This window comes from Paracidovorax wautersii (genome assembly GCF_031453675.1).
GTDB lineage: Bacteria > Pseudomonadota > Gammaproteobacteria > Burkholderiales > Burkholderiaceae_C > Paracidovorax.
In genome coordinates, this window is sequence record NZ_JAVIZX010000001.1 from 1820001 (window position 1) to 1934344 (window position 114344).

The 114344-nt window shown below is 68.5% G+C and carries 90 protein-coding genes, 6 tRNA genes, 2 rRNA genes, 1 pseudogene and 2 riboswitches (2 of these 101 cut by a window edge); of the genes and pseudogenes, 67 read left to right on the forward strand and 32 right to left on the reverse strand.

What is annotated here, in order from left to right; genetic code table 11:
* From QE399_RS08290 to rrf, 3 genes are all read left to right on the forward strand, one after another.
* Positions 1-41 (forward strand) — tRNA-Ala (locus QE399_RS08290) (it extends 35 nt beyond the left edge of the window).
* Positions 42-389: 348 nt separating this feature from the next.
* A 23S ribosomal RNA gene (locus QE399_RS08295) occupies positions 390-3265 on the forward strand.
* A gap of 116 nt (positions 3266-3381) precedes the next feature.
* Positions 3382-3494 (forward strand): 5S ribosomal RNA (gene rrf / locus QE399_RS08300).
* A gap of 647 nt (positions 3495-4141) precedes the next feature.
* Here rrf and QE399_RS08305 read toward each other — a convergent pair.
* Positions 4142-4321 (reverse strand): hypothetical protein, encoded by a 180-nt coding sequence (locus QE399_RS08305; protein WP_309827901.1) that lies wholly within the window; start codon positions 4319-4321, stop codon positions 4142-4144.
* An 84-nt stretch (positions 4322-4405) separates the two neighbouring features.
* Here QE399_RS08305 and QE399_RS08310 point away from each other — a divergent pair.
* From QE399_RS08310 to QE399_RS08405, 20 genes are all read left to right on the forward strand, one after another.
* Positions 4406-4491: transfer RNA gene (locus QE399_RS08310), tRNA-Tyr, on the forward strand.
* Positions 4492-4547: 56 nt separating this feature from the next.
* A tRNA-Gly gene (locus QE399_RS08315) sits at positions 4548-4621 on the forward strand.
* Positions 4622-4665: 44 nt separating this feature from the next.
* A tRNA-Thr gene (locus QE399_RS08320) sits at positions 4666-4740 on the forward strand.
* Positions 4741-4813: 73 nt separating this feature from the next.
* Positions 4814-6004: an elongation factor Tu gene (tuf, locus tag QE399_RS08325; protein WP_309826679.1), complete on the forward strand. Its 1191-nt coding sequence runs from the start codon at positions 4814-4816 to the stop codon at positions 6002-6004.
* A gap of 12 nt (positions 6005-6016) precedes the next feature.
* Positions 6017-6092, forward strand: a tRNA-Trp gene (locus QE399_RS08330).
* A gap of 89 nt (positions 6093-6181) precedes the next feature.
* Positions 6182-6565, forward strand: coding sequence for a preprotein translocase subunit SecE (gene secE / locus QE399_RS08335; RefSeq protein ID WP_309827903.1), 384 nt, complete (start codon positions 6182-6184; stop codon positions 6563-6565).
* Positions 6566-7159, forward strand: a complete 594-nt coding sequence (gene nusG / locus QE399_RS08340) for a transcription termination/antitermination protein NusG (protein WP_309827904.1) — start codon at positions 6566-6568, stop codon at positions 7157-7159. It begins immediately after the preceding gene.
* A gap of 116 nt (positions 7160-7275) precedes the next feature.
* Positions 7276-7707, forward strand: a complete 432-nt coding sequence (gene rplK / locus QE399_RS08345; protein WP_092956372.1) for a 50S ribosomal protein L11 — start codon at positions 7276-7278, stop codon at positions 7705-7707.
* Position 7708: 1 nt separating this feature from the next.
* Positions 7709-8404, forward strand: a complete 696-nt coding sequence (gene rplA / locus QE399_RS08350) for a 50S ribosomal protein L1 (protein WP_309827906.1) — start codon at positions 7709-7711, stop codon at positions 8402-8404.
* A gap of 234 nt (positions 8405-8638) precedes the next feature.
* A complete protein-coding gene (gene rplJ / locus QE399_RS08355; RefSeq protein ID WP_309827907.1) occupies positions 8639-9166 on the forward strand; it encodes a 50S ribosomal protein L10 in 528 nt (175 codons plus the stop codon).
* A 40-nt stretch (positions 9167-9206) separates the two neighbouring features.
* Positions 9207-9584 carry a 50S ribosomal protein L7/L12 gene (gene rplL, locus QE399_RS08360; protein ID WP_309827908.1) on the forward strand — a complete coding sequence of 126 codons (378 nt, stop codon included), beginning with the start codon at positions 9207-9209 and terminating at the stop codon, positions 9582-9584.
* Between the two features lie 280 nt (positions 9585-9864).
* Entirely contained in the window at positions 9865-13989 is a 4125-nt protein-coding gene (gene rpoB, locus QE399_RS08365) for a DNA-directed RNA polymerase subunit beta (protein WP_309827910.1), read from the forward strand.
* Between the two features lie 133 nt (positions 13990-14122).
* Positions 14123-18352 (forward strand): DNA-directed RNA polymerase subunit beta', encoded by a 4230-nt coding sequence (gene rpoC / locus QE399_RS08370; protein WP_309827911.1) that lies wholly within the window; start codon positions 14123-14125, stop codon positions 18350-18352.
* Between the two features lie 137 nt (positions 18353-18489).
* Positions 18490-19032: a LemA family protein gene (locus QE399_RS08375; protein ID WP_309827912.1), complete on the forward strand. Its 543-nt coding sequence runs from the start codon at positions 18490-18492 to the stop codon at positions 19030-19032.
* A 164-nt stretch (positions 19033-19196) separates the two neighbouring features.
* Positions 19197-20516, forward strand: a complete 1320-nt coding sequence (gene rsmB / locus QE399_RS08380; protein ID WP_309831975.1) for a 16S rRNA (cytosine(967)-C(5))-methyltransferase RsmB — start codon at positions 19197-19199, stop codon at positions 20514-20516.
* Between the two features lie 13 nt (positions 20517-20529).
* Positions 20530-21144, forward strand: a complete 615-nt coding sequence (locus tag QE399_RS08385; protein WP_405043369.1) for a DUF4390 domain-containing protein — start codon at positions 20530-20532, stop codon at positions 21142-21144.
* A complete protein-coding gene (locus QE399_RS08390; RefSeq protein ID WP_309831979.1) occupies positions 21144-23426 on the forward strand; it encodes a sensor histidine kinase in 2283 nt (760 codons plus the stop codon). The genes QE399_RS08385 and QE399_RS08390 overlap by 1 nt, the downstream gene beginning before the upstream one ends.
* Before the next feature lie 37 nt (positions 23427-23463).
* Positions 23464-24162 carry a response regulator gene (locus tag QE399_RS08395; RefSeq protein ID WP_309827914.1) on the forward strand — a complete coding sequence of 233 codons (699 nt, stop codon included), beginning with the start codon at positions 23464-23466 and terminating at the stop codon, positions 24160-24162.
* Between the two features lie 68 nt (positions 24163-24230).
* Positions 24231-24306 (forward strand) — tRNA-Phe (locus QE399_RS08400).
* 575 nt (positions 24307-24881) lie between these two features.
* Entirely contained in the window at positions 24882-25307 is a 426-nt protein-coding gene (locus QE399_RS08405) for a surface-adhesin E family protein (RefSeq protein WP_309827916.1), read from the forward strand.
* 12 nt (positions 25308-25319) lie between these two features.
* Here QE399_RS08405 and QE399_RS08410 read toward each other — a convergent pair whose 3' ends face one another.
* Positions 25320-27482, reverse strand: coding sequence for a hypothetical protein (locus QE399_RS08410; RefSeq protein WP_309827918.1), 2163 nt, complete (start codon positions 27480-27482; stop codon positions 25320-25322).
* 132 nt (positions 27483-27614) lie between these two features.
* Here QE399_RS08410 and QE399_RS08415 point away from each other — a divergent pair, with 132 nt between their 5' ends.
* Positions 27615-28367 carry a tyrosine-protein phosphatase gene (locus QE399_RS08415; protein ID WP_309827920.1) on the forward strand — a complete coding sequence of 251 codons (753 nt, stop codon included), beginning with the start codon at positions 27615-27617 and terminating at the stop codon, positions 28365-28367.
* A gap of 84 nt (positions 28368-28451) precedes the next feature.
* Here QE399_RS08415 and QE399_RS08420 read toward each other — a convergent pair whose 3' ends face one another.
* Positions 28452-28946 carry an HU family DNA-binding protein gene (locus tag QE399_RS08420; protein ID WP_304271097.1) on the reverse strand — a complete coding sequence of 165 codons (495 nt, stop codon included), beginning with the start codon at positions 28944-28946 and terminating at the stop codon, positions 28452-28454.
* Between the two features lie 327 nt (positions 28947-29273).
* Here QE399_RS08420 and QE399_RS08425 point away from each other — a divergent pair, with 327 nt between their 5' ends.
* The 3 genes from QE399_RS08425 (at position 29274) to QE399_RS08435 (ending at position 32498) form a co-directional block, all read left to right on the forward strand.
* Entirely contained in the window at positions 29274-30089 is an 816-nt protein-coding gene (locus QE399_RS08425; RefSeq protein WP_304271099.1) for an enoyl-CoA hydratase/isomerase family protein, read from the forward strand.
* A 105-nt stretch (positions 30090-30194) separates the two neighbouring features.
* Positions 30195-31094 (forward strand): PhaM family polyhydroxyalkanoate granule multifunctional regulatory protein, encoded by a 900-nt coding sequence (locus QE399_RS08430; protein WP_309827923.1) that lies wholly within the window; start codon positions 30195-30197, stop codon positions 31092-31094.
* Between the two features lie 93 nt (positions 31095-31187).
* Entirely contained in the window at positions 31188-32498 is a 1311-nt protein-coding gene (locus QE399_RS08435) for an FIST signal transduction protein (protein ID WP_309827926.1), read from the forward strand.
* A gap of 169 nt (positions 32499-32667) precedes the next feature.
* Here QE399_RS08435 and QE399_RS08440 read toward each other — a convergent pair whose 3' ends face one another.
* From QE399_RS08440 to QE399_RS08455, 4 genes are all read right to left on the reverse strand, one after another.
* The gene (locus QE399_RS08440; RefSeq protein WP_309827927.1) at positions 32668-33990 is read right to left on the reverse strand and encodes a D-amino acid dehydrogenase; all 1323 of its coding nucleotides are present in this window, start codon (positions 33988-33990) and stop codon (positions 32668-32670) included.
* Positions 33991-34076: 86 nt separating this feature from the next.
* Positions 34077-34187: riboswitch (glycine riboswitch) on the reverse strand.
* A 7-nt stretch (positions 34188-34194) separates the two neighbouring features.
* Positions 34195-34273: riboswitch (glycine riboswitch) on the reverse strand.
* Between the two features lie 57 nt (positions 34274-34330).
* Entirely contained in the window at positions 34331-35503 is a 1173-nt protein-coding gene (locus QE399_RS08445; RefSeq protein ID WP_309827929.1) for a CMD domain-containing protein, read from the reverse strand.
* 33 nt (positions 35504-35536) lie between these two features.
* Entirely contained in the window at positions 35537-37000 is a 1464-nt protein-coding gene (locus tag QE399_RS08450) for a SidA/IucD/PvdA family monooxygenase (protein ID WP_309827931.1), read from the reverse strand.
* A 212-nt stretch (positions 37001-37212) separates the two neighbouring features.
* On the reverse strand, positions 37213-38253 hold the full coding sequence (locus QE399_RS08455) for a Bug family tripartite tricarboxylate transporter substrate binding protein (RefSeq protein WP_309827933.1): 1041 nt from the start codon (positions 38251-38253) through the stop codon (positions 37213-37215).
* Between the two features lie 231 nt (positions 38254-38484).
* On the opposite strand from QE399_RS08455, the gene QE399_RS08460 reads away from it, so the two are divergent.
* Positions 38485-39270 carry a 2-keto-4-pentenoate hydratase gene (locus tag QE399_RS08460; protein WP_309827935.1) on the forward strand — a complete coding sequence of 262 codons (786 nt, stop codon included), beginning with the start codon at positions 38485-38487 and terminating at the stop codon, positions 39268-39270.
* Between the two features lie 88 nt (positions 39271-39358).
* On the opposite strand, the gene QE399_RS08465 is transcribed toward QE399_RS08460, so the two are convergent.
* Positions 39359-39775 carry a YXWGXW repeat-containing protein gene (locus tag QE399_RS08465; RefSeq protein ID WP_309827936.1) on the reverse strand — a complete coding sequence of 139 codons (417 nt, stop codon included), beginning with the start codon at positions 39773-39775 and terminating at the stop codon, positions 39359-39361.
* Between the two features lie 205 nt (positions 39776-39980).
* Entirely contained in the window at positions 39981-40712 is a 732-nt protein-coding gene (locus QE399_RS08470) for a helix-turn-helix domain-containing protein (RefSeq protein WP_309827938.1), read from the reverse strand.
* Between the two features lie 117 nt (positions 40713-40829).
* On the opposite strand from QE399_RS08470, the gene QE399_RS08475 reads away from it, so the two are divergent.
* The 3 genes from QE399_RS08475 (at position 40830) to QE399_RS08485 (ending at position 44375) form a co-directional block, all read left to right on the forward strand.
* The gene (locus QE399_RS08475; protein WP_309827940.1) at positions 40830-41825 is read left to right on the forward strand and encodes a hypothetical protein; all 996 of its coding nucleotides are present in this window, start codon (positions 40830-40832) and stop codon (positions 41823-41825) included.
* Positions 41822-43777 (forward strand): MFS transporter, encoded by a 1956-nt coding sequence (locus QE399_RS08480; protein WP_405043375.1) that lies wholly within the window; start codon positions 41822-41824, stop codon positions 43775-43777. Before QE399_RS08475 ends, QE399_RS08480 begins: the two co-directional genes overlap by 4 nt.
* A 121-nt stretch (positions 43778-43898) precedes the next feature.
* On the forward strand, positions 43899-44375 hold the full coding sequence (locus tag QE399_RS08485) for a hypothetical protein (RefSeq protein WP_309827942.1): 477 nt from the start codon (positions 43899-43901) through the stop codon (positions 44373-44375).
* Positions 44376-44399: 24 nt separating this feature from the next.
* On the opposite strand, the gene QE399_RS08490 is transcribed toward QE399_RS08485, so the two are convergent.
* Both QE399_RS08490 and QE399_RS08495 read right to left on the reverse strand, forming a co-directional pair.
* Positions 44400-45392 carry a Bug family tripartite tricarboxylate transporter substrate binding protein gene (locus QE399_RS08490; RefSeq protein WP_309827944.1) on the reverse strand — a complete coding sequence of 331 codons (993 nt, stop codon included), beginning with the start codon at positions 45390-45392 and terminating at the stop codon, positions 44400-44402.
* 86 nt (positions 45393-45478) lie between these two features.
* Entirely contained in the window at positions 45479-46495 is a 1017-nt protein-coding gene (locus tag QE399_RS08495) for a 1-aminocyclopropane-1-carboxylate deaminase (RefSeq protein WP_309827946.1), read from the reverse strand.
* 204 nt (positions 46496-46699) lie between these two features.
* Here QE399_RS08495 and QE399_RS08500 point away from each other — a divergent pair, with 204 nt between their 5' ends.
* Positions 46700-47221 (forward strand): Lrp/AsnC family transcriptional regulator, encoded by a 522-nt coding sequence (locus tag QE399_RS08500; RefSeq protein WP_309827948.1) that lies wholly within the window; start codon positions 46700-46702, stop codon positions 47219-47221.
* A 30-nt stretch (positions 47222-47251) separates the two neighbouring features.
* Here QE399_RS08500 and QE399_RS08505 read toward each other — a convergent pair whose 3' ends face one another.
* Complete coding sequence (locus QE399_RS08505; RefSeq protein ID WP_309827950.1) at positions 47252-48439, reverse strand: saccharopine dehydrogenase family protein; 1188 nt, start codon at positions 48437-48439, stop codon at positions 47252-47254.
* A 227-nt stretch (positions 48440-48666) separates the two neighbouring features.
* Here QE399_RS08505 and QE399_RS08510 point away from each other — a divergent pair, with 227 nt between their 5' ends.
* From QE399_RS08510 to QE399_RS08525, 4 genes are all read left to right on the forward strand, one after another.
* Positions 48667-49161: a YiaA/YiaB family inner membrane protein gene (locus QE399_RS08510; protein ID WP_309827952.1), complete on the forward strand. Its 495-nt coding sequence runs from the start codon at positions 48667-48669 to the stop codon at positions 49159-49161.
* Positions 49162-49236: 75 nt separating this feature from the next.
* On the forward strand, positions 49237-49719 hold the full coding sequence (locus QE399_RS08515; protein ID WP_309827954.1) for a hypothetical protein: 483 nt from the start codon (positions 49237-49239) through the stop codon (positions 49717-49719).
* Between the two features lie 20 nt (positions 49720-49739).
* The gene (locus QE399_RS08520; RefSeq protein WP_405044083.1) at positions 49740-50600 is read left to right on the forward strand and encodes a DUF2145 domain-containing protein; all 861 of its coding nucleotides are present in this window, start codon (positions 49740-49742) and stop codon (positions 50598-50600) included.
* Between the two features lie 87 nt (positions 50601-50687).
* The gene (locus QE399_RS08525; protein ID WP_309827955.1) at positions 50688-51812 is read left to right on the forward strand and encodes a zinc ribbon domain-containing protein; all 1125 of its coding nucleotides are present in this window, start codon (positions 50688-50690) and stop codon (positions 51810-51812) included.
* Between the two features lie 10 nt (positions 51813-51822).
* Here the strand turns inward: QE399_RS08525 and QE399_RS08530 are convergent, their stop codons facing one another.
* A complete protein-coding gene (locus QE399_RS08530) occupies positions 51823-52512 on the reverse strand; it encodes a glutathione S-transferase family protein (protein WP_309827956.1) in 690 nt (229 codons plus the stop codon).
* Between the two features lie 121 nt (positions 52513-52633).
* Positions 52634-53806, reverse strand: coding sequence for a tRNA guanosine(34) transglycosylase Tgt (tgt, locus tag QE399_RS08535; protein ID WP_309827958.1), 1173 nt, complete (start codon positions 53804-53806; stop codon positions 52634-52636).
* Between the two features lie 234 nt (positions 53807-54040).
* Here tgt and QE399_RS08540 point away from each other — a divergent pair, with 234 nt between their 5' ends.
* Positions 54041-54526: a universal stress protein gene (locus QE399_RS08540; protein WP_309827960.1), complete on the forward strand. Its 486-nt coding sequence runs from the start codon at positions 54041-54043 to the stop codon at positions 54524-54526.
* 115 nt (positions 54527-54641) lie between these two features.
* Here the strand turns inward: QE399_RS08540 and QE399_RS08545 are convergent, their stop codons facing one another.
* The 3 genes from QE399_RS08545 to QE399_RS08555 form a co-directional block, all read right to left on the reverse strand.
* Entirely contained in the window at positions 54642-55028 is a 387-nt protein-coding gene (locus QE399_RS08545) for a hypothetical protein (protein ID WP_309827962.1), read from the reverse strand.
* A gap of 296 nt (positions 55029-55324) precedes the next feature.
* Positions 55325-56536, reverse strand: a complete 1212-nt coding sequence (locus QE399_RS08550) for a phospholipase A (RefSeq protein WP_309827964.1) — start codon at positions 56534-56536, stop codon at positions 55325-55327.
* Positions 56537-56708: 172 nt separating this feature from the next.
* On the reverse strand, positions 56709-58784 hold the full coding sequence (locus tag QE399_RS08555) for an ATP-dependent helicase (protein WP_309827966.1): 2076 nt from the start codon (positions 58782-58784) through the stop codon (positions 56709-56711).
* 164 nt (positions 58785-58948) lie between these two features.
* Between QE399_RS08555 and QE399_RS08560 the strand changes: the two genes are divergently transcribed.
* The 6 genes from QE399_RS08560 to QE399_RS08585 all read left to right on the forward strand — a co-directional run bounded on the left by QE399_RS08560 (position 58949) and on the right by QE399_RS08585 (position 66077).
* Positions 58949-59902 carry an AEC family transporter gene (locus tag QE399_RS08560; protein ID WP_309827968.1) on the forward strand — a complete coding sequence of 318 codons (954 nt, stop codon included), beginning with the start codon at positions 58949-58951 and terminating at the stop codon, positions 59900-59902.
* A 205-nt stretch (positions 59903-60107) separates the two neighbouring features.
* Positions 60108-61571 (forward strand): glycosyltransferase family 39 protein, encoded by a 1464-nt coding sequence (locus tag QE399_RS08565; RefSeq protein WP_309827970.1) that lies wholly within the window; start codon positions 60108-60110, stop codon positions 61569-61571.
* 16 nt (positions 61572-61587) lie between these two features.
* Positions 61588-62622 (forward strand): glycosyltransferase family 2 protein, encoded by a 1035-nt coding sequence (locus QE399_RS08570; RefSeq protein ID WP_309827972.1) that lies wholly within the window; start codon positions 61588-61590, stop codon positions 62620-62622.
* Positions 62619-63041, forward strand: coding sequence for a GtrA family protein (locus QE399_RS08575; protein ID WP_309827974.1), 423 nt, complete (start codon positions 62619-62621; stop codon positions 63039-63041). The genes QE399_RS08570 and QE399_RS08575 overlap by 4 nt, the downstream gene beginning before the upstream one ends.
* Positions 63038-63919 (forward strand): ChbG/HpnK family deacetylase, encoded by an 882-nt coding sequence (locus QE399_RS08580; RefSeq protein WP_309827976.1) that lies wholly within the window; start codon positions 63038-63040, stop codon positions 63917-63919. Before QE399_RS08575 ends, QE399_RS08580 begins: the two co-directional genes overlap by 4 nt.
* 187 nt (positions 63920-64106) lie before the next feature.
* Positions 64107-66077 (forward strand): gamma-glutamyltransferase family protein, encoded by a 1971-nt coding sequence (locus QE399_RS08585; RefSeq protein ID WP_309827978.1) that lies wholly within the window; start codon positions 64107-64109, stop codon positions 66075-66077.
* Positions 66078-66298: 221 nt separating this feature from the next.
* Here QE399_RS08585 and priA read toward each other — a convergent pair whose 3' ends face one another.
* The gene (gene priA / locus QE399_RS08590; protein ID WP_309827980.1) at positions 66299-68467 is read right to left on the reverse strand and encodes a replication restart helicase PriA; all 2169 of its coding nucleotides are present in this window, start codon (positions 68465-68467) and stop codon (positions 66299-66301) included.
* An 855-nt stretch (positions 68468-69322) separates the two neighbouring features.
* Complete coding sequence (gene hemE / locus QE399_RS08595; protein ID WP_309827982.1) at positions 69323-70438, reverse strand: uroporphyrinogen decarboxylase; 1116 nt, start codon at positions 70436-70438, stop codon at positions 69323-69325.
* Between the two features lie 200 nt (positions 70439-70638).
* Here hemE and QE399_RS08600 point away from each other — a divergent pair, with 200 nt between their 5' ends.
* From QE399_RS08600 to QE399_RS08615, 4 genes are all read left to right on the forward strand, one after another.
* Positions 70639-71607: a Bug family tripartite tricarboxylate transporter substrate binding protein gene (locus tag QE399_RS08600; protein WP_309827984.1), complete on the forward strand. Its 969-nt coding sequence runs from the start codon at positions 70639-70641 to the stop codon at positions 71605-71607.
* A 204-nt stretch (positions 71608-71811) separates the two neighbouring features.
* On the forward strand, positions 71812-73146 hold the full coding sequence (locus tag QE399_RS08605) for a sulfatase family protein (RefSeq protein ID WP_309827986.1): 1335 nt from the start codon (positions 71812-71814) through the stop codon (positions 73144-73146).
* 351 nt (positions 73147-73497) lie between these two features.
* Positions 73498-73908 (forward strand): GreA/GreB family elongation factor, encoded by a 411-nt coding sequence (locus tag QE399_RS08610; RefSeq protein WP_309827988.1) that lies wholly within the window; start codon positions 73498-73500, stop codon positions 73906-73908.
* Positions 73909-74031: 123 nt separating this feature from the next.
* Positions 74032-74988 (forward strand): universal stress protein, encoded by a 957-nt coding sequence (locus tag QE399_RS08615; RefSeq protein ID WP_309827989.1) that lies wholly within the window; start codon positions 74032-74034, stop codon positions 74986-74988.
* 151 nt (positions 74989-75139) lie between these two features.
* On the opposite strand, the gene QE399_RS08620 is transcribed toward QE399_RS08615, so the two are convergent.
* Positions 75140-76030 carry a LysR family transcriptional regulator gene (locus QE399_RS08620; protein ID WP_309827991.1) on the reverse strand — a complete coding sequence of 297 codons (891 nt, stop codon included), beginning with the start codon at positions 76028-76030 and terminating at the stop codon, positions 75140-75142.
* Between the two features lie 229 nt (positions 76031-76259).
* On the opposite strand from QE399_RS08620, the gene QE399_RS08625 reads away from it, so the two are divergent.
* Complete coding sequence (locus QE399_RS08625) at positions 76260-77255, forward strand: TerC family protein (protein WP_309827993.1); 996 nt, start codon at positions 76260-76262, stop codon at positions 77253-77255.
* A 34-nt stretch (positions 77256-77289) separates the two neighbouring features.
* On the forward strand, positions 77290-77877 hold the full coding sequence (locus QE399_RS08630) for a DUF2062 domain-containing protein (RefSeq protein WP_309827995.1): 588 nt from the start codon (positions 77290-77292) through the stop codon (positions 77875-77877).
* 182 nt (positions 77878-78059) lie between these two features.
* Here the strand turns inward: QE399_RS08630 and QE399_RS08635 are convergent, their stop codons facing one another.
* Positions 78060-78674 carry a thioredoxin family protein gene (locus QE399_RS08635; RefSeq protein ID WP_309827996.1) on the reverse strand — a complete coding sequence of 205 codons (615 nt, stop codon included), beginning with the start codon at positions 78672-78674 and terminating at the stop codon, positions 78060-78062.
* A gap of 338 nt (positions 78675-79012) precedes the next feature.
* Here QE399_RS08635 and QE399_RS08640 point away from each other — a divergent pair, with 338 nt between their 5' ends.
* From QE399_RS08640 to QE399_RS08655, 4 genes are read left to right on the forward strand one after another with little or no spacing between them, the layout of a single operon-like run.
* On the forward strand, positions 79013-79705 hold the full coding sequence (locus tag QE399_RS08640; RefSeq protein WP_309831983.1) for a glycosyltransferase family 2 protein: 693 nt from the start codon (positions 79013-79015) through the stop codon (positions 79703-79705).
* On the forward strand, positions 79702-80790 hold the full coding sequence (locus QE399_RS08645) for an acyl-CoA dehydrogenase family protein (protein WP_309827998.1): 1089 nt from the start codon (positions 79702-79704) through the stop codon (positions 80788-80790). Before QE399_RS08640 ends, QE399_RS08645 begins: the two co-directional genes overlap by 4 nt.
* A complete protein-coding gene (locus QE399_RS08650; protein ID WP_309828001.1) occupies positions 80778-81614 on the forward strand; it encodes a PIG-L deacetylase family protein in 837 nt (278 codons plus the stop codon). The genes QE399_RS08645 and QE399_RS08650 overlap by 13 nt, the downstream gene beginning before the upstream one ends.
* Positions 81611-82216 carry an SAM-dependent methyltransferase gene (locus QE399_RS08655; RefSeq protein ID WP_309828002.1) on the forward strand — a complete coding sequence of 202 codons (606 nt, stop codon included), beginning with the start codon at positions 81611-81613 and terminating at the stop codon, positions 82214-82216. The genes QE399_RS08650 and QE399_RS08655 overlap by 4 nt, the downstream gene beginning before the upstream one ends.
* A gap of 20 nt (positions 82217-82236) precedes the next feature.
* On the opposite strand, the gene QE399_RS08660 is transcribed toward QE399_RS08655, so the two are convergent.
* Complete coding sequence (locus QE399_RS08660; protein ID WP_309828004.1) at positions 82237-83448, reverse strand: MFS transporter; 1212 nt, start codon at positions 83446-83448, stop codon at positions 82237-82239.
* Between the two features lie 100 nt (positions 83449-83548).
* On the opposite strand from QE399_RS08660, the gene QE399_RS08665 reads away from it, so the two are divergent.
* Together QE399_RS08665 and QE399_RS08670 are read left to right on the forward strand one after the other, a co-directional pair.
* Positions 83549-84190 carry a TetR/AcrR family transcriptional regulator gene (locus QE399_RS08665; RefSeq protein ID WP_309828006.1) on the forward strand — a complete coding sequence of 214 codons (642 nt, stop codon included), beginning with the start codon at positions 83549-83551 and terminating at the stop codon, positions 84188-84190.
* Between the two features lie 314 nt (positions 84191-84504).
* Positions 84505-85617: a formylglycine-generating enzyme family protein gene (locus tag QE399_RS08670; protein ID WP_309828007.1), complete on the forward strand. Its 1113-nt coding sequence runs from the start codon at positions 84505-84507 to the stop codon at positions 85615-85617.
* Between the two features lie 55 nt (positions 85618-85672).
* Here the strand turns inward: QE399_RS08670 and QE399_RS08675 are convergent, their stop codons facing one another.
* From QE399_RS08675 to QE399_RS08695, 5 genes and pseudogenes are all read right to left on the reverse strand, one after another.
* Positions 85673-86788 (reverse strand): branched-chain amino acid ABC transporter substrate-binding protein, encoded by a 1116-nt coding sequence (locus QE399_RS08675; protein ID WP_309831985.1) that lies wholly within the window; start codon positions 86786-86788, stop codon positions 85673-85675.
* 198 nt (positions 86789-86986) lie between these two features.
* Positions 86987-87954 (reverse strand): annotated as a pseudogene (gene lhpI, locus QE399_RS08680) (bifunctional Delta(1)-pyrroline-2-carboxylate/Delta(1)-piperideine-2-carboxylate reductase).
* A gap of 57 nt (positions 87955-88011) precedes the next feature.
* A complete protein-coding gene (locus QE399_RS08685) occupies positions 88012-89175 on the reverse strand; it encodes a zinc-dependent alcohol dehydrogenase (protein ID WP_309828010.1) in 1164 nt (387 codons plus the stop codon).
* A 133-nt stretch (positions 89176-89308) separates the two neighbouring features.
* A complete protein-coding gene (locus QE399_RS08690; protein WP_309828011.1) occupies positions 89309-91498 on the reverse strand; it encodes a protein-disulfide reductase DsbD family protein in 2190 nt (729 codons plus the stop codon).
* 314 nt (positions 91499-91812) lie between these two features.
* Positions 91813-92574 (reverse strand): alanyl-tRNA editing protein, encoded by a 762-nt coding sequence (locus QE399_RS08695; RefSeq protein WP_309828013.1) that lies wholly within the window; start codon positions 92572-92574, stop codon positions 91813-91815.
* Positions 92575-92872: 298 nt separating this feature from the next.
* On the opposite strand from QE399_RS08695, the gene QE399_RS08700 reads away from it, so the two are divergent.
* The 3 genes from QE399_RS08700 to QE399_RS08710 are packed head-to-tail and all read left to right on the forward strand — an operon-like array spanning position 92873 to position 95963.
* Entirely contained in the window at positions 92873-93304 is a 432-nt protein-coding gene (locus QE399_RS08700) for a FecR family protein (RefSeq protein ID WP_309828014.1), read from the forward strand.
* The gene (locus tag QE399_RS08705; protein ID WP_309828015.1) at positions 93304-93927 is read left to right on the forward strand and encodes an OmpA family protein; all 624 of its coding nucleotides are present in this window, start codon (positions 93304-93306) and stop codon (positions 93925-93927) included. The genes QE399_RS08700 and QE399_RS08705 overlap by 1 nt, the downstream gene beginning before the upstream one ends.
* On the forward strand, positions 93927-95963 hold the full coding sequence (locus QE399_RS08710) for a CHASE2 domain-containing protein (protein ID WP_309828016.1): 2037 nt from the start codon (positions 93927-93929) through the stop codon (positions 95961-95963). The genes QE399_RS08705 and QE399_RS08710 overlap by 1 nt, the downstream gene beginning before the upstream one ends.
* Before the next feature lie 33 nt (positions 95964-95996).
* Here QE399_RS08710 and QE399_RS08715 read toward each other — a convergent pair whose 3' ends face one another.
* Together QE399_RS08715 and QE399_RS08720 are read right to left on the reverse strand one after the other, a co-directional pair.
* A complete protein-coding gene (locus tag QE399_RS08715; RefSeq protein WP_309828017.1) occupies positions 95997-97274 on the reverse strand; it encodes a glucarate dehydratase family protein in 1278 nt (425 codons plus the stop codon).
* Between the two features lie 229 nt (positions 97275-97503).
* A complete protein-coding gene (locus tag QE399_RS08720; protein ID WP_309828018.1) occupies positions 97504-98496 on the reverse strand; it encodes a Bug family tripartite tricarboxylate transporter substrate binding protein in 993 nt (330 codons plus the stop codon).
* 107 nt (positions 98497-98603) lie between these two features.
* Here QE399_RS08720 and QE399_RS08725 point away from each other — a divergent pair, with 107 nt between their 5' ends.
* Positions 98604-99287, forward strand: a complete 684-nt coding sequence (locus tag QE399_RS08725; RefSeq protein WP_309828019.1) for a GntR family transcriptional regulator — start codon at positions 98604-98606, stop codon at positions 99285-99287.
* A gap of 30 nt (positions 99288-99317) precedes the next feature.
* On the opposite strand, the gene QE399_RS08730 is transcribed toward QE399_RS08725, so the two are convergent.
* Together QE399_RS08730 and QE399_RS08735 are read right to left on the reverse strand one after the other, a co-directional pair.
* Positions 99318-100835, reverse strand: a complete 1518-nt coding sequence (locus QE399_RS08730) for an MATE family efflux transporter (protein WP_309828020.1) — start codon at positions 100833-100835, stop codon at positions 99318-99320.
* Between the two features lie 237 nt (positions 100836-101072).
* Positions 101073-102086 (reverse strand): zinc-binding alcohol dehydrogenase family protein, encoded by a 1014-nt coding sequence (locus QE399_RS08735; RefSeq protein ID WP_309828021.1) that lies wholly within the window; start codon positions 102084-102086, stop codon positions 101073-101075.
* Positions 102087-102180: 94 nt separating this feature from the next.
* Here QE399_RS08735 and QE399_RS08740 point away from each other — a divergent pair, with 94 nt between their 5' ends.
* The 6 genes from QE399_RS08740 (at position 102181) to QE399_RS08765 (ending at position 110973) form a co-directional block, all read left to right on the forward strand.
* Positions 102181-103104: a LysR family transcriptional regulator gene (locus QE399_RS08740; protein WP_309828023.1), complete on the forward strand. Its 924-nt coding sequence runs from the start codon at positions 102181-102183 to the stop codon at positions 103102-103104.
* Between the two features lie 258 nt (positions 103105-103362).
* Positions 103363-105498, forward strand: coding sequence for a TonB-dependent siderophore receptor (locus QE399_RS08745; protein ID WP_309828024.1), 2136 nt, complete (start codon positions 103363-103365; stop codon positions 105496-105498).
* Between the two features lie 235 nt (positions 105499-105733).
* Positions 105734-106102, forward strand: a complete 369-nt coding sequence (locus tag QE399_RS08750) for a DUF2946 family protein (protein ID WP_309828026.1) — start codon at positions 105734-105736, stop codon at positions 106100-106102.
* A 211-nt stretch (positions 106103-106313) separates the two neighbouring features.
* Entirely contained in the window at positions 106314-108389 is a 2076-nt protein-coding gene (locus tag QE399_RS08755) for a TonB-dependent receptor (protein WP_309828027.1), read from the forward strand.
* Between the two features lie 255 nt (positions 108390-108644).
* Positions 108645-110072 (forward strand): PepSY-associated TM helix domain-containing protein, encoded by a 1428-nt coding sequence (locus QE399_RS08760; protein ID WP_309828029.1) that lies wholly within the window; start codon positions 108645-108647, stop codon positions 110070-110072.
* A gap of 73 nt (positions 110073-110145) precedes the next feature.
* Positions 110146-110973: a creatininase family protein gene (locus tag QE399_RS08765; protein WP_309828030.1), complete on the forward strand. Its 828-nt coding sequence runs from the start codon at positions 110146-110148 to the stop codon at positions 110971-110973.
* Between the two features lie 10 nt (positions 110974-110983).
* Here QE399_RS08765 and QE399_RS08770 read toward each other — a convergent pair whose 3' ends face one another.
* Complete coding sequence (locus QE399_RS08770; protein ID WP_309828032.1) at positions 110984-111970, reverse strand: LysR substrate-binding domain-containing protein; 987 nt, start codon at positions 111968-111970, stop codon at positions 110984-110986.
* A gap of 130 nt (positions 111971-112100) precedes the next feature.
* On the opposite strand from QE399_RS08770, the gene QE399_RS08775 reads away from it, so the two are divergent.
* Together QE399_RS08775 and QE399_RS08780 are read left to right on the forward strand one after the other, a co-directional pair.
* Positions 112101-113189 carry a tartrate dehydrogenase gene (locus QE399_RS08775; RefSeq protein ID WP_309828034.1) on the forward strand — a complete coding sequence of 363 codons (1089 nt, stop codon included), beginning with the start codon at positions 112101-112103 and terminating at the stop codon, positions 113187-113189.
* 256 nt (positions 113190-113445) lie between these two features.
* Positions 113446-114344, forward strand: partial view of a Bug family tripartite tricarboxylate transporter substrate binding protein gene (locus tag QE399_RS08780; RefSeq protein WP_309828036.1) — the 5' portion only. The gene runs 103 nt beyond the window's last position; only the first 899 of its 1002 coding nucleotides appear in the window; its start codon is at positions 113446-113448; its stop codon lies beyond the right edge, outside the window.

Sequence of the window (114344 nt, forward strand, 5' to 3'; positions counted from 1 at the left end):
CAAGCAGGGGGTCGTCGGTTCGATCCCGTCATCCTCCACCAATCAATCGGAAATCTAAGCAACACCAAAGCGGCTTCGCAAGAGGCCTCTTTGTTGTTGGACGAGATTACTCGGACCAATCGGCTGTTCTTTAAAAATTCATAGAGTCGAATCAGCGTTGCTGATGGAAACTGCACATTCGTAAAGGTTTAGTGCAGACCGTGCCATCAGCAACATAAATTTGATTGCGTCAAAACGAACGAACTTTGTTTGTTCAAGTAATGACGAATCGTTCTCTAGGTAGCAATACCGAAGAAACATTCACATTACGGCATAACGCGCGAGGTGAAAGACCTCGCAAGTCCTTGAAAGAAAACGGAGGCGTCTCGCAAGAGAGGTCAAAGTTATAGGGTCAAGTGACTAAGAGCATGTGGTGGATGCCTTGGCGATGATAGGCGACGAAAGACGTGAAAGCCTGCGATAAGCTTCGGGGAGCTGGCAAATAAGCTTTGATCCGGAGATTTCTGAATGGGGAAACCCACCCTTCGGGGTATCGTTAACTGAATACATAGGTTAACGAGGCGAACCGGGTGAACTGAAACATCTCAGTAGCTCGAGGAAAAGACATCAACCGAGATTCCGAAAGTAGTGGCGAGCGAAATCGGAAGAGCCTTCTAGTGATAGCACGACTGTTAGCAAAGCGGAATGGAAAGTCCGGCCATAGTGGGTGATAGCCCCGTATGCGAAAACAGACGTGTGGTACTAAGTTAGAGAAAAGTAGGGCGGGGCACGAGAAACCCTGTCTGAATATGGGGGGACCATCCTCCAAGGCTAAATACTCATCATCGACCGATAGTGAACCAGTACCGTGAGGGAAAGGCGAAAAGAACCCCGGGAGGGGAGTGAAATAGATCCTGAAACCGCATGCTTACAAAAAGTAGGAGCCCGCAAGGGTGACTGCGTACCTTTTGTATAATGGGTCAGCGACTTACATTCAGTGGCAAGGTTAACCGAATAGGGAAGCCGTAGAGAAATCGAGTCCGAATAGGGCGTTCAGTCGCTGGGTGTAGACCCGAAACCAAGTGATCTATCCATGGCCAGGATGAAGGTGCCGTAACAGGTACTGGAGGTCCGAACCGACTAGTGTTGCAAAACTAGCGGATGAGCTGTGGATAGGGGTGAAAGGCTAAACAAACTTGGAAATAGCTGGTTCTCTCCGAAAACTATTTAGGTAGTGCCTCAAGTATTACCGTCGGGGGTAGAGCACTGTTTTGGCTAGGGGGTCATGGCGACTTACCAAACCAAGGCAAACTCCGAATACCGACGAGTACAGCTTGGGAGACAGAGCACCGGGTGCTAACGTCCGGACTCAAGAGGGAAACAACCCAGACCGCCAGCTAAGGTCCCTAAAATTGGCTAAGTGGGAAACGAAGTGGGAAGGCTAAAACAGTCAGGATGTTGGCTTAGAAGCAGCCATCATTTAAAGAAAGCGTAATAGCTCACTGATCGAGTCGTCCTGCGCGGAAGATGTAACGGGGCTAAGCCAGTTACCGAAGCTGCGGATGTGCAATTTATTGCACGTGGTAGGAGAGCGTTCTGTAAGCCTGTGAAGGTGTCTGGTGACGGATGCTGGAGGTATCAGAAGTGCGAATGCTGACATGAGTAGCGTTAAAGGGGGTGAAAAGCCCCCTCGCCGTAAGCGCAAGGTTTTCTACGCAACGTTCATCGGCGTAGAGTGAGTCGGCCCCTAAGGCGAGGCAGAGATGCGTAGCTGATGGGAAACAGGTCAATATTCCTGTACCGATCAATAGTGCGATGTGGGGACGGAGAAGGTTAGCTCAGCCAACTGTTGGATATGTTGGTTCAAGCCTGTAGTCGTGCCCGGTAGGCAAATCCGCCGGGCTTAGATGAGGGGTGATAACGAGTCTGCTTGCAGACGAAGTGAGTGATACCCTGCTTCCAGGAAAAGCCACTAAGCTTCAGCTATTGACGACCGTACCGCAAACCGACACTGGTGCGCGAGATGAGTATTCTAAGGCGCTTGAGAGAACTCAGGAGAAGGAACTCGGCAAATTGATACCGTAACTTCGGGAGAAGGTATGCCCCTAGTAAGTGAAGTTGTACAAACGGAGCTAAACGGGGTTGCAAAAAATCGGTGGCTGCGACTGTTTAATAAAAACACAGCACTCTGCAAACACGAAAGTGGACGTATAGGGTGTGACGCCTGCCCGGTGCTGGAAGATTAAATGATGGGGTGCAAGCTCTTGATTGAAGTCCCAGTAAACGGCGGCCGTAACTATAACGGTCCTAAGGTAGCGAAATTCCTTGTCGGGTAAGTTCCGACCTGCACGAATGGCGTAACGATGGCCACACTGTCTCCTCCTGAGACTCAGCGAAGTTGAAATGTTTGTGATGATGCAATCTCCCCGCGGAAAGACGGAAAGACCCCATGAACCTTTACTGTAGCTTTGTATTGGACTTTGAACAGATCTGTGTAGGATAGGTGGGAGGCTTTGAAGTGAGGACGCTAGTTCTCATGGAGCCAACGTTGAAATACCACCCTGGTGTGTTTGAGGTTCTAACCTAGGTCCCTTATCGGGATCGGGGACAGTGCATGGTAGGCAGTTTGACTGGGGCGGTCTCCTCCCAAAGCGTAACGGAGGAGTTCGAAGGTACGCTAGTTACGGTCGGACATCGTGACGATAGTGCAATGGCATAAGCGTGCTTAACTGCGAGACTGACAAGTCGAGCAGATGCGAAAGCAGGACATAGTGATCCGGTGGTTCTGTATGGAAGGGCCATCGCTCAACGGATAAAAGGTACTCTGGGGATAACAGGCTGATACCGCCCAAGAGTTCATATCGACGGCGGTGTTTGGCACCTCGATGTCGGCTCATCTCATCCTGGGGCTGTAGCCGGTCCCAAGGGTATGGCTGTTCGCCATTTAAAGAGGTACGTGAGCTGGGTTTAAAACGTCGTGAGACAGTTTGGTCCCTATCTTCCGTGGGCGCTGCAGATTTGAGGAAGCCTGCTCCTAGTACGAGAGGACCGGAGTGGACACACCTCTGGTGTATCGGTTGTCACGCCAGTGGCATTGCCGAGTAGCTAAGTGTGGAAGAGATAACCGCTGAAAGCATCTAAGCGGGAAACTCGTTTCAAGATGAGATCTGCCGGGGCCTTGAGCCCCCTAAAGAGTCGTTCAAGACCAGGACGTTGATAGGTCAGGTGTGGAAGCGCAGTAATGCGTTAAGCTAACTGATACTAATTGCTCGTGCGGCTTGACCCTATAACTTTGACGACACCGTCAAGGTTGTTATGCCAAGTGACGCAATCAAAAATTACATGCTGATTTAGCTCTGTGAATTCGTTGTCTTGACCCAGTCAAGGCAGCAACAAGTTATGCCTGATGACCATAGCAAGTTGGTACCACTCCTTCCCATCCCGAACAGGACAGTGAAACGACTTTGCGCCGATGATAGTGCGGGTTCCCGTGTGAAAGTAGGTCATCGTCAGGCTCTTACAGCCCAAACCGCCCTTCTGCTCTGACGAGTAGAAGGGCGTTTTGCTTTGCGGCGGCGCATCCCGTCAGAGGAGTGATCGCTCATGCTGCTTCGCCAAGGCGCTCCTAGATGGCGCCGCCCCCTGTGATGCCCAGAACATCCCTCAGGCCGCTGCGCCAGGTCACGGCCGTGCCGACTGCTCTATGGCGGACAACTCGCGCTGCGGAACCGTCGGGCGACTAGAACAGAACACCGCTCAACCAATGCCGGATGTCTGTCCAGACGATAAGCCCTGCCGCTTGCGCGCTCGCTGCTGCCAGTCACAGGAAGAAGGGGCTTCGAGGAGGTGTGTAGAGCAGTTGACTTATGGTGCGTCAGTCGGATGGATGTTGATTGGTTCAATTCAACATCGAAACTCCTTTGATGAGGAGTTCCGGGAGTCTTCGAGTGGTGCCCTAGTGCGGATGTTTGGTCGACCAGTGCCGGCGGGTAGGGTTGCTACTCCGTGGCTGCTATACCAACAGGGTCTCTGACGCTTTCCCTTGGGGCCACATGAGTGATTGGCGGGAAGCCGCGCTCCCTCGGCCCTAATGTGTCATGAGCACACAGAACGCCCATCAGAGGCCCAAAGAAGGTTTAAGAGCGCCCAGATTCCTTTCGTGTCAGGTGTTTTCAAATAGGCGCGCTAGTTCAGCCTCGGTGAGGCTGGCTTGCCCAATGATGTGGCTAACCGACGTGAGCTCACTCGGCCATAGACACGCGTCGTTGCCAACGATGCCGCGCTGTTTCTCGATCTGGATAAGGGCAGGATAGCCTGCAGCCAAAAGGTGGACTGCCTTCATGCCAATTCCAAAGAGCCAAGTTGAGCCCGATCTTTGAATTTTCTGGTCGAGGGCAAAAAATCCTGCTAGAATTCGAGATTCTTCGGAGGGGTGCCCGAGTGGCTAAAGGGGGCAGACTGTAAATCTGTTGGCTTACGCCTACACTGGTTCGAATCCAGTCCCCTCCACCAGAAATTGTCAGTCAAAGGTGCTTAAGCGGCACCTCGCAGCAGCGTGAGGTGCTGATGCGGGAGTAGTTCAATGGTAGAACCCTAGCCTTCCAAGCTAATGACGCGGGTTCGATTCCCGTCTCCCGCTCCAGTCGGTGCTGTTTGCAAGATTCGAGGCCGATACGTTGGCCTCATGCCCATGTGGCTCAGTGGTAGAGCACTCCCTTGGTAAGGGAGAGGTCGCGGGTCCGATTCCCGCCATGGGCACCATTTCCAGGTGCGTCCGTTTGAGATTGCGCCGATATCAAGCTGTGTTGCGCTAGATTTTTTTCGGAGTCGAAAAATGGCAAAAGGTAAGTTCGAACGTACCAAGCCCCACGTCAACGTGGGCACCATCGGCCACGTGGACCACGGCAAGACGACGCTGACCGCAGCGATCGCCACCGTGCTGTCCGCCAAGTTCGGCGGCGAAGCCAAGAAGTACGACGAAATCGACGCGGCCCCTGAAGAAAAGGCCCGCGGCATCACCATCAACACCGCCCACGTGGAATACGAGACGCAAAACCGTCACTACGCCCACGTGGACTGCCCCGGCCACGCCGACTACGTCAAGAACATGATCACCGGCGCTGCCCAGATGGACGGCGCCATCCTGGTGTGCTCGGCCGCTGACGGCCCCATGCCCCAAACGCGCGAGCACATCCTGCTGGCCCGTCAGGTGGGCGTGCCCTACATCATCGTGTTCCTGAACAAGTGCGACATGGTGGACGACGAAGAGCTGCTGGAACTGGTGGAAATGGAAGTCCGCGAACTGCTGGACAAGTACGATTTCCCCGGCGACGACACCCCCATCATCCGCGGCTCCGCCAAGCTGGCCCTGGAAGGCGACAAGGGCCCCCTGGGCGAGCAAGCCATCGACAAGCTGGCCGAAGCCCTGGACACCTACATCCCCACGCCTGAGCGCGCTGTGGACGGTGCCTTCCTGATGCCCGTGGAAGACGTGTTCTCGATCTCCGGTCGCGGTACCGTGGTGACGGGTCGTGTCGAGCGCGGCATCATCAAGGTCGGCGAAGAAATCGAAATCGTCGGTATCCGCGACACGCAAAAGACCATCTGCACCGGCGTGGAAATGTTCCGCAAGCTGCTGGACCAAGGCCAAGCTGGCGACAACGTCGGCCTGCTGCTGCGCGGCACGAAGCGTGAAGACGTCGAACGCGGCCAAGTGCTGTGCAAGCCCGGCTCCATCAAGCCCCACACGCACTTCACCGCCGAAGTCTACGTTCTGAGCAAGGACGAAGGCGGCCGTCACACGCCGTTCTTCAACAACTACCGTCCCCAGTTCTACTTCCGCACGACCGACGTGACGGGCGCCATCGAGTTGCCCGCCGACAAGGAAATGGTCATGCCCGGCGACAACGTGTCGATCACCGTCAAGCTGATCAACCCCATCGCCATGGAAGAAGGTCTGCGCTTCGCCATCCGTGAAGGCGGCCGTACCGTCGGCGCCGGCGTCGTGGCCAAGATCATTGCCTGATCAGTGCATTGAAGGGGTATAGCTCAATTGGCAGAGCGTCGGTCTCCAAAACCGAAGGTTGTAGGTTCGATTCCTACTGCCCCTGCCACCTGATGTGGTAGCAACCAAGCCCGCCAAGACCTGGCGGGCTTCGGTGTCTTGTGCGGCACCGATTTGAAACCGAAGAATTAGTCGTATATGGCCACATCTCAAGTCGAAACCGTCAGCACGGGCGCCGACAAGGCAAAGCTCGCTGCTGTCGTTGCGCTGGTACTGGCGTCGGTCGCCGGCTTTTATTTGCTGAGCAAGCAGGGACCGCTGGTGCAGTGGGGCGTGCTGCTGGTCGGGCTGGCGGCGGCTGTGGCGGTCTTCCTGGTTTCCGAGCCCGGCAAGCAGTTCACGGGATTTGCCCGGGACGCTTGGCGCGAAGTCAAGAAGGTGGTCTGGCCCACCCGTAAAGAGACGCTGCAGATGACTGCGTACGTGTTCGTCTTCGTTGTGGTCATGGCCTTGTTTTTGTGGTTCACCGACAAAACGCTGGAGTGGGTCTTGTATGACCTGATCCTGGGTTGGAGGAAGTAAATGACCGATGCAGTGGAAGTGAGTGGCGAAGAGTCGGGAGCGCTGGGCGCTCCTGCCAACCCTGATCTGCGTTGGTACATCGTCCATGCCTACTCCGGCATGGAAAAGGCCGTGGAGCGCAACATCGCCGAGCGCATCGCGCGCGCAGGCATGCAGGACAAGTTCGGTCGTATTCTGGTTCCCACCGAAGAGGTGGTGGAAATGAAGAATGGCCAGCGCAAGACCACAGAGCGCCGCCTGTACCCGGGCTATGTCTTTGTCGAAATGATCATGGACGACGACACGTGGCACTTGGTGAAGCATACGAACAAGGTGACCGGCTTCGTGGGTGGCGCGAAGAACCGCCCGGCTCCGATCTCCGGCGACGAAGTGCAGAAGATTGTCAGCCAGATGCAAGAAGGCACGGAAAAGCCGCGCCACAAGGTCGAATTCATGGTGGGCGAACTGATCCGTGTGAAGGAAGGCCCCTTCACCGACTTCAATGGGTCGGTGGAAGAAGTCAACTACGAGAAGAGCCGCGTGCGCGTCTCTGTCATGATTTTCGGTCGCTCCACCCCGGTGGAGCTGGAGTTCGGGCAGGTCGAGAAGACCTGATCGTTCCCCAAAGGATGTCGCACTCTTCGACTCGGTGCGAATGAAAGAGTTGAGTCGTTAACCCCGGGGAGCTGCCTTGCAAAAGAAGCAGCGTTATCACCCGCAAGGAGTAAAGCATGGCGAAGAAAATCGTCGGTTTTGTCAAGCTGCAAGTGCCAGCAGGCAAGGCCAACCCATCCCCCCCGATCGGCCCGGCTCTGGGCCAACGTGGCCTCAACATCATGGAGTTCTGCAAGGCGTTCAACGCCCAGACCCAGGGTGTCGAGCCCGGCCTGCCGCTGCCGGTGGTGATCACCGCCTTCGCGGACAAGAGCTTCACCTTCATCATCAAGACGCCTCCGGCGACGACGCTGATCAAGAAGGCCATCAAGCTGGAAAAGGGCTCTGCCAACGCGCTGAGCACGAAGGTCGGCAAGATCACCCGCGCACAGCTGGAAGAGATCGCCAAGACCAAGCTGAAGGACATGAACGCTGCCAATGTGGACGCTGCCGTTCGCACGCTGGCTGGCTCTGCACGCTCCATGGGCGTGACGGTGGAAGGTTTGTAAGATGGCCAAGTTGACCAAGAAGCAGAAGGCCCTGCAGGGCAAAGTCGACAGCACGAAGCTGTACGCTTTCTCCGAGGCTGTTGTCATCGTGAAGGAAGCCGCAACCGCCAAGTTCGATGAGTCCATCGATGTGGCCGTGCAGCTCGGCATCGATGCCAAGAAGTCGGACCAAGTCGTGCGTGGCGCCGTGGTGCTGCCTAACGGCACCGGCAAGACCACCCGCGTGGCGGTGTTCGCTCAAGGCGCCAAGGCTGATGAAGCCAAGGCGGCTGGCGCTGACATCGTCGGCATGGACGACCTGGCCGCCATGGTCAAGGCCGGCGACATGCCTTTCGACGTGGTGATCGCCGCCCCTGACGCGATGCGCGTTGTGGGTACGCTCGGTCAGATCCTGGGCCCGCGCGGCCTGATGCCCAACCCGAAGGTGGGCACGGTGACGCCGGACGTCGCCACGGCGGTGAAGAATGCCAAGGCGGGTCAGGTGCAATTCCGCGTGGACAAGGCCGGCATCGTGCACAGCACCATTGGCCGTCGCTCGTTCGACAACGAGAAGCTGCAGGGCAACCTGGTCGCGCTGATCGAGGCCCTCAACAAGGCCAAGCCGGCTACCAGCAAGGGCCTGTACCTGCGCAAGGTGGCTGTGTCTTCCACGATGGGCCTGGGCGTCCGCGTGGATACGCAATCCATCTCGGCGTAATTGCAAGATCTTCGATCTCTTTCACGAGAGGTCGATGTGGTGGGCTGCAGCTGCCGTCGGTAGCTGCAGGTCATCCAAGACCGTTGGTGCGCAATCCGGTTGCGCTTAAACCCCCGAAGGGCCAACGCAGATGGCGATCCCGCTGCAGATGGAATTCATTTCCGAAACAGTTGGTCGCTGCAACAAGAGCGTGCAGAAGGGCTTGCCCCGACTGCGCAATTTAAGGAGTAGACCTTGAGTCTTAATCGCAGTGAGAAAGAAGCGGTCATCAATGAAGTGACCAGCCTCGCCGCTAAAGCTCAAACGCTCGTGATCGCGGAATACCGTGGCATCACGGTCGCCGACATGACCAAACTGCGCGTTGACGCCCGCAGCAAGGGTGTGAGCCTGAGTGTTCTGAAGAACACCCTGGCCCGCCGTGCTGTGGCTGGCAGCCAGTTTGACGTGGTGGCTGACCAGATGACCGGTCCTCTGATCTACGGCTTCTCCGAAGACGCTGTGGCCGCCGCCAAGGTGGTGGCCGATTTCGCGAAGACCAACGACAAGCTGGTCATTCGCGGTGGCGCATTCGGTGGCAAAGCCCTGGACGTGAACGGCGTGAAGCAACTGGCCAACATCCCTTCCAAGGAAGTGCTGCTGGCCCAGCTGTGTGGCTTGCTGATGTCCCCCATTTCGCGTACGGCCGTGGTGCTGGGCGCTTTGGCGGCAAAGAAGGGCGAGGGCGCTGCCGAACAACCGGCAGCCGAGGCAGCTGCGGCCTGATTGGCCCGCTGTTAACCAACGATATTGTTAGGAAATCAAAATGGCATTCGATAAAGACGCATTCTTGACCGCGCTGGACAGCATGACGGTCCTGGAACTCAATGACCTGGTGAAGGCCATTGAAGAGAAGTTTGGCGTGAGCGCTGCCGCCATGGCCGCTCCTGCCGCTGGCGGCGCTGGCGGCGGTGCTGCTGCTGCTGAAGAAAAGACGGAATTCAACGTGGTGCTGACGGAAGCCGGCGCCAACAAGGTGTCCGTCATCAAGGCAGTGCGCGAAATCACCGGCCTGGGCCTCAAGGAAGCCAAGGACCTGGTGGACGGCGCTCCCAAGAACGTCAAGGAAGGCATTGCCAAGGCCGACGCCGAAGCTGCCGTCAAGAAGCTGGTGGAAGCCGGCGCCAAGGCCGAACTCAAGTAATTCGCCTTGTTGCCAGGGCTGGGGGCTCCGAAAAGGGCTCCCAGCCTTTGGCGCTTATGGATACCGAGTCCAGAGCGCACCAGAAAACGACTCCCCTGCGATCGTTTTCTAGTGTCTTCTGATCACCCCGACAGCAGAAGACGCCTTGGTTCGGGCGATGTGCAACGCATCGCCGTCCGCCATGGTTGGTAGTGGCCAACCGCCAAGCCCGCACGGAAGCCCTCCCTTGCGGGTCAGTAGTCGTCGAAGACCCCATTCCATGTCTTTGCCCGGAGATCTCATGGCTCAAACATCCACGTACAGCTACACCGAACGCAAGCGGATCCGCAAAAGCTTCGGCAGCCGCGAGAGCGTGCTCGAAGTGCCTTACCTGCTGCAGATGCAAAAGGACGCCTACACCGCGTTCCTGCAGGCAGACAAGGCTCCCCAGAAACGTACCGTCGAAGGGCTGCAGGCCGCTTTCGATGCCGCGTTCCCCATCGTCTCGCACAACGGTTTTGTCGAGATGAAGTTCGTGGAGTACAACCTGGCCAAGCCGGCGTTTGACGTGCGCGAATGCCAGACCCGCGGCCTGACCTTCGCCTCGGCCGTGCGTGCCAAGGTGCAGCTCATCATTTACGACCGTGAATCGTCGACCTCGCAGTCGAAGGTCGTGAAGGAAGTGAAGGAGCAAGAGGTCTACATGGGCGAAGTGCCCCTGATGACCGACAAGGGCTCGTTCATCATCAACGGCACGGAGCGCGTGATCGTCTCGCAGCTGCACCGTTCGCCGGGCGTGTTCTTCGAGCACGACAAGGGCAAGACGCACAGCTCGGGCAAGCTGCTGTTCTCCGCTCGCATCATTCCCTACCGCGGCTCCTGGCTGGACTTCGAATTCGATCCGAAGGACATCCTGTACTTCCGCGTGGACCGTCGCCGCAAGATGCCGGTCACGATCCTGCTGAAGGCCATCGGCCTGAACCCCGAGTCCATCCTGGCGAACTTCTTCGTCAACGACAACTTCCGCCTGATGGACAGCGGCGCGCAGATGGAGTTCGTGTCCGAGCGCCTGAAGGGCGAAGTGGCGCGCTTCGACATCACCGACAAGTCGGGCAAGGTCGTCGTGGCCAAGGACAAGCGCATCACCGCACGCCACACGCGTGAGCTGGAGCAGTCCGGTACCACGCACATCAGTGTGCCCGAAGACTTCCTGATCGGCCGCGTGGTCGCCAAGAACATCGTCGACGGCGATACCGGCGAAATCATCGCCAAGGCCAACGAAGAGCTGACCGAAGCGCTGCTGAAGAAGCTGCGTTCCGCCGGCGTGCAGGACCTGCAGGTCATCTACACGAACGAACTCGACCAGGGCGCCTACATCTCGCAGACGCTGCGCATCGACGAAACGGTGGACGAGTTCGCTGCGCGCGTGGCCATCTACCGCATGATGCGCCCCGGCGAGCCGCCGACGGAAGACGCCGTGCAGGCCCTGTTCCAGCGCCTGTTCTACAACCCGGACACGTACGATCTGTCGCGCGTGGGCCGCATGAAGTTCAACGCCAAGATCGGCCGCGACGAATCCACTGGCCCCATGGTGCTGTCCAACGAGGACATCCTGGCCGTGGTCAAGATCCTGGTGGATCTGCGCAACGGCAAGGGCGAAGTCGATGACATCGATCACCTGGGCAACCGCCGCGTGCGTTGCGTGGGCGAACTGGCCGAAAACCAGTACCGCACCGGCCTGGCACGTATCGAGAAGGCCGTGAAGGAGCGTCTGGGCCAAGCGGAACAAGAGCCGCTGATGCCCCACGACCTGATCAACAGCAAGCCGATTTCGGCCGCCCTGAAGGAGTTCTTCGGTGCGTCGCAGCTGTCGCAGTTCATGGACCAGACCAACCCCCTGGCGGAAATCACGCACAAGCGCCGTGTGTCCGCACTGGGCCCGGGCGGTCTGACCCGCGAGCGTGCCGGCTTCGAAGTGCGCGACGTGCACGTGACCCACTACGGCCGCGTCTGCCCTATCGAAACGCCTGAAGGCCCGAACATCGGCCTGATCAACTCGCTGGCCCTGTACGCCCGCCTGAACGAGTACGGCTTCATCGAGACGCCGTACCGCCGCGTGGTGGATGGCAAGGTGACCGACCAGATCGACTACCTGTCCGCCATCGAGGAAGGCAAGTACGTGATCGCCCAGGCGAACGCGACGCTGGACAAGGACGGCCGCCTGACGGGTGACCTGGTGTCGGCCCGTGAGAAGGGTGAATCCACGCTGCTGTCCGCCGACCGTGTGCAGTACATGGACGTGTCGCCTGCGCAGATCGTGTCGGTGGCCGCTTCGCTCGTGCCCTTCCTGGAGCACGATGACGCGAACCGCGCATTGATGGGCGCCAACATGTCGCGCCAGGCCGTGCCCGTGCTGCGCCCCGAAAAGCCCATGGTGGGCACGGGCATCGAGCGCGTGGCCGCTGTCGACTCCGGCACGGTGGTGACGGCCACCCGCGGCGGTATCGTCGACTACGTGGACGCGACCCGTATCGTGGTGCGCGTGAACGACGCCGAAGCCGTGGCCGGTGAAGTGGGTGTGGACATCTACAACCTCATCAAGTACCAGCGTTCCAACCAGAACACGAACATCCACCAGCGTCCCATCGTCCAGAAGGGCGACGTGCTGGCCAAGGGTGATGTGATCGCCGACGGTGCATCGACCGACCTGGGCGAGATCGCCATCGGCCAGAACATGCTGATCGCGTTCATGCCCTGGAACGGCTACAACTTCGAAGATTCGATCCTGATCTCCGAACGCGTCGTGGCCGAAGACCGCTACACCTCGATCCACATCGAGGAACTGGTGGTGATGGCCCGCGACACGAAGCTGGGCGCCGAAGAAATCACGCGCGACATTCCGAACCTGTCGGAACAACAGCTGAACCGTCTGGACGAGTCCGGCATCATCTACGTCGGCGCCGAAGTGCAGCCCGGCGATACGCTGGTGGGCAAGGTCACGCCGAAGGGCGAGACCACGCTGACGCCGGAAGAGAAGTTGCTGCGCGCCATCTTCGGCGAGAAGGCGTCCGACGTGAAGGACACCTCGCTGCGCGTGGACCAGGGCTCCTCGGGCACCGTGATCGACGTGCAGGTGTTCACCCGCGAAGGCATCCAGCGCGACAAGCGCGCCCAGCAGATCATCGACGATGAACTCAAGCGCTTCCGCCTGGACCTGAACGACCAGCTGCGCATCGTGGAAGCCGACGCGTTCGACCGGATCGAGAAGCTGCTGAACGGCCGCGTGGCCAACGGCGGCCCGCAGAAGCTGGCCAAGGGCACGAAGATCGACAAGGCCTATCTGGCCTCCGTCGAGAAGTTCCACTGGTTCGACATCCGGCCCGCGGAAGACGAAGTGGCGACGCAGCTCGAGTCCATCAAGAACTCGCTGGAGCAGACCCGCCACAGCTTCGACCTGGCTTTCGAAGAAAAGCGCAAGAAGCTCACGCAGGGCGACGAGCTGCCGGCCGGCGTGCTGAAGATGGTCAAGGTGTACCTGGCCGTCAAGCGCCGTCTGCAGCCCGGCGACAAGATGGCCGGCCGCCACGGCAACAAGGGCGTGGTGTCCAAGATCGTTCCGGTCGAAGACATGCCCTACATGGCCGACGGCACCCCTGCCGACATCGTGCTGAACCCGCTGGGCGTGCCCTCGCGGATGAACATCGGCCAGGTGCTGGAAGTCCACTTGGGCTGGGCCGGCAAGGGCATTGGCCAGCGCATCGGCGACATGCTGCGCGACGAGGCCAAGGCGGCCGAAATGCGCAAGTTCCTCGAAGAGGTCTACAACTCGCGCGGCCGCAAGGAAGACCTGTCGGCGCTGAGCGACGACGAGGTGATGGCCATGGCGTCCAACCTGACCAACGGCGTGCCGTATGCCACGCCGGTGTTCGACGGTGCCTCGGAAGCCGAGATCAAGGACATGCTGAAGCTGGCCTATCCGGACGAGATCAAGGAGCGCAAGGGCCTGACCGACAGCCGCACGCAGGCGTACCTGTTCGACGGCCGCACCGGCGAGCAGTTCGAGCGTCCCACGACGATCGGCTACATGCACTACCTGAAGCTGCACCACTTGGTCGACGACAAGATGCACGCCCGTTCCACCGGTCCGTACTCGCTCGTGACGCAGCAGCCTCTGGGCGGCAAGGCCCAGTTCGGCGGCCAGCGTTTCGGGGAAATGGAAGTGTGGGCGCTGGAAGCCTACGGCGCCGCGTACGTGCTGCAGGAAATGCTCACCGTGAAGTCCGACGACGTGCAGGGCCGTACCAAGGTGTACGAATCCATCGTCAAGGGCGAGCACGCCATCGAGGCCGGCATGCCGGAGTCGTTCAATGTGCTGGTCAAGGAAATCCGTTCCCTGGGCCTGGACATCGAACTGGAACGCTCCTGAGCAGGTTCGAGTTTTTGAAAGAAAAGTGAGCGGCCAGCGCTCACCCATTAAGGGTTTGCAGGTGTTTTGTGCCGCAAACGCATATGGGGTAAGCGCTGGCAGCTATGTTTTTAGGTGAAAAGGAAAGAGTCACATGAAATCGCTACTCGACCTGTTCAAGCAATTCACGCCGGATGAGCACTTCGATGCCATCCGCATCGGCATGGCTTCGCCCGAGAAGATCCGTTCGTGGTCTTTCGGTGAGGTGAAGAAGCCCGAAACCATCAACTACCGCACGTTCAAGCCCGAGCGCGACGGCCTGTTCTGCGCCAAGATCTTCGGCCCGATCAAGGACTACGAGTGCCTGTGCGGCAAGTACAAGCGCCTGAAGCACCGCGGCGTAATCTGCGAGAAGTGCGGCGTGGAAGTCACGCAGACCAAGGTGCGCCGCGAGCGCATGGGCCACATCGACCTGGCCGCGCCCTGCGCCCACATCTGGTTCCTGAAGTCCCTGCCGTCGCGCCTGGGCCTGGTGCTGGACATGACGCTGCGCGACATCGAGCGCGTGCTGTACTTCGAAGCCTACGTGGTGACCGACCCCGGCATGACCCCGCTGAAGAAGTTCAGCATCATGTCCGAGGACGACTTTGACGCCAAGCGCAAGGAATACGGCGACGAGTTCATCGCCAAGATGGGCGCCGAAGGCATCAAGGATCTGCTCGAAGGCATCGACATCGATCTGGAGATCGAGAAGCTGCGCGGCGACCTGACCGGCTCCGAAGTCAAGGTCAAGAAGAACGCCAAGCGCCTGAAGGTGCTGGAAGCGTTCAAGAAGTCCGGCATCAAGCCCGAGTGGATGGTGCTGGACGTGCTGCCCGTGCTGCCCCCGGACCTGCGTCCGCTGGTGCCGCTGGATGGCGGCCGCTTCGCGACCTCCGACCTGAACGACCTCTACCGCCGCGTCATCAACCGCAACTCGCGTCTGCGCCGCCTGCTGGAGCTGAAGGCTCCGGAAATCATCGCGCGCAACGAAAAGCGGATGCTGCAAGAGGCTGTCGACTCGCTGCTGGACAACGGCCGCCGCGGCAAGGCCATGACGGGCGCCAACAAGCGCGCGCTGAAGTCCCTGGCCGACATGATCAAGGGCAAGTCCGGCCGCTTCCGCCAGAACCTGCTGGGCAAGCGCGTCGACTACTCCGGCCGTTCCGTGATCACCGTGGGCCCGACGCTCAAGCTGCACCAGTGCGGCCTGCCCAAGCTGATGGCCCTGGAACTCTTCAAGCCCTTCATCTTCTCGCGCCTCGAAGCCATGGGCATCGCGACGACGATCAAGGCCGCCAAGAAGGAAGTCGAATCCGGCACCCCGGTGGTGTGGGACATCCTGGAAGAGGTCATCAAGGAACACCCCGTGATGCTGAACCGTGCGCCCACGCTGCACCGTTTGGGCATCCAGGCGTTCGAGCCCATCCTGATCGAAGGCAAGGCCATCCAGCTGCACCCCCTCGTCTGCGCGGCCTTCAACGCCGACTTCGACGGTGACCAGATGGCTGTCCACGTCCCGCTGTCGGTGGAAGCGCAGATGGAAGCCCGCACGCTGATGCTGGCCTCCAACAACGTGCTGTTCCCCGCCTCGGGCGAGCCCTCCATCGTCCCGTCGCAAGACGTGGTGCTGGGCCTGTACCACGCCACCCGCGACAAGATCAACGGCAAGGGCGAAGGCCTGGTGTTCGCCGACACGGGTGAAGTGCAGCGCGCGCTGGACGCCAACCAGGTCGAGCTGCACGCCAAGATCAGCGTGCGCCTGACCGAGTGGACCAAGGACAAAGCCTCCGGCGAGTTCGTGCCTTCGACCTCGCTGGTCGACACGACCGTGGGCCGTGCACTGCTGTCCGAGATCCTGCCCAAGGGCCTGCCCTTCGGCAACCTGAACAAGGCGCTGAAGAAGAAGGAAATCTCCAAGCTGATCAACATCTCCTTCCGCAAGTGCGGACTGAAGGAGACCGTGGTGTTCGCCGACAAGCTGCTGCAAAACGGCTTCCGTCTGGCCACGCACGCCGGTTTCTCGGTGGCGATCGACGACATGCTGGTGCCTCCGCAGAAGGCCGACATCCTGGCCCGCGCCGAAGCCGAAGTGAAGGAGATCGAACAGCAGTACGTCTCCGGTCTGGTGACCTCCGGCGAGCGCTACAACAAGGTGGTGGACATCTGGGGCAAGGCCGGCGACGACGTGTCCAAGGTGATGATGGACCAGCTCAAGGTCGAGAAGACCACCGACCGCCACGGCAAGGAAGTGAACCAGGAGTCCTTCAACGCCATCTACATGATGGCCGACTCCGGTGCGCGCGGCTCTGCCGCCCAGATCCGCCAGCTGGCCGGCATGCGGGGCCTGATGGCCAAGCCTGACGGCTCCATCATCGAGACCCCCATCACGGCCAACTTCCGTGAAGGTCTGAACGTGTTGCAGTACTTCATCTCCACCCACGGTGCCCGTAAGGGCCTGGCGGATACGGCGCTGAAGACGGCCAACTCCGGTTACCTGACGCGTCGCCTGGTCGACGTGACGCAGGATCTGGTGGTGACCGAAGAGGACTGCGGTACGACCAACGGTTCCGTGATGCGCGCCATCGTCGAAGGCGGTGAAGTGATCGAATCCCTGCGCGACCGCGTGCTGGGCCGTTCGACCGCCGAAGAAGTGCTGCACCCCGAAACCCGCGCCGTGCTGGTCAAGGCCGGCCAGATGCTGGACGAAGACCTCATCGAGGAAATCGAAGCCGCAGGCGTGGACGAAGTGAAGGTGCGTACGGCGCTGACCTGCGAAACCCGCTACGGCCTGTGCGCCAAGTGCTACGGCCGCGACCTGGGCCGCGGCGGCCTGATCAACCTCGGCGAAGCCGTGGGTGTGATCGCTGCCCAGTCCATCGGCGAACCCGGCACGCAGCTGACCATGCGCACGTTCCACATCGGTGGTGCCGCTTCGCGCGCTGCCATCGCCTCGAGCGTGGAAGCCAAGTCCAACGGCGTGATCGGCTTCAACGCCACGATGCGCTACGTGAGCAACACCAAGGGCGAGCTGGTGGTGATTGCACGTTCGGGTGAAGTCATCATCCAGGACGAGCATGGCCGCGAGCGCGAGCGCCACAAGGTGCCTTACGGCGCGACGCTGACGGTGAAGGCCGACCAGACGATCAAGGCCGGCACGATCCTGGCCAACTGGGATCCGCTGACCCGCCCGATCATCACGGAATTCGCCGGCCAGGTGAAGTTCGAGAACGTCGAGGAAGGCCTGACGGTCGCCAAGCAGGTGGACGATGTGACCGGTCTGTCGACCTTGGTCGTGATCGACCCGAAGCGCCGCGGCTCTGCCAAGGTGGTGCGCCCGCAGGTCAAGCTGATCGACGCGAACAACCAGGAAGTGAAGATCCCCGGCACCGACCACTCGGTGACGATCGGCTTCCAGATCGGCGCGCTGATCCAGGTCCGCGACGGCCAGGACGTGGGCCCCGGCGAAGTGCTGGCGCGTATTCCGGTCGAAGGCCAGAAGACCCGCGACATTACCGGCGGTCTGCCCCGCGTGGCCGAGCTGTTCGAAGCCCGCTCGCCCAAGGACAAGGGCATGCTGGCCGAGATCACCGGCACGGTGTCGTTCGGCAAGGAAACCAAGGGCAAGGTGCGCCTGCAGATCACCGATCCGGACGGCAAGGTCTGGGATGAACTGATCCCCAAGGAAAAGAACATCCTGGTGCACGAAGGCCAGGTCGTGAACAAGGGCGAGTCCGTGGTGGACGGCCCGGCCGATCCGCAGGACATCCTGCGCCTGCTGGGCATCGAAGAGCTGGCCCGCTACATCGTCGACGAAGTGCAGGACGTGTACCGCCTGCAGGGCGTGAAGATCAATGACAAGCACATCGAGGTGATCGTTCGCCAGATGCTGCGCCGCGTCGTGGTCGAGGCCTCGGGCGAGTCCAACTACATCGCCGGCGAGCAGGTCGAGCGTTCGGAGATCCTGAACACGAACGAAGCGCTGCAGCGCGACGGCAAGATCCCCGCGACCTACAGCAACGTGCTGCTGGGTATCACGAAGGCCTCGCTGTCGACGGACTCGTTCATCTCGGCCGCTTCCTTCCAGGAAACGACCCGCGTGCTCACCGAGGCTGCCATCATGGGCAAGCGCGACGAGCTGCGTGGCCTGAAGGAAAACGTGATCGTGGGTCGCCTGATCCCCGCCGGTACGGGTCTGGCCTACCACCAGGCACGCAAGGCCAAGGACGCCATGGACGACGCCGAGCGCCGCGCCATCGCCGAAGCCGAAGCCGCTGAGCTGTCGTCGTCCTCGGATGACACGGCCGATGTGGATACCAGCGCGGGAGCGACGGCCGCTGAATAAGCTGCCGGGACGCCCCGTCCGCTCCTGAAAAAGCTCCCGCTCTGCCGGCAACGGCAGGCCGGGAGTTTTTTTTGCCATCGCCATCGTGTACCGTTCCCGGCAGGGCCCGCCTGACCGGGGCCTCTTTTTTCGCCACCATGCTGACTACCTGGATCGTTCTGGCCGTGCTGCTCTTCTGGGCCGTGGGCGCCTACAACCGGCTGATCCGCCTGCGGTCCGCCGCCGTCCAGGCTTTCGGCGGGCTGGATGCGCACCTGGTGCGCATGATGGCCATGCTGGGCGAATACGAGGCCACGCAGGTGCCCGAGCCGGTCCCGTCCGATGCCCGCGCTGCGCTGTGGGCGGCCACCACGCAGTTCGGGGCGTCGCTGGCTGCCTCGCGGGCCCGCCCGCTGGACGCGGGCGCCGCCGCCGCGTTGACCGCCGCCCACCGGGTGCTGGATACCGCCTGGCAGACCGTGGTGCGTGAGGCGCAGGAGCGCCACGTGGCCCAGGGCCGCGGCGCCGAGGAGGACGCGATGGCGGCCTGGGTGCTGCGGCGCGAGCAGCACCTGGCCCAGAACGCGCTGGCCCAGCAGCAGTTCAACGACGCGGTCGCGCAATACAACGGCGCGATCGCCCAATTTCCGGCCCGCCTGCTGGCGTGGCTGTTCGGATTCAAGCCCGCCCAGGCACTCTGAGGACCTCCATGGACCCGACTTCTTCCCGCCGGCCTGCGCCCCGGCGGCCCCGCCCCGATGCGGCCGACCGATCTGTTCGCGGGGGTGTCCGCCCGCCTGCGGACGCTGCGACCGGTGCGGCCTCCTCGCCGGTTGGCCAGGCGGCCCATGGCGCACCGCTGTGGATGCTGCTCGACGCCACCGCGCAGGCGCTGCAGGCGGTGCGCTCCGGACAGTCTGGCACCACCGCCCTGGCGGCGGTGGACGGGGCTCTGCGCCCCGGCGTGCAGGCCCTGCTGTTCCAGGCGCTGCGCCACCTGGGCCTAGCCCAGGCCGTACGGCGGCAGTTGGCGCCGCGCAACCCGCCACCGCGGGTAGACGCGCTGCTGTGCACGGCGCTGGCCCTGGCATGGGATCCCGCCCAGGCCCCGTACGAGCCCTTCACCCTGGTCAACCAGGCGGTGGAGGCCGCCAAGCGGCAGGCGGCGACCCAGCCGCAGTCCGCCTTCATCAACGCCTGCCTACGCCGCTTTCTGCGAGAGCGTGATGCGCTCGTCGCCGCCGCGCAGACCGATCCGGTCGCCCGCTGGAACCACCCGGCGTGGTGGATCGACCGCCTGCGCCAGGACCACCCCGCGCACTGGCAGCAGATCCTGGCCGCCAACAACCGGCATGCACCGATGGCGCTGCGGGTTTCAATGCAAAAATCGACTCCAGCCCAATACCAGCAAGTGCTGGCAGCTATCAATATTGAATCCTCGCTGGTTGGCAGTACCGGGGTGGAACTGCGCCAGCCGGTGCCGGTACAACAGCTGCCGGGCTTTGCCGAGGGCACCGTCTCTGTGCAGGACGCTGCGGCCCAGCAGGCCGCACCGCTGCTGCTGGATGGACTGGACCGCGCCGCGCCGCTGCGCGTGCTGGACGCCTGCGCGGCCCCCGGTGGCAAGACGGCACACATCCTGGAATGGGCCGGGGCCGGCGCGCCCTGGCAGGTCACGGCGCTGGAGGTGGATGCGCAGCGCAGCCAACGCATCCACGACACGCTGCAGCGCCTGCAACTGTCGGCCCAGGTGCTGGTGGCCGACGCCGCGCGGCCGCAGGACTGGTGGACGCAGCACTGCGGCGGCGAGCCCTTCGACGCCATCCTGCTGGACGCGCCGTGCACCGCTTCGGGCATCGTGCGCCGGCACCCTGACGTGCGCTGGCTGCGTCGACCGACCGACATCGCCCAGCTGTCCCGCCTGCAGGCCCAGCTGCTTGCCGCCCTGTGGCCCCTGGTGAAGCCAGGCGGAAGGCTGCTGTACTGCACCTGTTCCGTCTTCCGCGCCGAAGGGGACGAGCAGGTCCAAGCGTTTCTTGCGCACAACACCGATGCCCGTTTGCTGCCATCGCCCGGCCATTTAATTCCCGGTAACCCGGACAAGGCCGGTGCCCTCGCTGAGAATCCATCGGGTGATCACGACGGTTTCTTCTACGCACTGCTCCAGAAGTCCCCGGCTGCCTGACGGGCTGCCGGCCATGCGCCGCAGGGCGGCGGCGCTGTGGCTCGTGGGGCTGGCGCTGGCATTCGTCCTTGCCGCCGGCTGGCCCGGCCTGGCCCGCGCCGAAGGGCAGGGCGCGGTCGCCGAAATGGTGGTGGAGCCCGCGCCCGAGGGTCTGTTCCTGTCGGCCTCCACCCAGTTCGACATGCCCACGCTGGCAGAGGATGCGCTCTACAAGGGCATCTCGATGTACTTCGTGGCCGAGGCCGAGGTGCTCCAGGAGCGCTGGTACTGGTCCGACAAGGTCGTCGCCCGGGCGGCACGCCACATGCGGCTGAGCTACCAGCCCCTCACCCGCCGCTGGCGGCTGAACCTGTCGTCCGGCCCCTTTGCCGCCAGCGGCCTGGGCGTCTCCCTGGGACAGAACTTCGAAGACCTGGCCGATGCGCTGGCCGCCATGGAGCGCATTTCGCGCTGGAAGATCGCCGACGCCAGCGCCCTGGATCGGGGCGCAGACTATGTCGTCAACTTCCAGTTCCGGCTGGACATGTCGCAGCTGCCGCGCCCCTTCCAGATCGGGGCCATGGGGCGCTCGGGCTGGACCCTGCTCATGTCGCGCACCGCCACGGTCCGCTTCGCGGACCCTGAATGATGGCCGAGCTGCCGCCAGACGCCTCCTCCGTGCGCGCTGCAAACCAGTCGCGCGGTATCCGCCGGGCGGTCGGCATCAGCATCGCCGTCATGTGCGCCATCGGCCTGGTGCTGATGTTCCTGCTGACGCTGGCCACCAACAACCGCGCCATGTACGAGCGCAACTATGCCTGGCTGCTGGGCGTCAACATCTTTGTGGCCGTGCTGCTGCTGGCCGTGCTGGTCTGGGTGGCGTTGCGCTTGGTGATGCGCCTGCGCCGCGGACGCTTCGGCAGCCGGCTACTCATCAAGCTGGCCGGCATCTTCGCCGTGGTGGGCGTCGTGCCGGGGCTGCTGATCTACGTGGTGTCCTACCAGTTCGTGTCCCGCTCGATCGAAAGCTGGTTCGATGTCCGCGTCGAGGGCGCACTCTCTGCAGGCGTCAGCCTGGCGCGGGTCACCCTGGACACCATGGCTGCTGACATGGCCAGCAAGACGCGGTCCGCCAGCTCGCAGCTGGCCCAGGTGCCGGATGCCGCCGCCGGCCTCGTGCTGGAGCGGGTGCGTGACGAGCTCGGCGCCACCGATGTGGTGCTGTGGAGCGCATCGGGCCAATTCATCGCCAGCGCAGGGCAGTCGCGCTTCAGCCTGAGTCCCGAGCGCCCAGGGCAGCAGCAGTTCCGCAACGCCCGCCAGCAGCGCACCACCTTCCAGATCGAAGGGCTGGACGACATCACCGATCCGGCGGCCGCCGAGAACGCGCGCGTGAAGACGCTGGTCACCGTGCTGAGCCCGGGGGTCGGCGTGCTGGTGGAGCCCCGTTACCTACAGGCCACGCTGCCCCTGCCGTCCGCGCTGGTCGCCAACGCCATCGCCGTGCAGGAGGCCAACCGCGAGTACCAGGAGAGGGCGCTGGCGCGCGGCGGATTGCAGCGCATGTACATCGGCACGCTCACGCTCAGCCTGTTTTTGGCGGTGTTCGGCGCATTGCTGCTTGCGGTGTTGCTCGGCAACCAGCTGGCACGGCCTCTGTTGATGCTGGCCGAAGGCGTGCGAGAGGTGGCCTCCGGCGACCTGCGGCCCAAGGCCGTGTTGCAGAGCCGCGATGAACTGGGTGGATTGACGCGCTCCTTCGCGGTCATGACCCAGCAATTGGCCGACGCCCGCGCTGCCGTGGAGCAGAGCATGGGAGCGGTGGATTCCGCCCGGGCCAATCTACAGACCATCCTGGACAACCTCACCGCCGGTGTCATCGTGCTGGACGCGCATGGCGTGGTCCGCTCCAGCAACCCGGGAGCCACACGCATCCTGCGCGCGCCCATGGCGGCGTACGAAGGCCGGCCGCTGGCCGACGTGCCCGGGCTGGCCGACTTCGCCACGGCGGTGCAGGCCCATTTCGAGAACTTCCTCGGCGACCGGGACCATCATGGCTTGGACCACTGGCAGCACCCGTTCGAGCTGCATTCCCCGGGCGGCGGCATGGGCGCCAACGGAACCAGCCTGGTAGCGCGGGGTGCGGAACTGCCCGATGCCACACGCCTGCTGGTGTTCGACGACATCTCGGAAATCGTGTCCGCCCAGCGCGCCCAGGCCTGGGGCGAGGTGGCACGCCGGCTGGCCCACGAAATCAAGAACCCGCTCACGCCCATCCAGCTGTCGGCGGAACGGCTGGAGATGAAACTGTCCGGCAAGCTGCCGGAGCCCGAGCAGGCCATCTTGACCAAGTCCGTGCGCACGATCGTCGACCAAGTGGATGCGATGAAACGGTTGGTCAACGAGTTCCGCGATTACGCGCGCCTGCCCGCCGCCGAACTGCACGCCCTGGATCTGAACGCGCTGGTGACCGACATCCTGCACCTGTACGGCGCCGAGAATGCCCAGGTGGCGATCGAGGCGGAGCTGGACCCGCAGTGCCCACCCATCGCCGCAGACGCCCAGCAACTGCGGCAGGTGGTCCACAACCTGCTCCAGAATGCGCAGGACGCGACCGAACAGGCCGCGGAACAGGCGGGGGTGCCGCCGCCGCCCGTGCGCATCGTTACAAGGTGGAGCGCCTCGTCAGGACGGGTGCGCCTCACGGTGGCAGACGCGGGGCCGGGCTTTCCGGCGCACATCTTGCAAAGGGCCTTCGAGCCCTACGTCACGACCAAACCCCGCGGCACCGGGCTGGGGCTGGCGGTCGTGAAAAAGATCGCTGACGAGCATGGGGCTCGCATCGATCTGGTCAACCGGGTAGACGATGGGGTGGTCCGCGGCGCGCAAGTGTCGTTATCATTCGCCCCACAACATACGGTGGCAAGTTAACAACATCGCTCGCAGCAGCAAAGGCGCTCTCCAGCACATGGCAAATATTTTGGTGGTCGACGACGAACTGGGTATCCGGGATCTGTTGTCGGAAATTCTGAACGACGAAGGCCACAGCGTGGATCTCGCCGAGAACGCCACCCAGGCGCGCAACGCCCGTGCCGCGAACAGCTACGACCTGGTGCTGCTGGACATCTGGATGCCCGACACCGATGGCGTGTCGCTGCTCAAGGAGTGGGCCATGGCGGGCACGCTCAAGATGCCGGTGATCATGATGAGCGGCCATGCCACCATCGACACTGCCGTCGAAGCCACCCGCATCGGCGCCTTCTCCTTCCTCGAGAAGCCCATCACCCTGCAGAAGCTGCTCAAGGCCGTAGAGCAAGGCCTGGCCCGCAACACCGCCAGCCAGCAGGCTCCCGCCCTCGCTCCGCCGCCGCCTGCCGCGGCGGCCGCACCCGCTGCCGAGGGTGCCCCATCCCATGCGCTGCCCGCGGTGCCTCCCCCCGTGACCGCGACCATCGATCCCGGGCCGCTGTCTCACCAAGGGTTCGATCTCGACCGCCCCCTGCGTGAAGCCCGGGACGGCTTCGAAAAGGCCTACTTCGAATTCCATCTTGCCCGCGAAGGTGGCTCCATGACCCGTGTGGCCGAGAAGACGGGCCTGGAACGCACCCACCTGTACCGCAAGCTGCGCCAACTGGGCGTGGACCTGGGCCGCAACAAGCGCGGCTGACAGATCTCACAAAATAAAAGCGCGAAGTCGGCCGATCGGTCGATTTCGTGGCTATAATTCAAGGCTCAGGCCCGGTAGCTCAGTTGGTAGAGCAGCGGATTGAAAATCCGCGTGTCGATGGTTCGATTCCGTCCCAGGCCACCACATCCAATTCTGCGGAAATCTAGGACTTCGCAGATCCAACAAAAAAGCCCTCACGTGACAACACGGTAGGGCTTTTTTGTTGTCTGGGAAGATTCAGAATCTTCCAGCCCAAACCAGTCGTCTCGCAGCAGCTACTACGGTATCAGCCGGAAGAATCGGTGCTGTTACTGCGGTGCATCGAACCGCATGCGCTACTGCCCGAAAGGGCACTGGAAGTGATCACAAGCGAACAAGTCATCAAGAACATCGCACTCGGAAGTCGGGTGTTTGAACGAGGCGGGCTGTACCTTATCGCGGCAAAGACGAGCACTCGCCTACACGGCTGGCGCTTCGACGACACCTTCGAGGGGAAACGCGAGCGTCTTGGGATCGCCGAAACACGCTTGAGGACAGGTCCGGGCCTCGCCCTTGGCATTTTTGCCTCCCCGACACATCACGTCATCTGATGTGTCGGGGAAACCGGGGGGGAAGCCCACGGTGCCGCGCACCAGCCTCGTTGTGTCAGCATGGCGTGGGCCTCGTGGCCTATCATCGCCGGGCGTTGGAATGCAACGCGTTCACCACGGAGCGATGCCTTGCTGCGCCACGTTGCCATTGCCTGCGTTTCGTTGCTGTGTGCCGGCGCGGCCTGGAGCGATGAGTGGTTCACCGTTCACGGGTATCCGAACCAGCCCGAAGACGATCTGGTCGAGGTCAACCCCACGGCCGTCGACATGAGCGGGCAGCAGGTGGTGTCGTTGCGTGTTTCCCGCAAGGACGTGCGCACCAGCTTCCAGGGGCATCGGTACCGCTCCTACTTCGGTACGGCAGTGATCGATTGCACCGCCCGCCGCGGCTGGTATCTGGCCAACCGTTACTACCTACAACCGATGTGGGGCGGACCGGTGACGGCCGAGGAGTCTTTCCGCCCCGGCGAGGCCCCCGTGGCTTTCAAAGACATGCCCGGAGATGCCGCCCGCAAGATCGTGCAGGCGGCCTGCAGCCGGAAGGCGCGCTCCTGAGGCGACCGTCGCTCAGAACAGGTTGAACCGCCAAGCCGCGTAGGCCAGGCCGGCCAGCGCCGCGGCGCCAAGGGCCAGCGCCCACGCGCCGCCGTGCGACTCCGCAAAGGGGTCGTCCAGCATGCGGCGTGCGTTGGGCGGCACGTGCGCCGTTTGTGAGAGCGAACTGCCCAGCCGGGTGTTGATCCGCATGCGCCCGTTGATTGCCCAGCCGCTGGCGTCCAGGATCGGGCCCAGGCTGCGCTGGCGCAGCTTGAGCCACGCGATCAGCATGCTGGGGCCCGAGATGGCGAGCACGATACCCAACAGCGCCAGCGGAATCCATGGCCCCATGTCCACGAACTTGGCGAACACGCCGACCAGCACGGCGCTGATGCTGCCCAGCGCCACGCCGATGGCGGCCACGGTGCCGACGTCCGTGCGCCGCGGCGCCTCGGGGGTCGGAGCGGCTGCCGCGGCCGGGGCGCTCAGGTTCGTGTTGGCCAGGGTGGTGGCCGTGCTGCCCAGGGACTTCTCCACGCGCGAGTCACTGGCCGCCGCGCGCTTGGCCACCTGCTCTTCGATCATGCGCAGGAACTTTTTGTACGGCGAGAAGAAGGCCTGCGCGATGCTGGTGGGGTTCTCGATCAGCTTGGTGATGGTCGCATCCCAATCCCGGCCCTTGCGGTCGTAGAACACGCCGTTGCGGCCGATGAACAGAAAGTCGACATCGCCCGCGGTGAAGGCGGCAACGATGGATTGCTTCTGCACACCCTTCTTCGGATCGGTGCGCACACAGTCGCAGTACGCAAGATAGGTCTTGGCCAGCCCGGCCAGCTTGGCATGCTTGGCGGCGTCGGCCACCTGCACGGTGAGGTCGCAGCTGCGGGCATCCAGGTAGAGCGTGCCGGCCTGGAACACCGCGCCTTCGCGCTGGTAGAACGCCGAGAACGACACGAAGTTGTTCAGCAGCCGTAGCAGGTCACGCTTGAAGCGCAGCAGCCGCTCCAGCGCCAGCGTGTGGTCGTTGTGGGTTTTCTCGGCCTCGTCCTGGTCGATGAGCGCCATCACGCGCTGCTCGGCGTCGCCGTGCAGCACTTCGGCGAACGCCTTGTCGCCCTCGATGGCCGCCAGCGGCGTGGCGGGCTTGTCCGCCAGCCACTGCTGTGCCGGCGCTAGGGCCTCCTGCAACTGCTGCCACTCCGCTTCGTTCAACGTGTCCTTGCTGTCGCCCAGCAGCGGCGCCACGGCCTTGTGCTGGAACGTTGCCAGGGCCTTCGCCCAGGCGGGATTCACGCCGCGCAGCAGCGGCAGGCTGGTCGTGGGGCCGATCGGCGACACAGGGGCGACCGGCAGGGCCGCCATGGCCTTGGACGACAGCGCCAAGTCGCCTTCGGCCATGGCGGCATATTCTTCTTTCGACGGATTGAGCGCAGACGCCGCCCGCAGGTCGTAGGCCGCCAGACGGGCACGCGCGAAGAAATCATCGATCTTGCTGCGCACGGCGTTGAGCGCCAGGGCCGCATCCACCGTGCCCTCGCCCAGCGGCAGATGGGCGGTGGCGCTGCGCGCACCGTCGCTCCACTGGCGCAGCTTGCGCACCTGGGCAAAGAAGGCTTCCGCACGCTCGCGGTCCACGCCGGCGGGCTGATCGTCTACGGCCTTGGCTTCGCCCTGCAGCTGCATGATCCAGCGGATGGTCTGGCGGGCCAGCGCGTCGTCGGCCGCCGTCTCGGGGCTCACCACGCCATCGCCGTTGAAGCGCATCTCGCTCAGCACCTCGCTGCGCTGCGACACGGTGGCCAAGTCGATGGACGTGGCGTCGGTTCGCCCGGCCAGTTCCAGGATGCGGCGCGCCTGCGCGGCAAGCGCGCGGCCCTCATCGGTATCGGCCAGCGCGTCGAGCATGAGCACATCGGACGGCTGCGCCAGTTCTTCCGGATCGCGCACCATGCTGCAGGCCCATGCGCAGGCCGCCAGCAGTTCGGGGGGGCGGATGCGTCCGTCGTGGTCGGTGTCGATGAGGTCCAGCGTGCGGGTGTCGAACTCGATGCCGCGCGTAGGGCAGGCCAGCGCCACCCACAGTTTCTGGTCCAGCTCCGGCAGGTGCGCGATGTCGGCGCCCGTGCGGATGATGACCTGGTCCACGCCTCCTGCGCGGAAGAACTGCCATGGGTGCTGCGGTCGTGCCTGCATCTGCGTGTGTACCTTGGAAAATGGGTTGGGAAGACCGTATTGGAACCCAGGCGCAGGCCCTGTAGGGCGATGGCGCAAATGCGGTTGCGCAGGTGACTTCGCCCTGCCATGCGCTTGGGCTACAGTGCCCGCATGGATGCATTCACCCGTTCGCTCAAGCTGTCCGGAGCCAGCAATTTCCGCGACCTCGGAGGCTATGTGGGGCTCGATGGCCGGCCGGTGCGTTGGCGCCGTATCTTCCGTTCCGACCATCTGGCTGCGCTCACGCCGCAAGACACCGCGCTGCTTGCGAGCCTGCAGCTCTCGCGGGCCTTCGATTTCCGCGGCGCTGCCGAGCGCACCGCACTCGCGTACACCTTGCCCGATGTGGCCTACCACGCGCTGTCCATCGAGCCCACCGTTGTGCAACGGGCCAAGGACATGGCCCTGGCCGGCCAGCAGATCAGCGCAGCGATTGCCGTGGAGCTCATGCAGGACACGTACCGCGCCTTCGTCAACGACAACACCGAGCAGTTCGCCACGCTGTTCGCGCACCTGCTCGCCGACGACGCTCCGCTGGTGTTCCATTGCACGGCCGGCAAGGACCGCACCGGTTTCGCGGCGGCCCTCATCCTGTCCGCGCTGGGGGTCCCGCGCGATGTCGTCATGCAGGACTACCTGCTCACCAATACCCTGTACCTGCGCCCCGCCGGGTTGGCGGGCCATACCCCGGAAGAGGTGCTGAACGTGCTGTGGCGCGTGCAGGAGGAATTTCTGGAGGCGGCACTGCACGCCGTCGACCACGACCATGGCGGCATGCAGCGCTACCTCGCCGAGCGGCTGCGCGTGGGCCCGGCCGAGCTGCGGCGCCTGGCCGCGCTGTACCTGCAGCCCGCCGCGGGCTGATGCCCGTGGCCGCATGAAAAAAGCCGGCGCAAGGCCGGCTTTTTTCTTCGCGGTGTGCGCGGCGGCCTTGCAGGCCGCAACCCATCAGACCGTGGCGTCCTTCAGCTTCTTCAGCGCGCGGGTCTTGATCTTGACCGATGCGGGCTTGGCGGGGAACCAGCGCTCTTCGCCCGTGAACGGGTCCTTGCCGAAGCGCTTCTTCTTGGCGGGGATCTGCTGCAGGCCGATCTTCAGCAGGCCAGGCAGCGTGAATTCGCCAGAGCCCTTCTTGTGCACCGAGGCCAGGATGGCCGACTCCAGTGCGGCCAGCACTGCCTTGGCCACCTTGGGTTCCACGGAGGCTTGTTGGGCCAGGTGGGCGACCAGGGTGGTCTTGTTGAAGGTGTCCTTCAGGGGCTTCAGGGCTGCGGGTGCGGCCTTGGCAGCGGGGGCGGCCGCCTTCTTGGCTGCGGGAGCAGCGGCCTTCTTTGCAGGAGCGGCCTTCTTGGCGGCCGGAGCGGCGGCCTTCTTGGCTACGGGTGCAGCCTTGACGGATGCGGCCTTCTTTGCGGGTGCAGCGGTTTTCTTTGCAGTTGCCATGGTGTTGGTATCTCTTTAGGAATGTGGAACACGCCAGCGGTGCTGGTCGGCGGATTCTAGGTGTGTTTGTCTTTGCCAGTACATGGGGCAGGCGCAAATGGTTGCAGAAAACCCCGTGGAAACAGCCCATTCGGGCGGTTGGCGCGCTGGCGCACGCGTCCGCAGGGCCTGCGCAGCGCTCTTCGCACAACACCCGGGCAGGGCCGGATGCGCCGGCGCGCCATGCGCTTCAGAATGGTCCGCAGCGCAGGCGCCCGCCGCGGTTGCTGCTGACGCGCAGCACGGCCGGCACGCGCGGCCCCGCATCCTTCCACGGAGACCTTGCACATGCAGACACCGCCGCCAGCGCCGGACTACGGCCGCTACACCACCTTGCACATCACCCGGCGCGGCGCGCAGGGCCATGTGCTCGATATCCAGATGAAGGCCCTCAACGGCAAGCTGCCGACCGCCGGGCACGACGGCCACCGCGAGCTGGCGGCCATCTGGCGCGACGTGGCCGACGACGACAGCGTGCGCTGCGCTGTGCTGCGCGGCGACGGCGCGGGCTTCTCGGGCGGTGGCGACCTGGCGATGGTGCAGGACATGACGCAGGACGACGCCGTGCGCCGGCGCATCTGGAAAGAGGCGCGCGAGCTGGTCTACCAGCTGATCAACTGCGACAAGCCCATCGTCTCGGCCATGCACGGGCCTGCGGTGGGCGCGGGCCTCGTCGCCGGCTTGCTGGCGGACATCTCCATCGCTGCGCGCAGCGCCAAGATCGTCGACGGCCACACGCGCCTGGGCGTGGCGGCGGGCGACCATGCCGCTATTGTGTGGCCGCTGCTGTGCGGCATGGCCAAGGCCAAGTACCACCTGTTGCTGTGCGAGCCGCTCAGCGGCGAAGAGGCCGAGCGCATCGGCCTGGTGTCGCTAGCCGTGCCGGACGAAGAGCTGCTGCCCCGCGCCTACGCGGTGGCCGACCGGCTGGCGGCCGGCGCGCAGACGGCCATCCGCTGGACCAAGTACGCGCTCAACAACTGGCTGCGCCAGGCCGGGCCCACTTTCGATGCCTCGCTGGCGCTGGAGTTCATGGGCTTTGCGGGCGACGAGGCGCGCGAAGGCGTGGCGGCGCTGCGCGAGAAGCGCCCGCCCCGGTTCTGAGCGCTGACGCCAGGACGCCACCTTCTCCGACGGGCGCGCGGGCCTTTCGCGCAGCGCTTGGCGTTAAGCTGTGCGGACCCGTTGTCCACCTTGCCAGGAGCAGCCATGAGCGACACCTCTCCCTTCGGTTTCGGGCGCTTCGTCCCCGGATTCGACTTCCTGCAGAACCTTGCCAAGGGCTCCGCCGCCGGCATGCCCTCGATGTCCCATTGGGTGGCGCCCACGGTCAGCGTGGAGGAGCTGGAAAAACGCATCGAGGAACTCAAGGCCGTGCAGTTCTGGCTGGAGCAGAACAGCCGCGCGCTTGCGGCGACCATCCAGGCGCTGGAAGTGCAGAAGATGACGCTGGCCACGCTCAAAGGCATGAACGTGGCCATGGGCGACCTGGCGGGAGCTTTCGCAGGCAAAGGTGCGGAGGCGTTTGCCCCTCCGCCCGCGGCGGCACCCACAGATCCTCGGCCAGCGCAGCCTGCGCAGGGCCACGGCGATGGCACCGATGAAGACGCCGACCGCATTCCGCCGGAGGACGTCGACGCTGACGCGGAAGGCCGCGCCACCCCCGGCGTCGTCGATCCCCTGCAGTGGTGGACCGCGCTGGGCACGCAGTTCCAGCAGATCGCCGCCAGCGCCCTCAAGGACGCTACGGCCCACCCGTCGGCGCTCGACGCCACGCGCGACATGGCCGCGCAGGCCCTCAAGACTGCGACCGGCATGGCCTCGCAGTTTGCCGCCCAGGGCGCTCAAGGCATGCAGGACATGCAGGACATGCAGGACGCCACCCGCCGCGCCGCGCAGGCCGCAGGAGCCGCTGGATCGAAGCCGGCCGCCGCCCCCAGCAAGAAGAAACCCGCGCGCAAGGCGCCCAACCAGGGCACCGCCAGCCGGCGTACGGCCGCTGCGGCGCCGGCCGCGCCCCGCGCCCGCAAGGCCGGCACCCCGCCCCCCGCGCCCGCTGCTGCTGCGCGCAAGGCACCTGCCCGCCGCAGCCGCCCCGCCGGCGGCTGAGGGCGCGCGCAGGGGCTGTGCGTCGCCGCTCCCTGCGCATCCCGCTCCTGCCGTTCCACGCCGCACCGCCCACGAGACCCGGATGCCACGACCATGAAACTCTTTCCCCACGGCCACGCGACCCACCCGCAGTGGCGCATGGCTGCCGCGCTGGTGCTGGCCCAGCTGCGCGCCCAGATGGCACTGCCGCAGTACGCCGCCGCGCCCACGCTCGGGTTGCTCTACATCACCGACCACTACGCGGACGAGGCGCAGGCGCTGCTCGACTTTCTGGCCGCCGAGCTGCCCGAGGTGACGGACTGGAGCGGCACGGTCGGCGTCGGCGTGGCTGCCAACAATGCGGAGTATTTCGACGAGCCCGCGCTGTCGCTGATGCTGCTCGACCTGTCGCCCGACCAGTACCGGGTGTTTTCCGGCGTGGCGCCGCTGGCGCGCAGCACGGCGGCGGGCTTCGTGCCGCACACGGCGCTGGTGCATGCCGATGGCGATACGCCTGAGTTGGCGGAGCTGATCGACGAGATGGCCGAGCGCACCGCCAGCGGCTACCTGTTCGGCGGCCTGGCGGCGAGCCGGCGCCAGAGTGCGCAGTTCGCGGTGGGTGGCAACGGCAACATCGCCGGGCAGGGCGCGGCCGGTGGCGTGTTCGACGGCGGCCTCTCGGGCGTGGCCTTCGGGCCCGGCGTGCGGCTGCTGTCGCGCGTCACCCAGGGCTGCCAGCCGGTGGGGGCGCTGGCCACCATCACCGCCGCGCAGGACAACGTGGTGCTGGAGCTGGACCACGAACCGGCGCTGGACGTACTGCTCGACACGCTGCAGGTCTCGCTCGACGCCAACCCGCAGCCCGCCCTGCAGCGCGTGCGCGCCACCATGGCCGGCCTGGTCGATGCCGGCACACAGCCCGCGGGGCGCGCCGGCCACTTCGGCACCGATGTGCGCGTGCGCCACATCGTGGGGCTGGACGCCACGCGCCGCGGCGTCGCGCTGACCGAGCGGGTGGAGACGGGCATGCGGCTCGCCTTCTGCCAACGCAACGTGGCGGCCGCGCGGGCCGACCTGATGCGCATCTGCGCAGAGATCCGCGAAGAGCTGGAGCCCGACGAACTGGAGCACGGCCTGGCGCCCACCGCGCCCGGCGATGGCAGCGAACGCAGTGTGCTGGCGCAGGTGCTCTCGGGCGGCGCGGCGCTGCCAGAGCAGCGCATCCGGGGCGCGGTCTACGTCAGCTGCTCCGGCCGGGGCGGCCCCCACTTCGGCGGCCCCAGCGCGGAGCTGCAGATCGTGCGCCACGCCCTGGGCGACGTGCCGCTGGTGGGCTTCTTCGCCGCCGGCGAGATCGCGCACCACCGGCTCTACGGCTACACGGGCGTGCTCACCGTCTTCGTGGGCGACGAGACCACGGCCTGAACCCGGCGCACTTCATTTTGATAGCGCTTGGCGCTTTGTCCATCGGCGATTCAATGCTCTTTTGCATGAGATCGCTTATGTGGAAAGCGCAAGGTGCTCCGTTATTGGTAGCGGATAGGGGCCCCGACACCGCTGTCCGCATGCCGTCCGGATCGCTGCGACAGGTCGCTCACCCCGCTGGCTGCAGCACCGGCGCCACCGCGCGCGGAAGTCCGGCGAAGGCGAAGTCCAGCTCCGGCGCCAGCCCGCTCACGATGCGCGCGATCGACTTGCCCGAGCCGCAGGCGTGCGTCCAGCCCAGCGTGCCGTGACCCGTGTTGAGGAACAGGTTGGGCAGCTTCGTGCGGCCGATGAGCGGGACGTTGCTTGGCGTGGCCGGGCGCAGGCCCGTCCAGAACTGCGCCTGCGCCGTATCGCCCGCGCCGGGAAACAGCTGCTCCACGCGCTTCACGATGGCCTCGCAGCGCACGGGGTTCAGGTCGCGGCCATAGCCGTTGAGTTCGGCGGTGCCGGCAATGCGCATCACGTCGCGCGCCGGCTGATCGCCTTGCGCCGGGCGCGTGTAGCGCGAGAAGACCAGCTTGTACTCGTCGTCCGTCAGGCTGACCTCGTAGGCGGCGGAGGCGTCGCGCACGGGCAGCGTGACCGAGTAGCCCTTGGCCGGATAGATGGGCAGGCGCAGGCCCAGGGGCTCGGCCAGCAGCGGGCTGAACGAGCCCATGGCCAGCACGTAGGCATCGCCGCGCACGCGTTCGAAGCGGCCCTGCGCATCGGTGATCTCCACGTGGTCGATGGCACCGCCTGCGGAGCGCAGCGCGGTGATGTGGCAGCCCATGCGGAACTGCACGCCGGCGGCCTCGGCCCGCTGAGCCAGTGCGCGCGTGAAGGCGTTGGCGTCGCCGGATTCGTCGGCTTCGGTGTAGGTGGCGCCCGCCAGCTGCGAGCGGATGGATGCCAGGGCCGGTTCGATGCGCACGGCCTCGTCGGCGCTCACCACACGGCGCTCGCAGCCGAGCTGGCGCATCTGCTCGGCCGGCGCGAGGGCGCCGTCGAACTCCTTGGGGCTCGTATAGAAGTGCAGGATGCCCTGCATGCGCTGGTCGTACTGAATGCCGGTATCGCGGCGCAGCTGCTGCAGCGTGTCGCGGCTGTAGGTGCCCAGGCGCACGATCTGCTCGATGTTGTGGCGTGTGCGCGCCGGCGTGCATTCGCGCAGGAACTGCAGGCCCCAGAGCCACTGGCGCATGTCGGCACGCAGGCGAAAGAGCAGCGGCGCATCTTCGCGGCCCAGCCACTGCAGCACCTTGAGCGGGGCGCTCGGGTTGGCCCAGGGCTCGGCGTGGCTCACCGAGATCTGCCCGCCGTTGGCGAAGCTGGTCTCTGCGCCGGGCGTGGCCTGGCGGTCGATCACGGTCACTTCGTGGCCGAGTTGCTGGAGGAAGTAAGCGGAGGTGGTGCCGAGCAAGCCGGCGCCGAGGACGATCACGCGCATCTTCAAACCTTTCGAGGGTGAAGCGCCGGGCGTGCGCGTGCAGGCAGCTATGGATCGATAGCGTGCAGCAGGCGCGTGGCCCGGCTGCCGCTCCCCCTGTCCTTGGTACCTGAGAGATTCACGCTGCGCCAATGGGGTGCAGCACTTGCTCCTTCGGTGCGCCACGGCATGCGTGGCGGCTCTCCAGACGGCTTTGATGGTGGTGCAGTACGGGACCTGAGCGTGTATGGGAGTTTGCGCCTTCGGTGGAACGCCAGCGGGGCCGGGCCGTTCACTCTCCTGCGGGGCGGATCGTAGCAGCGAAACCGCGCCGCGCATAGCGCCCGGCGCGGCCGCGGGTTCAGCCGGCCTGCGGGAAGACCGCTTCGCCCAGGTTCAGCATCAGGCGGTTGGCCCAGGCGAAGAGGGCGGCGGCGTGCAGGGCATCCAGAATTTCCAGATCGGAAAGGCCCGCATCGCGCAGCGGCTGCAGGTGCTGCGCGCCGAATGCGCCCGGCGTGCGGGTCAGGGCAGCGCTGGCCTGCACGATGGCGCGTTCGCGGGCGTTGGTGCCGGCGCCGTCGGGCTCGGTGAAGATCTGCGCCATCACATCGTTGCGCTTGGCCAGCTGCTCGAAGCGCTGGGCGTGCACGGAGGCGCAGTACACGCAGCCGTTCACGCGCGAGACCACGGTGCTGGCCACCTCGCGTTCGGCGCGGGAGAGGCCGCCCGGGGCATACATGATGGCGTTGAACGCCTGCGACCGTTCGGACAGCACACGCGGCTGGTGTGCCAGCAGCAGGTAGAAGTCCGAGGTGCGGGCCTTGGGGTGGCTCAGGTCGAGCACGGCGTTCTGCTCGTCGGTGGCGGCGGCCGGGTCGAGCACGGGCAGCCAGGCCTTCCAGTCCAGCGTCTCGCTGGTGTAGCCGTTCACGCGCAACGGCTCGCCGGGGGCGGGCAGGTTGGCGGGGTGGATGAAGGGCGGGGCGTCGGCGGTCTGCAAGGGCGCGGGGGGCGCCGCATCGGCGTCGCCCAGCTGCGCCAGGGCCGCCACGCCGGCCACCACGCGCAACTGGTAGGTGACGAAACCGATCAGCTGTGCCAGCAGCACGGTGTCGGGCACCGACAGGCCTGCGGCGGGCAGCGCCTGCAGCGCGGCTTGGTCGCTCTCGGCGGGGTGCGTGGCCAGCGTGCGCACGAAGTGCACGATGGCTTGCAGGCGCGCATCGGCGATGGCGGCATCGGGCGTGTCCACCAGCGCCTGCAGCGCCGGTGCCGGGTTCAAGGGCTGCAGCGCCCCGCGGTAGTGGGCCGCCAGCGCGGGCAGGCCGCTCACACGGGTGATGTCGTGCGCCACGGCCAGGCGCTCGGCCTGTGTCAGGCCGCCGGGCAGACCGGGGTCGAACAGTGCGTCTTCACAGCCCTGGGTGGCGAGGGCGACCTTGTCGCGCTGGTGGCGCACGGTGTGCGCGGCGCTGCCCGGCGCAAGGCCGGCGATCTGGTCGATGGTGTCGTGTGGGGTGGTCGTGGTCATGGCAGAGTGCAATCCAGAAAAATCAGGGGGCTGTCACGCGGGCAGGACGCGTTGCGCCGTATCGGCCGGCGTCCATTCGTCGCCCAGCAGCTCGGGCTCGGCATAGGCCTGCAGCACGTCGAAGTGGTGCTCCACATCTTCGCAGTAGAACAGGCCGGCCAGACCCGTCGCCAGGCGCCGCGCGCCGTCGCTGATGGCCGGGATGTCGCCCGATACCGTGCCGTGCGACAGCGCGGCGGGGTAGCAGAAGCAGTGGATGCGCTCCAGGCCCGGGCAGGCCCCGGGTGTGCGCTGCTGGAACTCGAACACGGGGCCCAGGTCGGGCGAGTCGGCCAGCTCCTGGTCTTCGTCGCCCGCGGGCGGCTGGTAGCGCTCGCCCCAGGTGCGCACGTGCGGCGCGAAGGGCGCGTACTCGGGCTTTTGCGACCAGTCGATGGCAAAGCCCGTGGACACGATGAGAAAGTCGAACGCGAAGGTGCCGCGCGGCGTGGTGACGCGTAGCTCGGGGCCCGATGCGGCCACCCGCTGCACCGGACAGCCCAGGTGGAAGAACGCATTCGGGTGGCGCGACACGCGCAGCGTGCTGCCGTGCGGCGGCGGCACCTGCGTGGTGTTGATGTAGTGGCGGATGCGCCATTTCCATTCCGGAGGCAGCGCATGGTGGCCGTGCGTGAGGCCGGGCACGCCCGAGCCTTTCGACTTGTTGATGCGCGGCAGATCGGCGCGGCGCACCAGCAGGTCCACGCTCGCGGCGCCGCATTCCAGGGCGGTGGCTGCGCTGTCCATGGCGGACGACCCGGCGCCCACCACGCCCACGCGCTGGCCGCGCAGCGTGGCGTAGTCCAGCACGTCGGAGGAGTGCGCCCAGCGGCTGCGGTCCACACCGTGCATGAACGCCGGAATCTGCGGCCCGCCCAGCCCGTCGCGGCCGGTGGCCAGCACCACGCGGCGGGCGAACCAGGCCGTGGCGCGGCCGTCGGCCTGCACGTCCACTTGCACCAGGCCGTCATCGCGCGGGCGCACGGCCGTGACGGCGTGCCCGTTGCGCACGTCGGCTGCGGTCACGCGGCGGTACCAGCGCAGGTAGTCCATCCACTGCAGGCGCGGGATCTTGTCGAGCGCGGCCCAGGCGGCCTCGTCCCATTGGGCCTCGAACCAGGCGCGGAAGGTGAGCGAGGGCAGGCCGAGCGCAGGCCCTGTCAGCTCCTTGGGCGAGCGCAGCGTTTCCATGCGGGCCGTGGTGGCCCAGGGGCCTTCGTGGTCGAGCGGCGCGCGGTCCAGCAGCACGGCGCGGATGCCCTGCTGCGCCAAGGCCATGCTGGCCGCCAGCCCCGCCTGGCCCGCGCCGATGATGAGCACGTCGATGACCGGCTGGCCTGCGTGGGTGCGCTGCGGCAGCCAGGGCTTGGCGCGCCAGTTGAGCGTGAGCAGATCGTGCTGCAGCCGTTGTTCCAGCGCGGCCAGCCCGGCCGCGCCCAGAGGGGAGGAAATAGCCATGGAAAAGTCGATGCAGTAGAGGGCGTGTAGAGCAATGGGATCGGATAGCCATGCAGGCTAGCACCGTCACGGCGCATGAAACCGGCGCGGCCCCATACCAGCACCCCCGCGGAACTGGCTCTGCCAGGCCGCTGGGGGTGCCCCCCTTCCCGGGCGCGCAGCGCCACGAGAGAAGGGGGGAGCGGCGCAGCCGCTCAGGGGGTTGCCCTGATCTAGTCAATGCTGATTTTCGCGTCCTTCACGACCTGTGCCCACTTGGTGCGGTCAGCATGGACGGTCTGGCGGAACTGCTCGGGCGTCTCGATGCGGATGGCGTTGCCCTGCGATTCGAAGCGCTCGCGCACTTCGGGCTGCTCCAGCACCTCCTTGATGGCCGTGTTGAGCTTCTTCACGATGGCCGGGTCGGTGCCCTTGGGCGCGAACACGCCGAACCAGATCGAGCTATCGAAACCCTTGGTACCGGGCAGACCGCTGGATGCGATGGTGGGCACCTCCTTCACGGCGGCCACGGGCTTGGCGGTGGTCACGCCCAGCAGACGCACCTTGCCGGCCTTGTAGTGCGGCAGCACGGTCTGCACCTGGTTCATGATGCAGCAGGTCTCGCCGCGCACCACGGATGTGATGGCCTCGGGGCCGCCCTTGTAGGGCACGTGCACCATGTTCAGTCCCAGCCGCGAATTGAACTCGGCAAACGCCATGTGCGTGCCCGCGCCGTTGCCGGTGGACGCATAGTTGTACTTGCCCGGGTTGGCCTTCACCACCTCGACGAACTCCTTGAGCGTCTTCACGTCGATCACGTTGGGGTTGATGGTGAGCACGTTGGACACGTCCAGCACGGGCGCCACGGGCACGAAGTCGGCCTCCACGTCGAAAGGCAGCTTCTTGTACAGCGCGGCATTGCTGCCGTGCGTGGCGGCGGTGCCGAAGGCGAGCGTGTAGCCGTCCGGCTTGGCGCGGGCCACGTACTCGCTGGCGATGTTGCCGGCCGCGCCGGACTTGTAGTCGATGATGAGCGGCTGGCCGAGCTTGTGCTGCAGCGGCTCCTGCACGGCGCGGGCGACCACGTCCACGCCCGAGCCGGCGGGGAATCCCATGATCAGCGTGACCGGCTGGCGCGGCCAGTCGGCCGCGGTTTCGGCCGTGGCGGGCGCGTGGACCACGAAGGCTGCGGCAGCCGCCAACGCCAGCACGGCGGCAGCGGTGTGGGCAGCGGGAAGGGCGCGGCGGCGGAGAAGGGTCGTGGAGGTGGGCATGGCGGGATCCTGGAGGGCAGGCATGTCGGTGAAGAGAAGGAAAGCGCGCGATTGTGGGCAACTGCACATGCGCCGCCCGCTATATGCATATGGCATGCCCGCCGCGGGCGGCGGGCTGTGCCGGGGAGCGGCGGACGTGCCAAGACCTTGAACAGGTTCCAAGGCTCCCATAATTTGCGCTTTCGGGCCGTCTGCGCGTCCGATCCCATCACTCAGTCCGTGGATACCCGCATGACGTCCCACCCTGCTTTCGATCCCGTGCCCGGCGCAGACCTGCTCATCCGGGCCCGTACCGGCGACGGCCCGCGCCCGGACGATCTGCCCGCCGCGCTGCGCCCGGCCGACGTGGCCCAGGCCTATGCCGTGCAGGACCGCGTGGTCCAGGCGCGCGGCGCCATTGCCGGGTGGAAGGTGGGCGCGGCCTCGCCCGACGCCGAACCCGCGCGCAGCGCCCTGGCGGACGACAGCGTGCACGTGGCCGGTGACGACGGCGTGGTGCACCTGGCCGCGCAAGATTTCCTCGTGATCGGCGTGGAGGCGGAACTGGTCTTCCAGTGCATTGCCGATCTGCCGGCGCGCGAGGTGCCCTACACGCAGGGCGAGGTGCTGGGCGCCTTTGGTGCGGTGCACGCTGCCATCGAAGTCTGCGACACGCGCTTTGCCGCCTGGGGCGGGCAGCACCCGCTGAGCCGGCTGGCCGACCAGGCCTGCCACGGGGCGCTGGTGGTGGGCACCGGGCGGGGCGATGGCGCGGCGGTGGATGTGCTGCGCCAGCCCGTGCGGCTGGAGGTCAATGGCGGCACCGTGGTCGCGCACGATGCGGGCGGCAACCCGGCCGGCGAGCCGCTGCGCCTGCTGGTGTGGCTGGCCAACGGCGGTGCGCACAGCCTGGGCGGCCTGCGCGCCGGGCAATGGGTCACCACCGGCTCGTGGACCGGCACGCCGATGGTGATGCAGGGCGACGTGGTGGTGGCGGACTTTCCCGGCATCGGCCGGGCCGAGCTGCGCATCGACTGACCGGGGGAGCGCCGTGCTCTGCCGCCGTGCCGCGGTGCGGGCGCGCCGCGCCGCCCGGCGGCCCCCGCGGCCAGCCGTCCGCGGTGGATCAGTAGCGGCGCGGGTCGTTCGGGCGGCGGTCGTGCCGGTTAGGCACGCCGTCGCCGTCGCGGTCCCAGCCGCCGCGGTCCATCACCCAGCGGTCGCCGCGCTGGTTCCACTGCGGCTGGCGGTAGGCATAGCCGGGGCGCGCCTTGATCCAGTGGCCGGGCACCCAGGCATGGCGGTGGCCGCGCCATTCCCAATGGCCGGCCTCCCACACCATGCCGCGGCGCGGGCGCGGCACGGCTTCATAGCGGGGCGGCGGGGGGGCGCGGTACTGCGGCGCGACCACCACGGGGGCGCCGTAAGACGGTGTCCCGGCCTGGATGACGACGGTGGCGTTGGTCACCGCCTGGGCGCTGCCCATCGCGGCAAGCGACAGCAGGGCGGCAGCGGCGGAGGTGGTGAAGATACGGCGGAACATGGAGCGTCTCCTGGAAAGGGCACAAGGCCGATGACTGCATCGTGCAGGGGCCATGTCAACGCGCGGTCGGCTTGCTTGGCGCGCCGGAAAAGCCTTGTCACCAAGTGTTTCGGTATCAGGGGGGGTTGAGGAAAATCGGCCTCTGGCGCTTGATGGATAAGCGCAAGCAGCTATTAAAAATATAGCAAATGGCGGGCACCAGGTTTTACCGCCGCATGCTGGCAAACACCTCGAACTCCCAGCTGCGCATGGCCAGCAGCACGGTGTAGCCCTCGCGCTCGCGTTCGGCCATGCGCTGGTTGGCCAGGTGCTGCTGAGCGAAGTCGTGGGCCACGCGCTGCATGCGCTCCCAGAAGGCCGGCGCCAGGCTGCGGCTGATGGCGCCGTGCACCAGCAGCACGCCTTCGCCCGGGCCGTCGAAGCCGCCGGCGAAGTAGTCGAGCAGCGCGTGGTCGCGGAAGTAATGCATCACCGGGCCGTGCGGCCGCCAGCGGAAGGTTTTGGCCAGCTTGAGGCGGTAGCGGTTCAGCGGGCGCAGCTCGATGATGCCGATGCGGTCGAGCTGCGCGAGGTACTTGATGCCTTCGGCCTCCGACAGCCGGTAGGTGGTGGTGACCTGCTCCAGCGTCCACTGGCTGAGCACGCAGATGGCCATCAGCAGCAGCTTCTTGTCGGCCACCACGGCGGTCTCCTGCGCCTGGGTTAGTTCCTTGAGCAGCGGCTGGCTGTCGGCCACGCGGCGCGCCAGGTCGGCGAAGTCCAGCCGCAGCACGCGGCAGATGGCGTCGATGCGCGACAGCGGCATGTCGCCCTTGGCCAGCATGCGCTTGACGCTGGACTCCGCCATGCCCAGCGCGCGGGCCAGGTCGGCGTACGTCATCTGCGCGGATTTCAGTTCCTTCTTCAGGGCCAGGACAAGGTCGGCAGTGGTGCTCATGGGTATCGATTATGGATACCTGTTGTCCATCAGGGGTGGCCTGGTCGCGTTTTTCGATGCCCCTGCGCAGGGCGGTCTCCAGACTGCGCGGCATTCGTTTCTTTGCGGAGCCCGACCATGACCTCTCTTCTCCGACGCCTGCCGCCCGCCGAGTGGGCGCTCTATGGCGCGTTCGCCGCCCTGGCGGTGATCGCCTGCGCCGGCCCCCACCTCACCCAGCACGCGCATTACCACGCCTTCGCGGACCAGCGCACGGTGTGGGGGCTGCCCCATGCGCTGGATGTGCTGAGCAACCTGGCCTTCGCGCTGGCCGGTGTCCTGGGGCTGTCCGCGTTGGCGCGCTGGATGCGCACGGCGGCCGTTGCAGAGCGCGCCACCACGGCCGGCCTGGGCGGCCTGTTCTTTGGCGGCCTGCTGCTCACCGCCGTGGGTTCGTCGCTCTACCACTGGCAGCCGCAAGACGCCACGCTGCTGTGGGACCGCGCCGGCATGCTGGTGGCGTTCGCCGGCGTGACCGGCCTGGCCGTGGCCGGGCGCATCGGCGCGCGCCCCGCAGGGGTGGCCACGGCGCTGATGCTGGCGGCCGGTGCGTGGGCCCTCCAGCGCTGGGAAACCACGGGCCAGTTGCTTCCCTGGGCCGTTCTGCAGGGCGGCGGCATGGCGCTCATGCTGGCGCTGGCGTGGCTGCCGCAGCGCCGCGAGGCCCCGGCCCTGTCGCTGGCCGCGGTGATCGGCTGGTATGCGCTGGCGAAAGTGCTGGAGTGGGGCGACCACGCGGTCTGGGAAGCGACGCAGGGTCTCGTGTCCGGCCACAGCCTCAAGCACGCGGTGGCTGCGCTGGCTGCGTGGCCGGTGATCGCGGCCCTGCGCGGGGACCGCGCCGGCGGCCGGGCCACCGGCTCCTACTTTGCGCAGTGCGTGCGCAGGACCGCCTGGCGACGTCCCGCCGCGGCGGCGCCACAGGCCGGCACAGCAACGCATGCGGCCGCCCATGGCGCGGGCCCAAGCGCGGACAGAAGCGCGGGCACAATGGCCGCCGATGCGACCGGAGGCGCGTCGGCCCTTTCGGCCGCGCGCCGTCCCTCCACCCCATCCCACAGGAGCATGGCATGAGCCAGGAGCAGGCCCGCATGGCGGCCATCGTCACCCCCGCCGTCCCCGCCGAGGCGGACGTCCACCCTAACCAGTTCGCCCTGCTGCGGCAGCGCCGCTTCGCTCCGTTCTTCTGGACGCAGTTCGCGGGGGCGGCCAACGACAACCTGTTCAAGTTCGCCTTCACGGTGATGGTGACCTACCAGCTCAGCGTGTCGTGGATGCCTCCGTCCATGGCCGGGCTGGTGATCGGCGCGCTGTTCATCCTGCCGTTCCTGCTGTTCTCGGCCACGTCGGGGCAGCTGACGGACAAGTTCGAGAAGACGCGGATGATCCGCTTCGTGAAGAACCTGGAGATCGCCATCATGCTGGTGGCCGCCGCCGGGTTCGTGGCCGGCAGCGCCGTGGTGCTGCTGGCCTGCGTGTTCCTCATGGGGCTGCACTCCACGCTGTTCGGGCCGGTGAAGTTCGCGTACCTGCCGCAGGCGCTGTCCGAGCGCGAGCTGACCGGCGGCAACGGCATGGTGGAAATGGGCACCTTCGTGGCCATCCTGCTGGGCAATGTGGCCGGCGGCCTGCTGGTGGCGCTGCCGGGCATCGGCCATACCGCCGTGGCGGTGGCCTGCGTGGCGCTGGCGCTGGTGGGGCGCTTGACCGCGCAGTGGATACCCGCCGCGCCCGCCACCGACCCGGGCTTGGCCATCAACTGGAACCCGTTCACGGAAACCTGGCGCAACCTGAAGCTGGCACACGGCAACCCGGTGGTGTTCCGCTCGTTGCTGGGCATCAGCTGGATGTGGTTCTTCGGCGCCGTGTTCCTGAGCCAGTTTCCCAGCTTCGCCAAGGAAGTGCTGCACGGCAACGAGCAGGTGGCGTCGCTGCTGCTGGTGGTGTTCTCGGTGGGCATCGGCATCGGCTCGCTGCTGTGCGAGGTGCTGAGCCGCCGGCATGTGGAGATCGGCCTGGTGCCGCTGGGCGCCATCGGCATGAGCCTCTTCGCCATCGACCTGTACTTCGCCTCCCGCGGCCTGCCGGCGTCCGAGGTGATGGGCCTGGCCGCCTTCGTGGCCCAGCCCGCGCACTGGCGCGTGATGGCCGACCTGGCGCTGCTATCGCTCTTCGCGGGGCTGTACAGCGTGCCCATGTACGCGCTGATCCAGATGCGCAGCCAGCCCACGCACCGCGCGCGCATCATTGCGGCCAACAACATCCTCAACGCGCTGTTCATGATCGGCAGCTCGATCATCGCCGGTGCGCTGCTGGGGGCCGGGTTCACGGTGCCGCAGATCTTCCTCTTCACCGGCATCGCCAATGCGGTGGTGGCGTTCTACATCTTCCTGATCGTGCCGGAGTACCTGCTGCGCTTCGTGGCCTGGGTGCTGTCGCGCTGCATCTACCGCTTCAAGGTGCAGGGCGACGTGCACATTCCCACGCAGGGCGCGGCCATCCTGGCGTGCAACCACGTGAGCTTCGTCGACGCGGTGCTGCTGATGGCCGCGAGCCCCCGGCCCATCGTGTTCGTGATGGACCACCGCATCTTCCGCGTGCCGGTGCTGGGTTGGCTGTTCCGGCTTGCCAAGGCCATACCCATCGCGCCGTACAAGGAAGACCCCGCTGCCTACCACGCGGCTTTCGAGCGCGCAGCGCAGGTGCTGAAGGGCGGTGACCTGCTGGGCATCTTCCCCGAAGGCGGTATCACGCGTGACGGTGAACTGCAGGAGTTCAAGGGCGGCATCGTGAAGATCATCGAGCGTGCACAGGCCGATGGCCTGGCGGTGCCGGTGATTCCGATGGCTTTGTCCCACCTGTGGGGCTCGTTTTTCAGCCGCATCGAAAAAGGCGGTGCCATGGTGCGCCCCTTCCGCAGGGGCTTCTACAGCCGGGTCGGGCTCAACGTGGGTCCCGCCTTGAACGGTGCTGACGTGGAGCCGGCAATGCTCCGCCAGCGGGTACAGGCACTGCTGGCAAGCTGACCTATCTGGTCAGGTGCCTGGGGCCTGGCACGACGGAGCGATGGTCCTCCGTCCCACAACGGTGACGGGATACCGGCCCTACGGTGATGGCTTCGCTTCACCGTTGAAAAGGAGACAGACCATGGCTTACACCATCACCCAGGCCCGCCCCCTTCTGACCGCTGCCGAACTGGAGTTGTTCGACCACAGCCGCGCAGGCCCGATCAAGGAACTCACGCTCGCGCGCCTGCGCGGCAAGGTCACGCGTGCCCGCACGCTGCGCGACAAGTACCGCGATCTGTTCCGCCGCCAGACGGTGTCGATGCGCAAGGCGCCCACCACCAAGGGCCGCTCGCCCGTCGGCAACGACAACGAGCGCACGCAGCGCAAGGCAGACATCCTGCAGGAAGTGCTGGGCCGTTTCGAAGAGCGCCTGGCGTTGCTCGAAGCCAAGGCAGCGCGGGAGGCCCAATCCGCTACGGTTGCGAAGAAGCCCGCCGCGCCGCGCAAGGCTGCTGCGGCGCCCAGGAAAATTGCTTCGGGCAATCGCAGCGCCGGTGCGCGCGGGTCGGCGGGCAGTCGCTCTGCTGCACCTGCGCGCGCCAGCCTGGCGCATTGACGAGGCAGCGCAGCCGCGCGCAGCTCACTCCGCGCGGATGTTGGCGCTCTGCGCCACGGCACGCATGCGGGGCAGCTCTTCGTCGATGCGGCGCGCCACGGCGTCGGCGGGCTCATACGCCGGCTCCAGCCCGCTGGAGATGAGCTTGCTGCGGATCTCTGCATCCGCCATGGTGTCAGCCAGGGCTTTCTGCAGCCGGGCCTTCGCCTCGGACGGCAGGCCGCGCGGCGCGACCACGGCCAGCCAGGAATCCGCGGCAAAGCCTGCGAAGCCGCTTTCGGCCACGGTGGGCACGTCGGGCAATTGCGTGGCGCGCGTGCCGCCCGTGACGGCGATGGCCTTGATCTTCCCGGACTTGAGCTGCGGCAGCGCCGCGGCCACGGTGTCGATGGTGAAGGGAATCTGCCCGCCCATCAGATCGCTCATGGCCGGTGCGCTGCCCTTGTACGGCACATGCATCAGTTTGACGCCGATCGCGGACCACACCAGTTCGGCCGCGAAGTGCCCGGTGGTGCCGCTGCCGAACGAGCCGTAGACATAGGTGCCCGGACGGGCCTGCACCCCGGCGATCAGCTGCTTCAGGTCGTTCACCGGCACGTCGCGGTTCGCCAGCAGAATCAGCGGCACGCGTGCCACCATGCCGATGGGCTCGTAGCTCTTGACCGGGTCGTACGGCAGCTTGGCGTGGAGCGCGGGGTTGACGGTGAAGGTGGAGCCCGAGCTGATCAGCAGCGTGTAGCCGTCCGCTGCGGCATTGGCTACGTAGGAGGCACCGACGATGGTGCCGGCGCCGCCCTTGTTCTCGATCACGATGGGCTGGCCCAACTGTTCGCCGAGTTTCTTGCTGATCAGCCGGCCCACGATGTCCACGGCCCCGCCCGGTGGAAAGGGCACGACGAGCTGCACCGGCTTGGCCGGATAGCCCTGTGCGTGCGCCGTGAGCACAGGTGCCAGTGCACCGAGCGCGGTGGCGAAGAGGGCGGCGCAGGCTGTCCTGCGGTTGGGGGTCGGGGTCATTGCAGGGCTCCTAGCGTGGGTTCCGTCAGATCAATGCCATGGACAGCAGCCGCGTGAGCTGCGCCGCCTCGTCGCGTGGGCCGGGTTCAGCCGTTGCGAAAAAGAAAGCTGTAGGCGTTGAGCGCCGGCACGCCGCCCAGGTGGGCGTAGAGCACCTTGGAGCCCGCGGGGAACTCGCCCAGCCGCACCTTCTCGATCATCCCGTGCATGGACTTGCCCTCGTAGACCGGGTCGGTCAGCATGCCTTCCATGCGGGCGCACAGGCGGATGGCCTCCAGCGTGCCGTCGTTGGGCAGGCCGTACTCGGGGCCGCCGAAGCGGTCGTCCAGCACGATGTCGGCGTCGGTGATGTCGCGGCCCAGCTCGACCAGCTTGGCGGTGTTCTGGGCGATGCGCAGCACCTGGGCGCGCGTCTTTTCGGGCTTGGCCGATGCGTCGATGCCGATCACGCGGTCCGCGCGGCCATCCGCGGCGAAGCCCACGGCCATGCCGGCGTGCGTGCTGCCGGTGACCGAGCAGACCACGATGTAGTCGAACTGGAAGCCCAGTTCCTTCTCTTGCTGGCGCACTTCTTCGGCAAAGCCCACGAAGCCCAGGCCGCCGTACGGGTGCTCGGAGCACCCGGCAGGGATGGGGAAGGGCTTGCCGCCCGCCTTCTTCACGTCTTCCATGGCCTGCTCCCAGCTGGGACGGATGCCGATGTCGAAGCCTGCGGCATCCAGGCGCACCTCGGCACCCATGATGCGGCTCATCTCGATGTTGCCCACGCGGTCGTACACCGCGTCGGAGTAGTTGACCCAGTTCTCCTGCACCAGCACGCACTTCATGCCCAGGTGCGCGGCCACGGCCGCCACCTGGCGGGTCTGGTTGGACTGGATGCCGCCGATGGAAACCAGCGTGTCGTAGCCGCCGGCGATCGCCTCGGGGATCAGGTACTCCATCTTGCGGGTCTTGTTGCCACCGAAGGCCAGACCGGAGTTGCAGTCTTCCCGCTTGGCGTACAGATCCACCTTGCCGCCCAGGTGGGCCGACAGGCGCTTGAGCGGCTGGATGGGCGTGGGGCCGAAGGTCAGGGGATAGCGTTCGAATTTCTGCAGGTTCATGGAAGGCTTTCTGGCAATGCGTGGAAACGGAGGTGGGTGCGACCGGATGCCGCAGTGGCCCTGGAAGGCGGCGTCGGCAAGGGTGTCCGCTGAGGGACATGGTAGGAAAATACCGGCGCAACAGGGTTGCGAACAAGTTCACTTCATTTGCTAGAAAAGCGTGTAAAACCTGAATTTGCTTATTTGAATTTCAGGAATGAAGCCATGTGCGCAACAAAAGTAAGTGCATCGTCTGGCGGCGTTGCGGGGGAAGACCGCACCGCCGAGCTGGACCGCACGGACAAGGCCATCCTGCGTGCGCTGCAGCGCGATGCCTCCATCTCGAATGTGGCGCTGGCGGCCAAGGTGCACCTGAGCGCGCCGGCCTGCCTGCGGCGCGTGGAACGCCTCAAGCGCCTGGGGCTCATCGACAAGGTGGTGGCGCTGCTGCGGCCCCGGGCGGTCGGGGCCGGCATGCTGGTGATGATCGGCGTAGTGCTGGACCGCTCCACGCCGGACTCGTTCGCCGCCTTCGAGAAGGCCGCCGCCAAGGTCTCGGGCTGCATGGAGTGCCATGTGGTCACCGGCGAGTTCGACTACTTCATGCTGGTGCGCACGCGCGACAACGACAGCTTCAACCGCCTGCACGCCGAGCAGCTGCTCTACCTGCCCGGCGTGCGCCAGGTGCGCTCGTTCATGGTGGTGCGCAACGTGCTCTCCACCACCGAGCTGCCGCTGGCTGTGTGAGCGGCGCGGGCGCGGAATGCCGCTGGGCGGTCAGTCCGGCTCGACGGCGAAGGCCAGGCCGGCGTGGGCCTGCAGCCGCGCGATGAGCCGCTCGCCCAGGGCGGGGGCCGGCGTCCAGATGCCGCCGGGCGTGCCTGCGGCGTCCTGCAGCAGGCAGACCGCGGCCTCGGCGATCATCTTGGAGGTCGAGCCGTAGCCCGGGTCGCGGTCGCCCGTCACGCCCACGCGCAGGCGGTGGCCGTCGGCGTCGGTGCCGAGGAACAGCACGTCGTAGAACCCCGCATCACGCTCTTCGCGCGAGGGACCTTCGCCCGGCTTGGGGCCTTGATCGGAGCCGAGCGACTTGTCGCCCGCAACGGCGTGGGCGATGGCCTCGCCCTTCTCTCCGGGGCCGGTGACCAGCATTTCGTCGTAGACGAAGTCGGCACCGTAGGCATGCTCCAGCAGGAAGTTGGAGCGGTGCACGTTGCGGGTGTTGATGGCCGCCATCACGAACGGTGCCACCCAGACGCCATCCCCCAAAGCCTCGTCCACCATGGGCTTGTTGCCCGAGGGCTGGCGCGGGCCTTCGAAGCCGGGTGTGAGCGAGAACGGGTTCTTCAGCAGTTCCAGCACGCCGGGCTGGCTCGCGGCGGCGGCCATCGTCGCCTTCAGGCTGGCGGCCGTTCCGCCCGAGAACGTGCCCTTCATCTTGCGCACCCGGCCGCGCACGCGCGATGCCGGCTGGCCGAAACGGGCGCGGAATTCGTTTTGCAGCAAGAACACGCCCAGGTCGAAGGGGATGGAGTCGAAACCGCACGAGAAGACGATGCGTGCGCCGCTCGTTTGGGCGGTGGCTTCGTGCGCGTCGATCATCTGGCGCATCCAGGCGGGCTCGCCGCACAGGTCGACATAGTCCACACCAGCCGCCGCGCAGGCGGCCACGACTTCGCTGCCGTACAACTGGTAGGGGCCCACCGTGGTGAGCACCAGGCGGGTCTGGTCCATCAGGGCCTGCAGGCTGGCGGGATCGCTGCTGTCGGTCACGACCAAGGGGGTGTCGGCGGGCGCGCCCAGGGCGTCGCGCACGGCGGCGAGCTTGTCGGCGCTGCGCCCACCCATGGCCCAGCGCAGGCCGCTGCCCGCCGGGTAGCGCTGCAGCAGGTACTCCACGACCAGCCGGCCCGTGAAGCCGGTGGCGCCGTGGACGACGAGGTCGAAAGGTTTGGGGTCGCTCACGGCAGTCTCCGTGCGGACGTGTTGGTGGAAGGCTGCTGCGATTGTCAAAGACCGGCGGGCGTCGCCATGTCGCCCAGGTGCCCCGTGCTGCGCGCTGAAAGTATCTTCACGCGATACCGTGAAGCCGGGCCACTGCCACTGGTGTAATGCGCGGGGGGGCGGCGGCGCCACGGCGCGGCACGATCGGCTCCGTGTTCAACCACGGCCCTCAGGGCCACCACCGCTGTATGTCTACTGCTCCCTTCATTCTCCAGCGCGACACCCGGGCCTGGCAGCTCCAGGTCTGGGTCTCGTTCGGCATCGCCGTCTTCCTGTGCGCCACCGGACTGGCCTGGCTGCCGGGCGAGCAGCTGGAGCGTGCGTTCATGGTGATGGGCTACGTGTTCTGTCTGTCGGCCGCCTTCGTGCTGGCGAAGTTCGTACGGGACAATGACAACGCACGCCGTTCGGGCAGCCATCGCGGGGGCGACACGCCGCTGTGGAAGGTGGTGGTCTGGGGCGGGTTCGCTGTGGCCATGGGGCTGACGGGCTGGGGCCTGCTGGGCATGGACATCAACGCCACCTACAAGGCCTTTCTGGGCGTGAGCTGGCTGTACCTCATCACCACCGCTTTCACGCTGGCCAAGATGCTGCGCGACCGCCACGAGGCCGACCTGGCCGAGGCCCGCCTCCAGGGCCGCCGCGACGCCGCAGGTGCGGCGCAGGCACCTTCTGCCGACTGAGTTCCCCACGGCTTTTTCCTGTGTGCGGGCGGCGCCGCGCCCCCGCCATGTTCTGATACCTGCTGAGGAGAAAAAATGTTGTCTACCGATCGTTTGTTGTCACCCCTGCGTTCCGCGCTCGCCTCCGGGCTGGCGGTCGCGGGCCTTGCCGCGGCCCTGGCCTTTGCCCCCGCAGCCCATGCGCAAAGCGAGGCCTCGGCCGCGCTGTCGATGTTGCCGGTGGCCTCGGTGGTGGGCACGGCGTCGGCCGGGTCTGCCGTGGCGGGCGCGGTGGTCACCCTTCCGGTGACGCTGTCGGTGGGCGGCGCGGTGCTCACGGTGAAGGCCGTCGAGGCCTCGGCCCGCGGCACCGTGTACCTGCTGGAACGCGCCTCCGACGGCGCGCAGGTCAGCATCGAGGTCTCCGGCAAGGCGCTGTCCGCCACGGCGCACGGCGTGGGCACGGTCGTGACCTGCAGCGTGATCGGCACGAGCGTGATCCTGTCGGCGGCGGGCGAGGTGATCGCCTTCGTTCCGAATGCCGTGGGCCGTGCGCTGCTGCACAACGAAACGCTGTGAGGGGACGATTGACCATGCCGATGACGCACCGGACAACCCTCTACGCATGCACGGCAGCGCCTGCCGTGCCCTTGCGCGCACTGGCGCTGGCGGCGCTCATGGTGCTGGCCGCCGCCGGCGCTGGCACCGCCCACGCCGGCCGCTCGTGCGAGCAGCGCCAGCCCTCCGCGCAGGTGATCGAGCGCGGGATGCTGCTCGCGGAGCGCACCTCGCAGGCGCTGGATGCGGAGTACCAGCGGGCCGGCACGCGGGTGGTGGTGCTGGGCCGCGCGGGGCAGGACCTCAGCAAATACGGCCTGCGCTACTCGCACCTGGGCTGGGCCTACCGCACGGACGCCGGCCCCTGGCGCGTGGTGCACAAGCTCAACGAGTGCGGCACGGCGCACGCGCAGGTGTTCCGCCAGGGCCTGGGCGACTTCTTCCTGGACGACCTGTGGCGCTTCGAGGCCGTGTGGGCCGTGCCCACGCCCGAGGTGCAGGCGCGCCTGCTGCCCGTGCTGGCGGACAACACCCGGGCGAAGGTGCTGCACCACCGGCCCTACAGCATGGTGAGCTACGCCTGGAGCCCCAAGTACCAGCAGTCCAACCAGTGGGCGCTGGAGACGCTGGCCGCTGCCATGGAGCCGGGCACCATCCGTTCGCGCGAGCAGGCGCAGGCTTGGCTGCGCTTCAAGGGCTACGAGCCGACCGCGCTGCGGCTGGGGCCGCTCACGCGGCTGGGCGGGCGCATCACCGCGGCCAACATCGCCTTCGACGACCACCCCAACGAGAAGCGCTATGCCGATCGCATCGAGACGGTGACGGTGGACTCCGTGCTCACGTGGCTGCAGCGTGCCCAGCTGGCCGGCGCCCCGGCCGCGCTGGACCTGCGCCAACCGTGAGGACTGAAGCAAAAAAGCCTCCAGCGCTTATGCAGTAAGCGCAGATAGCTATCGAAAGCATAGTGATTCACTTCTGAGGAGACGAATGTGAGCAAAGCCTTGCGCCTGTCCGAGAAATGGTTCCGCCGCGGCCTCTGGCTGGTGGCGGTGGTGTTCGCCAGCTTCCTCATCGGGCTGGGCGGCACCATCGTGGGCGATCTGCCGCGCGTGGAAACGCCGCTGCAGCTCGACGACTTCCTGGACCGCAAGGCGGCCGAGACGCTGCGCGAGCAGGTCAAGGCCGCGCGCCAAGCCGAAGACGCTGCCGAGACGGCGCTGGAACAGGCACGCCTGCAACGCGCCAAGGCGCGCAGCGAGAGCGCGTCCGCCCGCGAGACCTTCGACAACTGGCTGGCCACGCGCAGTGCGACCCAGCAGGCCGAGCACAACCCCGAGGTAGTGCAGCGCACGCAGGCGCTTGATGCGCTGCAGCAGCGCGAGCGCCAGACGCAGCAGGCCGTGGAGGCGCAACAGCAGGCCATGCTGGACGCGCGGCAGGCGGCCGAGGCGGCCCAGTCCAACCTGTCGCAGCTGGAAGAGGGCGGCTACGAACGCCTGCACGCGGAGATGCGCAAGGTGGAGCTGCGCGTGTTCCTCTACCGCTTGGCGCTCACGCTGCCGCTGCTGATCGCCGCCGGCTGGCTGTTCGCCAAGAAGCGCAAGAGCACCTACTGGCCGTTCGTGTGGGGCTTCATCTTCTTCGCGCTGTTCGCGTTCTTCGTCGAGCTGGTGCCCTACCTGCCCAGCTACGGCGGCTACGTGCGCTACGTGGTGGGGATCGTCATCACGGCGCTGGTCGGGCGCTATGCCATCGTGGCCCTCAACCGCTACCTGGAGCGCCAGAAAGAGGCCGAAGCGCTGCCCGACGCGCAGCGGCGCGAAGAGCTCAGTTACGACGTGGCCCTGGCGCGGCTGGCCAAGGGCGTGTGCCCGGGCTGCGAGCGCACGGTGGACCTGAAGGACACGTCCATCGACTTCTGCCCGCACTGCGGCATCGGCCTGTACGACCGCTGCGGCGCCTGCTCCACGCGCAAGAGCGCTTTCGCGCGGTTCTGCCATGCCTGCGGAGCACATGCCGGGCGGGGCGCGGACGCCGCCTCCGGCCGGCGCCGCGTGCTGCCGGATCTGGCGGCGGATACCGCCGGGGGGCAGGGCGAAGGGGCCGTGCCCTAGAGAGACCGCGTCAGCCGGCCATCACCACCGGGCCGCCTTTGTCCAACGCCCGCTGGTAGGCCGGCCGGGCGCGCATGCGGTCGCGGTAGGCGAAGACGTGGCGGTAGCGCTGCACGTCCTGCACGCGGCTGGCAGCGGCTTCGACGGGGAAGCTCATCTGGAAGTCGGCCAAGGTCAGGGCATCGCCCGCGAACCAGGGGCGGTGCGAGAGGTGTTCGTCCATGAAGGCCAGGGCCGTGGCCAGGTTCGGATCGACCAGCTTGGCGGAGGCACGGCCGCAGAGGCTGCGGGCGATGGGCCGCACGAAGAACGGCATGGGTTGGCGCGGCAGGGTGGTGAAGACCAGCTTGAGCAGCAGCCAGTTCATCAGCGAACCTTCCGCGTAGTGCATCCAGAAGCGGCATTGCCGGCGCTCCGGCGTGCCGCGGGCCGGTTCCAGCCGCGCCAGGTCGGGCGGTGCCGTGTCGCCATAGCGCTCGGCCAGGTATTCGAGAATGGCGCCGGACTCCGCCACCACCTCGTCGCCCTCGGTGATGACGGGCGACTTGCCCAGCGGATGGATCCGGCGCAGCGCCGGGGGCGCCAGGCGGGTTTTCGGGTCGCGCTGGTAGCGCTGGATCTGGTAGGGCACGCCCAGCTCTTCCAGCAGCCACAGGACGCGCTGCGAGCGCGAAGTTTCGAGGTGGTGAACGGTCAGCATGGCCCCATGCTAGGGGCCCGCCCTGCATGCGCCGTGTACGACACCAGCGCGTTTCGGTTCCGGGCAGCGGCATACGCCTGCGCGCTGGGTACCCGCATCGCGGATGATGACGCGCCCGCGCTCAGACCCCGCGAGCGCGGTCCGCGGCGAACTGCTTGCGGAATTCTGCGAACCGTCCGGCGTCCAGCGCCTCGCGCACCTCGCGCATCAGGTTCAGGTAGTAGTGCAGGTTGTGGATGGTGGTCAGCATGGGGCCGAGCATCTCGCCGCAGCGGTCCAGATGGTGCAGGTAGGCGCGGCTGAAACCGCCGCGGCCGCCGTCGGCCCAGGCCACGCCGTCCTTGCCCGCACAGGCGTGGCAGGTGCACGTGGCTTCCAGCGGCTGGTGGTCGGCCTTGTGGCGGGCGTTGCGCAGCTTCAGGTCGCCATAGCGCGTGAAGATGGTGCCGTTGCGCGCGTTGCGGGTGGGCATCACGCAGTCGAACATGTCCACGCCGTCGGCCACGCCCTGCACCAGGTCTTCGGGCGTGCCCACGCCCATCAGGTAGCGGGGCTTGCTCGCCGGCAGCAGGTGCGGCGTGTGCGCCATGATCTCCAGCATCTCGTCCTTGGGCTCGCCCACGCTGACGCCGCCTACGGCGTAGCCAGGGAAGTCCATCTCGACCAGCGCCTGCAGCGATTCCTCGCGCAGGTTGGTGTACATGCCGCCCTGCACGATGCCGAACAGCGCATTGGGGTTGCCCAGGCGCTCGAACTCGTCCTTGGAGCGCTGGGCCCAGCGGCGGCTCATCTCCATGGACTTGCGCGCTTCGGCCTCGGTAGTTTTGTGGCCCTTGGTCTCGTACGGCGTGCACTCGTCGAGCTGCATCACGATGTCGGAGTTGAGCGTGGTCTGGATCTGCATGCTCACCTCGGGCGACATGAACAGCTTGTCGCCGTTCACGGGGCTGGCGAAGGTCACGCCTTCCTCGGTGATCTTGCGCATGGCCCCCAGGCTCCACACCTGGAAGCCGCCCGAGTCGGTCAGGATGGGCTTGTCCCACTGCTCGAATTGGTGCAGCCCGCCGAAGCTCTGCATCACGTCCAGGCCGGGGCGCATCCACAGGTGGAAGGTATTGCCCAGGATGATCTGCGCGCCCATGTCGTGCAGGCTTTGCGGCATGACGCCCTTGACGGTGCCGTAGGTGCCGACGGGCATGAAGATGGGGGTCTGCACCACGCCGTGGTTCAGCGTGAGGGTGCCGCGGCGCGCGTGGCTGGCGGGGTCGGTCTTGAGAAGTTCGAACTGCAACATGATCCCGCGATTGTCCCAGACCGGCCCGGCTGCGCCGCTGCAGCGGTGCGCTTGCGCCAGCGCAAGACGGGTCTTTGGCCTGCACCGTGCGCGGGGGCGCGCGCACTACACTGGTTCGGCGACCCGGTGCCCCTGCCACCTCCCGCGCCGCCGCAGTGCCCCGGCACTTGCGACGGCCCGCACAGGCCGGGCCGCCAAGCCGCTTACCGCAAAGACAAGGAAAGGACGAAGAACATGCTCAAGATCCTCATCGCCGTCGATGGCTCCGACCTGTCCCTCGATGCCGTGCACCACACGCTGGCCCTGCTCCGGCAAGGGCTACAGGCGCAGGTCGTGCTGGCCCATGTGCAGGAGCCGGCCACGCTGTACGAGATGGTGGTCTCGCGCGATCCAGAGCTCATCGCCGCCGCCAGCCTGGAGGCCGGCCAGCATTTGATGGCATCGGCCCGTGCGCTGATCGAGGCGGCCGGCGTGCCCTATGCCACCGAGGTCGCCGTGGGCGACGTGGCGCACACGCTGGTGGACATCGCGGAGCGCCACGGCGTGGGCATGGTCGTGATTGGCGCCCGGGGGCAAGGCGCGATCGCCAGCGCGCTGCTGGGATCGGTCTCGCAGGAGTTGGTGCAGGCCAGCCCGGTGCCGGTCACCATCGTCAAGCATGCCGATGCGGAGGCCGTGCCGGCGCAGGCGCTGGCCGAGGACGACGACGAGCTGGTCTGAGTGCGCAGAGGGAGGCTGGCGGGCCGCGGGGCGGACGCCTGCCCGCGCTAGAGGTGCCGCGCGGGGCGCGTACCGGTGGCTGACGGGGAAGTGGGCGATGGCGCGAAAAAGGGCCTCAAGCGGCCTTGCGGAAAGGCTCCGCAGTGCGCTGCAGCTTGCCGTGGGGCAGGCTCGCCAGGCGCTTGAACATGCGCCGGCAGTAGCCGTTGATCCACAGGCATTTGTTCAGCTCGTCCACCGGCAGCGGGCCGGAAACGACGACGATGTCGTTGGCCTCGGCCAGGGCGCCGGCGGCGCGCAGGCGGCGGCGTGCGGTGGTGGCCCAGGACTGGATGCGGGTGGGGCTGCCGTGCTGGTGCACTTCGCCCGTGTGGACGTCGAACGCAATGGCGACGTTGTCCGTCTTGAGCTTGAAGCGGCGCTCACCCGTGACCGCGCTCGGAGCTTCGCGCATGTCGTACAGGTAGTAGCTGCCCGCCTTGAGCTGGTATTGCATGTCCATGGTGTCCGTCCTCCGAGCGGCATTTTCCGAGGGCTCGTGGCCGGCAATGGCGGGGTAAGCGGTGCAAAACCCGCTCTTTTGGGTCGCTTGGGAGTCAGGGCGCCTGCCGGGCTGCGATGTGTGCGTGCATTGTGTCGGCGGCGGCGGCCCGCTTCAAGGCGCGTGGCGCTCCAAAGGGTAACGGGATGTGATCCCGGCCGCGCTGGCCGGCGGCCCCGCGCACAGGGCGCAGGGCGCAGGGCGGGGCGCGGCGCGGGAGCACGTCGACGATCCCTCGGGGGATCGTAAACAGGCGCTTAAAAATCGACCAGACTCAGGCCGACGCTGAGGACGGTGCGCTTGCGGTTGTAGTCGATCATGCTGTCGCCGTAGCCGGAGAACAGCGCGGTGTGCAGGCGCAGGTTGCTCTTGCCGCCGCCGAACGACTTGCCGAGCGTCTGCATCCATTCGAGCCGGCCGGAGCCGCGGGCGGAACTGCCCAGACCGCTGCTGCGTGCCGTCAGCGCCAGCGTGTTGTCGCGGTCCATGTTCCAGGCCACCGTCAGCTCGCCGCGGCCCATGGTATTGCTGATGCCAGGGTTGTCGTCGCTGTCGGCGCCTTCGTTCAGGCGCTTCCACACCCGGCCGGTCACGATCCAGCGGTTGTCCAGTTCCATGCCGGTCATCAGGTAGACGCGGTTCCAGCTGCGCGACAGCGGCAGGCTCTGGCCGTTGGACTGGTGCACCAGGCCGATGCCGCTGTAGCGCCAGCGCCAGCCGAAGGGCAGCTTGGCGTCGGTCGGGTAGACGTACATCACTTCCGGCTCGTGGTCGGTGGCGCGGAAGGGGCGCGAGATGCCGGGGCTGAAGAGCTGCCAGTACGACTGCTGCGTGTAGCCGAACCACACCGAGTCCTTCAGCGTGGGGTGGCCCTGCGTCAGCAGGCCCTCGGCGACTTTCGTGCGCACCGACAGCTGCACGCGCATTTCGGTCGTGCGGTAGTCCACCGGGTTGGCGGCGCTGTGGTCGGGGCTGTCGGAGGTGGGCTGGCGGTTCACGTTGCTGCCCTTGGCCACCGAGACGCTGATCGGCCGGTAGCCGCGGAAGCGGAAGGTGCCGCAGTCGCTGCCCGACTCCAGCTCCCAGAAGCGTGACAGCGTGCTGTACTGCTCGTCGCGGCAGCCGTCCACCTGGGCGACCTCGATGATGCGCGTGGCCGGCAGCGTGGCGTCCACCGGCGGGGGCGGGGCCGAGCCGTCTGCGGGTGGCTGGGCGCTGGCCGTGGCGGCCGGGGCCTGCCAGGACTGGGCGCCGGCCCACTGGTCGAAGCAGGCCAGGCGCGCATTGCTGTCGCTGGTGAGGGCCGCGCAGCGGCGCCATGCATCGCCGGCGGCGGCCGGGGCCACGGGGGCTGCCGGGGGCGTGGCCTGTGCCAGCGCGGCGCCGGCCGGGGCACCGAGGGCCAGGGCCACGGCGCCCAGCCGGCCGGGGGCGCGGTGGAGGAGGGAGGTGAGTTGGGAGGGGAGCATGGTCCGCGCTGGTTGTAAGACGCCGCCGATTGTCACCGCGCCGACCGCTTCCCCGCGTAGGGAAAAAGCGAAAGCGGTATTTAGATGAAAATGGCCTCTAGCGCCCGTCAATAAAGCGCATATAGCTATAAATACTATAGCAATCGGGTCGCAAGTGTTGCGCCGGCGCCGCTCAGGGGCGGGCGGGGGCCGCGCCCTGCTGGGCCTTGCGGGCGGCGAATTCCGCACGCAGCGCCTTCAGCTTTTCGCGCGGATCTTCCTTGGCGGTGTTCTTGTCCAGGCCCATCTCGGCGATGAAGCGGCTGGGCTGGGCGGCCACGTATTCGCGGCCCTTCTTGCGCTTCTTGGTCCAGCTCACCGCCAGGCTGCGCTGGGCGCGGGTGATGCCTACGTACATCAGGCGGCGCTCCTCCTGCAGGCGCTGCAGCGTGTCGTCGCTCACCACCTGCTGGCGGCCTTCGTCGTCGTCCAGCTTGAAGGGCAGCATGCCCTCGGTCACGCCGACCAGCACCACGTGCGGCCACTCCAGCCCCTTGGAGGCGTGCAGGGTGGACAGCGTGACCACGTCCTGGTCCTTCTCGCGCTCGCTGATGGTGGACAGCAGGGCGATGGTCTGCGCCACCTCCAGCAGGCTCTTGGTTTCCTTGGTCGTCACCGCGCCGGCCGTGTCGTCGATCTGGCCGCCGGCGCGCTGGCTCATCCAGTCGCAGAACTCCAGCACGTTGGTCCAGCGCGCGGCGGCGACCTTCTCGCTGTCTTCGTTGTCGTACAGGAACTGCTCGTAGCCGATCTCCTTGAGCCAGTCGGTCATGAAGGTGCGGGCCGCTTCGGCGCCGTGGGTGTGGCGCGCCTTGTATTCCAGGTAGTTGATGTAGCGGCCGAACTCGATCACGCTCTCGTGCGCCTTGCGCGGCAGCATGGCTTCGAGCATGTGGTTGAACAGCGCACCGAACATGCTCACCTTGTGCTGCGTGGCGAACTCGCCCAGCTTGGCCAGCGTGGTGTGGCCGATGCCGCGCTTGGGCGTGGTGATGGCGCGCAGGAAGGCCGGGTCGTCGTCGTTGTTGATCCACAGCCGGAACCAGGCGCACAGGTCCTTGATCTCGGCCTTGTCGAAGAAGCTGGTGCCGCCCGACACTTTGTACGGAATGTTGGCCTTGCGCAGGGCCTTCTCGAAAGGCTTGGCCTGGTGGTTGGCGCGGTAGAGGATGGCGAAGCTCTTCCACGCCGGAATGGGGTTGAGCGAGGCGCGCAGCCCCTGGATGCGCGCCACGGCGCGCTCGGCTTCGTGCTCCTCGTTGTCGGCATCCACGATGCGCACCGGCTCGCCCTCGCCCAGCTCCGAGAACAGCGTCTTCGGGAACAGCTTGGGGTTGGGCTGGATCACGTTGTTGGCGGCGCGCAGGATGGCGCTGGTGGAGCGGTAGTTCTGCTCCAGCTTGATCACGTTCAGCTTGGGGAAGTCGACCGGCAGCTTCTTCAGGTTGTCCAGCGTGGCGCCGCGCCAGCCGTAGATGGACTGGTCGTCGTCGCCCACGGCGGTGAAATGCCCGCGCTCGCCCACCAGCAGCTTGAGCAGCTCGTATTGCGTGGCGTTGGTGTCCTGGTACTCGTCGACCAGCACGTGGCCGAGCGCTGCCTGCCATTTGGCGCGCACCTCGGGGAAGTCGCGCAGCAGGCGCAGGGGCATGCCGATGAGGTCGTCGAAATCCACGCTCTGGTAGGCGGCCAGCCGTTCCTCGTAGCGCTGCATGATGAGCGCGATGCTGCGCTCGTTGTCGTCCTTGGCCTGGGCCAGTGCTTCGGCGCTGTTCAGGCCGGCGTTCTTCCAGGCGCTGATGACCCACTGCCACTGCCGGGCCGTCGCCATGTCGGTGGTGCCCCCGGCGGCGTCCTTGAGGATGCCCGTCACGTCGTCTTGGTCGAGGATGCTGAATTGGGGCTTGAGGCCCAGCACATGCCCGTCCTCGCGCACCATGCGCACGCCCAGCGCGTGGAAGGTGCACACCAGCACATCCTTGGCCGCGCGGCCGATCAGGTGCTGGGCCCGTTCGCGCATTTCGGACGCGGCCTTGTTCGTGAAGGTGATGGCCGCGATGCGCTTGGGCGCCATGCCCGCCTCGATCAGCCGGCCGATCTTCATCGTGATCACCCGCGTCTTGCCCGAGCCCGCGCCCGCGAGCACGAGGCAGGGCCCGTGGATGTACTGAACGGCCTGGAGCTGGGCGAGGTTGAGACCTGCGGTCATGGGAAACGGTGGGGCGCTGGCGGCAGGGGCCCGGCAAGGGCGCCCTGGGGGAGGGACGGAAACGAGCGCGCAATGATACCGGCGTGCCGGCCGCGATCCGTCCCGCCCGGTGCGCTTCGGGCCCTGGCCGGGGCGCACCCGCCGCCTTGCGACAATGCCCTCCCGTGCTGTCCGTCCTGCTCATCACCTTTCCCTTCTTCGCCCTCGTGCTGTGCGGCTACGTGGCCGCACGCACGGCGGTGCTGCCGCAGGCGGCCATTGGCGGGCTGAACGCCTTCGTGCTGTTCTTCGCCCTGCCGTGCATGCTGTACCGCTTCGGTGCGCGCACGCCGATCGGCGTGCTGCTGGACCCCGCGGCGGCCGGCGTGTACGTGGCGGTGGCGCTGGTGGTGGTCGCCAGCGCGGTGGCGCTCACCCGCCGTCGGCTGGGCTGGAACGACGCGGCCTTCGGCGCGCTGGTGGCCGCCTTCCCCAATACCGGGTTCATGGGCGTGCCGCTGCTGGTGGCGCTCCTGGGCGCCCAGGCGGCGGGCCCGGCCATCCTCACCATGCTGGTGGACATGGTGCTCACCACCTCGCTGTGCATCGCGCTCTCTCGGCTGGACGGCGCGGGCACGCATGGCGTGGCGGTGGCGCTGCGGCGTGCCTTGTGCGGCATGCTGACCAACCCGATGCCCTGGTCCATCGCCCTGGGCGCTGCGGCGTCTGCCCTGCAGTTCCAGCTGCCGGGGCCCATCGACCGCACGGTGGCCTTGCTGGCCGACGCGGCCTCGCCGGTGGCGCTGTTCACCATCGGTGCCGTGCTGGCGCGGTCGCAGATGAACCAGCACGAGCGGGTCCCCGCGCGGGACTACGTGCCCATCGCCCTGGCCAAGCTGTTCGTGCACCCGCTGCTGGTCTGGACGGGGGGCGCCGCGGCCATCGCCCTGGGGGCACCGCTCACGCCGTTCGCGCACACGGCGCTGGTGCTGGCCGCGGCGCTGCCCAGCGCCAGCAACGTCTCGCTGCTGGCCGAGCGCTTCGGGGCGCACAACGGGCGCATCGCCCGCATCATCCTGGTGTCGACGGCACTGGCCTTCCTGAGCTTCTCGGGCGCGGTGGCCTTGCTGGTGCACTGAGGGGGCAGGCCCCCGCCCGCAGGGGTGAGCCGGCGGCGTCGCTGGTGTGACCGGAACGCACAGCGGCTGCCCGGCGACGCGTTTCAGAAAGTAGTCCGGCTCCTACAATCGCGCGGCCGCCTCCTATCTATCTCCTATTTTCTGTATGCAAGCCGTTGCCGCCGTTTCGCCGCCCCTCCGCGTTCCCGCGCGTGCCGTTGCGGCGGTGGCCGTCTTGTACGTGCTGGCGTGGTCGCTGCTGCCGCCTCTGCTGAGCGCCAGCCTGCCGCTGGATGTGGTGGAGAGCCTGTCCTGGGGGCGGGAGTGGCAGTGGGGCTACTACAAGCACCCGCCGCTGACGCCCTGGGTGCTGGAACTGGCCTACCGGGCCTTCGGCCACGTCGGTCCCTTCCTGCTGAGCCAGCTGTTCATCGCCGCCACGCTGTGGGTGGTGTGGCGCACCGGCTGCCGGCTGATGTCGCGCGAGCGTGCCTTCCTCGGCACGCTGCTGACCATGGGCGTGGCCTACTACACCCGCCCGGCGCTGGAGTTCAACCACAACATCGCGCAGCTGCCCCTGTGGGCCGCGGTGGGCTACTGCCTCCTGGCGGCGCTGCAGGACGGGCGGCTGCGCCAGTGGCTGCTGCTGGGTGGGGTGGCGGGCCTGGGCCTGCTGACCAAGTATTCGGAGGGGCTGCTGCTCGCGGTGCTGGCGCTGTACCTGCTGGGCACGCCCGACCGCCGCGTTCTGCGCGGGGCCGGGCCCTGGGTGGCACTGGGCGCCATGGCGCTGCTGTTCGCCCCGCACCTGCACTGGCTGTGGCGGTCCGAGTGGCTGCCCTTCGCCTATGCACAGGGCCGCGCGGCCAGCGAGAGCGGAAACGGCCGCTGGGATGCGCTGGCCTTCCTCGCCACCCAGGCGCTCAACCACCTGCCGCTGGCCGTCATCGTGCTCGTCGCCTGGTGGGGTACGCGCCGCCAGCGCCAGGCCGTGCTGCGCACGGGCAGCCGCTGGCAGCTGCACTGCAGCCGGCCCGCCTACCTGGTGGCGCTGGCGCTGGGCCCGTGTCTGCTGGTGGTGCTGGTCGGCCTGGCCTTTGGCCTGCGGGTGCGCGACATGTGGGGCGTGCCCATGTGGGTGTTCAGCGGTCTCCTGGTGGCCGCGTGGCTGCCGGCTCCGTGGCTGGCGCCCATGCAGCCGCGGCTGCTGCGCGGCCTGGCAGTGTGGCTGGTGCTCGTCTCCGTGGTGACCGGCGCGCTGCTGGCCTATGGGGCGCAGTGGCGCCACCGTCCCTCGCGCACGGACTGGCCGCAGGCGGCGATCGCGCAGCAGGCCCAGGCGGCCTGGCTGGCCCACGCACGCTGTCCGCTGGACTCGGTGGCGGGCGACTACTGGGGGGTGGGGCTGGTCGCGGCGCAGCTGCCGGAGCGGCCTTCGGTGTTCATCTCCGGCGACCCGCGCTTCTCGCCCTGGATCACGCCCGAACGCCTGCAGGCGCGTGGCACACTGTGGATCGGTCTGGGCGACGGCGCCTCCGTGCCGGCCTGGCTCGACACGCTGCCCGCCCAGCCGGGCATGCAGGTGCACGAGGGCCAGGTGCCGGTCGCTTGGCCGTACCGCGGCGCAGCCCAGCCGCTCACCGTGCACTGGCGCGCTTACGTGCCCGCCGCGTGCGCCCGCCAACCCTGACCACTGCGACGCTCCGATGATGGCTCCCCCCTCCGCCGACGCGGCCACGGACTTCCACGCCGAATTCGCCCCGGGCGCCCCGCCGGGCCCCTTGCCCCGCGCGCCGCTGCGCCTGAGCTGCGTGGTGCCGGCCCACAACGAGGCGCAGAACCTGGAAGGCTTTCTGCGTGCGCTGGCACAGGCCGCCGGCGCGCTGACGCCCGACTTCGAGATCGTCGTGGTCAACGACGGCAGCCGCGATGCCACCCATGAGGTGGCGCTGCGCCTGGCGCAGGAACTGCCGCTGCGCTACCTGGCGCTGTCGCGCAACTTCGGCAAGGAGGCCGGCCTGTCCGCCGGCATCGACCATGCGCGGGGCAACGCCGTGCTGCTGATCGACGCGGACTTCCAGCATCCGCTGGACCTGCTGCCGCAGATGCATGCGCTGTGGCAGGCCGGCTTCGACATGGTCTACGGCGTGATCGCGGACCGCGGCGCCGAGAGCGGCGCCAAGCGCGTGGGCACGAACGTGTTCTACCGGCTGATGAACGCGGGCAACAAGGTCAAGATCCCGCCGAACGCGGGGGACTTCCGCTGGATGGATCGCCGCGTGGCCGATGCGCTCAAGGCCCTGCCCGAGCGCAACCGCTTCATGAAGGGGCTGTACGCGTGGGTCGGTTTCAAGACGGCCGCGCTGCCCTTCGTGCCGCTGGACCGGGCGGCGGGGGTATCCAGCTTCAACCTGCGGCGCCTGGGCTCGCTGGCCCTGTCGGGACTCACCTCTTTCACCACGCTGCCGCTGCGGGTGTGGAGCATGATCGGCGGCAGCATCTCGCTGCTGGCGCTGGCCTACGCCCTGTGGATCACGATCGACACTGTGGTCTTCGGCAGCGATCTGGAAGGCTGGCCCACGCTGGCCGTCAGCATCATGCTGTTCTCCGGCGTGCAGCTGATGTCGATCGGCATCCTGGGCGAATACATCGGCCGGATCTACGACGAGGTCAAGCGCCGGCCGGTCTACCTGGTGGCCTGCGACGAAGACCGCAGCCCGCTGCGCGAGCCCCGGCCATGAGCCTGCGCGGCGCCGGGCCGTGGACCCTGCTGCAACAGCTGCCGCAGGGCCTGCAGTTCGTGCTGGTGGGCGCTGCCGCCGCGGCCACGCACCTGGCCGTGGTGGGCGCGCTGGTGGCGCTGGCCGGCATGCCGCCGCTGGCCGCCAACGTGCTGGCCTTCCTGGTGGCGTTCACCGTGAGCTATACCGGCCACGCGCGGCTGACCTTCGCCCGCGCGCAGGCCCGCGGCTGGGCCGTGGCGGCGCGCTTCTTCGCCGTGGCCTGCCTGTCGTTCGCCGCCAATGAGGCGCTGTACTACGCGGCCCTGCACTGGCTGCACTGGCACTACTTCTGGAGCCTGGCGGGCGTGCTGGTGCTGGTGGCCGTGGGCACCTTCGTGCTGAGCAAATGCTGGGCGTTCAAGGCGAGCGCGCCATGACCGCCAGCCGCGTTGACGACGACGTTTCTGCCGGGGCCGTCCACGCCATCGTTCTGTGCGCGGACGACTACGCGCTGCACCCCGCCGTGGACGAGGCGGTGGAGCGGCTCGCGCGGGCCGGCCGTCTGTCTGCCACCAGCTGCATGACCACGGCGCCGCAGTGGCCTGCGGCCGCCGCGCGCCTGCCGGCCTTGCGCGACCGGCTGGCCGTGGGCCTGCACTTCAACCTGACCGAAGGCCATGGCGGCGCCCACGCGGCGCAGCCGCTCGGGACCATGCTGCGCCGGGCTTACGGGCGGCAACTGTCGGAAGCGCCGATGCGCGCGGCGTGGCGCACGCAGCTCGATGCCTTCGAGCGCGCGCTCAAAACGCCGCCCGACTTCATTGACGGCCACCAGCACGTGCACCAGCTGCCGCGCGTGCGCGATGCGCTGCTGGCCGAACTGCAGGCGCGCTATGCGCCGCACGAACGGCCCTGGGTGCGCTCCACGGTGCCCGCGGGCGGGCTGTGGCGGAAGCCCAAGGCGGCCCTCATCGCGCTGCTGGGGGGCTGGACGGCCACGCGCACGCTGCACCGCGCAGGCGTGGCCACGAACCAGGGCTTCGGCGGGGTCTATGGCTTCGACGCGCCGGATGCCGCGGCCTATGGCGCGCATATGGCGCAGTGGCTGCCGCACGCGGCGCAGGGGAGTCTGCTGATGTGCCACCCCGCCACCACCGCGGTGCCCGGCGATGCCATCGGCACGCAGCGTGCGGTGGAATACGCCTTCCTTGCTTCCGATGATTTCGGCGCGCTGCTGCAGCGCACGGGCCGCCGGGTGCAGCAGGGCCCGCAGGCCCTTGCGGCCTGGTTTGGTGCACCGCCGGATGCTGCGTAAAAGAGAGCATTGCACGCAGGCCACATGCGGCCTGCGGGGCGGATGATGGCGAAGCAACGAGCGGTTGGCGGCGTCACCGCCGCGACAGCCTTTGCGGCCGCGTTGCCGTGGCCAGCGGCATGATCATTGCTTCGTTTTGGGGCCGGCCTGTCCAGGCCGGGCGAATCATTACAACAGGAGTCATTCCATGACAAAGAAGACCTGGCTATGGGCGTTCACACCCATCGCCTTTTCCGCAGCGCTGTACGGCTGCGGCGGCAGTTCCGGTTCGGACGGCAACGCGCCGCTCGCCGTCGACAACAACGCCCAGAGCTGCTCGGTGCTCTCCAGCACCGGCTCGGCCGTGGTGGTGGGCTCCGGCCTGGCGGGCGACCCTGCCGCGCCTGAAGCGGCTTCCGGCTACCGCCTGGGCAACCAGGCCAAGTACTCCAGCAAATACATGGTCGTGGCCAACACGCCCCTGGCCACCAAGGCCGGCTGCGACGTGCTCAAGGCCGGCGGCACCGCGGTGGATGCGGCCGTGGCCGTGCAGGCCGTGCTGGGCCTGGTGGAGCCGCAGTCGAGCACCATCGCCGGCAGCGCCTTCATGATGTATTACGACGCCGCGACCAAGAAGGTCATCGCGTACGACGGCCGCGAGACCGCGCCCGCCGCCGCCACCGGCTTCTACCTCGTGCGCCAGGACCAGGCCAACGCTGCATCGCCCGCGCCCCTGCCCAGCGCCCGCCGCAGCGGCCGCTCCATCGGCGTGCCCGGCGTGATGCGCATGCTGGACATGGCCCACCGCGACCACGGCCGCCTGGCCTGGAACGGCCTCTTCGACGAAGGCGTGCGCCTGGCCTCCAACGGCTTCCAGATCCCGGCCCGCATGGGCAGCGCCATCAGCAGCAATGCCGCCAGCCTGCGGCTCGATGCCAACGCCGTGGCGCTGTACTTCAATGCCGACGGCACGCCGCGTGCGGCCGGCACCACCATGACCAACCTGCCCTATGCGCAGTCGCTGCGCACGCTGGCCAGCCAGGGCGCGGGTGCGATGTACGACGGCCCCATGGCGCAGGCCATCGTCGCCAAGGCCGCGCAGGCGGTGGGCGACGACGCCGCCCGCACCCCCATCACGCCGAGCCTGATGACGGTGGCCGACCTGCGCGCCTACCAGCCCAAGAAGCGCGAGCCGGTGTGCACCACCTACCGCAGCACCTACTACGTCTGTACCATGTCGCCGCCGTCCTCGGGCGGCATCGCCATCGCGCAGTCGCTGGGCATCCTGGAGAACTTCAACCTGTCCCAGTACCCGCCGACCAACCCCGCCAACGAAGGCGGCGTGCCCAGCGTGATGGGCGTGCACCTGGTGTCGGAAGCCGAGCGCCTGGCCTATGCCGACCGCGACAAGTACGTGGCCGACACCGATTTCGTGCCGCTGCCCGGCCGCGGCGTGGCCACCATGCTCGACAAGGACTACCTGAAGCAGCGCGCCGCGCTGATCCGCCCTGACGGCAACTCGCAGGGCGTGGTGCCTGCGGGCGATCTGGGCTCGACGCCGCTGGGCGTGGACAAGACGGTCGAGCGCGGCACGACGCACTTCTCCATCGTCGACGCGTATGGCAACGTGGTCTCCATGACCTCCACCGTCGAGTCCAGCATGGGCTCCTTCCACATGGTGGGCGGCTTCCTGCTGACCAACCAGCTGACCGACTTCTCGGCCCAGCCGGCCGACAGCGCCGGCACGCCCGTGGCCAACCGCGTGGCACCGGGCAAGCGCCCCCGCAGCACGATGGCGCCCACGCTGGTGTTCAAGGGCACGGAGCCGGGCGACTTCCTGATGGCCACCGGCTCGCCCGGCGGCGGCACCATCATCCAGTACGTGATGAAGACCGTCGTGGGCGCCGTGGACTGGGGCCTGAATGCGCAGCAGGCCACCTCGCTGGTGAACTTCGGCGCCACCAACAGCGCCACCACCAACGTGGACGGCGCCAACACCGCTCTGGACCTCACGGGCCTGATCAGCGGCCTGCAGGCCAAGGGCCACACCGTATCCAACGGCGCGCAATCGAGCGGCGTGTCCACCATCATGCGGGTCAACCGCAACGGAACCGCGCAGTTGGAAGGCGGCGTGGACCCGCGCCGTGAAGGCATCGTGCTGGGCGACGGCGCGCTCTGATCGCTCCCTCCCCGGCCGCCGGCTGCCGCCCTTGTGCGGTAGCCGGCGGTTTGCATTGATGCTCTCTATTTTGTAGCTGATTGCGCTTGTTGGACGGGCGCTGTGGCCTGTTTTCATTCAAATGCCGTGGGGCATTGGTCGCGCAGACTCCGGCATGCCACCGGGGCGGCGGCACGCCCACGGGCGACGTCCCGGACCGCGCTGCGCCGGCGTTCAGACCGTCAGATCGCCAGAGGATCCACGTCCACCAGCCAGCGGATCAACCCCTTGTGCGCGGGCTGCGCGCGCGTGGCGTGCAGCACCGGCTGCCAGGCGGCCAGAAAGCGCTGCAGCGCGCCGCGGCTGGGGCTTTCCACCAGCATCTGCGCGCGCTCCACATTGGCCACCCGCTGGATCGCCAGCGGCACGGGCGGGAACAGGAAGACATGCTCCAGGCCCGGCAGTCCGCCGTCGCGCGCGGCCTGGCTGGCCGCGGTGAGGAAGGCCTGCGCCGCCTCCTGCGTGCGCGCATCGGCCCGCACCAGGGCCTGGAAGGCGAAGGGCGGCATGCCGGCGTCCGCGCGCTCGGCCAGCTGCCGCGCGGCGAAGGCCGGGTAGTCGTGCCGGCGCAGCGCGGCGTACAGCGCGTGGTCGGCATGCCAGGTCTGCACCCACATCTCGCTCGGCCGGCCCCCCTGGTCGGCCATGTACTGGGCGTCGCGCCCGGCGCGGCCGGCGGCCTGCATCAGCAGGGCGAACAGGCGCTCGGGCGCGCGGAAGTCGCTGGAAAACAGGGCGCCGTCTGGCTGCACCGCGGCCACCAGCGTGATGCGCCGGAAGTCGTGGCCCTTGGCGACCATCTGCGTGCCCACCAGCACATCCACCTCGCCCGCGTGCACCTGGGCGAGCTGCTCTTCGAGCGCACCCTTGGCCTTGGTGGTGTCGGCGTCGATGCGGGCCACGCGGGCGGCCCGGCGCTCCGGCGTGATCACGTTGCGCAGCAACGCGGCCAATTGCTCTTCCAGCTGTTCGGTGCCGCGCCCGATGGGCGCGATGTCCGGGTTGCCGCAGGTGGGGCAGGCGAAAGGCACGCGGACCGTGTATGCGCAGTGGTGGCAGCGCAGGGTGCGGTCGATCTTGTGGAACACCTGGTGGGCGCTGCAGTGCGGGCAGTCGCTCTTCCAGCCGCATTCGGTGCAGTGCAGCACGGGCGCGAAGCCGCGCCGGTTGAGCAGCACCAGGCACTGCTCGCCGCGCTCCACGCGCTCGGTGATGGCGGCAATGAGCGGCGGTGAGAACACGCTGCCTCGGGGCTGCTGCGCCAGGTCCACCACCCGCACGCGGGGCAGGGCGCCGGCGCCGATGCGGCTGGGCATGGCGAGGCGCAGGTAGCGCCCGCCCTGCGGGTCTTCCGGCGTGGGCGGGCGGCTGGCGTGCCAGGTTTCCAGCGACGGCGTGGCCGAGCCCAGGATGACCTTGGCGCCTTGGTCGCGTCCCCGCCAGATGGCCAGATCGCGGGCGGAGTAGCGCGCGCCTTCCTGCTGCTTGTAGCTGGCGTCGTGCTCCTCGTCCACCACGATGAGCTTCAGGCCCGGCAGGCTGGCGAACACCGCCATGCGCGTGCCCAGCACGATGCGCGCCGTGCCGGCGTGCGCGGCCAGCCAGCTCTTGAGCCGCTGCGGGTTGGTCATGCCGCTGTGCAGGCTGACGACGCTGCCCGGGCCGTAGCGGCCGGCAAAGCGGGCATTGAAGCGCTCTTCCAGCTGCGGCGTGAGGTTGATCTCGGGCACCATCACCAGCGCCTGGGCGGTCGGGTCGGCTTCCAGCGCCTGCTGCACGCAGCGCAGGTAGACCTCGGTCTTGCCGCTGCCGGTGCTGCCGTACAGCAGGAAGGGGCCTGGATGCTGGTCGATTTGGGCTCTGGCGCTTTCCTGTTCTGCGCTGAGTGCTATTGATTCAGTAGTATTTTCCGAGCCGCTGGCCGAGGTGGCCACCTTGGCGGGGCGGCGCAGACGGCGGCCCAGCTGCTCCGGCGACAGGTCGCGCAGCTGCGGGGGCAGGGCGGCCAGGGCGACTTCCCCCAGGGAGCGCTGGTAGTAATGCGCCGCAAAGGCCACCAGGCGGCGCCAGGACCGGTCCAGCGGAGCCACGCCGTCGAGCACGCCCGCCACGGCGCGGGGTGCCATGCCATCGGGCAGGCCGGCGCCGTGGTCCGGCGTGTCCCACACCACGCCCAGCACCTCCCGCCGTCCCAGAGGCACCCGCACCAGCGTGCCGGGCGCCAGGGGCTCCGCGCAGGCATAGGTCAACAGGTCGCCCACGGCGCTGTGCGCAGGCGTTTGCACGGCCACCTGGACAGAGGCGCACGGCGGCGCAGCACCCGCAGGCGAGGGCAGACCGTCTGCCGTCACGGTGCAAACCCCTCAGGCGCGGACGCTGCATGCGCCAGCCGCCGGACGGCGCACGGCACGGCTGGCCGCACGGCGCGGCCGCGGGTCGACAAGGGGGCAATGGGAGGGGGCGAACAAGCGCAGGAAGGGGTCACGTCACCCGATTGTCGGCGTTGCACGGCGCCCATCGGGGGGCTGACATAACGGCCCCATGCGACTTTCTGTGGATAACTTTGTTGACATCCGGGGTGCAGCCCGCCCGCAAGCCGCGTCGGCGCTGGGTGCCGGCGGATGGGAGGGGCTTCGGCCGGCGCCAAAAAAGTCATATGAATCAAATAACTTTGCTGCAGTGCATCGAAAGCCGCGGCGCGCGCTGGGAAAGCATGGCGAAAGCCTCCGCTCGGCCCAAGGTGTGCATAACTGGGCTTGTCAAGGGCTGCGCGCCGGAAGAAATGTGCTACCGCGCCGGGCGCGCCTGCGGTTCTGCCTTCAAATGCCGCAGCAAGTGCTTGATTTGACAGGGATTCCCGACATTTCCAGAATTTCTGTGGATAACTTTGTTGATATCCCGCTCCGGAACGCTGCGGGCCCTTGAAAACACAGGGTTTTGTTACTTTGCCCGTAAAAACGGCATTGGGCGATGCCCTATGCAAATCAATGACTTACGTAGCGATTCGGCTTTTTTGAGCGCCCGCAAGTTCGGACGGTGAAAACCGGAGCGCTCGACGGCGGAAGCACCGCAAGTGTGCATAAGTCAAGGTTCCTGATGCCCCGAATGGGCGAAAGACACCCCACCCCGCGGCTGCGGTTGGAAACAATGCGTAACCGGGCGGCGCCGATGGAACTTTCGTGCCGCCTGGACTACCGAGCTGCGGGTCAGAGCGGGCGACGTTGTGCCCGGGAGTGGCTGTGCACGGCTTCCACCAACGCGGCCACGTGCTCGGGCGGGGTGTATTGGCTGATGCCGTGGCCCAGGTTGAAGATGTGCGTGGGGCCGGTGGTCGTCCGGTCGGTGTGCGGGGTGCCGAAGCTGTCCAGCACGGCGCGCGCCTGGGCTGCAATGGCGTCCGGCGGGGCAAACAGCACGTTCGGGTCGATGTTGCCCTGCAGCGCCTTGCCCGGGCCGCCCACCGCGCCGCCCACCAGGGCGCGGGCCTTGGCCAGATTGGCCGTCCAGTCCAGGCCCAGCACCTCGCAGTCCAGGCCGCCCATCTCGTCGAGCCACAGCGCGCCGCCCTTGGTGAAGACGATGCGTGGCACGTCGGTGCCGTCCACGCCCGTGCGCTTGAGCTGCGCCAGCACGCGGCGCGTGTACGCCAGGCTGAACTGCTGGAACATGCCATCGGCCAGCACGCCGCCCCAGCTGTCGAAGACCATTACGGCCTGTGCGCCGGCATCGATCTGGGCGTTCAGATAGGCAGCGACGGCATCGGCGTTGATTTCCAGGATGCGGTGCATCAGGTCGGGGCGGCTGTACATCAGCGTCTTGACCTGGCGGTAGTCGTCACTGCCCTTGCCCTCGACCATGTAGCAGGCCAGCGTCCACGGGCTGCCCGAGAAGCCGATCAGCGGCACGCGGCCGTTCAAGGCCTTGCGGATGCTGGTCACGGCGTCGAACACGTAGCGCAGCTTGTCCATGTCGGGCACGGCCAGTTCGGCCACAGCGGCCTCGTCGCGCACGTTCTTGGCGAAGCGCGGGCCTTCGCCCTGCGCGAACGACAGGCCCAGGCCCATGGCGTCCGGCACCGTGAGGATGTCGCTGAACAGGATGGCCGCGTCGAGCGGAAAGCGGTCCAGCGGCTGCAGCGTGACGTCGGTGGCGTACTGCACATTGGTCGCCAGGCCCATGAAGCTGCCCGCCTTGGCGCGCGTGGCCAGGTATTCCGGCAGGTAGCGGCCGGCCTGGCGCATGAGCCACAGGGGCGTGTAGTCGGTGGCCTGGCGGCGGCAGGCGCGCAGGAAGGTGTCGTTCTGGAGCGGGGCGAAACTCATGGCGGGCATTGTCGCAGGGCGTCTGGAAGGGCCTGGGCCGAAGCCGGTATGTCTTGCCTCAGATCAAGAAATCAGGCGCGCCGCCCGGGGCCGGGTGCATATCTTCATAACGCCAGATGCTGAGCGGTGTGCCAGCATGCAGGCTGCTGCGCTGCCGGTTGGCGGCCAGCGCCCCCTGAAACCCTGCAGAACACCCCGCCATGATTCCACGCCGCCAGTTCCTCACCCGTTCCGCCCTGCTCGCCGCCGCGCCGCTGGCGGCTGCTGTCCCCGCCTGGGCGCAGGACCCCACGCTGCGCCTGGTCGTCGGCTACCCGCCCGGCGGCTCCAGCGACCGCGTGGCCCGCATCGTGGCCGACAAGCTGCAGGCGGCGCTCGGCCACCCGGTGATCGTCGAGAACAAGGTGGGCGCGGGCGGCCGCATCTCGGCCCAGTACGTGAAGAACGCGCCCGCCAGCCAGCCCATGCTGCTGCTGGCCAATCCGGCGGTGATGGTGGTGTCGCCCCTGGTCGTGAACGACGTGGGCTACGACCCCGTAAAGGACTTCGTGCCCGTGAGCGAAGTGAACAACTACGTGTTCGGCGTGGCCGTGTCCACCGGCGTGCCGGTCAAGGAACTCTCGCACCTGCTGGCCTGGCTGCGCGCCAACCCCAGCCAGGCCAACATCGGCGTGCCCGCCACGGGCAGCCTGCCGCACTTCTTCGCGCTCATGCTGGGCCAGCAGGCCCAGGTGACGGCCGAGGCCGTGGGCTACAAGGGCTCGGCCCCGCTGCTCACCGACCTGATCGGCGGCCAGGTGCCCGTGGCCGTGGACACGCTCGACAGCCTGATCCCGCAGCATGAGGCCGGCAAGATCCGCATCCTGGCCGTGTCGAGCGAACAGCGCCACCCGCTGGTGCCGCAGGTGCCCACGCTCAAGGAAGGCGGCGTAAAGCTCGCCGCATCGGGGTGGAACACGGTGTTCGCGCCCAAGTCCCTGCCGCAGTCGCAGGTGGACCGCTACGCCGGCCTGATCCAGAAGGCCATGCAGGATGCCGACACGCAGCGCCTGTTCAAGGCCGGCAACCTCGACCCCGTGGTGGCCTCGGCCGCGCAGACGCGCCAGCGCCTGGCCGCCTACCGCCAGCAGTGGGAACCGGTCATCAAGGCTTCCGGCTACCGGCCCTGAGCCTGGGTTGCGCCGGGGCCGCCCCCTGGCCGCTGGCGGCTTAGCCTTCGGGCGACGGCCGCGCGCCGCCTGTGCCGCCGCCGCAGGCGTTAAGGTAGCGGCCCGGCCGCGGTGCGGGCGTCTACCGCCTGTTGCTATGCATTTTGATGGGCATGCGCCCGTCCCTGCTGCGCTGCGGGCTGTTTTTCTCTCAAAGATTTTCCGATGCAACGACCGAACATCGTCTTCATCGTGGCCGACGATCTCGGCTATGCGGACCTGGGCTGCTACGGCGGGCGCGATGCGGCCTTCGGCCCCGTCTCGCCCGTGCTCGACCAGCTGGCCGCCGGCGGTTTGAAGCTCACCCAGGGCTATTCCAACTCGCCCGTGTGCTCGCCCACGCGCTTCGCGCTGATGACGGCGCGCTACCAATACCGCCTGCGCGGCGCGGCCGAGGAGCCCATCCGCACGGCCACGCGCGGCAACGACCAGCTGGGCCTGCGCCCCGAGCACCCCACGCTGCCCTCGCTGCTGAAGGACGCCGGCTACCGCACGGGGCTCATGGGCAAGTGGCACCTGGGCTACCCGCCGCACTTCGGCCCCTTGAAGTCGGGCTACGAGGAATACTTCGGCCCCATGTCGGGCGGGGTGGACTACTTCACCCACTGTGGCGCCAACGGCGTGCACGACCTGTGGTTCGGCGAGGAAGAGAAGGCCGACGAGGGCTACCTCACCGACCTGATCACGAACTACTCGGTGGACTACATCGAACGCATGGCGGCAGGCGCGCAAGCCGGCACGCCGTTCTTCCTGAGCGTGCACTACACCGCCCCGCACTGGCCATGGGAGACGCGCGACGACGAGGCGCTGGCGCATGAGCTGAAGGACAGCAAGCAGGCCATTTACCACCTGGCCGGCGGCAATGTGGAAACCTACCGCCGCATGATCCACCACATGGACGAAGGCATCGGCCGCATCGTGCAGACGCTGCGCGCGCACGGCCTGGAGCGCGACACGCTGATCGTCTTCACCAGCGACAACGGCGGCGAGCGCTTCTCGGACAACTGGCCGCTGGTGGGCGGCAAGATGGATCTGACCGAGGGCGGCATCCGCGTGCCTTGGATCGCGCACTGGCCCGCGGTGATCGCGCCCGGCGGCACCAGCACGCAGCCCTGCCTGACCATGGACTGGTCCGCGACGATGCTCGATGTGGGCGGCGCGCAGCCGCATGCCGATTACCCGCTCGACGGCCAGACCCTGGCGCCGCTGTTGCGCAACGCCGCCTGGACGGCCGACCGCCCGCTCTTCTGGCGCATGAACCACCGCGGCCAGCGCGCCATGCGCCACGGCGACTGGAAGTATCTGCGCGTGGACGGCGTGGACTACCTCTTCAACCTGGCGCAGGACGAACGCGAGCGGGCCAACCTGGCGCCGCTGCAGCCCGCCAGGCTGGCGGACATGGTGCAGGCCTGGGAGGCGTGGAACGCGAGCATGCCGGCGATTCCGGGGGATGCGACGGTGAGCCTTTGCTATACGGAGAAGGACATGCCGGGGCGGTAGGACGCTCGGCCCGCGAACGCGGCAGCAGCGCTTTTCGCCCGCGCCGCTATCTGGCAAGACTGCTGGGGCCATTGGCCCGAAAATGTCCCCCCACGGGTAGACTCGGGCCATGACCACGCTTCTTCTTTGCACCTGTGCCGCTTTGGCCGCGCTGCTCCACGCAGCCGCAGGTGTGCGGGCGCTCGCCCCAAAGAACGCGCGTCGTCAACGAACGCCCGCACATCCCTGAGCCCGGCGGCACCCCTCTCCCCTTTACCTTCAGCGCAAACATCCACCGCCGGGCACCCGCCTCGCGCGGCTGCGGCCGGCTTGACCTCTCGGGCAACCGCCGCATTCGATGGAGTGCCTTGTATGCATGATGCTGTGGTGATCGCTCTGGGTGAGCGGACATTGACCGAACTCGATTCTTCTCGCTTGTCGAGGCTGGCGGACCAACAGCGGCCCGCCGTTCTTGCCGACGTTCTCGCCCAAGCCGAGGTGATCCGCTCCCGCGCCGTGCGGGATGACGTGGTCACTATGTACTCGCGCGTGGAACTGGTGGACCTGCATACCCGGCGGCGCCAGATGCTGACCCTTTGCTACCCGCGAGATGCCCAACCGGCGGCCGGGCTCATCTTGGTGCTGTCGCCGGTGGGCATGGGCGTGCTGGGGCTAAAAGTGGGCGACGTTGCCCGCTGGCCCACCCCGCATGGCGAAGAGTGCGCCGCCACCATCGAAGCCATCGAGTTCCAGCCCGAAGCCGCGGGCGACTTCACTACTTAGCCGGGCACCGCCACCGGCCATGCACGGCTGCGGACTGGCCGCGGCCCCTCTCATCGCCTGCCCCATCGGCGCCGTACCGCGGCCGCCCTTGAAGGGCCACGCCATTCGAAAGGACGTTTCACCATGATCCCCCGCTCCATTCTTGCCGTTACCGACTTTTCGATCCAGGGCACCCTCGCCATGGCGCGAGCCGCGCTGCTGTGCGCCAAGCACGGCGCAACGCTCAAGCTTGTCTACCTGGCGCCTGCTGATGAGGCCCCACCGCCGGACGCGGCCGTGCGCTTGTCGCACCACGCGCTGCAGCTGCAGCAGCGCCACTACATCACGGTGCACGCGGCAACGCGCACCGACTTCATGGCCGCGAGCGTCGCGTCCGAGGCGAAGAGCGCCGACCTAGTGGTGTGGGGCACCGCTCCCTTGCGGGGCCTGCGCGGCTGGTTCTCCGCGCACCCGGCCATCCGATTGCTGCGCGCCACCAAGCGTCCTGTGCTCGTGGTACGTCAGCGCGCCGAGCAGCCCTACCAAAGCGTGATGGTCGCCGTGGACTTTTCGGCCGCATCGCGCCGTCTGGTCGAATGGGCCGTCGCCCTGCACCCCTCTGCGCGGGTTGAACTGTTCCATGCCATTGACACCGCGAATGAGGGCAAGCTGCGCTATGCCGAAGTGTCCGAGCAGGCCATCCGGATGTACCGCGAGGAGTGCCGGCGCCATGCGCAGAGCCGGATGCTCACACTGTTCGACTCGAACGACGCACGGCGCAACCGACTCTCCTCGTCGATCGGCCGCGGCAACCCTGCACGGCAGGTTCTGGTGCAGCAGCAAAGCATGGGCGCGGACCTGATCGTGGTGGGCAAGCATCCCGCATCCTGGCTTGCTGACCTGGTGTTCGAGAGTGTGGCCCAGCGCGTGCTGCACGGTGCCCGCGCGGATGTGCTGGTCGCGCCGCACGGCTTTCAACCCGCCTCCCGTGGCGCTGCCATCGAGCGCCTCTCTACCGATATGCCCGTACGCCGCGTCAAGGCAGGAGCACCGCGCCCGCCGGGTTATCCGAACCCGGCGGCGATGCCGGCCGGCACCTGACCGACGGGCTGCGCAGGCGAAGGGGGCAACGCAGGGCGACCGGCATTCGGGCGCCGGTGCAGGGGATGCTCGCTTTCCGTAAGCCGGCTTCGTCAGCACCGGGATCCGCCGTGCGCAGGCCTCGCCAGGGGCGTGCGTGCGGCAGGCGCCTTCAGTCCAACCCCCCGCCCTCCACCAGCCGCGTCACCAGCGGATGCATCACCTTGCGCACGTTGTAGATCAGGTGGAACTGCTCCTGCACGTCGTCCGTGGTGCCCACGTGCACCAGGCCGTGGGTGCGCGACAGCATCTCGCCCAGAGAGGCGGGCGCGGGCATGACGCCCATGCCGGTGCTGGCGAAGGTGGCGAGCAGGGCGCTGTCCTCGAACTCGCCGGCGATGCGTGGGCGGATGCGCTCGCGTTCCAGCCAGTCGTCGATGTGGGCGCGCATGGCGGCGTGGCCGGTGGGCAGCAGCACCGGCACCACGGCCAGGCTGTGGGGAAACTGGCGGGCGGCGGCCTCGGCCCATACGGGCGGGGCATACCAAGCGATGGGGCTGGTGCCCAGCAGCTGGCTGGTGGTCTTGAGGGCGGGGTTGGGCGGTGCAGGGCGGTCGGCCAGCACGGCGTCGAGCTTGTGCAGGGCCAGCTCACCCAGCAGGGGCTGGAACTCGCCTTCGTGGCACAGCAGGCGCAGGTGGGGTTCGTCCAGCACGGGGGTGAGCAGGCGGTGCACGGCCACCTTGGCGATGCCGTCGGAGATGCCCAGATTCAGCCGCAGCGTGCGGCCCGAAGCGGCTTCCGATACGCGGTGCGGCAGCTTCTCGCCCAGAGCGAAGATGTGGTCGGCCTCGTGCATGGCGGCAATGCCGGCATCGGTCAGCACGAGGTTGCGGCCCTCGGTGCGCAGCAGCGTCGAGCCCAGGTCCTTTTCCAGCAGGCGCACTTGCGCGCTGATGGTCTGCACGGCCATGTCCAGCCGTTCGGCGGCCCGGGTCAGCCCACCTTCCTTGGCGACGACCCAGAAGTAATACAGATGGCGGTAGTTGAAGGTCTGGCTCATGGCGTGTAGGACGGGGGCGGCTAACAGTTCGCAAAAACCGAAGTGATGTTAAAGCCAAGCGGGCTTGGCGTCTTCCGGCGGTACGGGCACATTCCAGGTTCCCGTGTTTCCCCTTCCACCTTTTTGCGAAAACCAACATGACTAGCTGCGCAAATCGCCTCCGCTGCCTGCCGGGCTTCCAGCCCCGCAGGCCCCTTCCTCTACCGCGCTGCGGCGCAGGGAGCTGAACATGGTGGAAACCATCGGAACTCCCATGATGTGGGCCGCCTTCGGCCTGTTCGTCGTCGTCGCCATCGCCATCGACCTGCTGGTCATGGAGCGCCAGGGCGCACACAAGGTGACCATGAAGGAAGCGCTCAGCTGGAGCGTGCTCTGGTTCTCTCTGGCGTTCGTGTTCGTCGGCATCCTGTGGTGGTACCTGAACGGCTCGCAGGGCCGGGAGGTGGCCAACACCGTATCGATGCAGTTCATCACCGGCTATCTGGTCGAGAAGAGCCTGTCGGTGGACAACATCTTCGTCTTCCTGATGATCTTCAGCTACTTCGCCGTGCCGGCCGAGTACCAGAAGCGCGCCCTCATCGTCGGCATCATCGGCGCGATCGTGCTGCGCACGGTGCTGATCCTGGCGGGTGCGTGGCTGCTGGCCACCTTCCACTGGCTGCTGTACGTGTTCGGTGCGTTCCTGGTCATCACCGGCGTGAAGATGTGGATCGCCGCCGGCAAGGAGCCGGACATCTCCAGCAACCCCGTGCTGAAGTTCCTGCGCAAGCACATCCGCATGTCGGACAACTTCGACGGCGAGAAGCTGACCACGGTGGTCAACGGCGTGAAGCTCTTCACCCCGCTGTTCGTGGTGCTGCTCATGATCGGCATCACCGATGTGATCTTCGCGGTGGACAGCATCCCGGCCATCTTCGCCATCACGAGCGATCCGTTCATCGTGCTCACGGCCAACATCTTCGCCATCCTGGGCCTGCGTGCGCTGTACTTCCTGCTGGCCGACCTGGCGGACCGCTTCCACCTGCTGGCCTATGGCCTGGCCCTGGTGCTGGTCTTCATCGGTGCCAAGATGCTGCTGATCGACGTGTACAAGATCCCGATCGGCTACGCGCTGCTGGTCACGGCTTCGCTGATCGCCGGCTCCATCATCCTGTCGCTGCGCACCTCGCGCCCGGCGGTGGCAGCCGAGCCGGCCACGCCGGCCGCCCTGCCGCCCAAGGAATGACGGCGGGTACGGCGCACCGCAGGCGACCCCGAAGATGATGCAGTCCCTGTGCACCCTGCGCCGCTGGCTGCGCGGGCTCGAACCCCGGGCCCGCGCCCTGATGGGCGGCAGCGGCTGGCTGCAGCGCATGCAGCCGTGGCTGGAGCGGCGCCAGCTGTTCCGCTTCCAGCGCCAGCCGCTGGCGCGCGGGGTGGCGGCTGGCGCGTTCTGCGGGCTGATCCCCGGTCCGCTGCAGCTGCCGGCCACGGCCCTGGCCTGTGCCTGGGTGCGCGGCAATGTGGTGGCCGGCGGCGTGACCACCTTCTATACCAACCCGCTCACCACCGTGCCGCTGTATGCGCTGGCCTTCCAGATGGGGGCCCTGGTGCTGCCGGGTGAGCAGGTCCTGCCGGCGTGGCAGAGCGTGGCACCCGGGGGCGACTTCACGGTGCAGGCCCTGGCGGCGTGGATCCAGGCGCTGGGCCTGCCGCTGCTGGTGGGGCTGCCGGTGCTCGGCCTGCTGTTTGCAGCGCTGGGGTATCTGGCCGTGCAGCTGCTGTGGCTGGCGCCCGCCGTGCAGCGCGGACGCCGCTGGCAGCGGGCACGGGCCGCGGCCCTGCCACTGCAGGGGCCGGGCGGATGAAGCGGTGAACGCCAGGCAGGGATGGACAGAACAGCCGGCGGCAGTGGGCTATTGCCAAAATGCCCCGCAGCGCTTGATTGGCAAGCGCAGTGCGCTATTAATTACATAGCGATTGCCGTCGGCTGGCCGTGGGGGCACGGCGCGGCCCGTGTTCTGCAGCGCGGCGCGGTGGCCGGGGGCGGTCAGGCCGCCGGCTTGTATTTGATGGTGCAGCCATAGGGCTGCGTGGTGGCGGCCGCCACCGGCTTGCCGGCGGCGATGTCCCCCAGGGCCGCCTTCACGTAGTTGGTGGCCTTGTCGATGTCGGCCGGCCGGGCCGACGGGATGCTGTCGATCGCGCCTGCATACGCCAGCGTGCCCTGCGCGTTCACGATGTACAGGTGCGGCGTGGTGCGCGCGCCGTAGGCCCGGCCGATGCTGCCGTCCTCGTCCATCAGCACGGCGGTGGGTACGGCCTTGCGCTCTTTCAGCCAGCCGGTGAGCTGGGCGGGCTCCAGGTAGTCGCTGGCGGCTTTCTCGGTGGAGTTCACGGCCAGCCACACCACGCCCTGGTCCACGGCGCCCTTCTGCGTGGCGGGCAGGTTGCCGCTGTCGTAGTGTTTGCGCACGAAGGGGCAGCCGGGATTGGTCCATTCCAGCACCACGGTCTTGCCGCGGAAGTCGGACAGCCGCACGCTCTTGCCGGCGGTGTCGCGGGCGCTGAAGTCCGGCGCCGGCTGGCCCACGGCAGGTGCCGCCTGGGCAGTGGTTGCGGCCAGCACCAGCGTGGCGGCCATCACGGTATGTCGAAGCAGCATGGCAGGGGTCCTTGCAAAGAACGGATGACGGCGCAGTATGGGCGCAGCAACCCCGCGCCGCCAGAGGCAACCCTGGGACCGGCACCGGTTTGGTTGCTAACCCTCCACTTGGCGCAGTGCGTGGGCAGAAAGGGGTCGTGTCCGGCACCGACTGGAGGCAAAGTGCCATACGGATGGGTTCGCCTTTCCTACAGGGCCGGGACGGCGTGCCTTCTACGGTGGGGGTGAAAGACCTTCTCAATCCGCCCCACCATGCCGCGTCTCCAGCCCCCGTGCCTCATCCTCGCGCCGCTTTCGGCCGCTGCCGCCTGCAGCCTTTCGGTATGGCGGGTAGCGCGATGATCGGCGTGATCATTCCCGTGCACAACGAACAGGACCAGCTCGGGGCCTGCCTGCGTGCGGTGACAGAGGCCGCGCGGCACCCCACGCTGGGCGGCGAAGCGGTGGCGGTGATCGTCGCGCTGGACGCGTGCACGGACCGCTCCGCCCGCATCGCCTTGGCGGGCGGAGCGCAGGCCGTGGCCGTGCACGGCCGCAACGTGGGCGCGGCCCGTGCGGCCGCCGCGGCGCAGGCGCTTGCGCTGGGCGCACGCTGGCTCAGCAGCACCGATGCCGACAGCGAGGTGGCGCCCGACTGGATCGCGGCCCAGCTGGCGGAAGGCGCGCAGGCCGTGTGCGGCACGGTCGAGGTCGCTGACTGGCGGGGCGAAAGCGCCGCCCTGCGTGCGGTCTACCAGGCGGGCTATACCGATGCGCCCGGCCACGGCCACATCCACGGGGCCAACCTGGGCGTGTGCGCCCAGGCCTATGTGCGGGCGGGCGGCTTTGCGCCGCTGCGCACGCGGGAAGACGTGGCGCTGGTCCACGCGCTTCAGGCTGGCGGCGCACGCATTGCCTGGTCCAACCGGCCGCGCGTGCGCACCAGCGCCCGCCGCAGCTACCGCGCGCCGGAAGGCTTCGGCGCCCATCTCGAACAGTTGCGCCGCTGTCTCGCCGCACCCCCAGGGCCCCTGGCCGAGGTGGCGGCGTGACCGCCGGCACGGCCACTTTGACCGCGGGCCTGCGGGACGCGCTGGCCCAGGGGGCTGGCGACCCGCCCGCCGCGCAGTTGCTGCGTCTGGTGCGCAGCGGCGGCGACCGGCTGCCGTTGCCCGGGAACGGCGCCACGCTGCAGCGCTGGCAGGCGCTGAGCGCGGTGGCGGCGGCCGATCTGTCGCTGGCCAAGCTGTTCGAGGGGCACACCGATGCGCTGGCCATCCTGCAGGAAGTCGCCGCCCTGCGGGGCGCGCAGGACGTGCCTGCGGGACCGGCGCCCGCGGCGGGAGACGATGCGTCGGACGCCGGCCCCGCGCTGTGGGGCATGTGGGCGGCCGAGGCGCCCGGCGGGCGGGTGGAAGTGCACCGCCAGGCGGGCGGGCAGACCGTGCTGCGCGGCACCAAGCGCTGGTGCTCGGGGGCGGAACACCTCACGCATGCCCTCCTCACCGCCTGGTGGCCTGGGGTGGAATCGCCACAGCTGGTGGCCGTGGCCTTGCGGCAGCCGGGCGTGGCGGTCTCCGCCCAGTCCTGGCAGGCCGTGGGCATGGCGGGCAGCGCCAGCGTGGACGTGACCTTCGACGACACGCCCGCCACGCTGGTCGGCGCGCCGGGGGACTATCTGGGCCGCCCGGGCTTCTGGCACGGCGGCGCCGGCGTGGCGGCCTGCTGGTATGGCGGTGCGATGGCCGTGGGCCGGGCACTCCACCAGGCCGTGGCCGCGGCACAGAACGGCCCCGCCGGCCAGCCCTTCAAGGAGGCCGCCCTGGGCAAGGTGGACGTGGCGCTCGCCGGCGCGGCGGCCCTGCTGCGCGAGACCGCGCAGTGGATCGATGCCCATCCGCAGGCCGACGCGCAAGCGCCCGTGCTGCGCGTGCGCCAGGCCGTGGAAGCCATGGCGCGCCAGGTGCTGGACGAGGCCACCCGCGCCCTCGGCCCCACGCTGCTGTGCCGCGATGCGGCGTTTGCCCGGCGCGCGGCAGACCTGCCGGTGTTCATCCGGCAAAGCCATGCCGAACGGGACGACGCAGCGCTCGGCCGCCTGCGCGCCGCGGAACCGGAGGCGCCATGGGCCTTGTGAGCGCAGCGCCCTTGGAGTACCAGCATGCCGACGCAGGCGCGGATGCAGATGCCGCGTCGCGCCATATCGACACGCCGCGCCATGGCGCCGCTGCGTGGCACGCCTGGCTGCAGGCGCAGGCGCAGGCCCTGCAGCCGTTGACGGAGGCGGTGCCGCAGGCAATCGCCGCGCAACGGCTGGTGGTGGTGGCGCCCCATCCCGACGACGAACTGCTGTGCTGCGGCCTGCTGATGCAAGCCCATGCCCGGCGCGGCGGGGCGGTGCACATCGTCGGCGTGACGGACGGCGAGGCCAGCCATGCGGACGCCCCCGGCTGGCCGCCCGAGCGCCTGGCCCGCGTCCGGCAGGGCGAGCGCCTGCGCGGGCTGCAGGCCCTGCAGATGCCGCCGCCCGCGCTGACCTCCCTGCACCTGCCCGACGGCGGCGTGGCGCCCGCCGAGTCGGCGCTGCGCGAGGCGCTGCAACGCCTGCTGCAGCCGGGCGATGTGGTCGTCACCACCTGGCAGCGCGACGGCCACCCGGACCACGAGGCCTGCGGCCGCGCCACGCTGGCCGCCGCCCACCGGGCGGGCGTGGCCGTCGTGCTGCAGGCGCCGGTATGGGCGTGGCACTGGGCCCGCCTGGCCGACCCCGCCGTGCCCTGGGCGCGGCTGTGCCGCCTGGGCGCGCACCCGGCCGACCTGGAGCGCAAGCAGCGCGCGCTGCGCCGGCACGCCTCGCAGTGCCTGCCGCGCGGGCCGGGCCTGCCGCCGGTGCTGGACGACGCCATCCTGGCGCGCGCGGCCTGGCCGGATGAGTTCTTCATCGTGGAGCCCGCACCATGAGCGCGCACCCCCCCAGCCATTTCGAGGCGCTGTACCAGCAGGGCGCCGACCCGTGGCGCATGCAGGGCAGCTGGTACGAGGCCCGCAAGCGCCAGCTGCTGCTGGTCTGCCTGCCCGGGCAGCGCTACGCCAGCGGGTACGAGCCCGGCTGTGGCGAAGGACTGCTCACGCAGCCGCTGGCCGCGCGCTGCGACCGCCTGCTGGCCGCCGATGTCTCGGCGTTGGCGCTGCAGACCGCGCAGCATCGGCTGGCCGGCCTGCCGCACGTGGCGTTCGCACGCCACGTGCTGCCGCAGGACTGGCCTGCGGGGCCCTTCGACCTGGTGGTGCTCAGCGAACTGCTGTACTACCTGGACGCCGAGGCGCTGCAGAGGCTGGCGGGCTGCCTCGTCGCGTCGCTCTCGCCACAGGCCACGGTGCTCGCCTGCCATTGGCGGCACGCCATCGCGGGGTGCGAGATCAACGGCCCGCAGGTGCACGAGCGCTTGCATGCGGCGCTGGGCCTGCCGCGCGTGCTGCAGCTGCAGGACGCCGATTTCTGCATCGACGTCTGGGAGCGCGGCCAGGGCGCCAGCCTGGCGCTGCGCGAAGGGCGGGCGTAGCAGGCGAGCAGTCCGACCCCTCAGCGCGGCGCGGGCACCGCGCGGGCCGTCGCTGCGGCGATGGCCGCCAGCGCGATCAGCACGGCACCGTAGCCCAGCGCGGTGGCGTGCAGCCCGTACAGGCCGGTCAGCAGCCCGGCCGCGATGGCCGGCAGGCTGAAGGCCAGGTAGCTCAGCACGAAGAAGCTGGCCATCAGCCCCGCCCGGTCCTGCGGCGACGCCATGGGCACCAGGCAGCGCACGGCGGCATTGAAGCCTGCGCCAAAGCCCAGCCCCGCCACCAGCGTGCCGCCGAAGAAGGCCGCCGGGCTGTGCCAGGCCACGCCGGCCAGCGTGATGGCCAGCCCCAGGGCCAGCGCCGCGGCGCTGAACTGCAGCACGCCGCGCGGCGGGCGCTGGCGCACCACGGCGATGGCCAGCGCGCCGGGCAGCACCAGCGCGGCGATGAGCAGGCCGCCCACCAGGGGCGAGGCGCTGCCCGTCACCAGCCGGCCCAGCGAGGGGCCGAGCGACAGGTAGAACCCGCCCAGCGCCCACCCCGCCGTGCTCAGCGGCAGGATGCGCAGCAGCGGCGTGCGCGCGGCCTGCGGCACATGCATGCGCGGCATTAGCGACCGCCAGGCGCCTGCCCGGCGCGTGACCGTCTCCGGCAACCAGAACGCGGCCGCGCACTGCAGGGCGATCACCCCCAGCAGCAGTTCGAACACCAGCTGCGTGGGCGAAGGCAGGTACTGCACCAGCACGCTGGTGCCGAGCGCCCCCACGGCCATGCCGACCATGGGCGCCACGCTGTTCATCAGCGGGCCGCGCACGGGGTGCAGGTCCACCAGCAGGGCGCTGAGCGCGCTGGTCGCCATGCCCGTCGCCACGCCCTGCAACACGCGGGCGGCCAGCAGCCAGGCCACGGATTCGGCCTGCCAGAACGCCAGCACCGACACGAACTCCAGCGCCAGCGCCGCGATCACCACGCTGCGCCGGCCGACATGGTCCGACAGCGCGCCGAAGCAGAGCAGCGCCGCCAGCAGCGCAAACGCATAGCTGGAGAAGATCACGGTGAGGCTGAAGGCCGAGAAGCCCCACATCTCCCGGTACAGCGCGTACAAGGGCGAGGGAGCGCTCGACGCCGCCAGGAACATCACCACCAGGGACACCGTGAACCACAGAGCCGCATGGGGGCCGAGCCGGCGCCGGGGCCAGGCGACGGGCGGAGCAGGGGAGAAGGCTGTCGTCATGGTGCTAAAGCAAAAAATTTGCGTTAATGGATTGTGCCACTAACGCAAAGTCTTTGCTTTACGGCGCGCGCCTTGCGGAGGGGCCTCCTACAATCGCCCCATGACGACGACCGAAGCAGCCGCAGCCGCCACCCGTTTGCGCCCCGGCGGACGCAGTGCCCGCGTGCAGGCCGCCGTGCACCAGGCCGTGCACGACCTCACGGCGCTGCACGGGCGCGAGGCGCTCACCATTCCGCAGATCGCCGCGCAGGCGGGCGTGACGCCGTCCACCATCTACCGCCGCTGGGGCGATCTGGTCGAGCTGCTGGCCGATGTGTCCCTCGCCCGGCTGCGCGACGAATCCGAGCCGCCCGACACCGGCAGCGTGCAGGGCGACCTGCTGGCCTGGGGCGAGCAGTTCCTGGAGGAGATGTCCTCCGACGTGGGCCGCCAGATGCTCAAGGACGTACTCACCGCCAGCGGCTATGGCGACGGCTCCGCGCCGTGCCAGTGCCTGCAGATCACCGCGGGGCAGATCACCTTGCTGGTCGAGCGTGCACAGGCGCGCGGCCAGGCCACGCCGTCGGTGGACGCGGTGCTGGACACCCTCGTCTCGCCCATCATCTACCGCCTGCTCATGGGCGCGGGCACGCCCACCGGACGGCAGCTGGCCCACTGGGTGGGGCTGTGCGTGGCACAGGCGGGTGCGGCCGATGTGTTGCCGGCCCATGGCGCACCGGTGGCCAAGACCGGGAACCGCTAGGCGGGAGCGGCTGGTCGTGCCTGCTGCCGGCCATTTTCAGTACTTTTTTAAAAGCCTTTTAGGGCTCCAGCGCATATTCCATGAGCGCATGCAGCTATCAATAGCGTAGCGATAAGGCGCCGGCCTTTGAGCGCTGCAGGCGGCGGGCCTGCGGGCGGCCGGCGCCCGCCCCGCACGGATGCACGCCGCAGTGGCACCATGGCAGCCGCTGGAGCGGAACTGCCGGCGGGCAGTCGCGCTGCCCGGCGCTGCACAGACCGTGCCCCGGCCTCCCAATTGCATGTCGCAGTGGTCCCTTGCCGAGGAGTGCGTCCATGGTGTTGTGTCTTCCGTCCCCCGGCCTGCGCCGCGCCGCCGCCGTGTTGGCGGCGTTCAGCCTGTCCTGGCCGGCCGCGCAGTCTGCGTCCCCGGCGCCCCTTCCGCATGCCGTGTCGGTGTGGACGAACACGCTGGGCATGCCCTTCGTGCAGATCCCGGCGGGCCGGTTCCGCATGGGCAGCGACGAGCCGGTGCAGGCGCTGGCGCGCGACTTTCCGCAGCTGGAGCGCCGCCGCTTCGAGCAGCTGGACGACGAGGCGCCGGTGCATACCGTGCGCATCACGCAGGCCTTCTGGTTGGGGCAGACGGAGGTGACGGTGGGGCAGTTCCGCCGCTTCGTGCAGGCCTCGGGCTACCAGCCCGAATCGGTGGCCGACGGCACGGGCGGCTATGGCTACAACCCGGCCTACGACCCCGCCACCACGGCGCGCGGCGATGCCTTCGAGGGGCGCGATCCGCGCTATTCATGGCAGAACCCGGGCTTTGCCCAGAGCGACGACCACCCCGTGGTCAACGTCACCTGGTACGACGCCGCCGCGCTGGCCGCCTGGCTCAGCGCCACCGAAGGCCACCGCTACCGCCTGCCGACCGAGGCCGAATGGGAATACGCCTGCCGCGCCGGCACCACTACCCGCTGGCCCCATGGCGACGATCCGCAGGCGCTGGCCCCGCACGCCAACGTGTTCGACCACACCGCCGCGCCCTACTGGCCGCGCTGGCAGGCCCAGGCCGTGGCCGGCAGCGACGGCCACGCCTTCACCGCGCCGGTGGCGCAGTACCCGGCCAATGCCTTCGGCGTGCACGACATGGTGGGCAACGTGTGGGAGTGGGTGTCGGACTGGCATGCCGACGACGCCTATGCCCGGGCGCCCGCCGCCGATCCGCAGGGGCCGGCCAAGGGCAGCGTGAAAGTGCGCCGCGGCGGCTCCTGGCACACCTGGCCGCTCTATGCCCGCTGCGCCTACCGCAATTGGAACGTGCCGCAGACGCGCTACACGCTGGTGGGCATCCGGCTGGTGCGGGAGCTGGACGGCGCGGCTGCAGCATCGACCCGCCCGGCGCCGCAGGCAGCGCGGCTTCCGGCGGCGCCTGCGCAGAGGGCTCGGTAGCGCGGCCGCACGCGACGCAACGCCGCTGCGCGCCCTGTGCTGCGCTGCGCCCGGCTCACAGGCTCTTGAGCGGCACCACGTCCTTGCCCTTGAACGTGAACACCGTCACGGCGGACGAGCGCAGGTCGTGCTTGTCGTCGTAGCTGTACTCGCCGCTCACGCCGGCGTACTTGCCCTTGGCGATGTGGTCGATGATCTTCTTGCCGTCCGTGCCCTGCGTGGCTTCGATGGCGCTGGCCAGCAGGTGCATGCCGTCGTAGAACGCGGCGGCATACGTGAGCGGGTCGCGCTTGTATTCGGCGCGGTAGCGCTCGATGAACTTCTGGCCCTTGTCGCTCTTGTCCAGCATCGAGCCGCCCTGCGTGCAGTAGGCGTTGAGGTTGCCGGCCACCTGCGACAGCACGGACGTCTCGGACGAGCAGATGCCGTCGCCGCCCAGCAGCGGCACGTTCAGGCCCAGCGCGCGCATCTGGCGCAGCATGGGGCCGCCCTGGGGCGAGTAGCCGCCGTAGAAGACGGCCTCGGCCTTGGAGGCGCGCACGCTGGTCAGGATGGCGGTGAAGTCCGTGGCCTTGTCGGTAGTGAATTCGTTGGTCACCACCTTGATGCCCTGGCGCTTGGCCTCTTCCGTGAATTCCTTGGCCACGCCCTGGCCGTAGGCGGTGCGGTCGTCGATGACGGCCACGGTCTTGATCTTCAGGTCCTGCGCGGCGTAGACGGCCATCTTGGTGCCCAGCTGGTTGTCGCTGGCGCCGATGCGGAACAGGTTGCGGTAGCCCTGCTGCGTGATCTTGGGGTTGGAGGCGACGGTGAAGGTGACGATGTCGGCCTCGGCCAGCACGCGCGAGGCGGGCATGGCCACGCCCGAGTTGTAGGGGCCGAGCACGAACTTCACCTTGCGGTCCGCCAGGCCCTGGGCGATCTGCACGCCCTGCTTGGGGTCGGCGCCGTCGTCGTGCACGTCCAGCTCGAACTGCACCGGCTTGCCGCCCACCTTGATGCCGCGGGCGTTGATCTCCTTGACGGCGAGCAGCGCGGCGTCGCGGTTGTCCACGCCGTTGGCGGCCTGCGGGCCGGTCACGGGGCTGAGAAAGCCCACGCGGATGCGCTCCTGCGCGTGGCCGAAACCGGCGGCGGCCAGGCTGGCGATGAGGACGGCGGTGCGAAGCATCGGACGGTGGTTCACGGTGAATCTCCTTGGATCTGGATCGTTGTGGGAAAGGGCCTGCGCACGCGCGCCGGCCTGCCTCATGGGCGGGCGGCGCGTGGCGGGGCCGGCGGCGAGTATGCCCGCAGCGCGGCGGGCCGCGGCCGTGATGCGGCGCGAACGTGAGGCGGGCGGTGGTTGCGGCGGCGCTGCCCGCCGCGCTCAGCCGCCGTGGGGCACCGCGCCCTCGCGCCGCAGCGCCGCCAGCGCGGCGCGGCCGGCGGCCAGGTCCCACGCGGCGCTGCCCACGCTCTTGAAGACGAGAGGGCGGGTGTGGTCGGGAGCGGCGTCCAGCAGGGCGGCGAGCGGGCGCACGTGCGTCCAGTCCACGCCGGCCTGGATCAGGTCGCCCGCCTCGTGGCGGGCGCCGGCAGGCTCGTCGGCATACAGCGCGCTGCCGTGCAGCGTGGCCGGGCCGATCTCGGCCAAGTCCGGACGGAAGGCGCCCACGCCGATCACCAGGCGCCCGGCGCGGGCGGGCAGGTCGTACACCGGGGCCTTGCTGGTGGTGGCGGCGATCACCACGTCCACGTGCTCAGGCACCTCGGCGGGGCAGGGCTTCACGTGGCCCGCCGCCGCGCCTACGAAGGCCTGCGACGCGGCGGCCGTGCGCCCGCGCACCCAGACGAAAGCCTGCGGATACACGGCCTGCAGCGCCTGCAGATGGGGTGGCGGGCCTGCACGCCCGTGCCGATCAGCAGCACCTCCCGCGGCGGCTGCGCCAGCCCGTGGCGGATGGCCAGCATCGACACGGCCGCCGTGCGCCGGCCCGTCACCTCGGGGCCATCGAGCAGGCACAGCGGCCGGCCCGTGGCTGCGTCGTAGACGGCGACCACGCCGTGGATCGTGGGCAGGCCGCGCTGCGCGTTGGCGGGCTGCACGTTCACCAGTTTGTGGATGGCGATGTCCGGCGCCGTGGCCGGCATGCTGAGCAGCACACCGCCCTCGCCCAGCGGCACCACCTGCCGCTCAGGGCTGAAGAGCCGGCCCGCCGCGCCGTCGCGCGCAGCCGCGGCAATGGCTTCCACCAGCGCGAGGGGCTCCAGCAACCGTGCGGTGCGCGCCGCGTCGCAGACGACCAGTGGTGCGGCGGGATCGGGCAATGGAAGACCGGTGGCGGCAGGGTGCATGGCAGGCGGCGGCGGCGGTGGTGGCAAGGGCGGGAGGCGACGGCCCCCGGCCCGCCATCATGGCGTCAACACCACCTTGCGGCAATCGTCGTCCTGCTGGTCGAACATCTTGTAGCCCTGCACCGCATCGGCGAGCTTCATGCGGTGCGAGATGATGACTTCGGGCTTCATCTTGCCCTCGCCGATGAGCGTCAGCAGCTCGGGCATGAACTTCTGCGCATGCGTCTGGCCCATCTTGAAGGTCAAGCCCTTGTCGAACGCGTCGCCGAACAGGAAGCCGTGGATGAAGCCCGCATACACGCCCGGCACGCTGACCACGCCGCCGCGCCGCGTGGCGGCGATGCACTGGCGCAGCGCCTTGCCGCTGGAGCCTTCCAGCTTCATGGCCGTCAGCGCCGTCTCCAGAGCGCTGCCCTTGGCCTCGAAGCCTACGGCGTCGATGGTCGCGTCCACGCCGTGGCCGTTGGTGGAGGTGAGGATCTCCTCGGCCGGGTCTTCCTGCTCGTCGAAGTTGATGGGAATGGCCCCGTACTCGGCCGCGGCGAAGGACAGCCGGTAGTCGCTGTTGTCGATCATGAAGATCTGCTCGGCCCCCAGGTAGCGTGCGCACAGGGCCGACATCAGGCCCACCGGCCCGGCACCGAAGATGGCCACGGACGAGCCCGGGCCCAGCTCGGCGTTCACCGCCGCCTGGTAGCCCGTGGGCAGGATGTCGGAGAGGAACAGCACCTGCTCGTCGGCCAGCACATCGGGGATCTTCAACGGGCCCACGTTGGCCTGCGGCACGCGCACGTACTCGGCCTGGCCGCCGGCGTAGCCGCCGTACAGGTGCGAGTAGCCGAACAGGCCGGCACCCGGCGTGGCGCTCTTCTTGTTCAGGATGGCGCCGCGCCCGGTGTTGGTGGTCTCGCAGGCGGCGAACAGGGTCTTGTTGCAGTAGAAGCAGCTGCCGCAGGCGATCACGAACGGGATCACCACGCGGTCGCCGGGGCGCACCGCGGTGACGCCGGGGCCCACCTCTTCGACCACGCCCATGAACTCATGGCCAAGGATGTCGCCGTCCTTCATATCGGGGATCTTGCCGCGGTAGATGTGCAGGTCCGAGCCGCAGATCGCGGTGGCGGTCACGCGCAGCACGATGTCGTCGGACGCCTGCAGGATGGGGTCGGGAACGTTGTCGAGCGAGACGTTCTTCGAGCCTTGGTAGGTGAGGGCTTTCATGGGGAACAAACTCCGGGTGGGAAATGAATCCAACCTAGGGGGCGGCCCCGGCGGCCTTTGTCGGCCATCACGCCATCCGCTCGCCGTCATCGCCGTCATCGCCGCGCAGCCGGGCCGCGCGGCGCAGGCCGCGCTACAGGGCGGCGACGGCCTGGCGCAGTTCGTCTTCGCCGAGGATTTCGGAGAACACCACGGGCGCCTTGCCGGGCGCATGCAGCACGTAGACCGGCACGCCGCTGCGGCCCAGCGCGCCCAGCGCGGCGGTGATGGCCGGGTCGCGGCGCGTCCAGTCGGCGCGCAGCAGGGCGACGTTCTTGGACGCGAAGTCCTGCAGCACAGCCGCGTTCGACAGCGTGGCCTTCTTGTTGTACTGGCAGGTCACGCACCAGGCGGCGGTGTAGTCCACGAACACGGGCCGGCCCTGCGCCAGCAGCTGCTCGGGCAGGCCCGCCTGCCAGGCGCGCCAGCCCGGGGCCGGGGCACTGGCGGTGGCCGCGGCTTCGCCTGCGGGCTGCATTTCAATGACTTTCGGGCCCCAGGCCCATGCCAGCCAAGCGCATCCAGCTATCGAAAGCGTAGCGATCACGGCCCGGCTGCGGCCCCGCAGCGTGAGGGCCCAGATGGCCATGCTGAGCGCCACCAGCAGCGCCAGCAGCGCCGCCGCGCCGTCGATGCCGCTCTGCTGGCCCAGCACCCAGGTCAGCCAGACCACGGTGGCGAACATGGGGAAGGCCATGAAGCGGCGCAGCGTCTCCATCCAGGCGCCCGGGCGGGGCAGGGCGCGGGCGAAGCCCGGAATCCAGCTCGCCAGCAGGTAGGGCAGGGCGAGGCCCAGCCCCATGGCGGCGAACACGGCCAGCGCCTGCGGCGCCGGCAGCGTGGCCGTCAGGCCCAGCGAGGCGCCCATGAACGGCGCCGTGCAGGGCGAGGCCACAGCCACGGCCAGCACGCCGGTGAGGAACGAATCCGCCACCGGATGGCGCGCCTGCAGCCCGGCGAGCGAGGAGGGCAGCATGCGCCCGAACTCGAACACGCCCGCCAGGTTCAGCCCGATCACGGTGAACAGCGCCGCCAGCGCCGCCACCACCGCAGGCGCCTGCAGCTGAAAGCCCCAGCCCACGGCCTCGCCGGCGGCGCGCAGGCCCAGCATGGCCGCGCCCAACGCCACGAACGACAGCATCACGCCGGCGGTGTAGGCCAGCCCGCCCACGCGGTGCGCATGCCGGCTTTGCGCATGGCGGGCAAAGCCCACCACCTTGATCGCCAGCACCGGGAACACGCAGGGCATGAGGTTGAGCAGCAGCCCGCCCAGCAGCGCGCCGGCCAGCGCGGCCAGCAGCATGCCCAGCGGGGCCGAGGTGACCGGCGGCGGTGCGGCGGCCGCGGCATTGGCCTGCAGCGCCGCCTGCAGCGCGGGCGATACGGCAGCGGCGGCCGCCAGGGCCGGCCAGCCCTTGGGCACGGGCAGCTCGGCCCGCCAGCCCTGGCCGCCATGCGCCAGCACCACGGGGAAGGGCACGGGCCCGGCGCTGCGCTGGGGCGACAGCGGCATGCGTGCCACCCAGGTGTCGCCCTGCCATTGCTGGGTGATGTCGGCGGCGGTCTCGATCACGCCCGCGGTTTCGGGAAACACTTCCAGCGTCTGCCCGCGCAGAGCGGCCGGCAGCCCGGCCACCTGCAGGGCCAAGGCATCGCCTTCGACCTGGGCCGTGCTGCCGGCCTGCGCGGGTAGGGGCCGCGGGTGCGCCTGGGCCGCGGCCTCGAAGGCGGCCGCGTGCAGCGCCGTCGTGCCCCGGAGGGGCACCTGCAGGGTGAAAGTGCCTTCTTCCGGAATGCACTCCTTGCGGCACACCAGCCACGAGGCGTGCAGCTGGAACGTCACCTCCCGCGCCAGCGGCCCGGGGGCGAATGCCTGGCTGACCGCCATGGGCACGGGCAGCAGCACCGTGCCCTCGTAGCCGTAGTTGGCCAGGTTGCCCAGGGGAATCTTGCGCGGCACGGGCCAGGCGATCTCGCCCGCGTCGATGCCGGCGGGCAGCGTCCACTCCAGCTGCGTGGGCAGGCCGGAATCGCCCGAGTTCATCCAGTAGGTGTGCCAGTCGGGCTGGTGCGTGATCGACAGCCCCAGCCACAGCGGCTTGCCGGGTGCTATGCCGTCCGGCGCCTGGGCGACCAGTTCGGCCTGCACATGGGGTGTGGTGAGCGTGCTGCTGGCCGTGGATGAAGGTTTAGGGCCAAATTGGGCGCTAACGCCCGTGGATAAAGCGCAGGCAGCTATGAAAAGCAGAGTGAGCAGCAGGCGCTGCAGCAAACGGTAGGGCATGTCGCGGAGTGGGAGCCGTGCGGGCGAGATTGGTTCCGGGGAGCGGTTTGCAGTTCAGTGTGCCATGGCACTGTGCATCACTGAGGGCGCATGCTGAAGGCACGGGCCTGGCGGCGCAGGCACTTCAGCCCGCATCGTGCCGCTGTGCGCTGTGCGCTGTGCGCTGGGCGAGGCGGGGCGGGGCGGGGCGGGGCGTATGCATTGGGCGCGGCCCAGGACAGGGCCGCCGCGCAAGGGCCGCCCCGCCGCGCTGGCGGCGTCCCCTTGCCCGCAGTGCGAAGCACTTCTAGAGCGGGGGGAAGAGGCGAAGCCGCTCAGGGGGGTGTCGCTTTGAACCCCAGCACCACGCGGCGCGCCATGGCGCCCTTCTTCTCGATCTTGGTGACCACCACCGCGCCGATCTCCGAGGTGCGCGCCACGTGGGTGCCGCCGCAGGGCTGCAGGTCGATCTGCGTGGCGTCGCCGTCTCCCGTGCCGCCCACGCGCACGGTGCGCACCGTGCCGGTGCCGCGCGGGGGCTGCACGCTCATGCTCTTGACCAGCGCGGGGTTGGCGTCCAGCTCGGCGTCGTCGATGGCGCCGATGGTGACCGGGTGGTCTTCGGCCACCAGCCGGGCGATGGCGGCGGTGAGCGCGTCCTTGTCCAACGTGCCGTCCATGTGGAAGTCCATGCGCGCGGCGTCCGGCGTGATCGAGCAGCCGTTGACCGGCTGCGCCACCACATGGCACAGCAGATGCGTGGTGGTGTGAAAGCGCATCAGCCGGTGGCGGCGCTCCCAGTCCAGCCGGGCGGTGACGGTTTCGCCCACAGCCGGCAGCGGCGCGGCCGCATCGGCCGGCAGGTGCACGATGTCGCCGTTGGGCCGGCCTTCGGCATCCTTGCCCTTGCGCGTGTCAGCCACGGTCCACGCACTGCCGTCGGCCCGCACCAGCACGCCGCTGTCTCCGGCCTGCCCGCCCCCCAGCGGGTAGAACACGGTGCGGTCCAGCACGACCCCGCCCTCGGGCGTGTGGGCGGTGACGGTGGCGGCGCACTCGCGCAGATGGCTGTCCTGGCGGAAGAGGTCTTGGGTCATTCCGCGATGGTAGTGAATGCAGCGGACATGCTCCGGGCGGGTCGGCTACGGGGTATCCGCCTACATGCGTACTTGTCAGTGCGTTGTTATGATCGTTAAATTAAGTTACAAGGCGGGGCGCTGTGCGGAGACCGCTTTGTCTCCGGGGGTGCGTCCCGTTGGCTTCTCTGCCCAGGCCCAACCAGGAACGTGCCTCATGACCTTGCTACCGCTTTCGCGTGTCCATCCGGTCGCCGTTCCTTCTGCCGTAGGCCGGCGGCGCCCGCCGTGCCGCGTGCGCGCGGCCTCTCTCATTACCTTGACCCTGGCGCTGCTGGCGCCGCATGCCTATTCACAGGACGGCGCGGCGCCGGCCGCGGAGCCCATCGCGCTCGTCAAGCAGGTGGCCGGCAACGCGCAGCTGTGGCGGGGCGACGTGCCCCAGCCGCTGCAGGAAGGCCAGTCACTCGTCGTCTCCGACCGGCTGCGCACCGGCGCCGATGGCACGGTGGCGCTGGTGTTCCGTGACGGCACGCGCCTCACGGTCGGCAACACATCCGACGTGCAGTTGCGCCGCTACGCATTCGCCCCCAAGCCCGAGGACTACGCCTTCGACATCTACCTGGCCAAGGGCCGGGCCGTCTACGCCTCGGGCCGCATCGGCAAGCTCGCCCCGCAGTCCGTGCGGCTGGAGACCCCCACGGCCACCGCGGGCGTTCGCGGCACCCGCCTGATCCTTGAGGTGGAGTGATGCGCCGACTCCTGGGCCTTTGCCTGCTGTGCGGGTTGCTGGGCGCGGTGCTCGCCGGTTGCGCCACGCCGCCGGAGCCGCAGCGGCGGACAACGCTGATCCTGCTGCCGGACGAAGACGGACACGTCGGCAGCGCCACGCTGGGCAACGCCCAGGGGCTGCAGACCCTTCATGAAGCCTTCACGGGCACCTCGGCCGTGGGCGCAGCGGGTGCTCCGGCGCGTGCGCAGGTGCTCGGCAAGGACGCCGTCGATGCCCGCTATGCCGCGCTGCTGGCCGCCCAGCCACTGCCGCCGCGCAGCTTCACGCTCTACTTCCTCCATGGGCAGACGGAGATGACGGAAGCCTCCAAGGCCCGGTTGCCCGAGGTCTTGCGGGCGGCCCGTGAACGCCGGCCTGCGGTCATTGCCGTCTTCGGCCATACCGATGCGAGCGGCGGCCCCGCGATCAACGAGCCGCTGTCGATCGCGCGCGCGCACGCCGTGGCGCGGCTGCTGCGCCGCACGGGCGCCTTGAGCGACGACGTGGATGTGCGCGGCCTGGGCAGTTCCGATCCGCTGAACGAGCCGGGCGTCGGCCCTCTCGACCCCCGCAACCGCCGGGTCGAGGTCCAGATCTTCTGATGGCCTGGCTCTCGTCGGTCCATTTCGACCAACCCCTCAGCCGGCGCCAGGTGCTGGCCCTGTTCTGCGGCAGCCTGGCCGTGGCGCTCGCCGCCGCGTGTCTGCTGGCGCTGCGCCCGGCCGCGTTCGCCCGCGCCGACCATTGGTTGCTGGACAGCTGGCTGCGCGCCGGCGCTACCGCGGTTCCCGCGCCCAGCACGGTTGTGGTCGATATCGACGAGGCCAGCCTGGCGGCCGTGGGCCAGTGGCCCTGGCCGCGTTACCACATCGCCACGCTGGTGCGGCGCATCGCCGCCACGCAGCCGGCGGCGGTCGCGCTGGACATCGTCTTCCCCGAGCCGGACCGCAGTTCGCTGGTGACGATGCGCGAGAGCTTCCGGCGCGACTTCGGCCTGGATCTGGCGATCTCCGGTGTGCCGCCCGGCCTGTACGACAACGACGGCTACCTGGGCCGCGTGCTGGCGGAGACGGGCTCGGTCGGGGCGCACTACCTGTACTTCGACCACGCCACGGACCCGCTGCCGCAGGGCTCGGCCGCGGCACTGCCGCCACAGGCGTCGTTCGGCCTGCTGGACCTGCCCCAGGCCACCGGGATACTGGCCAACGTCCCCTCCATCGACAGCCGCGTGGCCCGTACCGGCTTCATCAACCACCGGGTGGACGAGGACGGCGTGCTGCGCCGCGTGTCGCTGCTGATCGGCCAAGGGGAGCAGGTGCACCCCAGCCTGGCGCTGGCGGCCGTGCTGCAGGCGCGCAGGATCGAGAGCGTCAGGATCGAGGAGACGCCGGCGGGCCTGCAACTGGCGGCCGGAGCGCTCACCGCGCCGATCGACCGTCAGGGCCAGGCCCTGCTGCGCACGACGCGCAGCGCGGCGAACTACCCGACGGTCTCCGCGATGGACGTGCTCAACGGGCGCTTCGCCCCGGACGCCTTCGCCGGGCGCGTGGTCTTCGTGGGGAGCTCGGCCGTTGGCCTGAACGACTACCACCACACCGCGATGGACGCGCGTTTTCCCGGCGTCCACATCCAGGCGGCGACGGCCGAGAACCTGCTGCACGACGGCTTCGTCCTCCAGCCCGGATGGGCGGACCCAGCGGCCATGGCCGCGGCCGTGCTGGTCGCCTGTGCCATGGCGTGCCTCTTCGCCTTTGGCAGCGGCAGCCTGTTGCTGCTCCTGGGTGGCCTGGCCATCGGCCTGCTGCCGCTGGCGGGCAGCGCGCTGCTGTTCCTGCACTCGGGCATCTTCGTGTCGGCGGCAGCGCCCGCGCTGGTCGCCGCGCTGCTGCTGATGGGCAGCTTCGTGGCGCGCTACGCGCTGGAGCGCGTCCGGGCGCTGACCTGGCAGCGCCAGCTCGCCAACGCCCGCGAACTCACCATCGAATCCATGGCCTCGGTGGCCGAGACGCGCGACCCCGAGACCGGCGCCCACATCAAGCGCACCCAGCACTATGTGCGCGAGATCGCGCTGCAGCTGCGCAGCAGCGGCCTCCATCGGGAGGTTCTGACGCGGGAATACATCAAGCTGCTGTTCGTGTCGGCCCCGCTGCACGACATCGGCAAAGTGGGCGTTCCGGACCACATCCTGCTCAAGCCGGGCAAGCTCACCACTGACGAGATGGAGCAGATGAAGCGGCATGCCGATTACGGTCGGCGCATCCTGCTGAGTTCCGCGCAGCGCATCGAGGGCGAGAACTTCCTCACCATCGCCGCGGACATCGCGGGCTGTCACCACGAGAAATGGAACGGCAGCGGGTATCCGCTCGGCCTGGCCGGTGCCGCCATTCCGCTCGCGGCGCGGATCATGACCGTGGGCGACGTGTACGACGCGCTCATCAACCGCCGCTGCTACAAGCCCGCCTTCACGCACGAACATGCGATGCGGCTGATGCGCGAGCAACGGGGCATCGCGTTCGACCCCGACGTGCTCGATGCCTTCCTGGCGATCGAGTCCACCATCGTGTCCATTGCCGCCCGGTTCCGCGACGACGACGAGTACCCCGCCGGGCCCGAGCAGGCCTTGGCTCTTGCCTCCTGACCGGCCGGCGGCCCGCCAGGGCCGCCGCCGGGGTCAGAGGAAGCGGGGGGTCTTCCCGGTGAAGGAAGGGTCGTAGCGCTGCATCTGCTTCAGGTCGTCGCGGTTGCGCACGCCGCATTCCAGGTACTGCGCGTGCAGCGTAGCGAGCGCATCGCGGTCCAGTTCCACGCCCAGGCCGGGCGTGGTGGGCACGGCCACCGCGCCGTTCCCGAAGCGCACGCGGCCGCCCTTGACCACTTCTTCTTCCTGCCACGGGTAGTGCGTGTCGCAGGCATAGGTCAGGTTGGGCACGCTGGCGGCCACGTGGGTCATGGCCATCAGGCTGATGCCCAGGTGCGAGTTGGAGTGCATGGACATGCCCAGGCCCCACAGCCGGCACATGCGCGCCAGCGTCTGCGTGGCGCGCAGGCCGCCCCAGTAGTGGTGGTCGGACAGCAGCACCTTGACCGAGCCCATCTCGCAGCCCTTGCGGAAATCCTCCATCGTGGTGATGACCATGTTGGTCGCCAGCGGCAGCCGGGTGTGCTTGGCCAGCTCGGCCATGCCTTCCAGACCGGGTGTCGGGTCCTCGTAGTACTCCAGGATCTCGTCCAGCTCAGGTGCGGCGGCAATGCTCGCTGCCAGCGACCAGTTGGCGTTCGGGTCCAGCCGCAGCGGCATGCCGGGGAACGCCTTGGCCAGCGCCTGCATGCAGGCCACTTCGTGCGAGGGCTCGAACACCCCCCCCTTGAGCTTGATGCTCTGGAAGCCGTACAGGTCGATCATGCGCTGCGCCTGCGCCACGATCTGCGCGGGGCTGATGCCCTCGCCCCAGGCATCGGGCGCATAGGGCTGGCCGACGTGCTCGGCGTACTTGAAGAACAGATAGGCGCTGTAGGGCACAGCATCGCGCACCTTGCCGCCCAGCAGGTCGACCACCGGCGCACCCACGATCTGGCCCTGCAGGTCGAGCATGCCGACCTCGAAGGTGCTGATGACCTTGGGCGCGTTCTTGGCCGCATGCGAACCGGGCGCCAGCTCGAACTCCACTGCGCCGGGTATCGCCTTGATGGTGGCGCGCACGCGCTCTTCCATCGTGTTCAGCGCGAAGGGCGACAGGCCGATCAGCAGTGGCCGGGCCTGCTCCAGCACCTTGAGCATGGGCTCGTCGCCATAGGTCTCCGAGATGCCGACGCGTCCATCGCTGGTCTCGATCTCGACGATGGCACGCAGTGCCCAGGGTTCGTGGATGCCGGCCGCATTGAGCAGCGGGCCGTCCCGGAAGGCGATGGGCGTGATCCGGACGTGGGTGATGGTGATGTCGCGTGCCATGGTGCTAATGGAATCGTCGGTTGGATAAGAGGTATCGGTTCAGTGGTTCAAGGCGCAGGCAGCCTGTGCAACCCCGCGGCCTGCCTCGTCGAATGGCCGCGGAGCAGGCCACGCCAGCAGACGCCGTGGAACCGGCTTCGCCGGGCCACTGGCGGCGTCCCCCTGCCCGCTGCGCGCAGCGCTGCGAGAGTGGGGGGAAGCGGCGAAGCCGCTCAGGGGGGGTGCCCCCTCACTCCGCACTGGCACCGCTCTTGCGCACCAGCTCGCCCAGGCGCACGGTGTCCGCCGCGGTGATGCTGGCCAGTTCGGCCGGGGTGCTGCCCACCACCTGCATGCCGAACTGCGTCTCCAGCTTGGACTTGAGTTCCGGGGTCTTCAGCGCCTTCACGATGTCAGCGTTGAGGCGCGTGACCACGGCCTTGGGCGTGCCCTTGGGGGCGTACACGGCCTGCCACGACACCAGGTCCAGGCCGGGGAAGCCGGCCTCGGCGGTGGTGGGCACGTCGGGGGCCAGCGGCGAGCGCGTCTTGGTTGTCACCGCCAGGAACTTCAGCTTGCCGGCCTTCACGAGCGGCAGCCCGGCGGTGAGCTGGTCGAACAGGAAGGGCACATTCCCGGCGGCCACGTCCTGCAGCGCCTGGGGGCTGCCCTTGTAGGCGATGTGCTGCATGGGCACCTTGATCAGGTCGGCCATCTGCGCACCCGTCAGGTGGGTGGAGGTGCCCGCGCCGGACGATGCATAAGACGCCTTCTCGGGGTTCTTGCGCAGCCAGGCCACCAGCTCCTGCACGGTGTTCACGCCCAGGTCGGCGTTGACCATCAGCACGTTGGGCACATAGGCGATCAGCGTGATCGGTTCGAAATCCTTCACCGGGTCGTAGGGCAGCTTCTTGTACAGCGACGCATTGATGGCATGCGTGCTGATGGTGCCGCCGATGAGCGTGTAGCCATCGGCCGGCGACCGCGCCACGGACTGCACGCCGATGGCGCCGCCGGCGCCCGGCCGGTTGTCCACCACCACCGCCTGCTTGAGCGACGTGGCCAGTTCCTGGCCCACCACGCGGGCGACCACGTCGGTCGATCCGCCGGCGGCAAAGGGGACGACCCAGGTGATGGGTTTGGCGGCCGGCCAGTCCGATGCATGGGCGGCGGTGGCGGCGAAAAGCCCCAGGGTGCTGCAGGCCGCGGTAGCGGCGGCGATGAGGGCAAGGCGGCGTTGCATGGTCTGTGTCTCCTGATGGTGGTTTTATGTCCGCGCATTGAAGCACTAATATATTAGTGTGTCAATTGAGGCGCGACCTAGAATCGGCCCAGTTCCCTATCTATTCCATGAAACCCACGACCCACAAGCTGGACCGCACGCGCCAGGCCGCTCCCCAGGTGTTCGAATGGCTGCGCGAGGCCATCATCGCGCTGGAACTCGCCCCCGGCACGCCGCTGGCGCGTGCCGAGCTGGCCGAGCGTTTCGAGCTGAGCCAGACCCCTGTGCGCGACGCATTGATCCGGCTGAGCGAGGAAGGGCTGGTGGACATCTATCCGCAGCACGCCACGCTGGTCAGCCGCATCGATCTGCACTCGGCTGAGCAGGCGCAGTTTCTGCGCTGTTCCATCGAGCTGGAAGTGGTGCGCACGCTGGCGACCGTGGGCGATGCGGCGTTGGCCGAGCGCCTCACCGCCATGGTGGACATGCAGGCCGCGCTGGCGGGCACCGGCGGAGAGACCTTCATCGCCGCGGACCAGGCTTTTCACCGCGCCATGTACGAGGCCGCCGGCGTGCCCGACCTGTACGAACTGGTGCGGCGCCGCAGCGGCCACCTGGACCGGCTGCGCCGGCTGGACCTGCCGTCGCCCGGCAACTCGGAGCGGGTGGTGCGCGATCACCGGCGCATCGTCGAAGCGCTGGCGCGCCGGGAGCCCGAGGCAGCGCAGGCCGCGCTGCGCGCGCATCTTTCCGGCACCCTGGGGCGGGTGGCAGACATCCGCACGCGGCACCCCGAGTACGTGGCGGGCTGACCCGCCAGCGGGCCGCGTCTGGCGCCCAGGTCAGGCCGGGCGCTGCGCCGGCCCCAGAGGACCATGCGCCTGCCGTGCGGCCGCCGGTTCGGCCCGCGCCTGGGCGCAAACGGGCGCGGGCGGCAGGCCGCCCACCTCCGCCGGGGTCGCCAGCGGCGCCTCTTCTTCGTTGTCGTCCCCCGCCAGCATGCGGGCCTGGCGCCAGTGGCCCCAGCGGTAGTAGGCCATGGACATCAGCATGGCGCACAGCGCGCTGGCCGGAAAGCTCCACCAGATCGCGTCCACGCCCAGCCAGGGCTGCAGGCCGTACGCCAGCGGCACGCGAATGCCCCACAGCGCCACACCCAGGATCACCAGCGGGGACACCACGGCGCCCGTGGAGCGCACCACGCCCGAGAGCACGAAGGTCACGCCGAAGAACAGGAAGGACCACACCGCGATGTGGTTCAGGTGGCGGGCGGCGGCCAGGGCGGCGCTGCCCTCGGGCAGGAACAGGGCCAGCACCCAGCGGTCCACCAGCAGCAGGAGCGCGATGAGCGCGCCGGTCAGCGCGAAGTTGAACAGCGTGCCGCTGCGGGCGACGCCGTCCACCCGGTCCCAATGCCCCGCACCCACGTTCTGCGCAGCCATGGAGGAGCAGGCGGCACCGATCGCCATGGCCGGCATCTGCACATAGGTCCACAGCTGCAGGGCGGCGCCGTAGGCCGATGCCGTGGCGATGCCGTGCGCGTTCACCAGGCTCAGCATGGTGAGCATGGCCAGCGAGATCATCACCATCTGCAGGCCCATGGGCACGCCCTTGGCGATGAGTGCGCGCAGGATCTCGCGCTGCGGCAGGAACAGCCGCCACTGCGCCCGCCCGATCCACAGCGGATGGCGCCGGTAGCGCAGCCACGCCAGCAGCGCCGCGAAGCTGATCGCATTGGCGAGCAGCGTGGCCATGCCGGAACCTGCGATGCCCATGCGCGGCAGCGGCCCCGCGCCGAAGATCAGCAGCGGGTTGAGCGCCGTGTCGAGCACCACCACCAGCAGCAGGAAGAGGAAGGGCGTGCGCGTGTCCCCCGCGCCGCGGAGCACGGCGGAGACGAACGCGAAGAGGTACAGCAGCGGGATGGCCAGGAACAGCGTGCGCAGATAGGCCTCGGCCAGCGGCAGGGCGTCGGGCGGTGTGCCCATCCACGCCAGGATCTCGCGCGACAGCGGCAGGCCCACGGCCGCGATCAGCACCGACGTGCCGCCGAAGAAGGTGGCGCTGGTGCCCATCACGCGCTGCGCCTGCGCCAGGTCGCGCGCGCCCATGGCCTGCGCGATGAGGATGGTGGCTGCCATGCCCACGCCGAAGACCGCACCGATCAGCAGGAACAGGATGTTGTTGGCATTGGCCGTGGCGGTGAGCGCGGCCTCGCCCAGGTAGCGGCCCACCCAGAACGCGTTCACCGAGCCGTTGAGCGACTGCAGCACGTTGCCCGCCAGGATGGGCAGGGCGAACAGCAGGAGGGTGGAGGCGATGGGGCCGCGGGTCAGGTCGCGTGTGGGGGCTGCAGGCATGGCCGCCATGGTGCCCGGCCGCGTGGCACCGGGCTGTCGGCAAAGGCCGCCACCCCGTGGAGCCTCTTCACGCATCACCGCGCCGCGTGCCTCTGCGTCATCAGGCAGTCTTCAGCGTTGCAAATCCTCGCCATAGCGGGGCTATGGCTGCGGATTGCGCCTTGCAGCCCCTCCCGCTGCGCAGCGCACGCTTATCGCTCGTTTCGCGAAGAGGTTCTCCTGCGGTCCCGCGGCGGGTCAGAAGCCTTCCAGCACCACCTTGCCGATGGCCTTGCCGCTTTCCAGCAATGCGTGGGCCTGTCGCAGGTGGGCCGCGTTGATGGCGCCCAGCTCGGCCGCCAGGGTGCTGCGCAGGCGCCCGGCATCGGCCAGCGCCGCCACCTCGGCCAGCAGCTCGCCCTGGCGCGCCATGTCGGGGGTGGAGAAGAGCGGGCGGGTGAACATCAGCTCCCAGTGCAGCGACAGGCTCTTGCGCTTGAGGGGCACCACGTCCAGCGTGGGCATGTCGTCGATCAGCGCGATCTGGCCCTGGGGCTTGAGGCATTCGACGTACTGCGCGAAGTAGTCGGCGGTGTGCGTCAGGCTGGCCACCATGTCGATCTGCGGCAGGCCGAGCGCCGCGAGCTGCGGGGCCAGCGGCTGGTGGTGGTCGATCACGTCGTGCGCGCCCAGGTCCAGGCACCACTGGCGCGTTTCGGCCCGCGAGGCGGTGGCGATCACGCGCAGGCCGGTGAGCTGGCGCGCCAGCTGGATCAGCACCGAACCGACACCGCCCGCGCCGCCCATCACCAGCAGGCTCTGGCCTTGGCTGGCCTCGCCCCGGGCCACCTTCAGGCGGTCGAACAGGATCTCGTAGGCCGTGATGCTGGTCAGCGGCAGGGCGGCGGCCTGGGCGTCGCTGAGCGTGGCGGGCGCCTTGGCCGCAATGCGCGCATCCACCGCATGCATCTCGGCATTGGTGCCGGGGCGGTCGATGCTGCCGGCGTAGTACACGCGGTCGCCCACGGCGAAGCCCTGCACCTCGGTGCCCAGCGCCTCGACGGTACCCACCGCGTCCCAGCCCAGTACCTTGGCCGTGCCCGGTTCCGGCGCCGCGCTCTTGCGCACCTTGGTATCCACCGGGTTCACCGCCACCGCCTTCACCCGCACCAGCAGGTCGTGCGGCCGCGGCGTGGGGGCGGGCAGGTCCAGGTCGAGCAGGGCGTCTGGGTGGTCGATGGGAAGGGGGGCGTGGTAGCCAACGGCTTTCATGAGGGCTCCTGTGAATGGAAGGAAGAACGCTATGCCCCGACTGTATTTGTGCAGAATCCAGCCGGTAAGTAGGTTGATCAGCTTTGTCTTTCAAATGAAATTTGAAAATCTGTCGGATCTGCGCGTGCTGGTTGAAACGGCCCGCGGCGGCACGCTCACCGCTGCTGCCCGGGTGCTGGACGTCACGCCGGCTGCGGCCAGCGCCATGCTCAAGCGGCTGGAGGCGCAGGTCGGCGCGCGCCTGTTCGAGCGCTCCACCCGCGCCATGCGGCTCACGCCGCAGGGGCAGACGCTACTGGACTATGCCGCCCGGGCGCTGGACCTGCTGGAGGAGGGCGCCAGCCAGGCGCAGTCGGAGTCGGGCGCGCTGCGCGGCACCATCCGCGTGGCTGCGCCGTCCGATCTGTCGCGCAGCGTGTTGCTGCCGTGGCTCGACGCCTTCGGGCGAGAGCATGGCGGCGTGCACATCGCACTGTCGGTGAGCGACCGGGTCCAGGACGTGCGGCGCGACGCGGTGGATCTGGCGCTGCGCTATGGCGACCTGGCCGATTCGCAACTCGCGGCCCGCCCGCTTGCCACCACGCACCGCGTGCCGTGCGCCGCGCCGCAGTACCTGGCCCGCCACGGCACGCCGCAGCACCCTTCGGAGCTGGCGCAGCACCGCCTCATCAGCCTGCACATCGCCGGGCGGCGCGAGACGCGCTGGACTTTCACGCGCGGGGCCGACACCGTGCCCTTGCCCGTGGAGGCCGCGCTGAGCGCCGACGACGGCGCCATCGCGCACGACTGGGCGCTGGCGGGCGCTGGCATTGCCTACAAGTCGGCGCTGGACATCCACGCCCACCTGCGCACCGGTGCGCTGGTGGCCCTGCTGCCGGACTGGACCGGCCAGCGCTATGCGCTCAGCGCCGTTCTGCCCAGCAACCGCTTCGTGCCCGCCCGGGTGCGGGCGCTGGTCGATCACCTGGCGGCACGGTTCGCCCTGCTGTCGGCGGAGGCGGGCTCTCGACGGGGGTGAGCCAGGCCGGGTCGGGGCGGGAGAGGCGGGCGCGGTTTCTGGGAGGGTTGGCGGACGAGGGCTGCGAGGGCGGCTCGCTGCGGAGCCGAGGAGCATTCCGCGGTGGTTTTCCGTCGAAAGGGGGAGACGGCTGCTGGCCCGCGAGCCGAGCACGTCGCGCCGGCGGGGATAATGCGAACCTTTCTCAAAAACCGCCTTGGTGTCTGCCGGCCGTCGCGGCAGGTCGCATGGGCGGCGACCTCGACCCGTTTCCCCTCCATGGCCCGTCCTTTCTTTTCCCATACTGCCGTCGTCCGCGCCATCGCCACGCTGGGCGGATCCCTGCTGGCCGCCTCCGCCTGGGCACAGGCGGTGGCGCCGCAAGGCACCCCAGGCGCACCGGCAACGTCACTGTCCACCGTCACTGTGAAGAATGCGCGGGCGGACGGCCTGCGGCCCGAGACGGTGGAGGCGGGCAGCTTCCGTGGCGCCGACATCATGGACGTGCCCTCGACCGTGAACGTGGTCACCCGCGAAGCCCTCGACGCCCAGGCCGCCTCGGGCGTGTACGACGCCCTGCGCAACACGGCGGGCGTGGCGCGCCAGCAGAACGGCGGCGACACCTGGGACCAGTTGGTGATCCGCGGCATCGAGGTGCAGAACCGCACCAACTACCGCCTCAACGGCTCGCTGGCAATCATGCATTTCGCCCAGGTGCCGATGGAGAACAAGGAACGGGTCGAAGTGCTCAAGGGCGCCTCGGCGCTGTACTACGGCTTCACCACGCCGTCGGGGGTGGTGAACTTCGTGACCAAGCGCGCCGGACCGGTGCCCGTCACGTCGGCGGGCCTGTCGGTGGACCAGTACGGCTCGGCCGTGGCATCCGCGGACATCGGCCGCCGCTTCGGCGCCAGCCAGCAGTATGGGCTGCGCATCAATGCGGCCGGCGGCACGCTGGGCTCCTATCTGGACGGCGTGGGCAACGGCAACCGCAGCCTGTTGGCGGCCGCCTTCGATTGGCGCGTCAACGAGCGGCTCACGCTGAAGGCCGATGTCGAGTACGAGCGCCGCCGCGTGACGGAACAGGTGGGCGTGCAGTTGCCGTCTGCCGCCAACGGCGTGATCACCTTGCCGCGCAGCGTCGATCCGAAGACGCTGGTCGGCCCCAGCTTGGCGACGTTCGCCACCGAGAGCACGAATGCCCAGGTGCGGGCCGACTACGCGCTCAGCGACGACTGGTCGCTGACGCTGGAGGCGGGCCGCTCGCAGGTCGAACGGGACCGCAACCTGCCGATCTTCCGCTTCGCCAATGCCGCCAGCGTGGCCACCGGTGCCGGCAACATCCAGGGCAACAGACAGCACCTGGACGCCACCTCCGACCTGCTGCGTGCAGAGCTGTTCGGCACGCTGAAGACCGGCGCTTTCACGCACGAAGTGACCTTGGGGGCGACCCGCACGGACTTTTCGCAGGACCCTGTCTACCAGAGCCGATTCAACATCGCGTCGCAGAATTTGTACAACCCCAGGCCCATCGGTGCGATGACCTGGACGGCTACGGCGCTGTCCACCGCAGGGCTGGAAACCCGTGACACGGGCCTGTACCTGATCGACCGCGTGGCGCTGTCCGCGCAGTGGCAGCTGATCGCCGGGCTGCGCCATTCCAGCTACCGCAGCGACCAGGGCACCGACCACTACGACGTGAGCGAGACCACGCCCATGCTCGCAGCGGTCTACCGCCCGCGCGACGATCTGTCCGTGTATGCGTCCTATGCCGAAGGGCTGGAGCAGGGCGAGGCAGGGCCGGCGGGCACGGCGAACGAGAACCAGCGCCTGCGTCCGGGCGTGAGCAAGCAAAAGGAAATCGGGGTGCGCTGGCAGGCGCCGGGCGGCACCCTGTGGTCCGCTGCGGTGTTCGATATCGAACAGCCGGGCTACTACACCAACGCCGCCAACGTCTACGTGGCCGACGGCACCAAGCGCTACACCGGTCTGGAATTGTCGGCCCAGGGCCGGCTCATGCCGCGGCTGGGTTGGATGGCATCGTCGCAGTGGCTGGACCCGCGCTTCGAGGACATCAACGCCACCTACAACGGCAAGCGGCCCGAGAACGCCGCTCGCCGCACGGCCAGCGCGTTCCTGAGCTACGACATTCCTGCCGTGGCCGGCCTGTCGGTCAACGGCGGGGCCTACTACACCGGCCGGCGCCCCGTGAACGACCTGAACCAGGCCTATCTGGGCGGCAACACCCTGCTGGCCGCGGGCGTGCGTTACGTCACGCGCACGCTGGGGCAGCGCACCACGTGGCAGCTCAACGTGGAAAACCTGGCCGACAAGCAGTACTGGGCCGCGGGCGGCACGCGCCTGGCCGCCGGTGCGCCGCGCACATTCAAGCTGTCGGCCAAGGTGGACCTGTAAGAACGTGTTTACGATCTCCCAAACGCCACTGCCCGAAGGGTTGGAGCGAAATCGGGCGATTGAACGCCTCGAACGCTTGCACGGGCATGAGCCCATGTGGCGCATCCGAAACATCCACTCATCCCGATTGCGCTCCAACGCGGCCCCTGCGAGATCGTAAACAGGTTCTGACGCGTTCTGGATGTGACCGGGGCCGCGGCGGCGGCGCGCACCCGGCGCGCATAATGCGGCGCTTATGCACTGGCTGCGCCGTTCCACCTTCCTCGCCCGCCTGGTCATCGCCTGGCTGGTGATGGCCGTGGGTGTGGCGGCGGCCTCTCCGCTGGTGCATCCGCAGACGATGGAACTGGTCTGCTCCGCGGCGGGCGAGTTGAAGCTGGTCGTCACCCACGACGACGGCTCGGTGCAGGAGATGGGCCACCACACCCTGGACTGCGCGCTGTGCCTGCCGGCCGGCGGCCCGCCCCTGGCGCTGTCCGCACAGGCCGTGCCGGTGCCGCATCCGCTGTCTCACGTCCTGCGCCCTGTCGAGGCCGCCCGCATGGCCGGGCTGGTGGGCGCGCCGCTGCCCGCGCGCGGTCCTCCGGCTCCTTCGGTGATCTGAGCTGTCGGAGGCGGCGTGGCCGACCTCCGGCGTTGTGGGGCCTGGCAGTCATTGCCTGCTTGCCTGCCTGCTGGCCCCGTCCGGATTGTCCGTTTGCCGCTCCCTGGCCTTGTTCACGCCCGCTGCCCCAGCCCTTTCACGGGCTGTGGGTGCATCGGCCGTGCGGGTCGACCCCAGAGGTCGGGGCGGCAGCCACCGAGCCTGTTGTTCCATGCCGTCTTCGTACCGTTCGTCCTTTCGCTTCCTCTCGACCCTGCCACGCCAGCGCCTTGCCCTGGCCGTTCTTGCGGCCCTCGCTGCGTCTAAAAGCCTGCACGCGCAGGAGCCGGCGCCCGCCGCCGACGCGGCCCTCTCCCTGGGCACCGTGCAGGTGCACGCGGCCTCCACCGGGCCCCTGCCCGTGCGCGGCGTGTTCAGCTCCGTCGACATCCTCGGCGCCAGCGTCGTGCAGGACCAGCATGTGGACTACAGCTGGGAGTTGTTCGCCCGCGCTCCCGGTGTGCAGGTCACGCCCTTCCGCCAGGGCACGGACGCCGGGCGCTTTTCCATGCGCGGCTTCAACGGCGAAGGCCGGGTGAACGCCGTCAAGCTGCTGATCGACGGCATTCCGTCGAACGACAACGCGGGCGGCATGCCGTACCTGGACGCGGTCTTCCCCATCGACATCGAGGCCATCGAGATCGTGCGCGGCACCAACGACCCGCGCTACGGCCTGAACAACATCGCCGGCAACGCCAATGTGGTCACGCGCACGGGGGGCAACGACGGCCGGGCCACGGCCACCGTGGGTAGCTTCGGCACCCGGGAAGTGCAGGTCGCCAAGGGCATCGAAAGCGGCAACTGGAGCCAGAACTATTCGCTGGCCTGGCGCGACGGCGAGGGCTGGCGCGACCATGCCGACGCCACCAAGCGCGCGCTGTCGGGCAAGTGGTTCTATACGTCCGACGACGGCCGTTGGCGCGCGGGCTTCACGGCGCGCTACTACCGCAACCGCGCGCTGGAGTCGGGCTACCTGACCGCAGAGCAGGCGCAGGCCGCGCCGCGCAGCTCCCCCGCGTACGCGGCGGCTGACCGCAGCGAGCGCGAGACCACGCAGCTCGGCCTGCACGCCGATGGCGAACTGGCCGATCGTCTGTCCTGGTCCGCCAGGCTGTACCGCAACCATTACGAGAACCAGCGCTGGGTGCGTTTCTCGGAGGCCGGCGTGCAGCAGGAGCGCGACAACGACGAGACCCACCACGGCGCGCTCACCACGCTGACCTGGCGCCCGCGCGTCGATTGGGCGCACGAGTTCACGCTGGAAGGCGGGCTCGACGCGCAGTGGCAGGACAACGCGGCGCAGCGCTACCGCACGGTGGAGCGGGTGCGGACCTCGCAGTTCCGCGACTGGGACTTCGACCTCAACACCCGCGGCGCCTATGTGCAGGCCGTGATCCGACCCGTGGCGGCGCTGAAGATCGTGCCGGCTGTGCGCGTGGACCGGGTGAGCGGCTCCTTCCACAACCTGCAGGCGGGCACCACCGCGCCCGTGCACGACTACGGCACCATCCGCCAGCCCAAGATCAGTGTGGCCTACGCGCTGCGGGACGACGTGAGCGTGTACGGCAACTGGGGCCGCACCTTCCAGATCGGCAGCGGCATCGACGCCTACCGCACCCAGGCACGCAACCTGGCGCCCTCCATCAACGACGGCTGGGAGGCCGGCGTGAAGTGGCAGCCCTTGCCGTGGCTGAACACCCGCGTGGCCTACTGGGAGCAGCGCGCCTCGGGCGAGGTGGCTCGCGTGCTCGGCGTGGACGGCCTGCCCGATCCGGGCGGCCTGGGCAACGTGGGCCGCACGCTGCGCAAGGGCTATGACGTGCAGCTCAACGCCCAGCTGGGCGCGCGCCTCACGGGCTGGCTGTCGTACTCGCACCAGCGGGCCCGCATCGTCACGCCCGACCCCAGCGCGCCCCAGACCGCGGGCCGCGAGGTGGAGAACGTGCCGCACTACCTGGCCACGGCCGGCGCGCAGTACCGGGCCACCGAACGGCTGCGCCTGTCGGCCTCGGTGAGCGCGCAGGGCGACTACTGGCTGGACCGTGCCAACACCCTGCCGCGCACGGGCCGATTTGGGCTGCTCAACCTGGGGGCGCAGTGGCAGGTCACGCCGGACGTGGACGTGGGCCTGCAGGTGAACAACGTGACCGACCGCCGCTATGTATACGCCTGGTACGACAGCGGCTCATCGGGCTACTCGCCAGGCGATGGGCGCAGCGTGGCGCTGACCGTGGGCTGGAAGTTCTAGTGGAAGCGCGACACCCCCCTGAAGCGCTGCGCGCCTCCGCGCAGCCGCCAGAGTCGGCAGCCCTTCGGGCACGTCCCAGCCTGCGCAGGCAGGCTGGGAGCCGCGGCCCTCAGCCCCCGCTCTCGCCGTGCTGCGCACGGCGGGCTGGGGGACGCAGCCCTCGCTGCGGGGCGGCCCTGGCTCGGCTGCCACCGGGCTGGGCCGCGCCAGTATCCAAGGCTGCAACCAATGTGCAGCACCCTGGGAAATATCGTCATGCCATCCACCTCTGACTCCTTGCCCTCGCTGGCCCCCAGCCTCTACCGTGCCGTGTGGCGCTGGCACTTCTATGCCGGCCTGCTGGTGCTGCCGTTCCTCATCTGGCTGGCCGTGACCGGTGCGGCGTATCTGTTCCAGAAAGACATCGACGGCTGGTTCCACCGCGATCTGCTCAGCGTGCCGGCGGCCTCGGCCGGCGAGGGCGCGCAGCCGCACGGCCGCATCGTGGCGGCGGCGCTGGCGGCCCACCCCGGGGCGCAGTGGTTCCGCTACACGCCGGCGCCGGACGGCCAGCACTCCGCCAGCGTGGGCGTGGCGCTGTCCGGCGGGGAGCGCCGGGCGGTCTATGTGGACCCGGCCACGGCGCGCGTGCTGGGCGAGCTGCCCGAGCGTGGAACTTTGATGTGGACGGTGCGCCAGCTGCACAGCCTGAAGTACTTCGGCCCGGTGGCGCGCGGCTTCATGGAGATGGCGGCGGGCTGGGCGCTGGTGCTGGTGGCCACGGGCCTGTACCTGTGGTGGCCGCGCGGCGCAGGTGCTGTGCGGCGGGGCGGCGTGGTGACCGTGCGCGGCCGCCCCTGGCAGCGCGTGTTCTGGCGCGACCTGCACGCCGTCACCGGCGTGGGCGTGGGGCTGGTACTGGCCTTTCTCGCGCTCACGGGGCTGCCGTGGTCGGTGCTGTGGGGCAGCCAGGTGAACGCCTGGGCCAACGGGCAGAACTTCGGCTACCCCGCGGGCGTGCGTGTGCAACTGCCCCTGTCGGGCGAGCGCCTCGCCGACGCGGCGCATTTGCCGTGGACGCTGCAGCAGGCCCGCGTGCCCGGCAATCCGCACGAAGGCCATGAGGGCCACGGCAGCACGGCCCCCGTGGCGGACGAGCCGCTGCTGGGTACGCCCCTGTCGGTGGACGCGGCGATGGCCGTGGTCGGCCGCCTCGGCCTGGCGCCCGGCTACGCCGTCACCCCGCCGCGCGGCGAGCGGGGCGTGTTTTCTGCGTCGGCCTATCCGGACGACCTGGCGCGCCAGCGGGTGGCGCACATCGACCAGTACAGCGGCGCGGTACTGCTGGACCAGGGCTACGCCGACTACGGCCCCGCCGGGCAGGCGCTGGAGTGGGGCATCAACGTCCACCTGGGCCAGCAGTTCGGCGCGCCCAACCAGTGGGTGCTGCTGGGGGCCTGTGCCGCCATCGTGCTGCTGTGCGTAAGCGGCGCCGTGGCCTGGTGGAAGCGGCGTCCGCACGGCAGCGGCCTGGGCGTGCCGCCGCTGCCCGCCCGGCCCGAGGTGCTGGCGGGGCTCACGGCGATCCTGGCGCTCGGCGGCGTGGTGTTTCCGCTGGTGGGCGCGTCGCTGCTGGTGGTGCTGGCGGGCGACCTGTGGTGGCAGCGGCGCCTGGCCGCCCGCACACCGGCCGGGGCGGCCTGACGCGCTCAGGGGCGAAGCGGGGCTGGTACGGCAGACGCGGCGCAGGCCGTTGCGGTTGCCCTAACATCGCCCCATGCACCACCACCCCTCACGCTTCTGGGCCGACCTCTCCACGCGCGACTTTGCCGACGCGCAGGCTTCGGGCCTGGCCGCGCAGACGGTGGCCGTGCTGCCCGTGGCCGCCATCGAGCAGCACGGCCCGCACCTGCCGCTGCACGTGGATGCCACGCTGCTGCAGGGCGTGATCGACGCGGCCCTGCCGCGGCTGCCGGCCGATGTGCCGGCCCTGTTCCTGCCGCCGCAGAACGTCGGCTTCAGCACCGAGCACACGGCCTTCCCCGGCACGCTCACGCTGTCGCCGGCCACGATCATTGCGCTGTGGAGCGAGCTGGGCGCCTGCGTGGCGCGCGCCGGCGTGAAGAAGCTGCTGCTGCTGAACGGCCATGGCGGCCAGGTGAGCGTGATGGACATCGTCGCGCGCGAACTGCGCCAACGCCACGGCCTGCTGGTCTACAGCGCCAGCTGGTTCAGCCTGCCGCTGCCCGAGGCGGTGCAGGGGCTGTTCAGCGCCGAGGAGCACCGCTTCGGCATCCATGGCGGCGAGGTCGAGACGTCGATGATGCTGCACCTCGCCCCGGCCACCGTGCGCATGGAGCACGCGCAGCAGTGGCGCTCCAGCTCGCAGGACCGGTCCGAGAAGTACGCGCTGCTGGGCAACGGCAAGAGCGCCAAGATGGGCTGGGCCATCGAGGACTACCACCCCAGCGGCGCCGTCGGCAATGCCGCGGGCGCCACGGCCGAGAAGGGCCGGGCGGTGGTGGCTGCGGCCGCCGCCGGCCTGGTGCAGCTGCTGCAGGAGATCCACGCGCTGCCGTGGGCGCCTGCGCACCGCGCCGGCTAAAAACGGGTTCTCAGGCTCTGCGTGAGCGCCGCGGGCGCGACGCCCTGGCGGGCATGGCGGGCATGGCGGCTGTGGCGGGTGCCGCCGCCGGCGCCTGCAGCGACTGCGCCAGAAAGTCCACGAACACCCGCACCCGCGCGGCCATGCGGTGGCGCTGCGGGTATACGGCGTAGATGTCGGCATCGGGCGTGTAGTACTGCGGCAGCACCTGTACCAGCCGGCCGTCCTGCAGGTAGCGGGCGATGTCCCATTCGGCGCGCATGAGCACGCCCAGCCCTTCCAGGGCCCAGTGCACGGCGATCTCGCCGTCGTTGGTGGCGAGGCTGCCGCGCGTCTTGATCGACTCCGCCGTGGCCTGGGCTCCCCGTCCGCTGGCCAGGCGCCACAGGCCGTAGGCCTCTTCGCCCTGGCGGATGCCGATGCAGTGGTGCCGGGTGAGGTCATGGGGCACGCGCGGCGTGCCGTGGCGCTCCAGGTAGGCGGGCGCGGCGCACAGCAGGCGGCGGTTGGGGGCGATGCGGCGGGCGATCACGCGGGCGTCGGGCGGCTCGCCGAAGCGCACGCACACGTCAAACAGGTCGTCGCTCAAGGGCGGCGGGTTGACCGACAGCTGCAGCTGCACCTCGACCTGCGGGTACTGGCGCACGAACCTTGGAATCAGCGGCGCCACGTGGCTGCGGCCAAACCCCAGGGTGGCGTTGATGCGCAGCAGCCCGGTGGGCGTGGACTTGGATGCGCCCAGCAATTCCTCCATGTGGTGGATATCGCCCAGGATGCGGCGGGCGTGCTCCAGGTAGACCTCTCCCTCGGGCGTGAGGCCCATGCGGCGGGTGGTGCGGTTGACCAGCGCCACGCCCAGGCGCGACTCCATCAGCGCCAGGTGCTTGCTCACGGCCGGCGTGGTGATGCCCAGTTCGCGCGCTGCCGCGCTCAGGCTGCCGGCGCTGGCCAGGGCCGAGAAGAAACCCAGGTCGGACGGTTGAATCGCGTCGGGCATGCGGTCATTCTTGAATCAAAGTTAACGGTGGTTTGACTCTAGCGCCGCGCCGCACCGGTGTCGATGGGCGACAGTGCCTTCATCGGAACCCCTTGAACACGGTGCCTGGGCGCCGACACGGAGACATCGCATGAAGACATACGCCATCGCCACCATTCCCGGAGACGGCATCGGCAAGGAGGTCGTGCCCGCCGGCCGCCAGGTGCTGGAGACCATCGCGGCCGCGAGCGGCAGCTTTCGCTGCACCTTCGAGGACTTCGACTGGGGCGGCGACTACTACCGCCGCCACAGCCTGATGATGCCGGCCGACGGGCTGGACCAGCTGCGCGGCAAGGACGCGATCCTCTTCGGCTCGGCGGGCGACCCGCAGATCCCGGACCACATCACGCTGTGGGGCCTGCGCCTGAAGATCTGCCAGGGCTTCGATCAGTACGCCAACGTGCGGCCCACGCGCATCCTGCCGGGCATCGACGCGCCGCTCAAGCGCTGCCAGCCGGAAGACCTGAACTGGGTCATCGTGCGCGAGAACTCCGAGGGCGAGTACTCCGGCGTGGGCGGCCGCGTGCACCAGGGCCACCCGATCGAGGTCGCCACCGACGTGTCGATGATGACCCGCGCCGGCGTGGAACGCGTGATCCGCTTCGCGTTCCAGCTGGCCCAGTCGCGGCCTCGCAAGCTGCTCACCGTCATCACCAAGAGCAATGCGCAGCGCCACGCCATGGTGATGTGGGACGAGATCGCGCTGGAGGTGTCGCGCGACTTCCCCGACGTGCAGTGGGACAAGGAGATCGTCGACGCCGCCACCGCGCGCATGGTGAACCGGCCCGCCACGCTGGACACCATCGTCGCCACCAATTTGCATGCCGACATCCTGAGCGATCTGGCCGCCGCGCTGGCCGGCAGCCTGGGCATCGCGCCCACCGGCAACATCGACCCCGAGCGGCGCTACCCCAGCATGTTCGAGCCCATCCACGGCTCGGCGTTCGACATCATGGGCCAGGGCCTGGCCAACCCCATCGGCACGTTCTGGTCGGTGGTGATGCTGCTCGAACACCTGGGCGAAGCCGCAGCGGCGCGGCAGCTGATGGCGGCCATCGAAGCGGTCACCGCCAACCCCGCGCTGCACACGCGCGACCTGGGTGGCCAGGCGACCACGGCGCAGGTGACGCAGGCGGTGTGCGATCTGCTGCAGTCCGAGCCGGCGCGCAAGGCGGCGTGAAGCGTTCAGCAGTAGCTAAAAACATAGCAGTCTGCGCTTGATGCCACTGGTTTTCAGATGCAAAACACCTTGAAATCCATATAAATAAAGCGCTAGCAGCTATTGATTTTGAAGGCAGCGCTGGCGGTGTGGGGCGGCCAGCAACCAGCCGGTGAGAGCAACGGCCCCTTGCAGTGGCGACCGACCCTTCAGAGCGTCGGCGGCATCTGCCTGTTGACAGAACAACCAGGCACCCCGTGCCGCAGGAGACAACGCAATGACCGCAGTACCGTTCCGTGGAGCGCGCCGCCGCCGCATGGCGATCACCCTGGCTGCGGCCCTGGCCGCCGCCGCTGGGCTGCCGGCCGCAGCGCAGGCCGACACCTGGCCCGCCAAACCCGTCACGCTGGTCGTGCCGTTCCCGGCGGGCGGCACCACCGATGTGCTGGCGCGCGCGCTGGGCGAGCCGCTGTCGCGCGTGCTGGGCCAGCCCGTGGTGGTGGACAACCGCCCCGGCGCGGGCGCCACCATCGGCGCCGACTATGTGGCCAAGGCCAAGCCCGACGGCTACACGCTGCTGGTGGGCGCGGTGCACCACACCATCGCCACCAGCGTCTACCGCAAGCTGCCGTACGACTTCCAGAAAGACCTGGCGCCGATCACCACCATCGCCATGGTGCCCAACGTGCTGGTGGTGAACGCGAACACGCCGGCCAGGACCGTGCCCGAACTGGTGGCGCTGCTGAAGGCCCAGCCCGGCAAGGCCAACTACGGCTCCAACGGCAACGGCACGGCGCAGCACCTGATCGGCACGCAGTTCCAGAACGCTACGGGCGCGGCGCTGACGCACATCGCCTACAAGGGCAGCGGCCCGCTGGCGACCGATCTGCTGGGCGGGCAGATCCTGCTGTCGTTCGACACCATCGCGCCCGTGCTGCCGCACATCAAGGGGGGCAAGCTGCGTGCCCTGGCGGTGACCACGAACACGCGGTCCGCTGCGCTGCCCGATGTGCCCACGCTGGAAGAGGCGGGGCTGAAGGACTTCAACATCGGCACCTGGTTCGGCGTGCTGGCGCCGGCGGCCACGCCCAAGGACGTGGTCGCGCGCCTGAACGCGGAGATGGTGAAGATCATCCAGTCGCCCGACTTCCGCAAGCGGATGGCGGACATCGGTGC

Coding starts and splice junctions, on each gene's coding strand:
- QE399_RS08690 (WP_309828011.1), bottom strand. CDS start 91,498: ATGCCCTACCGTTTGCTGCAGCGCCTGCTGCTCACTCTGCTTTTCATA.
- QE399_RS08445 (WP_309827929.1), bottom strand. CDS start 35,503: ATGACCACGACCACCCCACACGACACCATCGACCAGATCGCCGGCCTT.
- QE399_RS08495 (WP_309827946.1), bottom strand. CDS start 46,495: ATGAACCTGCAGAAATTCGAACGCTATCCCCTGACCTTCGGCCCCACG.
- QE399_RS08555 (WP_309827966.1), bottom strand. CDS start 58,784: ATGACCGCAGGTCTCAACCTCGCCCAGCTCCAGGCCGTTCAGTACATC.
- rplA (WP_309827906.1), top strand. CDS start 7,709: ATGGCCAAGTTGACCAAGAAGCAGAAGGCCCTGCAGGGCAAAGTCGAC.
- QE399_RS08520 (WP_405044083.1), top strand. CDS start 49,740: ATGACGCACCGGACAACCCTCTACGCATGCACGGCAGCGCCTGCCGTG.
- QE399_RS08650 (WP_309828001.1), top strand. CDS start 80,778: ATGGGCCTTGTGAGCGCAGCGCCCTTGGAGTACCAGCATGCCGACGCA.
- rsmB (WP_309831975.1), top strand. CDS start 19,197: ATGCTGCTCGACGCCACCGCGCAGGCGCTGCAGGCGGTGCGCTCCGGA.
- QE399_RS08575 (WP_309827974.1), top strand. CDS start 62,619: ATGAGCCTGCGCGGCGCCGGGCCGTGGACCCTGCTGCAACAGCTGCCG.
- QE399_RS08770 (WP_309828032.1), bottom strand. CDS start 111,970: ATGCCCGACGCGATTCAACCGTCCGACCTGGGTTTCTTCTCGGCCCTG.
- QE399_RS08620 (WP_309827991.1), bottom strand. CDS start 76,030: ATGAGCCAGACCTTCAACTACCGCCATCTGTATTACTTCTGGGTCGTC.
- QE399_RS08460 (WP_309827935.1), top strand. CDS start 38,485: ATGACGTCCCACCCTGCTTTCGATCCCGTGCCCGGCGCAGACCTGCTC.
- QE399_RS08610 (WP_309827988.1), top strand. CDS start 73,498: ATGCATGATGCTGTGGTGATCGCTCTGGGTGAGCGGACATTGACCGAA.
- QE399_RS08470 (WP_309827938.1), bottom strand. CDS start 40,712: ATGAGCACCACTGCCGACCTTGTCCTGGCCCTGAAGAAGGAACTGAAA.
- QE399_RS08740 (WP_309828023.1), top strand. CDS start 102,181: ATGAAATTTGAAAATCTGTCGGATCTGCGCGTGCTGGTTGAAACGGCC.
- QE399_RS08450 (WP_309827931.1), bottom strand. CDS start 37,000: ATGGCTATTTCCTCCCCTCTGGGCGCGGCCGGGCTGGCCGCGCTGGAA.
- QE399_RS08570 (WP_309827972.1), top strand. CDS start 61,588: ATGATGGCTCCCCCCTCCGCCGACGCGGCCACGGACTTCCACGCCGAA.
- QE399_RS08775 (WP_309828034.1), top strand. CDS start 112,101: ATGAAGACATACGCCATCGCCACCATTCCCGGAGACGGCATCGGCAAG.
- QE399_RS08545 (WP_309827962.1), bottom strand. CDS start 55,028: ATGGACATGCAATACCAGCTCAAGGCGGGCAGCTACTACCTGTACGAC.
- QE399_RS08440 (WP_309827927.1), bottom strand. CDS start 33,990: ATGCGCGTGATCGTCCTCGGCGCCGGCTTGCTCGGCACCACCTCCGCT.
- hemE (WP_309827982.1), bottom strand. CDS start 70,438: ATGAGTTTCGCCCCGCTCCAGAACGACACCTTCCTGCGCGCCTGCCGC.
- QE399_RS08390 (WP_309831979.1), top strand. CDS start 21,144: ATGGCCGAGCTGCCGCCAGACGCCTCCTCCGTGCGCGCTGCAAACCAG.
- QE399_RS08585 (WP_309827978.1), top strand. CDS start 64,107: ATGACAAAGAAGACCTGGCTATGGGCGTTCACACCCATCGCCTTTTCC.
- rplK (WP_092956372.1), top strand. CDS start 7,276: ATGGCGAAGAAAATCGTCGGTTTTGTCAAGCTGCAAGTGCCAGCAGGC.
- QE399_RS08465 (WP_309827936.1), bottom strand. CDS start 39,775: ATGTTCCGCCGTATCTTCACCACCTCCGCCGCTGCCGCCCTGCTGTCG.
- QE399_RS08375 (WP_309827912.1), top strand. CDS start 18,490: ATGCTGACTACCTGGATCGTTCTGGCCGTGCTGCTCTTCTGGGCCGTG.
- QE399_RS08510 (WP_309827952.1), top strand. CDS start 48,667: ATGTCTACTGCTCCCTTCATTCTCCAGCGCGACACCCGGGCCTGGCAG.
- QE399_RS08475 (WP_309827940.1), top strand. CDS start 40,830: ATGACCTCTCTTCTCCGACGCCTGCCGCCCGCCGAGTGGGCGCTCTAT.
- QE399_RS08605 (WP_309827986.1), top strand. CDS start 71,812: ATGCAACGACCGAACATCGTCTTCATCGTGGCCGACGATCTCGGCTAT.
- QE399_RS08670 (WP_309828007.1), top strand. CDS start 84,505: ATGGTGTTGTGTCTTCCGTCCCCCGGCCTGCGCCGCGCCGCCGCCGTG.
- QE399_RS08410 (WP_309827918.1), bottom strand. CDS start 27,482: ATGCAGGCACGACCGCAGCACCCATGGCAGTTCTTCCGCGCAGGAGGC.
- QE399_RS08635 (WP_309827996.1), bottom strand. CDS start 78,674: ATGCTGCTTCGACATACCGTGATGGCCGCCACGCTGGTGCTGGCCGCA.
- QE399_RS08480 (WP_405043375.1), top strand. CDS start 41,822: ATGAGCCAGGAGCAGGCCCGCATGGCGGCCATCGTCACCCCCGCCGTC.
- QE399_RS08500 (WP_309827948.1), top strand. CDS start 46,700: ATGTGCGCAACAAAAGTAAGTGCATCGTCTGGCGGCGTTGCGGGGGAA.
- rplL (WP_309827908.1), top strand. CDS start 9,207: ATGGCATTCGATAAAGACGCATTCTTGACCGCGCTGGACAGCATGACG.
- QE399_RS08425 (WP_304271099.1), top strand. CDS start 29,274: ATGCAGACACCGCCGCCAGCGCCGGACTACGGCCGCTACACCACCTTG.
- QE399_RS08485 (WP_309827942.1), top strand. CDS start 43,899: ATGGCTTACACCATCACCCAGGCCCGCCCCCTTCTGACCGCTGCCGAA.
- QE399_RS08720 (WP_309828018.1), bottom strand. CDS start 98,496: ATGCAACGCCGCCTTGCCCTCATCGCCGCCGCTACCGCGGCCTGCAGC.
- QE399_RS08435 (WP_309827926.1), top strand. CDS start 31,188: ATGAAACTCTTTCCCCACGGCCACGCGACCCACCCGCAGTGGCGCATG.
- QE399_RS08580 (WP_309827976.1), top strand. CDS start 63,038: ATGACCGCCAGCCGCGTTGACGACGACGTTTCTGCCGGGGCCGTCCAC.
- QE399_RS08765 (WP_309828030.1), top strand. CDS start 110,146: ATGCACCACCACCCCTCACGCTTCTGGGCCGACCTCTCCACGCGCGAC.
- QE399_RS08735 (WP_309828021.1), bottom strand. CDS start 102,086: ATGAAAGCCGTTGGCTACCACGCCCCCCTTCCCATCGACCACCCAGAC.
- QE399_RS08705 (WP_309828015.1), top strand. CDS start 93,304: ATGCGCCGACTCCTGGGCCTTTGCCTGCTGTGCGGGTTGCTGGGCGCG.
- QE399_RS08755 (WP_309828027.1), top strand. CDS start 106,314: ATGCCGTCTTCGTACCGTTCGTCCTTTCGCTTCCTCTCGACCCTGCCA.
- QE399_RS08515 (WP_309827954.1), top strand. CDS start 49,237: ATGTTGTCTACCGATCGTTTGTTGTCACCCCTGCGTTCCGCGCTCGCC.
- QE399_RS08625 (WP_309827993.1), top strand. CDS start 76,260: ATGGTGGAAACCATCGGAACTCCCATGATGTGGGCCGCCTTCGGCCTG.
- QE399_RS08725 (WP_309828019.1), top strand. CDS start 98,604: ATGAAACCCACGACCCACAAGCTGGACCGCACGCGCCAGGCCGCTCCC.
- QE399_RS08385 (WP_405043369.1), top strand. CDS start 20,530: ATGCGCCGCAGGGCGGCGGCGCTGTGGCTCGTGGGGCTGGCGCTGGCA.
- tuf (WP_309826679.1), top strand. CDS start 4,814: ATGGCAAAAGGTAAGTTCGAACGTACCAAGCCCCACGTCAACGTGGGC.
- QE399_RS08715 (WP_309828017.1), bottom strand. CDS start 97,274: ATGGCACGCGACATCACCATCACCCACGTCCGGATCACGCCCATCGCC.
- QE399_RS08455 (WP_309827933.1), bottom strand. CDS start 38,253: ATGCCCACCTCCACGACCCTTCTCCGCCGCCGCGCCCTTCCCGCTGCC.
- QE399_RS08760 (WP_309828029.1), top strand. CDS start 108,645: ATGCCATCCACCTCTGACTCCTTGCCCTCGCTGGCCCCCAGCCTCTAC.
- QE399_RS08550 (WP_309827964.1), bottom strand. CDS start 56,536: ATGCTCCCCTCCCAACTCACCTCCCTCCTCCACCGCGCCCCCGGCCGG.
- QE399_RS08490 (WP_309827944.1), bottom strand. CDS start 45,392: ATGACCCCGACCCCCAACCGCAGGACAGCCTGCGCCGCCCTCTTCGCC.
- QE399_RS08395 (WP_309827914.1), top strand. CDS start 23,464: ATGGCAAATATTTTGGTGGTCGACGACGAACTGGGTATCCGGGATCTG.
- QE399_RS08640 (WP_309831983.1), top strand. CDS start 79,013: ATGATCGGCGTGATCATTCCCGTGCACAACGAACAGGACCAGCTCGGG.
- rpoB (WP_309827910.1), top strand. CDS start 9,865: ATGGCTCAAACATCCACGTACAGCTACACCGAACGCAAGCGGATCCGC.
- QE399_RS08675 (WP_309831985.1), bottom strand. CDS start 86,788: ATGCTTCGCACCGCCGTCCTCATCGCCAGCCTGGCCGCCGCCGGTTTC.
- QE399_RS08710 (WP_309828016.1), top strand. CDS start 93,927: ATGGCCTGGCTCTCGTCGGTCCATTTCGACCAACCCCTCAGCCGGCGC.
- rpoC (WP_309827911.1), top strand. CDS start 14,123: ATGAAATCGCTACTCGACCTGTTCAAGCAATTCACGCCGGATGAGCAC.
- secE (WP_309827903.1), top strand. CDS start 6,182: ATGGCCACATCTCAAGTCGAAACCGTCAGCACGGGCGCCGACAAGGCA.
- QE399_RS08630 (WP_309827995.1), top strand. CDS start 77,290: ATGATGCAGTCCCTGTGCACCCTGCGCCGCTGGCTGCGCGGGCTCGAA.
- QE399_RS08540 (WP_309827960.1), top strand. CDS start 54,041: ATGCTCAAGATCCTCATCGCCGTCGATGGCTCCGACCTGTCCCTCGAT.
- QE399_RS08750 (WP_309828026.1), top strand. CDS start 105,734: ATGCACTGGCTGCGCCGTTCCACCTTCCTCGCCCGCCTGGTCATCGCC.
- nusG (WP_309827904.1), top strand. CDS start 6,566: ATGACCGATGCAGTGGAAGTGAGTGGCGAAGAGTCGGGAGCGCTGGGC.
- QE399_RS08430 (WP_309827923.1), top strand. CDS start 30,195: ATGAGCGACACCTCTCCCTTCGGTTTCGGGCGCTTCGTCCCCGGATTC.
- QE399_RS08660 (WP_309828004.1), bottom strand. CDS start 83,448: ATGACGACAGCCTTCTCCCCTGCTCCGCCCGTCGCCTGGCCCCGGCGC.
- QE399_RS08600 (WP_309827984.1), top strand. CDS start 70,639: ATGATTCCACGCCGCCAGTTCCTCACCCGTTCCGCCCTGCTCGCCGCC.
- QE399_RS08415 (WP_309827920.1), top strand. CDS start 27,615: ATGGATGCATTCACCCGTTCGCTCAAGCTGTCCGGAGCCAGCAATTTC.
- QE399_RS08685 (WP_309828010.1), bottom strand. CDS start 89,175: ATGAAAGCCCTCACCTACCAAGGCTCGAAGAACGTCTCGCTCGACAAC.
- QE399_RS08665 (WP_309828006.1), top strand. CDS start 83,549: ATGACGACGACCGAAGCAGCCGCAGCCGCCACCCGTTTGCGCCCCGGC.
- QE399_RS08655 (WP_309828002.1), top strand. CDS start 81,611: ATGAGCGCGCACCCCCCCAGCCATTTCGAGGCGCTGTACCAGCAGGGC.
- QE399_RS08695 (WP_309828013.1), bottom strand. CDS start 92,574: ATGACCCAAGACCTCTTCCGCCAGGACAGCCATCTGCGCGAGTGCGCC.
- QE399_RS08530 (WP_309827956.1), bottom strand. CDS start 52,512: ATGCTGACCGTTCACCACCTCGAAACTTCGCGCTCGCAGCGCGTCCTG.
- QE399_RS08420 (WP_304271097.1), bottom strand. CDS start 28,946: ATGGCAACTGCAAAGAAAACCGCTGCACCCGCAAAGAAGGCCGCATCC.
- tgt (WP_309827958.1), bottom strand. CDS start 53,806: ATGTTGCAGTTCGAACTTCTCAAGACCGACCCCGCCAGCCACGCGCGC.
- QE399_RS08730 (WP_309828020.1), bottom strand. CDS start 100,835: ATGCCTGCAGCCCCCACACGCGACCTGACCCGCGGCCCCATCGCCTCC.
- QE399_RS08305 (WP_309827901.1), bottom strand. CDS start 4,321: ATGAAGGCAGTCCACCTTTTGGCTGCAGGCTATCCTGCCCTTATCCAG.
- QE399_RS08615 (WP_309827989.1), top strand. CDS start 74,032: ATGATCCCCCGCTCCATTCTTGCCGTTACCGACTTTTCGATCCAGGGC.
- QE399_RS08745 (WP_309828024.1), top strand. CDS start 103,363: ATGGCCCGTCCTTTCTTTTCCCATACTGCCGTCGTCCGCGCCATCGCC.